Below are 115,343 nucleotides of genomic sequence, written 5' to 3'. Positions count from 1 at the left end.
GATATCCTATGATTTTCAGGAATTAATCGACTGGAAATTGATTAGTTCAAAAAATCGTTTGTACTACAGAACTGTTGAGGATACCAATAAAAATGGCGAATTTGATAAGAAAGATGTGGTGAATTATTACTATATTGATTTGTCAAAAAAGGAATGGAAAATAATTGGTTACGAGCCAGTTTAATTAGATTGGTTTTAAATCAAAATATCACTTTCTAAGTCTGATTTTTCAATGGTGAAATCGAATCCAAGTTGTTTCACTAATTGAATGACCAGATTTTTATACCAGTTTTCGGATTTGGGATGAATGTATATTTTTTCGATTAACTGATCGATATTTACATTGATTTTCAATCCTTCATTGATTTTAATATCGCTTTCGCCAATGTCAGTGATGATGCGTACTTCGCCTTCATACTGAAAACTCTTTCGTTTGAATAAAAAAGGAAAAAACATATCGTCAAACGGAATGTGTTCTTTTTTGTAATCGATGTAATTTACTTCTCCGATATATTGCTTGAAATTTATTTCAGGAATAAGCGATTCCTGTAAACGCCCAATTGTGGATTGAATTGCCAAGCCTTCACTATTTTGCGTGAAAATCTGCCACATGGCAAACGATTCGTATTCATTGATATGCCAGCTGCTAATCGCTACTTTTTCCCGATGTGTTTTATAATAGTTTAAAAAGTCAGGATTGTCAATGGAAAGTTTTTTTATTTCCTCAAAAGTAGGTTCGCTGAAAGTGCCTTCATATTGATCTTCAAATTTATCGGATCGCGACATGAATAATTTTCCAGACATCAATAAATCTAAAAACTTAGATAAGTCCAAGTATTTCCAAACAACAGTATTTGGATCTTCAGGAAGCTTTATGTTTGGATTGTTAATGTACATTTTTTAGATTTAAAAAATTAAAAATAAAATTATTCAAAGATTTACACTTGAAGAAATATCTTAAATCAAAAACATACAATCGTAAATTATGATTCTAAAGATTGCATGGTCACTAATTTGTTATACGTGCCATTCATTGCAATAAGTTCTTCATGTTTTCCTTGCTCGACTATTTTTCCTTTTTGCATCACCACAATTAAATCTGCTTTTTGAATGGTGGAAAGACGGTGCGCAATCACAATCGATGTTCTGTTTTGCATCATGTTCTCTAAAGCTACTTGAACGAATTTTTCACTTTCCGTATCCAATGCTGAAGTGGCTTCATCCAAAATCATAATTGGAGGATTTTTCAAAACAGCTCTGGCAATCGATAAACGTTGTTTTTGTCCACCGGAAAGTTTGTTTCCGCTATCGCCAATATTAGTATGAATTCCTAATGGCAAGTCTTTTACAAATTCATAGGCATTGGCAATTTTCAATGCTGCAACAATTTCTTCATCAGTTGCGTCTATTTTTCCAAGAGAAATATTAGCTTTAATAGTATCATTAAATAAAATACTGTCTTGAGTCACTAATCCTATCAAATTGCGAAGAGAGTGCAGGTTCATGTCTTTGATGTCAATTCCATCGATAGCAATTGTGCCTTCATTTACATCATAAAAACGAGTCAATAAATTGGCAATGGTACTTTTTCCACTACCGGATTGCCCTACAAGAGCGACTGTTTGACCTTTTTTAACTTCAAGTGAAAAGTCTTTTAAAACGTTCTCGTCTTCGTATCTGAAATTAATATTCTTTATTGTTATACTGTCTTCAAAGGTTAATTTTTTAATTGCATTTTCGCTATCTGTAATCTCATTTTTTACTTCTAAAACTTCAAAAACACGTTGGGCTGCTGCTAGTCCATTTTTTACCGAATAAGAGGCTTTAGAAATGGATTTGGCAGGAGTTAAGATGTTGTACGCTAGACCCATGTAGGCTAGGAATTTTGCTCCATCAAGTAATGCTTTTCCATCAGGTAATGTGTCTACAAGTACCATTCTTCCACCAAACCAAAGCAATACACAAATAGTAATGATCCCTAAGAACTCACTCAAAGGTGTAGCTAAGTTGTTTTTTTTTCCTATACTGTTGGACAGTTTTAAAACTCGGGTAACTGAATCATTAAATTTTTGTTTAAAATTTGATTCGGCATTGTAACTTTTAACAACTTTTAGTCCGGATAACGATTCTTCTACAATCGAAATTAAATAGCCGTTTTCATATTGAATTTTTTCGGATTTGCTGCGCAGGGATTTACCAATCTTTGATATTAATAGTCCTGAAAGAGGAATGAAAATAAAGACAAACAAAGTTAATTTGAAACTTATTGCAATCATACCAACAAGCGTGAATACGATGGTCATTGGCTCCTTAACAATTAATTCTAAGATAGAAAAAAAAGAATTTTGAACCTCATTTACATCGCCTAACATTCTAGCCATAATATCACCTTTTCTTTTTTCAGAATAGTAGGAAACAGGTAAGTTAATGATTTTGTGATACATCGAATTTCTTAAATCCTTCAATACGCCATTTTTAAGATGCATCAAATGATTAGATGCTAAGTAATTAAATAGATTTTTAAATAGGAAAGTGATGCTTACTATGGCTATAACTAACAGTAAGGCGAATTCAGGACCATTCTTTTCTGTCAGAAGTGTGATGTTGTAATATAAGTATTCTTTAGAAAATTTGATGATGTCAAAAATAGACTCTAAAACAGGTTTTTTATTGATTTTTTCACTAGTACCAAAAAGTACATCCATCATTGGGATTAATGCAATAAACGACAAGGTGCTAAACAGTGCGTAAAAAATATTGAATATGACATTCCAAATCACATGAGAACGATATGGAATTGTGAAAGGAATAATTTTTTTGAAATTTGAATCCATTTAAGTTGTTTTTTTGTCATCAAGACCCGATAAATTTTCCACTTATCAGGTCTGTCTGAAAAATCAATTTTGTTTTTAATTAATTCAATTGCATTGATGCAATAATATTTTGGATCTTATTATTTAAAGCACTTTCTACTTCTTTAAAATCTTCTACTGAATACAATTCAGCATTTACACTGATGTAGAATTTTATTTTTGGTTCTGTTCCGCTTGGTCTGGCGCAAATTTTAGAACCGTCTTCGGTGTAATAAATCAATACGTTCGATTTAGGAATCGTCATAGTAGACTCAGATCCGTCCAAAAGGTTTTTAGCTATGGAAGATTGGTAGTCCTCGACCATAATGACTCTTTGACCGTTGATTTCTTTCAATGGATTTTCTCTCATGTCAATCATCATCTGATTAATTTCCTGTAAACCATCCATTCCTTTTTTAGTCAGTGAAACTAAATGTTCTTTGTAGAATCCGTTGTCAATGTATAAATTAAGTAATTCTTTGTAAACGGTACTTCCTTTGGCTTTGGCTTGAGCCGCAATTTCGCAAATTAATAAAGTAGCCGCAACAGCATCTTTATCACGAACCGCATCACCCACCATGTATCCAAAACTTTCTTCACCGCCGCCAATGAATTTCAACTCAGGAAAATCCTTTATCATCTTGGCAATCCATTTGAAACCTGTCAAACCAATTTTGCATTCTACATTATAATTTGTGGCTAATTCCATCATCATAGGAGTCGAAACGATTGTAGAACCTACAAATTGCTTGCCATTGATCTTTCCTGCTTGTTTCCATTGTTCCAATAAAAAAGCAGTCATCAAAATCATAGTTTGATTTCCGTTGAGCAAAATCATTTGCCCTTCGTTATTTCGAACAGCAACACCTAAACGGTCACAATCAGGATCTGTTCCAATCACAATATCTGAATTGGTTTTATCAGCTAATGCCAAGGCCATCGTCAATGCTTCCGGTTCTTCCGGATTTGGAGATTTTACGGTTGGGAAATCACCATTTGGTACCCTTTGTTCTTCAACAATATTCACATTAGGATAACCCGCTTGTGATAAGGTATCAGGAACTAATTTTATAGATGTTCCGTGCAAAGAGGTGAAAACAATATTTAGATTTTCTTTGGCTTCAGCCGAAGTTCCAAAACTCGCATTTTCGATAGTCGATTTGATAAAAGCTTTATCAACTTCCGTATCAATATAATGTATCAAGTCTTCGTTTGCAGTGAACTTGATTTGGTTGTAATTCAAATTCTCGATAACATTGATAATCCCCTCGTCTTCTGGAGGTACAATTTGTCCGCCATCTTCCCAATACACTTTGTATCCATTATATTCTGGCGGATTGTGTGATGCAGTAAGAACAATACCACACTGACAGCCTAAATGTTTTACCGCAAATGATAATTCTGGAGTAGGTCTCATATCCGAAAACAAATACACTTCAACTCCATTGGCAGAGAAAACATCTGCAACTAATTTGGCCAATGTATCGCTATTATGACGACAATCGTAAGCAATAACTGCTTTCAAAGGCTGATTAGGAAATGCAGTACGCATGTAATCTGATAGTCCTTGCGTACTTTTCCCAAGCGTATATTTATTGATGCGATTGTTTCCTACACCCATAACACCGCGCATTCCACCTGTTCCAAATTCAAGATTTTTATAAAAACTCTCTTCCAGTTCTTTCGGTGATGTAGTCATCAATTCTTTAATAGCTTCCTGAGTTGCTGGGTCAAATGTTGGGGTAAGCCATACGTTTACCGCATCCAAAATGTTTTGTTTGATATCCATTTATGTCTGTTTTTACTTTTAATTTTTTTAAAATTTAAGTAATGTTGTTTTTGTTTTTTAGGAGCTATTTACTTCGTCATTTCGCTACGCTCGTGTCTTGCTATTCGCTATATCTTTTTCTTTTTTTAAAGAAAAAAAGAAAAAGGATGCCGCTATTATCAGGGCTAGGTATTGTGCAAACGAGAACTATTATTTTTCATTTAGTCTTAGTTGAAACTATAGAAAATTAACCTCGCTTGACACTTTATAGCGCTCTTCGTTGTTTTTTGTTCGCAAAATTATTTCGCCAAGAAATCCAGCCAAAAATAATTGTGTTCCCAAAACCATTGTGGTCAGTGCGATGTAAAACCAAGGGTTATTTGTTACCAGACTATAGCGCATGTCATTATACATGTGGTACAGTTTTGAAATACCAATATATCCGGCAAGCATAAACCCAATAATAAACATTAACGATCCCATAGCACCAAATAAATGCATTGGTCTTTTCCCAAAACGGGAAAGAAACCAAATGGTAATTAAATCCAAGAAACCATTTATGAAACGTTCCATACCAAACTTGGTCTCACCATATTTTCTGGCTTGATGCTGTACTACTTTTTCACCAATTTTTCCAAAACCGGCATTTTTTGCCAAAACCGGAATGTATCGGTGCATTTCACCCGAAACTTCAATATTTTTTACCACAATATTTTTGTAGGCTTTCAATCCGCAATTGAAATCATTCAATTCCACTCCCGATGTTTTTCTGGCAGCCCAATTGAATAATTTAGAAGGCAGGTTTTTAGCCACTACGGAATCGTAGCGTTTCTTTTTCCATCCGGAAACTAAATCATATTTCCCATTGGTAATCATGTCGTACAATCCCGGAATTTCCTCTGGGCTGTCTTGCAAGTCAGCATCCATAGTAATGATGACATCACCTTGCGCTTTTGCAAAACCAGCATGCAATGCTTGTGATTTTCCGAAATTTTTCATGAAACGAACGCCTTTTACATGAGGGTTTTCTTGGGCAAATCCTTCTATAATAGACCATGAATTATCGGTACTTCCATCATCTAAAAAAATGATTTCGTACGTATAATTATGAGATTGCATCACTTTGATGATCCAATTGTAAAGTTCATTAAGCGATTCCTCTTCATTAAGAAGCGGTATGAGTACAGATAAATTCATTAATTTTTATTCTTGTGTAGATTTACTTTTAAAGAATGCTGCCAAAATTAATCCGAAAAGAGAACTAAAAAGGATTGTAAAAACGGAGCCTTTTAATAATTCAATAGGTGAGTAAGGATCATTTTCCTTCATTTTTGCTATAGCTTCATTGATGGAAGAAGCAGGTGCTCCTAACTTTTGCATCATGTTCATTGTATACTTAATGATTAATTCATTCACGGTTTCTTTTGCCGAAGGATCAATGACATTGAAGAGTAAAATATTGAACAAAACTGAAATTAATATTCCTATTACTGTTGCAATGAAGTAAGTAGTAAATGCATTTTTGAAAGAAAAAACACCATTTAACTCTTTTTTTGTCTTAACAAGTAGGACTATACCTAAAATTAAATACGTCAAAATACTCAGTACACCAATCCACCAAGAAGTAAACAAATTAAGATCAACAGCGTATATTGTTGCTGTGATTAATGCAGAAACTATTCCTATTATAACTCCAAAAGTTATTCCGTTTTTTTTGACAATTTCGTTGATCATTTTAGGTGGTTTTAAAATTAATCCACAAATATAACAATTCCCAATATATTCGGAGCTAAAAATCGTTTTTTACGATTATATAAAAAAAGTCAGGCAAAGATTTGATTATTGGAAAAAAATTGTAAATTTGCAAACTCAAAATAATAATGTAAAACAAAAAGTTATAAGGAGTTTATACCTTTTCTGTTAGAGGAAAAGCTTCAAGACAAGTTATAATTAACAAATAAAAAAGATTAACAAGATGAAAAAAGGAATTCACCCAGAAAATTACAGATTAGTTGCATTTAAAGACATGTCAAATGACGAAGTTTTTATCACTAAATCTACAGCAGATACAAGAGAAACAGTAACAGTTGACGGTGTTGAATACCCAGTTGTGAAGATGGAGATCTCTAGAACTTCTCACCCTTTTTACACAGGTAAATCTAAACTTATTGATACTGCAGGACGTATCGATAAATTCAAAACTAAATACGCTAAACACGTTAAATAATTTTAACTTGTTTTTAAATACATCAAAGCCTTCCATTCGGGAGGCTTTTTTATTTTTATCTATTTGAAAACTTTGTAACTTTGTCCTGAAACTTCGGGATTGCTAACTTTGAAACTTTATAAATGAATTACATACTTTTTGACGGTCCCGCTCGGAACGCCTTATTGCCTTTTACTTTCACACGTCCTGTTGCGGATATTCTTATTGGAATCATGACGATTCGTCAAAAATGGGAAATGCGTTTGGGTTCTACCACAACTACATTGACAGAGGAATATCTCTCCGAAAAATTTCCAATGGTAGAACTGGAAGAAAATGTGATGATCAATGCTTCCTTTCTTCCTAATGACGTTTTGGTGGAAATGGTGAGTAATTTGGAGCCAAACCAGGCTATTTTCAAAGGTGATGAAGTAATTGCTTTTTATACCAATGATGAGCAGGAAGAAGTAGATTTTGATTCGTATGAGATATTAGAGTATAGCGAAGACTGTTTAACAGTGGAAAATACTTGGGATATTTTTTCCAAAAATGATTCGGCAATACGAGAGGATTTTGAATATTTGACTGAAGACCGGAAATCACAGCCAATTCCAAAAAGTGTCAACGTTATCGCTCCCGAAAATATATTTATTGAAGAAGGAGCCAAATTAGAATTTGTTACTTTGAATGCTTCATCTGGTCCTATATATATAGGTAAAGATTCTGAGATCATGGAAGGTTCTGTGATTAGAGGCCCTTTTGCCTTGTGCGACCATGCGGTTGTCAAAATGGCGGCAAAAATTTACGGAGCAACAACTGTTGGGCCTCATTCCAGAGTAGGTGGCGAAGTAAATAATTCGGTATTGTTTGGCTATTCTAATAAGGGACATGATGGGTTTTTAGGTAATTCTGTTCTTGGTGAATGGTGTAATATTGGTGCCGACAGTAACAACTCGAATTTGAAAAATAATTACGAAGAAGTGAAATTGTGGAGTTACGAAACGGAAGGTTTTGCTAAAACAGGACTTCAGTTTTGTGGATTGATGATGGGAGACCACAGCAAATGCGGAATTAATACCATGTTTAATACCGGAACGGTAGTAGGCGTAAGCGCTAATATTTTTGGCAGCGGATTTCCTCGCAATTTTGTGCCAAGTTTTTCTTGGGGCGGTGCTTCGGGTTTTACTACTTATATAACTAAAAAAGCATTTGAAACGGCTCGATTAGTCATGTCTCGCAGAAACGTTGACTTTGACGAAAGAGAAGCAGCGATTTTAGAACATGTTTTTGAGGAATCAAAAAAATGGAGAAAGGAATAGTAGTTTTAAATTAATTTCTGAATAATTTAAATCATTTGTCATTTCGACAAAGGAGAAATCTGACTTGGGATTTCTCCTTTGTCGAAATGACATTTTTAGTTTTTATAGATTGCTAAAAAACTTCCAATTTGCAAATTGTCCAATTCTGTATTTAATCTATCTTTGCAACTTCAAAAAAAAGTTGAATTGAAAAATTACAACTTTAAACTTTAAATAAAAATAATGATTACAGTTAACGATATTTCCGTGCAATTTGGTGGAACGACGCTTTTTAGTGATGTTTCCTTTGCCATAAATGAGAATGATAAAATTGCCCTTATGGGTAAAAATGGAGCAGGAAAATCGACGCTTCTAAAAATAATTGCTGGGCAAAGCAAACCCTCAACCGGTAATATTTCGGCGCCAAAAGATGCGGTAGTGGCTTATTTGCCGCAGCATTTGTTAGCCACTGACGGAGCAACGGTTATGGAAGAAGCTTCTAAAGCCTTTGGAGAAATCTTTGGTATGAAAGCCGAAATTGACGAAATCAATGAACAATTGACCATTCGTACGGATTACGAGAGTGATGCTTACATGAAGTTGATTGAAAGAGTTTCTGATTTAAGCGAGAAGTTTTATGCTATAGAAGAAGTGAATTATGAAGCTGAAGTAGAGAAAATTTTAGTTGGGTTAGGTTTTGTTCGGGAAGATTTTAACCGTCAAACTACTGAGTTTTCAGGAGGTTGGAGAATGCGAATTGAGTTAGCTAAAATCCTTTTGAAAAAACCAGATTTGATCTTGCTGGATGAGCCTACCAATCACATGGATATTGAAAGTATTCAATGGTTAGAGGATTTCTTGATTAATTCAGCTAAAGCGGTTGTGGTGATTTCGCACGATAGAGCTTTTGTAGATAACATTACCAATCGTACCATCGAAGTTACGATGGGGAGAATCTATGATTACAAAGCAAAATATTCTCATTATTTAGAGTTAAGAAAAGATAGACGCGTACACCAACAAAAAGCATACGATGAACAACAACGTATGATTGCGGATAACAGAACTTTTATTGATCGTTTCAAAGGAACTTTTTCTAAAACAGATGCGGTTCAGTCGCGTGTTAAGATGCTAGAGAAACTGGTTATTGTTCAGGTTGACGAAGTGGATACTTCGGCACTGAAATTAAAATTTCCTCCTGCAATACGCTCGGGTCAGTATCCTGTAATTGTTAAAGATTTGTCTAAGTCATACGGAGATCACGTGGTTTTCAAAGATGCAAACATTGTTATCGAGCGCGGTCAAAAAGTCGCTTTCGTAGGTAAAAATGGGGAAGGAAAATCTACGATGATCAAAGCCATTATGAAAGAGATTGGTATTGATGGAGGTAGTTTAGAAATTGGACATAATGCACAAATTGGTTATTTTGCACAAAATCAAGCGTCGTTATTAAATGAAAATGCGACAATTTTTGAAACTATCGATGATATTGCTGTTGGAGATGTTCGAACAAAAATAAAAGATATATTAGGTGCGTTCATGTTCCATGGTGATGATGTGACCAAGAAAGTAAAAGTGCTTTCAGGTGGTGAGAAAACGCGTTTGGCAATGATAAAATTATTGTTGGAACCAGTGAATCTATTGATCTTGGATGAGCCTTCGAATCACTTGGATATGAAAACCAAAGATATTATAAAAGATGCGCTACGTGATTTTGACGGAACATTGATTCTGGTTTCTCACGACAGGGATTTCTTAGACGGATTGGCAACCAAGGTTTTCGAATTTGGAAACAAACGGGTTGTTGAACACTTTGAAGATATTACCGGTTTCTTAGCGCACAAGAAAATGGACAGCATGAAGGAGATAGAGAAATAATACTCTTAACATTTTTATAAATCAAAAAGCGGCTGTATTCTAAAAATATAGCCGCTTTTTATTAGAGTCTAATTCCAGGAGGAAGTAACTCTTTGTAAATAGGATTTTTTTTGAAAAATACTACTATTTTTGGAAGAATAGGAACCACTTTCAATTTTTGTTCAATCGCTATTTCCATAATGTTTTTTAGAAAATTAGAAACAAATTCTTCATCTTCGAACGATTCAGGAACATTTATTTTTGTTAGAAATATTTTCTTCTCCTGAAAAGAATATTCAACAGAAACTAATCCTTGATCGACTATAGTTTCAAATTGTCTAGAAAAAGTGTTGTCTTTGATTTTCATCGTACTTGCTGCATCCATAATAATTAACTCTGATTCATTGGTACCTCTACCAAAAGTATTTTTGATTTGGTAATAATCTTGATGTCAAACGTATCAAAATCTGTAATTCCCATGGCATCTCTTGCCTTCAAAACTTGGTTGTTAACTTCTATTTCGCCTTCAATCAAAAATAAATAAACACCGTTTTTAGGAATTCGAACCTTGTATGTCGAACTGGTGTTGCTATCGAATATTCCTAAATGGAAAAAGGTTTTCTGGTAAACCCAAAGTGCATTGCCATCATTTTGATCATTTGGCGAAACTATGTTTACAAAGGTATTGATTTGATTTTCAATATCAAATGATTTCTGGTCATATCTTGGAGTTACGTTTTCGGTGTCAGGAAAAACCCATAGTTGTAATGTTTTTGCCTCTTCTTTCTGACTCGCATTCATTTCAGAATGTTCCACTCCGGATCCGGCACTCATCACTTGGACTTCTCCAAAACCAATTACGCCTTCATTTCCCATACTGTCCTGATGTCTTAAGCCGCCTTCAAGGGGAATGGTGATGATTTCCATATTGGCGTGGCCATGTGTGCCAAAACCTGTTCCACTTGCGATGGTATCATCATTTAAAACGCGTAACATTCCAAATTGTAAACGTTCCGGGTTGAAATAATTTCCGAAAGAAAATGAGAAATTGGCTTTAAGCCATCCAAAATCGGCCTTGCCTCTTGTATTTGATTTAAATAGTTGTGTTGTCATAAATTATTGATAATATAAAGTAAAAAGTGGATAGGGTTTGAATAAAAAAATTAATTTTATACAAAATTCGCTATAAAAAGACTGAATTTTGTTATAAAATCGTTAAAACAATTATGAGTAAAATCCCCGTGTATCTAATGCCAGGTTTGGCGTCAAGTGCTGCCATTTTTGAGCGAATTGTACTTCCCGAAGAGGTGTTTGAAATCCATTTATTAGAATGGGAAATTCCGCTGGACAATGAATCTTTGACGGATTATGCCAAGAGAATTAGTGCAAAAGTAATCCATAAGAGTCCGGTTTTGATTGGTGTTTCTTTTGGAGGAATCTTAGTTCAGGAAATGGCTAAATATGTTAATGCGCGCAAGGTCATCATTATTTCGAGTGTACGATGTAATTCTGAATTTCCTCGAAGACTCAAAATTGCTAAAACCACCAAAGCCTATAAATTGATTCCTATGAGTCTGTTTGCAAATATCGAAAGTCTGGCTAAATTTTCTTTTGGAGAAAAAGTAAATCAAAGACTGAAATTATATGAAAAATTCCTTTCCGTTCGGGATATTCGTTATTTGAATTGGGCAGTGGAACAAGTGATTTTATGGGATAGAACCGTTATGGATGAAAACGTAATTCACATACATGGAGATGCTGATGATGTTTTTCCAATCAAATATATTAAGAATTGTATCGTTGTAAAAGGAGGGACGCACATTATGATTTTAAATAAGTATAAATGGTTGAATGAAAATTTGCCTTCCATTATATTGGGAACCGAAAAGAAGTAAACGCACTTTTATGACTATATGAAAGGCCTAAAAAAGAAAAGATGAAATTGATAAATAAAGTTGCCTTGATGGTTACCGTAATTTTTGCAAGTGGAATATTCATTTTTGCAACAACAAATGACGCAAAAGGGAAAGATGTAAAAGCAGAAATTAGTTATAGTTTTCCTGTAAAACTTGATTTTGCAGGCGAAGAAACTCCGTTGAAAATAGCTGATGTCAAGGAACGGTTTGATAGGGAATTATTGGTAAATGTGAATTTGCACGCCTCCACCATTTTAGCCATAAAAAGAGCCAATCGTGCTTTTCCTATAATTGAACCTATTTTAAAAAAGAATGGTATTCCGGATGATTTTAAATATCTGGCCGTTATAGAAAGTGGATTGGTAAATGTGGTTTCGCCGGCAGGAGCTAGAGGTATTTGGCAATTTATGCCGGAAACGGCTAAGGAACGCGGAATGGAAGTGACTGAAAATGTAGATCAGCGTTATGATTTAGAGAAATCAACGGAAGCGGCTTGCAGTTATTTTTTAAGTGCTAAAACAAAGTTTGGAAGCTGGACCTTAGCGGCGGCATCCTATAATGGAGGAATGACAGGTGTGAATAAACAAATTGGAATTCAGAAAGTATCCAATTATTATGATTTGTTGCTTACGGAAGAAACATCTCGCTATGTTTTTAGGATTTTAGCTTTGAAAGAAATTATGGAGAATCCCGTGAAATATGGTTTTACCATTGCTTCCGAAGATTTATATAGCGCTCTGCCAACTCGAAAAGTAGAAATTGACAGCTCTATTACGGATTTGGCTGATTTTGCAAAAAACGAAGGGATCAATTATAAAATTTTGAAAATTCACAATCCTTGGCTTAGGGAAACAAAATTGCTGAATGAAACCGGTAAGAAATACCAAATCGAAATTCCTTTGAAGGGTTATTAATTGTTATTGTTGGCTATGCCGGAATTAGTAGTTATTTTATTTAAAGGAGGATTGATCATTTGGTCAAAAAGATCATAACTGATAGTCAAAGCGGTGTCAAATGAAATTTTTGGTTTGTAATGATTTTTAACACGGTTGATGTTTACTACCTTTTTGTTTTCATCAATAAAAAATACAGTAGGAATTCCTAACGTATGTTTTAATGTTGCGATGATTCTGAAATCATTAGCGTAGGACTCGTTAGCATAGCATATTTTGATTGCATTGCTAAATTGATTGGCTATTTTTTTTAGGTTCTGTTTTTTATCCCAAAAAATAATGACAATTTGTAAGTCGTCAGGATATTTTTTTGCCAATTCATTTAATGCTGGAGCATCTCCTTTATTTAGGATGCACCATGAAGCATAAGTTACTAATAAAATAGGCTTGTTGATGTTGTTTAAGATAACGTCTTTAGAATTGTACCCCTTAACCGTAAAATCATCAAATCGAGTTCCTATAAGCTTGTATTGTACGAGTGAGTCAAATAACCGTTTGCCTTCATTAAAATCTTTATTTTCAAAAGCACGGTTACTTGCAGCATTATAAGAATTGATATTTAATCGTAAGGCATCAGAAAAATAGGCAATACTATCTTGGGAATAGTTACTTGAAAAAGAAAGTAAAAAGAATAATAAGAGTATTTTTCTTGTCATTTTTTTTTTTTTGGAAACTAAATTTATGTAAAAAAAATGCGTCTAAATAAAATAATCGGTAAATCACTTAAATATCCGTTAATTAGCATTTTAGGAATAAAAAAACCATTTGCATCTGCAAATGGTTTTTTTTAAATGTTTAAGTTATTCTTAGAAGAAATTATATTTTCTTCATTTGTTCTTTCATCATGACAATCTGATCTTTCAACATATTCTGTTTGTCTAATTTTTTAGCTTCGTTCAATAGCGTAGTAGCTTCTAATTTTCTTCTGCGTGTCATGGCAACTCCAGCTAAGTTTAATTTGGCTACAGCTAAATCCATATCCATTGATAATCCCAATTCGATTGCTTTCTTAAAATATTTCTCTGCTTGATTGATATTTGTTTGCGAAAGCATGATTCCATGTAAATAATTAAAATAGCCCTGTTGTTTTTGGATCAAAGCTGTTTCTGGATTTTTGATGTAAGCCAACCATTTTTTGGCACCCTCAAAATCTTGTTTTCTAAGTTTTAAAAAGGCTAATAAGATGAATTCGTTTTTAAAGTAAAGGAAAATAGGAATTGCGCTCAATATTAGAAGGAAAATTCCGTTACCGATATTACTTTCTGTAAATTGCCAAATGCCAGTAGCGATAATAAGTCCGGCGATAATAAGTTTAATATTTCTGTGAAACATAGTGGGTTTATTTTAAGATCACAAATATAGTAAAATGAATTGAAAATATTTTTACAAAACTACTTGTGAGAAAAAAAAGTCTTTGTATATTTGCACTCGGTTTTAGAATAACAGTTATTCGAAAATAGGAAGACATATAAATAAGATTTTAAAGATACAAAGCAATGAGCAAAAGAACGTTTCAACCATCGAAAAGAAAAAGAAGAAATAAGCACGGATTTATGGACAGAATGGCTTCTGCTAATGGAAGAAAAGTTCTAGCGCGTAGAAGAGCTAAAGGAAGACATAAATTGACTGTTTCTTGCGAACCAAGACACAAAAAATAATGTTTCTATAAACATAAATAAGGCGTTACTTTTTTTAGTATCGCCTTTTTTTATACCTATTCGTTAAAAAAAGTTAAAGATTTACAGGTAAAAGGTTTGAGTTCAGTAACTTTAATCTTTTGAAAATAACAACTACACAACACAATACTACTATACAATGCCAAAAGATACATCTATAAAATCAGTTTTAATAATAGGGTCAGGTCCTATTGTTATTGGTCAAGCGTGCGAATTTGATTATGCGGGATCACAATCTGCCCGTTCTATTCGTGAAGAAGGAATTGAAGTTATTTTGATCAACTCAAATCCGGCAACAATTATGACGGATCCTTCTATGGCCGATCATATCTATTTGAAACCACTGACAACTAAATCTATCATTGAAATCCTGAAAGCACATCCTCAAATCGATGCTGTTTTGCCTACAATGGGAGGACAAACCGCTTTGAACTTGTGTCTGGAAGCCGATGAAAAAGGAATTTGGGCTGATTTTGGAGTGAAATTAATCGGGGTTGATGTAAACGCAATTAATATAACCGAAGACAGAGAGCAGTTCAAAAACCTGCTTAAAAAAATAGGAGTACCATCTGCTCCTGCTGAGATATGTACTTCTTATCTTAGAGGAAAAGAAATTGCCCAGGAATTTGGTTTCCCGTTAGTAATCCGTCCTTCGTTTACTTTAGGTGGAACCGGAGCTGCGATTGTTTATAAAAAAGAAGATTTTGATGAACTTTTAACCAGAGGTTTAGAAGCATCACCAATTCACGAAGTCTTAATTGATAAGGCTTTAATGGGTTGGAAAGAATACGAATTGGAACTTTTGAGAGATAAAAACGACAATGTTGTGATTATCTGTTCTATCGAAAATATGGATCCAATGGGAATTCATACTGGAGATTCCATCACAGTTGCGCCAGCAATGACTTTGTCTGACACGACTTTCCAAAAAATGCGTGATTATGCAATCCTGATGATGAGAAGCATCGGAAACTTTGCCGGAGGTTGCAACGTGCAGTTTGCCGTTTCACCAGACGATAAAGAAGATATCGTTGCGATTGAAATCAATCCTCGTGTATCTCGTTCTTCTGCATTGGCATCAAAAGCAACAGGTTATCCTATTGCAAAAATTGCTTCGAAACTGGCTTTAGGTTACAACTTAGACGAATTGCAAAATCAAATTACCAAATCAACTTCGGCTTTATTCGAACCAACTTTGGATTATGTGATTGTAAAAATTCCACGTTGGAACTTTGATAAATTCGAAGGTGCTGACCGAACTTTGGGACTTCAAATGAAATCGGTTGGTGAAGTAATGGGAATTGGACGTTCGTTCCAAGAAGCGTTGCACAAAGCGACTCAATCATTGGAAATCAAAAGAAATGGTTTAGGTGCTGACGGAAAAGGATACACAAACTATGAACAAATTATCGAGAAACTGACTTTTGCGAGTTGGGATCGTGTTTTCGTGATTTATGATGCTATCGCGATGGGAATTCCATTGAGCCGTATTCATGAAATCACTAAAATCGATATGTGGTTCTTGAAACAATACGAAGAACTTTATACGCTCGAAAAAGAAATTTCAAACTATAAAGTAGAATCTTTGCCAAGAGAATTGTTATTGGAAGCGAAACAAAAAGGTTTTGCCGACAGACAAATCGCGCACATGATGGGCTGTTTAGAAAGCCAAGTGCACACGTTACGAACTACAATGAACATCAATCGTGTATTCAAATTAGTGGATACTTGCGCAGCGGAATTCAAAGCAAAAACACCTTATTACTACTCGACTTTTGAAGCCGAAATAGAAAAAGCAGACGGAACACGTTATGTTGACAACGAAAGTATTGTTACCGATAAAAAGAAAATAATTGTTCTTGGGTCAGGCCCAAATAGAATTGGACAAGGAATCGAGTTTGATTACTCTTGCGTTCACGGTGTGCTTGCCGCCAAAGAATGTGGGTACGAAACCATCATGATCAACTGTAATCCAGAAACGGTTTCGACTGATTTTGATACAGCCGATAAATTGTATTTCGAACCGGTTTTCTGGGAACATATTTACGATATTATCCAACATGAGAAACCAGAAGGTGTAATCGTGCAATTAGGTGGTCAAACGGCTCTTAAATTAGCGGAGAAACTATCTAAATACGGAATTAAGATTATAGGAACAAGTTTCGATGCTTTGGATTTAGCCGAAGACAGAGGACGTTTCTCAGAATTGTTAACCGACTTTAAAATTCCTTTCCCACAATTTGGAATTGCCGAAACGGCTGACGAAGCTTCTGCTTTAGCGGATGTTTTGGACTTTCCATTATTGATTCGTCCATCTTATGTGTTGGGTGGTCAGGGAATGAAAATTGTAATCAACAAGCAAGAACTAGAAGAGCATGTTGTGAATTTATTGAAAACGATTCCAGGAAATAAATTGCTTTTAGACCATTATTTGGATGGTGCAATAGAAGCCGAAGCCGATGCAATTTGCGATGGTGAAAATGTGTACATCATAGGAATTATGGAGCACATCGAACCTTGCGGAGTGCACTCTGGCGACAGTAACGCGACTTTGCCACCGTTTAACTTAGGCGAATTTGTAATGCAACAGATTAAAGATCATACCAAAAATATTGCGTTGGCTTTAAGAACCGTTGGTTTAATCAATATTCAGTTTGCCATAAAAGATGATATCGTTTATATCATTGAAGCAAATCCTAGAGCGTCTCGTACGGTTCCATTTATTGCAAAAGCATACGGAGAACCTTATGTGAACTATGCGACTAAAGTAATGTTAGGTCACAATAAAGTAACCGATTTTACTTTCAACCCACAGTTGAAAGGATATGCCATCAAGCAACCGGTTTTCTCTTTCAGCAAGTTCCATAATGTGAATAAAGCATTAGGACCAGAAATGAAATCAACAGGAGAAAGTATCTTGTTTATTGATGACTTGAAAGACGATCAATTCTATGAATTGTACTCCAGAAGGAAAATGTATTTGAGTAAATAAAAACTTGAGTTTATATATTGAAAAAGCCCCGTTTGGGGCTTTTTTTGTGGGATAGTATTTGTGTTTGTGGATTATTGTTTTGGGGTTAAAGTCGGAGACATTTGTTCCAACGAATTCTATATTTTGTCAATAGTTTTATATGTCAAATAAAAAATTGTTGAATTTCAGTTGTTTGTGTTTTTAAAGTCATCAATTATCAAATAACCATCAAATAAGAATTATGCCCAAAAAGGGACGTATTTTTTATATTTTCTTGAATTGCTTTCGGGGTCATCTTCTTTGATAACTTTTGCAAGTAAAGCTTCTTTGATAATTCTAGACGCAATTGCAGCATTTTTATCTTCAATTTTAAATCTATCTCTTAGTGATTGGTTAGTCATTTTGTCATTTGAAACATATCTCAAACAACAATGCTGATAACAAGCTCTTACTTTATCTTTTTTATCCATTTGATTTAGAGTTTTATAAGAATACATAATTACTTTGGTATGCTTCTCTTGAATAAGTATTTCTGGAGCCGGAAGTTGATAAATTTCATTATAAGATATTACTTTATCAATTCCACTTCCTTTTTCCTCACATATTCCTAATCTTCTCATTAAATCTGCAAGGGTATCATTTCTAGATTGGTATTCATCAATAAACCTCTCTGGAGTAATTAACGGAATTCCGGGATTTGTAATTTCTATCCTATCTGAGAAAATTTCCACCATAGGAAATCCTTTTTCTTCAAAATCTTGGTGGATTATTGCATTAGCTAATAATTCTCTCACAGCAATTTCTGGATACATTCTTTTATCATCTCGAAATGCTTTACCTATTTCTTCATTTGCTGGTAGTTGACTATTTACCCAATCAATTAATCCTTGATAGCCTGATACATATCCTTTACCTCCAATTTGTTCACGAATTGTTTCAATCTTATTATTGTTTTTGTAAACTATTACTCTAATTGCTTTTCTTTTTAAATCTGGAAAGTCTTCTAAGTTTTTAGCGAATAAAATGGCACCTAAATTTGTAATTGAGTATTTTGTAGTTTTCTTAATGATTAAGTTTTCTGAAATGAATTTATCGATTACTCCTTGTCTATTAGATGGATAAGGAAGTTTCAGTAAATCAAAATAAGTTTGAGTATCAAGTAAAGAAATGATTGTGTCGTCATCAATATTTTCTTTAGCTAATTGCAACTCGAATTTATCTTTGGTTTTTCTATTCCAAATTTTTGCTTCTTTTTCTGGAAAATCTTTAAGTAATCTCGTATAACTACCAATCCTGATGTAAGCTTGATTAAGGAACTTGACGGGACGATTAATAGCCGTAGGAATAACAAACATACTAATTCTGATATTCTCTGAATAAAAAAATTCATAAGTTTTAAAATCAATACGAGGATCTAAACGTTGAATTAGCCAATTTTCAAGTTCCTCTTTTCCTTGAGTTGCCGATTTTACTTTAAATGTTGTTCCCTTAATTGTATGGGTTTTGTCTTCTACACCAAAAATTAAAAACCCATTTTGTTTATTATTTAAACAAGCGCCATTTGATAAGGCTGAAATTCTTTCTCCTATTTCTTCATTAGAATGAAAGTTCAACTTGAATTCAACCCATTCGGTTTCTTGAGAAAATGTTACAAGCTCTTTTATTAATGATTTTAATTCGATTTCTTCCATATTGTCAAATAAGCGTCAAATAAGAAACCCTTTAAAATAGGGCTTTCTTTACTGATTAAGTGTAAATATACATTTTTTAATCAAATAAGATATTGGATTTTTCTTGAATTTAAAATTATTACCAATATAAAAAATACTCAACACCAGTCCTAAAAAAAGTCCCAATTAAGGGACTTAAAAAAAAATGAAATCATTTCTTTAATTTCTCCTTAAAAAAATCAATCGTTCGTGTCCAGGATAAAGTGGCGGCTTTTTCATCGTATCTGGGTGTGGTGTTGTTATGAAAACCATGATTCACCCCTTCGTAGAAATAAGCGGTATGTTCTACTTTGTTCTTTTTAAGGATGGCTTCAAAAGCGGGCCAGCCTTCATTTACGCGGGTGTCTAAACTGGCATATTGGGCTAGGATAGGTGTTTTTATTTTCTCGGCTTCGGCTGCAGTGGGTTGTCCGCCGTAATACGGAACTGCGGCACACAAATTCGGGATTTTGACCGCCATCATATTAGCAATCCAACCGCCAAAACAAAATCCTACTACACCAATACGACCATTACAATCTTTATGTGATTTTAGGTATTCATAAGCTGCAATGAAGTCTTCGAGCATTTCTTCGCGGGTACGTTTTTTTTGTAATTCTCGTCCGGCATCATCATTTCCGGGATAACCGCCCAGTGGCGATAAACCATCCGGTGCCAAAGTAATAAATCCTTCCACAGCGGCTCTTCGTCCTACATCTTCAATATACGGATTCAGTCCGCGGTTTTCATGTACCACGATGATTCCCGGTAGTTTCTTTTTGGTTCCCGTGGGTTGCGATAAAAGTCCTTTGATTTTTCCGCCGCCTTTGGGAGAATCATAGGTGATAAATGCTGATTTCAGTCTTGGATCTTCCGGCTTGATTAAGATAGAATCCACGTAATTGGGTGTCATAAAACTTAGGAGCGAAGGAAGCGTGAGCGTTCCTACCGCAAACAAGGATAGTTTCTCGACAAATTGTCTTCTATCAAGTTTATTGTGTGCATAGTCATCGTACAAGTCAAATACTTCCTGACTGATATCTTCTTTGGTTAGTTTTTTCATAGCATCTATTTTGATTGAACTAATTTAGCGAAAAAAGCGATTGTTTTTAATATTGGTCCAACTTTCATATTTTTTTAAAGATTATTTTGTCAAAAAGACAGCTACGAATTTCACGAATTAATTCCTGTAAATTCGTGAAATTCGTAACTGAATTTGCTGCTTAATATTTGTCTGTATTTTATTTTCCTTCCACCAAATCAAAATTTACCATCCAATTCACTCCAAATTTATCGGTAAATGTTCCAAAATACGCATTCCAAAAAGTGTTTTCCATAGGCATTGTAATTTTTCCACCGTCAGAAAGGGCATTGAAGAGCTTGTCTGCTTCTTCTTTACTTTCGGTATTGAGGGAAAGCGAAAAGTTATTTCCATAAATGGTTTCAGTTCCAAATGATTCGAAACTGTCACTTCCCATGATGGCCGTTTCTTTACTAATAGGCAGGGAAACATGCATTATTTTCTCTGCTTCTGCAGGTGGACAGGTTTTGCCATTCGTCATTGGCATGTCCTTAAATCTCCCAAAATAAGAGAATTCGCCACCAAAAATGGATTTGTAAAATAGAAATGCTTCTTCGCAATACCCGTTAAAGGTTATATAGGTGTTTACTGTTGCCATGATAGTTGTTTTTTAAATTGAGAATCAATTAAATCGTATGATACAAACAGAATAAATCATCCCTAAAATTTAGGTTGTAATTTTTTATGCTACAGCCAGATTGCTATTACCTCAAATACTTTTTGTACCAGTCAATGGCTAAATCAGCCACTTCTAACAGTTTTCCTGGTTCTTCAAAGAGGTGTGTTGCCCCTTCCACTATTTTCATGTCTTTTGTGGATTCTAATTGATCATAGGCCATTTTATTCATGGTAATGACGGGAACGTCGAGACCGCCCACGATGAGTAAAGTGGGAGCGGTCACTTGTGGCAGTTCTGTAATGGCTAAGTCAGGACGGCCGCCACGAGAGACCACCGCTTTTATGACTTCTTTAAAATGAGCTGCTGCGCGTAAGGCTGATGCCGCGCCGGTACTGGCTCCAAAGTAACCTATAGTTAAGCGTTTTGTATCTTCATTCTCCATAAGCCACTGTGTGGTTTCTATCAACCTATTGGCTAATAAATCAATGTTGAACCGGCTTTCATAAACACGGTCTTCTTCTTCTGTTAGCAAGTCGAACAAAAATGTGGCTATGTTTTGTTTTTGTACTAATTCTGCCACCATTCTATTCCTGGAACTGAACCTACTGCTGCCGCTTCCGTGTGAAAAGACAACTATTCCGGTTGCATTTTCAGGAATCACTAAATCTCCTTTCAAGGTTACGGAGGATAATGGAATATCCAAATCGAATTTTTTCATAATCAATGCATTTAAAAATGAATACTTGTAGCTTAAAATCTCATTCAATAGGGCTTGTACTATTTAATAACCGAATCACTTCATCATCTTCTACTTGATTGAAATCTTCGTAAAAGCCACCAACGCCTCTGAAATATTTTGAAGCAATCAGATAGACAAACTCATCAGCATTTTTCTCGAAAACGGGAACTGTATCATAAGGCAATACAGGAACTGCAACAATAATTTTTGCAGGGTTCCTTTTGCGCAACATAGTAATACTGGCTAGTAATGTATTTCCTGTAGCTATCCCATCATCGACTAATATTATGTTTTTTCCTCTAATATCCAATGGTTCGCGATTCCCCATGTATATTTCGTATTTGTTCTGCATCAATTTTCGAAGCCGGATAATTTCATCTTCAATGTATTTCTTTGGTACATCAGGATGTTTATCAATAGTCATAGAATCCATGGAAACTGCTCCGATTGCAAATTCTTTATTATTGGGATGTCCTATTTTTTTTGACAACACAATATCTAAAGGAAGATGTAAGCTTTTCGCAATTATATATCCTACCGGCACTCCGCCTCTTGGAACGGCGAGAATTATGGTATTGCTATTCTGATATTTTTTTAATTTCTCTGAAAGCAATACACCGGCTTCAATTCTATCTTTTAAGATCTCATTATACATAGCACTGTATTTTATTGAATTAAAAAAAATAATATTTTACAAATGTACTGATTTTCAGTTATATAGGTTATATTTGTGATCTTTTATAGCTAATTTTTTGCTTTCAAAAATTTGAATTTCAAAAGACTAACCAAAGTCCGTTATTGTAGGATGTGAATTTCGATTTTTAGAGCTCCGTCTTTTTTCTTTTTGGATGCATACGTTTAAAATAAAGAATTAAGCTATTTCATTAATAATTGAGGCTCAATGTTACTGTTGCTATTTCTTGAGTAAAAAATATTCAATTTCCATTTTATACTATTTAAAAATAAATATCATAAATAATTGATTATCAGTGCTTTATATTGTTTTTATTATTAAATTTATGCTTTAATTTAATAATAAATCAGATCATGAAAAAATTGTACATTACCTGGCTGCATACAATTTACAAAATCATTTTGTTGATTGTAGTAATTACTTCTTATTCCGTAACGGCGCAAACTTTTACGGACAGTAATTTACCTATTATCATTATCACGACCGATAATGATCCAAACACTGGTTTGCCTCTGGAAATTCTGGATGATCCAAAAGTTTTAGCCAGCATGAAAATTATCAAGAGGCCAGACGGAACCAGAAACTATCTTACGGATCAAAACACAGCTGAATTCTTGAATTATAGTGGTCGAATAGGTATAGAAATCAGAGGCTCATCCACTCAGACTTTGCCAAAAAAACAATATGCGCTTACGACTTTGAAAGCTGATAATACGTCAAATAATAATGTGAGCGTTTTAGGAATGCCAAGTGAGAATGACTGGATTTTGAATGGATTAGGTTTTGATCCGTCATTAGTTAGGGATTATTTAGCCTACTACATGTCTAGAGAACTAGGGAATTACGCCTCTAAAACAGAATACTGTGAGGTAGTTATTAACGGGAACTATAAGGGATTATATGTTTTTCAGGAAAAAATAAAATCCAATGAAAACAGAGTCAACGTTTTAAAAATTGAAGCGACTGATAATGCATTACCTAATATCACTGGCGGATATATAACCAAAGCGGATAAAACCACAGGCGGCGATCCCGTAGCGTTCTGGATGGACGAAACTAAATTTGTACATGATTTACCTAAACCTGAAAATGCGACGCCTGAACAAACCCAATATATTGAAGCCGAGTTCAACAGAATGCAGGACCATGCTTATGATGATGATTTAATAGATGGGTACAGAACGATTATTGATGTGCCTTCTTTTGTCGATTTTATGTTAGTAAATGAGTTGTGTTCCAATGCAGATGTGTATCAATCCAGTACTTTTTTCCATAAAGACCGTGGTGGAAAATTGCGAGCAGGCCCAGTTTGGGATTTTAACCAAAGTTTTGGAAGTACATTCACTAACAGCAGTCATGTAGATAAATGGCAATTTAATAATGGGAATAGAATAGGACCGCCGTTTTGGAGTTATTTGTTTGATAACGGATCTTTTAATTGCAACCTTGCCAAGCGATGGAATGAAGTAAAGGCACCCGGTAAGCCGCTGAACAAAGATGTCTTGATTACTTATATGGATAATGCCTTAAGTTATATTAGTGAAGCGATTCCGCGAGAGCAACAAAGATGGGGGACTCTAGACGATCATGATGTTGATGTAAACCGAATTAGGACGTTTATTATAGACAGAACCACTTGGATTACAAATAATATAGGATCTTTTACTAATTGTGCTTCAGTTGTTTTACCACCTCTGGTAATTACAAAAATTAATTATAATCCTAAAACATCAACCAGTTTTCCGGTCAGTAATGATTTAGAATTTATTGGATTGCAAAATATTAGCGACCGTTCCGTTAATCTTTCAGGGCTTTATTTGAGACAATTGGGATTAACGTTTCAATTTCCTTATAATTCAGTTATCGGGGCAAACGAAACTATTTATTTAGCAAGCAACAGTGCTACTTTTCAAAGTAAATATGGCGAAGTACCTTTTGGTCAGTTTACCAGAAATTTGTCGAATAAATCTCAAAAAATTGTACTGGCAGATGCTGATGGAAATATAATTGACTCTGTAGAATATTTTGATTCAGCACCTTGGCCTACTACACCTGACGGAGGCGGAACGTATCTAAAATTAATCAGTACGGCTCTGGATAATAATTTAGCCTCAAGTTGGGAAGCAACAAGTAGTGATGCCTTGTCCAGAGACTCTTTTGCAGATGTATCATCATTGGCGCTTTATCCTAATCCCATTGTTGATAAGCTAACAATTTCAGCTGCTAAACCCATAACAGAGGTTCAGTTATACACCATTTTGGGTTATTTAATTAAAGATATAAAAACCAATTCAGCTTCAATCAATGTGGACATGAGCAGTTTTTCCACGGGCATATATTTTATAAAAGTGCAAAATGAAGATGGGTTTACCACGAGAAAAATTATAAAAAAATAATCACAACCGTTCATTTGATGTAGTTTAAAAAAAAAGCGAAGCACTACTTTAAAAATAGTGCTTCGCTTTTTTGCTTCTAGTGGAGATGAGTTTTTTATTGATTAATGTTTACAGGTAGATTGATGTTTTCTATTTTGGAGACAATTTTCAATAATAATAAGTGCGTTGACAAGTATAATACGGTACCTAATCTTACTTTATATGAATTGTATAATTAACTTTAAAAAAGGAGCTTTATTATTTGCGCTGTAATTTTAGATTTGGCATTAAAATATTTAATAATTTTGAATCATTGCTCATGCCTAAAGTTAGGCGAGATGTTTTTTAGTTTCTTTTAAAGAGTATTGATATGGAAATTAAAGAAAAAGATATCTTTAGCGTCACAATAATTAAATAGTAAAAATAATCTTTGAAAAATATAAAACCCAAAGCTTCGACTCAAAAAAATACTGGCTTTGGTACAAACGCCAGTAACTATGGAGGTCGTTTCATAAATAAGGATGGAACTGCTAATGTAGAGAAACGAGGAATGTTTCTCTTGAATCGCATCAGTTGGTATCATACCATGATTGATATGCCACGCTGGAGATTTATGTCAATTCTTTTACTGTTTTACATTGGTATGAACTTTTTGTTTGCACTTTTATACTATGTTATTGGAATTGAACATTTAAACGGAATCGATTCTTCAAGTTCCGATTGGGGGAAATTTGGACAGGCCTATTTCTTTAGTGCCCAGACCTTTACCACAGTAGGCTATGGACACATAAGTCCAGTAGGTTTTATGACCAGTTTGCTCGCCGCAGCTGAAGCATTAATTGGATTATTGAGTTTTGCCATTGCTACCGGTTTATTTTTTGGACGATTTAGTAAGCCCACAGCCTTTTTGAAGTTTTCACATAATGCAATTATTGCCCCTTATGGTGAAGGAACAGGATTAATGATACGCGTAACTCCATTTAAAAATACTAATCTTACTGATGCTCAGGCAAAAGTTACTCTTGGAATGAGTATTGAAGAAAATGGATTGATGACAAATAAATTTTTCTCACTTGATTTGGAACTTGAAAAAATAAATGTGTTGACCTTGAGTTGGACACTCGTTCATCCAATAACAGAAAATAGTCCGTTATTTCATTTTAAGAAAAATGATTATGCAACAATCAATGGAGAAATTCTCGTATTCATAACCTCTTTTGATGATATGTTTAGCAATACAGTTGCAATCCGAACATCTTACACTTTTGATGAAGTTATTTACGGTGCAAAATATGAACCCATGTACACTAAAAGCGCGGATAATTCCAAAACTATTCTCAATTTAGACTTGTTGAATGCATACAAAAGCGTCACTTTAGACTAAATCATCAGTTTTTAAACTATTTGGAACTTTAAAACTGTTTTATAATAAAATTTATTTTACATTTGTTTATTAAATTTAGATAAATGATAAACAATGTAAAAAATGTGTTCAGTATTAAAGACCTTGAAAACCTCTCAGGGATAAAAGCGCATACCATCCGTATTTGGGAGAAAAGATATGATATCCTTCAACCGATGCGTACTGATACTAATATCCGATTATATGATTTGGCTAGTTTACAAAAACTGTTAAATATCACATTGTTACATGATTACGGTTATAAAATTTCAAAAATAGCGACTTATCCGCAAGATAAAATACCCTCATTAGTGCGCGAAATAATTTCGAGCAAAACAGCCAAAAGTCACGCTATTAGTGAGTTCAAAATGGCAATGATGAACTTTGACCAAGAGCTTTTTTTTAACACATACAATTGGTTAATTGCTGAAAAGTCATTCAAGGAAATTTTTCATCAAGTTTTCATTCCTTTAATGAATGAACTTGGATTATTGTGGCAATCCGATACTATAACGCCTGCTCACGAACATTTTATCAGTTATTTAATCAAACAAAAACTTTTAATAAACACTGAAAAACTCCAAATTTTAAAACAAACTAAACTCGATAAAGTTTTTGTTTTGTCTTTGCCTATGAATGAAATTCACGAATTGGGCTTGATGTATCTAAATTATGAAATTTTATTGCATGGTTACAAAACCATTTATTTAGGGGAAAGTATGCCTATTGATAATCTAAAAGATTTAAAAAAGCACTTTGATTCTATTGTTTTTGTATCGTACTTAACAGTTCAGCCAGAAAGAGATATATTAGACAGTTACATCCAAAAAATGTCTGATGAGTTATTGGATGATACTACTGAATTATGGTATCTTGGTAGGATGGTTGAATTTATTAAAAAAGAAGAGCTTTCGGATCGAATTACAATTTTTAATTCAATTACTGAATTAGTCGACTGGATTTAATTGTTTTTGTTTAAACAATTATTATATTTGCTAAACAAATGAAGAAAATAAAAAAAATTACAATTATAGGTTCTGGGTTCTCCGCATTGGCAGCTTCGGCGTATTTAGCACAAAGCGGTCATGATGTTACGGTTTATGAAAAAAACGCAACAATTGGAGGGCGAGCACGACAGTTAAAACGAGAAGGTTTTACTTTTGATATGGGACCAAGTTGGTACTGGATGCCAGATGTTTTCGAACGTTTCTTTGCTGATTTTGGAAAGAAAACAACTGATTATTATGAACTCATTAAATTGTCTCCTGCGTACCGCGTGTATTATGGAATCGACGATTTCATATCAATAGCAGACAATTTACCTGATATTATATTCGCTTTTGAAGCTATCGAAAAAGGAAGCGGTAAAATCCTGAATGACTTTATGGCTGAGGCCAAGAGTAATTACGATATCGCTATCAAAGATTTGGTTTACCGTCCGGGAGTTTCTCCACTCGAATTGATAACTGTGGAAACTGCCATGAAAGTAGGACAATTTTTTAGCAATATCAGTAAAGATGTTCGCAAAAAATTTAAAAATGAAAGGCTAATCCAAATATTGGAATTTCCAGTATTGTTTCTTGGCGCAAAGCCATCAGATACGCCTTCGTTTTACAGTTTTATGAACTATGCTGATTTTGGTCTTGGAACTTGGCATCCTAAAACAGGAATGTTTGATGTGGTTCGGGGAATGGAAAGTCTAGCGCGCGAGTTGGGAGTCAAATTTCATACTGATTCCAATATCGAGAAAATTATTGTTGAAAATAAAACTGCTGTAGCCCTTCAGGTCAACGGCGAAATTATTGCTTCAGATTTAATTTTGAGTGGTGCTGATTACCATCACACCGAAATTTTATTGGATCAGGAACATCGAGCGTATTCTGAAAAATATTGGGATAGCAGGGTTTTTGCACCTTCGTCATTATTATTTTATGTTGGTTTTAATAAAAAAATTGAAAATATTTCGCATCATGCATTGTTTTTTGATGTGGATTTTTATCAACATGCCAAAGATATTTACGATGAACCGCAATGGCCTAAAGAACCTTTGTTTTACGCTAATTTCCCATCAGTAACGGATGAAACTGCCGCTCCGGAAGGAATGGAATCTGGCTTTTTTCTTGTACCTTTAGCACCAGGAATCAATGATACAGAGGCTTTGCGAGAAGAATATTTTGATAAAATAATGGATCGTTTTGAAACATTAACAAAGCAAAGTGTCAAAAATAATATTATATTTAAGCAATCATTCTGTAAAAATGATTTTGTGTCGGAGTATAATTCATTCAAAGGGAATGCTTACGGAATGGCAAATACATTATTGCAAACGGCATTTTTGAGACCAAAATTAAAAAGTAAAAAAGTTAAGAATTTATATTTCACCGGTCAATTGACCGTTCCGGGACCAGGAGTTCCGCCAGCATTAATTTCTGGAAAATTAGTGTCGGAATTAATTAATAAGCAATTTTCAGAACAATAGTATGAAGCAATTATTTGATGATGTATCTTTTAAATGTAGCAAGTTAGTTACAAAAAACTATAGCACCTCTTTCTCCCTCGCGGTTTACATGCTTTCGCCAAGTATTAGGGATGCCATATATAGTATCTATGGTTTTGTCCGTTTTGCTGATGAAATCGTGGATTCGTTCCATGGTTATGACAAAGAAAGTTTAATCACAGAGTTTGAGGACGAATATTACAAAGCCTATGATAGAGGGATTAGTTTAAATCCTATATTGAATTCTTTCCAGCAAACGGTAAAGCAAAACAACATATCTGATGATCTTATTCAGGCTTTCTTAAAAAGTATGAAATTAGATTTGATAAAATCAGATTATCACAGCAAAGAAGAGTACGATGATTATATTTATGGTTCTGCGGATGTTGTAGGTTTAATGTGTCTTAAGGTTTTTGTAGCTGGTGACAATAAACGTTATGAGCAACTGAAAGATGAAGCTATGAGATTGGGTTCTGCGTTCCAGAAAGTAAATTTTCTTAGGGATTTAAAGGATGATAATCTGGTTTTGAACCGTAATTATTTCCCTGGAGTCGATTTAAATTCGTTCGACGAAAATGCAAAAACTGCAATCATCAATGAGATCGAAGAAGATTTCAGAGTTGCTTATGAAGGAATTGTGAAACTTCCTATTGAAGCTAAGTTTGGTGTATACACAGCTTTTGTGTATTACAAAAAACTACTAAAAAAATTAGAAAACACGCCTTGTCACGAAATTGGAAATGCGAGAATCCGAGTTTCTAATTACACTAAAGCCGGTTTACTGGCAAAATCTTTTGTGTCTTATAAATTAAAGCTAGTTTGATTACAGCTTGTTTTTAAAGGATTGTTATACTTAAATACAGAATAAAATGATATTTTTTTTGATTTTTCTAGGTACTTTTTTAATAATGGAATGCGTCACTTGGCTTACCCACAAATATGTAATGCACGGATCAATGTGGTACTTTCATGCCGATCATCACCAGCCGAAATACGCGAATGTTTTCGAACGAAATGATATCTTTTTCGTCATTTTCGCCATACCAAGCATTGTGCTTTTTTATTATGGTGTCGAGGGTGGTTTGAACTATAAATTCTTCATCGGACTTGGAATTATGTTTTACGGGATGTGTTATTTCATGATTCATGACGTCCTAATCCATCAACGTTTTAAGTGGTTCAAAAACACGAATAACAAGTATTTAATCGGTTTGCGAAAAGCGCACAAGGTACATCACAAACACTTGGGTAAAGAGCACGGAGAGTGTTTCGGAATGCTTTTTGTACCTTTCAAGTACTACAAAATATAAAGTTAAATTTGGGCGTGACCCAGCTTTCACTATCGTTACAGCGGGGTCGGGCTATCCGTTCCCGCTTTTTTATAATTGGTCTCGTTCTGAAAAAAACGAGGCCAATTATAAAAAGAGCTCCACTATTATCCCTCACGCGAACGCAGTGTTCCATGAAGGCATTTATCTTTAAAACACAATCATGAAAATATACAAACAAGAAACCATTCAGCATGTAAATGCAACTGTCGAAGAATGTTGGTCCTTTTTTTCAAATCCAAAAAATCTTCAGAAAATCACACCGGAAGGAATGGGTTTTCAAATCACAGATTTTGATCAAAAATCCATGTATCCGGGACAAATTATTCAGTATAAAGTAACGCCACTTTTTGGAATCACTTTATCATGGATGACTGTAATCACACAAGTAAAAGAAAATAGTTATTTCATAGATGAACAACGTTTTGGTCCATACAGTTTTTGGCACCACAAACATTTCTTTGAAGCAACACCAAACGGAACTAAAATGACCGATGTCGTGCATTACGGATTACCGCTTGGTTTTCTGGGCCGAATCATGAATACTTTAGTTGTTAAAAATAAATTGAAATCCATTTTTGAATACCGTGTAAAAAAGGTGGACGAAATGTTTAATGCAAAGTAATGAGCAAGCAAGAAGTTTCTATTTTTTGGTTCAGACGCGACTTGCGTCTGGAAGATAATGTTGGTTTATTTCAGGCTTTACAGTCCAAATATTCGGTAGTTCCATTGTTTATTTTTGATGATTCCATTTTGGATAGTTTACCAAAAAATGATGCCCGAGTAGGTTTTATCCATGATTCACTTTCGAAAATAAATACGCAATTACAGGAAATTGGAAGTTCACTTTTGATCAAAAAAGGAAAAACTTTTGATGTTTGGCAAACACTTTTAGAAGAATACGACGTCAAAGAAGTTTTCTTCAACAAAGATTACGAACCGTACGCGATACAACGTGATACGGCAATTTGTGAACTTTTAGAAGCAAATAAAACCATTGCTTATTCTTTTAAAGACCAAGTCATTTTCGAGGAAAAAGAAATCACAAAAGCAGATGGATTGCCATACACGGTGTACACTCCTTTTAAAAATAAATGGCTGGAAAAATACAAATCAATGGCGCCGGTTCAGGAATACGATACTGAATCTTATTTTTCCAACTTCCATAAAAACAGTTTTACTTTTCCCACTTTGGAACAAATAGGTTTCGAAGAAAGTCCCATAAAAGTTAAGCCACACAACTTAAAATTCATTGCAAATTATCAAGATATAAGAGATTTTCCAGCCTTGGATAAAACCTCTTATTTGTCACCACATTTGCGTTTTGGAACGGTAAGCGTACGGAAATTAGTTAATTGGGCATTTCATAAAAACGATGTCTTTTTGAGTGAATTGATTTGGAGAGAATTCTTTATGCAAATCTTATTCAGTTTTCCTAAAGTAGTTACCCAAAACTTCAAATCGGCGTATGATGGGATTCAGTGGCGCAATAATGAAGAAGATTTCAAGCGTTGGTGTTCGGGAACAACGGGTTATCCTATGGTTGATGCTGGAATGCGTCAACTAAATGAAACGGGTTACATGCACAACAGAGTCCGCATGGTTGTGGCAAGTTTTTTATGTAAACATTTGATGATTCAGTGGCAATGGGGTGAAGCCTATTTTGCCGAAAAGCTACTTGATTACGACATGTCTGCCAATGTTGGTAACTGGCAATGGGCAGCAGGAACCGGTTGTGATGCCGCACCTTATTTCCGTGTTTTCAATCCTGAGATTCAGCAAAAAAAGTTTGATGAAAAAGGAATCTACATCCGAAAATGGATTAAAGAATTCGATTTAGGTTACGGAAAACCTATGGTAGAACACGCTATGGCGAGAGATAGAGCAATTGCAACCTACAAAGCCGGAATCTTGAAATAAAAAGATTTAACATATAAGGCATTTAAGTTTTTGAGCATTATCTAGAAACTTAAATGACTTAAAGGTTTAAAAAGAAAATTATTTAATCAGTTTCTGCAACATCCCTTTAAAGATAAATCCATGAAAGGGCAAAACGGAATACCAATACAATTTTCCCCAAATTCCTCTGGGTCTGAAAGTTGCCGCTTGATACAACGTATTTCCTATTATTTTAAATTCGAGCCAAGCTTCGCCTGGAAGTTTCATTTCGGCAAATAAAATTAGTTTTCCTTCTTCTTTATTGGCATACAAGACACGCCAAAAGTCTAAAGCATCACCAGAATGGATATCGTGTCGGTTTGTTCTTCCTCTTCGAGAACCTACGCCACCGTATAATTTATCAATAAAACCGCGTAAATCCCATAACCAATCCCCGTAATACCAACCCGTATCACCACCGATGGACCAAATCCTGTTTATTGTGAAATTACGATCTATGATTTCCATTTTACGTCGGTCAATGTAGCAATCCTTTTTTGGAACCTTCAAATATTCCGACATGTTGCTGCTGAAACGTCCGCTGACCAAGGAATCTTTCCAACTCGAAGCTACTTTATCTTCGTCTACTTTTATTAATGCGCGGGAAAGTGCTTGTTTGTAGGACATCGGCGTAACATGCAATAACTCATTGATTCTGTTATCACTGCATACTACTTCGACTTTCATGCTGCTGACCAATGCTGAAGCGAGTCTATACGATGTTGAGGTTACAAAATAGAGCCAATAAGAAGATAATTTTGGGGTCATTATTGGGACAGTGAAAATCCATCTCTTTAATTTTTTTGCTTCTGCAAAACCCAAAAGCATTTCTTTGTACGTTAAAATATCGGGTCCGCCAATGTCAAAACTCTGATTGTAGGTAAGTGGATTCAGTAATGATTTGGATAAAAAATCGAGAACATCCGGAATTGCAATCGGCTGGCATTTAGTATTCAGCCATTTCGGGGTAATCATTATCGGAAGTTTATTCACTAAATCCCTGATGATTTCAAAAGAAGCACTTCCGGAACCCACAATTATTCCCGCTCGTAAAGTGGTTGCGGCAAAAGTTCCAATATTTAAAATTTCTTCTACTTTTTTTCTGGAAGATAAATGTTTCGACAGTGATTTATCATTCACAATTCCGCTCAAATAAATTACTTGTTTGGCTTTGGTTTCGTTCAATCGTTGCACAAAATTCAATGCCGAAAGGCTTTCTAATTCATCAAAGTTATCAGCTGATCCTGACATGGAATGAATCAGATAATAGGCAGCGTCAATATCATCTGGAATGGCTGATAATGTTTCCTGTTTGAGAAAATCGACTTCAATTACCGTAACATTTTTCTGAAATTCAATCGGACAATAAAACCTGTTTTTATCTCTCACACAACAGATTATATCGTGTCCTTGCTCTACCAACAATGGCAAAAGCCGTTTCCCGATATAACCTGTTGCGCCTGTTAAGAGAATTTTCATGGTTTTGTGTTTAAAGAATTAACTTAATTTATTGGAAACTAAGCTAATAAATTCTTTTCTGGTTTTGTCTTTCTCGAAAGCTCCTGTAAAAGACGATGTTGTTGTAACTGAATTTTGTTTTTGAATCCCTCGCATTTGCATGCACATGTGTTGCGCTTCAATCACAACCGCTACACCAAGTGGATTCAAAGCGTCCTGAATACAATTTTTGATTTGGTCTGTCAATCGTTCTTGTACTTGCATTCTTCGGGCAAACGCATCAACTACTCTTGGAATTTTACTTAAACCTACAATTTTACCATTTGGAATATAAGCGACATGTGCTTTTCCAAAAAACGGTAACATATGGTGTTCACACATAGAGTATACTTCGATATCTTTTACCACAATCATTTGTTGGTGATCTTCGGTAAACATTGCCGATTTTAGGATTTCCAAAGGATCCAGTCCGTAACCGTGTGTTAAATATTGCATGGCTTTGGCAACGCGTTCCGGAGTTTTTTCAAGCCCTTCACGAGTTACATCTTCGCCTAAATTTTCAATGATTACTTTATAATTATCCGCTAATGCTTCCGTTATTTCAGTATCGTATTGTTCGATTTTTTCGTAACTTTTCATTTCTTTTATCATCGTATTCTGTATTTCAATTTTATAATTGGCTATTTATTTTAGATTTTAAAGGTCACTATTCCATAATCCATTTCGAATATTTGACCTGAAATAGATTTAGCATTTTCCGAAATTAGAAAGTTGGCCATATTCGCAACCTCTTCAGGTTTCAAATATCCTTTCATCGGGTGGCGTTCCACCATATTTTCTTTCATACGGTCATTTCTCAAAATATTTGCCGAAAGGGACGTTTCGGTAATCGTGGGAGCAATGGCATTGATGCGTGCTACCGATGCCAACTCTGCTCCCAGCGATTTCACTAATCCTTCCACTCCAGCTTTTGCAGTAGCAATACTCGCATGAAAAGGCATTCCTAATTTTGCGGCTACTGTGCTGAACAAAATAATGGATGGATTAGTTCCCTTCTTTAAAACAGGTAAATATTTCTGAATGGCTTTTACAGCGCCAATAACATTAATTTCAAAGTCATTTCTGAAATCATCGATGCTCAAACTTCCAATAGGCTTCAAATTAATAGACCCTGGACAATAAATCAAGGTGTCAATGTTTTCAATTTCCGGAAGTGTATCTTTTAAAACATCTAATGAGTAATGTTTCAGGTTCGGATGTGTGATTTCAGGTGCATTTCTGCTGATGTTGTAAACCAAGTTTGTCTCTAATTGTTGCAACAAAATGGCACTGCCAATTCCTTTACTACCACCAATGATTACTATGTTTTTCATATGTATTATTCAATCAGTTATTTAAAATTTATTTTGGGTTTGTTTCGTATTATCGAAAAATTATCGTTTGGATATCTTGTTGTTGTTAATTTGTCTTTGCATCGTACATTTAAAACGACCTTCTCGAAATTCCCTTAATTTTTCATGCTTTGTTTTTCGTCCTTGCACTCTTTCGCGCCACATTCTAAAACTCGATGGTTTCATTTCGGTACGCATCAGGTTAATTACTTCTTGTTCTTTTAGTCCAAATTGCATTAAAATAGCATCAAAAGTGGTGCGGTCTTCCCAAGCCATTTCAATTATTCTATCTTTTTCTAAATCAGTTAGTTCTTTCTTTGTATTCATAAATTATATTTTTTTGCCATTCAAATATTACTCACTATCTCCAATATCAGCCATGGTATGCAGCTTTAATATCCGCGAACTTTCTTCTTTTACCAAAGGATTTTTCTTCATTTTCCATAAAAAATCACTCGCAAATTTTCTCGTTCTTTCCATGTTTACAATGGGTTTTGGATAATTAACTCCAACTTCAAAATCGTTAAATTTTTGATCCAAATAGGTCATTTTATAAGGTTCATGTACAAAAGCCCGAGGTAAATCGCGTAATTCAGGAACCCATTTTTTAATAAATTCACCGTCAGGATCGTGTTCGTAGCTGTTCTTTATCGGATTATATATACGTAACATATTAATTCCGGTTTCGCCAGCCTGCATTTGCAATTGCGGAAAATGAATTCCGGGCTCAAAATCCAGAAACATTTGTGATAAATGCTGCGTGGCTTCTTGCCAAGGCTGCCATAAATTATGGGTGAAAAATGAAACCAACATGGCGCGCATTCTAAAGTTCAAATAGCCAGTTTCATTCAAACAGCGCATGCAAGCATCAATCAATGGAAATCCGGTTTGTCCCGTTTTCCAAGCTTCAATGTAATTTTCATTGACTTTCTTTTTCAACGAATGGAATCCCTTATTAACACTTTCAAACTCCATGACTTCTTCCATTTCAAATTTTTGGATAAAATGTGCTTGCCAAGTAAGTCGAGATACAAAGGAATCAATTTGCTTTTTGTTATTGCAGGTCAATAGGAACGTAGCCGCTTTTTGCAATACTTGTCTCGAAGATAAATTTCCCCAAGCGATATATGGGGACAATCTGCTACAACTTTTTCGAGCTAATAAAGGTTTCGAAATATGCGAATTATAATTGTGATACCGTTCGTCAAAAAATGTCTGTAAATATTTCCCAGCCATGGTGCTGCCACCTTTTTGGAAAATAGCATCCGGAACAGTTTCTAAATTGGTTTTTTCTAAAGCTTTTTCGAGTTCGAATAGTGCTTCCGTATTTAGAAAATTTTCTGGTTTACCATCGAAAATAAATTGCGGTTGATTCATGTAGTCTTCCCACTTAGCAACCCAATTCGTTCGGTTTCGTAAGGCTCTGAAAATTCCGTTATTGGTATTTTCAATCCAATTTATTTGATTGTTTTTGCAAAAGCGTTTGAAAGTTTTATCTCTTTCGTAAGTAATTTTTAAACCAGTTTCCTGATGTGAATACACGGTTTCAATTTTATATGTTTCCTCAAGGATATTAAATACCTGAAGAATTTCTGAAGTAACCGCTAACACTTGCGTGTTCGATTGTTCCAGTTGTTTGTTAATGTCTACAAGTGATTGCTTGATGAAATTCCAGTGTCTAGGGCTGTAATGTGAATCATTTTCTAAAGATTTTTCGAATACATAAAGCAACAATGTGGGTATGCCAGTTTTTGTTGCATTAAAAATCGCCTCGTTATCCTGTAAACGAAGATCCCTTTTGAACCAAACTACATTAATATGTTTTTTATTAGTATTCATTTATCTTTTTAAAATAATTGTTGTTGCAACCATAATTTCTGGAATTTTGATTGTCCATCGTAATTGGATGCTTGTAACTTAATGTTGAACTTCCGGTCTCTTGGATCGTTACCAACACCGGAAACATACATCCAATTCCCGTAATTGCTATGTACATCGTAATCAATAAGCATCGCTTCAAAATATGCAGCTCCTATACGCCAATCTAATAGTAATTCCTTTGCAAAATAGGAACCTACATTTTGCCTCCCGCGATTGCTCATCCATCCTGTTTGTTGCAATTCAATCATATTAGCATTTACGAAAGGTTCTTCTGTCGTGCCGTTAATCCATTTTTTTATTGCTGATTGATTGGTTTTCCAATCGTATTTTTTGTCTAAAATTCCTCCGATTTTAAAAATCGAATTCCCGTTTTTCAACGATATATATTTAAAATAATCTCTCCAAATCAGTTCAAAAATTAACCAATACGTGGATTCATTTTTCCCGATTTGTTGTTCGTATTTATTAATTTCCCAATAAATAGTCTTTGCCGAAATAGAGCCGTTTGCCAACCAAGGAGAAAACTTCGAACTAAAATCAGCTCCAATTAATCCGTTTCGGGTCAATTTGTAAACACTTAGTTTTTTGGTTTCCCAAAAATAATTTTGCAATCGTTTCTTTGCTTCATCTTCACCGCCAGAAAAAGGAAAAGCCGTTCTGGAATCCATTTCAAAATCAGTAAAACCTAATGTTTCCATACTGGGAATTACAGTTTCGTTTGTAATCCAATTATATTCTGGCATTGGTTGAACTGTAAATTCAGAACGGATTTTCGTTGATTTTTCACATTGATTTCTGAACTGTGTAAAAACATTTGGAATCGATGCTAGGTCAAACGGAATATCTTCAGGATGAAATAAGAACTGATTGTAGGTGCTTTTAAAAGCTACTGAATCTGAAACTTTCGATTTTACATTCTCTAAAACTTCCATTTCTTCACTTGTCCATTCTTCTTGGAAGTATACAGAACTGATTTCATTTTGAGTAATTATTTTGGGAATCGCATCTTCAGGTTTTTGGTGATAAACCAAAAGCGGAATATTCAATTTTTCCAGATTTTGTTTCAATGCCGTTACCGATTCAATTAGGAATTTAGTTCGAAACTTTTCTGTTTTTTTAAATCCAAAATTAGTATCCTCAAAATGCCTTGGATCGAAAAAATACACCGCGATTACGGTTTCATTTTCATCAATAGCATTTGTCAACGATTCATTGTCATGAACTCTCAAATCATTTCTAAACCAAACTAACCCTTTTTGTTTCTTTTGCATTTTTCGCTACAATATTTGACTTCGTCCCATACTTTTTCCCATTTTTTCCGCCAGCTAAAAGGTCGGTTGCAAACCAAACACATTTTTGAAGGCAGATTTTCCTTCTTCACTACTTGTATTTTTGATATTCATTCACAACAATTTTCGCTTTTAAATCAAACATTAAATTGTATAGTCCAAAGAATGTTCTGTTCATATAAATGAAATGCTTTGAACCTCGGTTACCATTCATTTTTCTAAGATTGGTATCTTTCGAAAAGCGTTCTCCTAATGCTGCGATACTTTCAAAAAAAGTCTCATCAGAAAAATCGAATGTTTCTGCCTGAAATGGTTTTGTAAACAAAGACAATAAATCATGAAATAATTCGGTGAAATAGGCTACCTCTTCTTTCGAATCATCAACACGTAAAATTTCTAACTCAAACAATTTTGCATTAAACAATTTTGTATCGTTGATGACCTTTTTATCAATCAATTCAAAATAAGGAGTATAAAAATCATTTGGAATTTGTTTCATACAACCAAAATCCAGAGCAACTAATTGATTTTCTTCATTCACCAAAAAATTTCCAGGATGTGGATCAGCGTGTACTTTTTTCAAAACATGAATTTGATACATGTAGAAATCCCATAAAGCTTGCCCAATTTTAGCGGCCACTTCCTGGTTGGTATTTAGCTTCGTAAATTCTGAAAGATGCTTTCCTGTCATCCAATCCATCGTGATGATTTTTTCTGATGAGAATTCAGGATAGTAATTTGGAAATACTAAATTTTGAATTTTTTTACAGGCAGCAACTACTTCTTGGCTTTGTTTTAATTCTAGTAAATAATTAGTTTCTTCAACTAATTTGTCTTCAACTTCCTTAAAATACTTATCAGAATCTTTTCCTTGAAGGTTAAACATTCTGATGGCAATTGGTTTAACCATCGCTAAATCTGATGAAATACTGTTGGCAACTCCAGGGTATTGAATTTTTACAGCTAGTTTTTTACCGTCTTTTACCGCAATATGTACTTGTCCAATGCTTGCAGCATTCCTTGATTCAGCATTGAACTCATCAAAAATTTCGTACGGTGTTTTTCCAAAATTTGTCTTGAACGTTTTCAGTACTAATGGAGCCGAAAGTGGCGGTACGGAGAACTGAGATAATGAAAATTTTTCAACGTAAGCTTGTGGTAAAAAGCTTTTGTCCATGCTTAACATTTGAGCAACTTTCAGCGCACTTCCTTTCAAACTTTTCAATCCGTCATAAATATCTTCAGCATTGTCTTCATTTAATTTATCACGTGTCAAGTCAGAATTGACCATTTTCTCTCCGTAATATTTCAAGTAGTTCACGCCAACTTTTGCACCAGTTTGCACCAGTTTTGTAGCCCTTTCAATTTTTGAAGTAGGGATGTAGTCTATCGTTTTCATTACTTATTGTATATTTTTTCTTTGAAAATAAATTTTCCAAAATCGATTAAGCTGTCTATAGGAGCAATATTCATTAATTCAAAAGTCACTTTTACTGATTTTTCAATATAAATATCCGTTTTCTCAAAAGAAGGTGACGAATCATCCAACCAGAATTTCAGTGTCAATAAAAGTTGAATCCAAGACGTTTCCTGAAATGTTTTCTCTTGGAAATTTTGAAGTTTTTCTTGTTGTGTTCTAAACTCATCTGAAATGATTTCAGTAAGGAAATTTTTGAAACTGTTTCTTAGGCCGGAAAGCTGCATCAATTTTTTCAACTGATTATTGTGCTCTTGCAATACAAGTACAACGTAACTTCTGTTAGCAGTTAATATTTCGAAGAAAGTAAAGTAAAAACTTAACATTTTGCTTTTCATGTCATACATCTCGTATTCCTTGTTTTTGTTTAGCAAATCGATAGTTTTTTCTACAAACATTTTGAAAATTTCTTTTTCAATACTTTCTATAGTTCCAAAAAATGCATAAAATTCAGTTTCTGTAAAATCATTGATTTTTGTAAAATGATAAACTGATTTTGGTTTTTCACTATGATCTAGTACATAATTCATGTACATAGAAACTATTTTGTCTTTTGTTATTGGGGTTTTTTTAGTAGCCATTTTTGATGTGTTTCAAATTAGAGTATAAAGGTAGTGAATGTTTAACTATATATTAATAAAGTTAAACAAAATTTAATATAATTTTATATCGTTATAAATCATTAGCTTTACACTATTATGAAAAAGAATGTTTTAATAAGCGGCGGTTCGGGATTTATCGGAAGAAATTTGACTACTTTATTGTTGGCCAAAGGATATTCTGTTTCCATCTTAAGTAGGACTGAAAAACAGAATACAGGAGATGTTTTCTATTACAAATGGGATGTTGCAAAGCAAACTATTGATGAAGAAGCAATTTTGAAAGCAGATTATATTATTCATCTGGCTGGTGAAAACATAGCAGAGAAAAGATGGACTGCGAAGCGAAAAGCTGCCATAATTGATAGTCGGGAAAAATCCACTCAATTATTATATTCCGTTTTAAAAAAGCATTATAAAAAACTAGATGCTTTTGTTTCTGCTTCGGCGGTGGGGATTTATGGCGCTGTAAATGGAGAGGAAATTTGTACGGAGGATATGAAACCAGCAAATGATTTCTTGGGCTACACGTGTCAAAAATGGGAAGATTCTATTGATTTCATTGAGAATTTGAATATCCGTACAGTGAAAATCCGTACAGGATTAGTATTAGGGAAAAATGACGGTTTTTTAAAGAAGCTGATTCCTTTGTTCAAATTCAGGTTGGGTTCAGCATTGGGCTCTGGGAAGCAATATATGCCTTGGATTCATGTAGATGATTTGTGCGCTATTTATTTGCAAGCTATTTCAGATGCAAGTATGGAAGGACCTTATAATGCAGCAGTAAATGATAATACTACAAATACTATTTTTTCTAAAACATTAGCCTGCGTTTTTGGATATTCTATTTGGCTGCCTAATGTTCCTGCTTTTGTGTTGCAATTTGTGATGGGTGAAATGGCAGTAATTGTTCTTACCGGAAGAAGAGTTTCATCGGAGAAAATAGAGCAATCCGGTTTTAAATTTCAATTTAAAAATCTAGAAGGCGCTTTAAGGGATTGTTTAACAAAATAGATTTATTGTAAGACACAAATAATTTGAGTGTTTACATTTTTTGATATTTTGCTACGGACAATAAAAGGAATTTCTATATTAAAATCATCAGTGTTTAAAGGAAAGGCGGAATAGAGTTCAATTCCTTTATCCACTTTTTTCAGAGTTCCGTTGATCACTATCTTTTTAGTTTTCCCACGTATGGTTATTTTGCCCGTGATTAGGTATTGACTGGATTCTGAGTTAAGGTTTTTTAAATCAAATTTCTCAATTGTGCCTTTAAAAACAGCTTTTGGAAAACGGTTGCTTTCCATGTAATTTTTATTGAAATGCTCTTGCATTAAATCTCTTTTAAATTGAAAATCTTTAATGTTAATCCAACAAGCAATTTGGCCTGTTTTGGTTATCAAAATACAGGTGGTTTTTTCATTTATTGCTTTTACTTCTTCAAAAAAAGGAATTGAAGCCTCAAAATTTGTAATCCCTACGTAAGACATCATTTTTTCTTGAGCAGAAGTTGCACTCGCAATAATGAGTAGTACTATTTGTGTAATTTTTTTCATAATGATCTATGAATTAAATTACTTAAAGTTACAAAAAAAATATAATAAACTAAAGTGTTGATCCAGAGAAAAATTTGAGAATCAGTTAATTTTGCTAGTCTTTTTAATGAGAAATTACATTGAAATACTTTTGATGAAAATTCTTAAACACTATTTTTTATCAATTAGAAAGTTAATGACTATCCATGATTATAGCTCTAACTTGATATTGTATTTTTTTAAGCCTTCTAATGCTTCTTTTGAGGTGTAATCAAACTCTTCTTCGTGCAGGTCTTTTTCTTTTTTTAAGGCAATTTGTTTGATGCAATTACAAAAACGACGTACATCATTCATATTCGACAGAATTAATCCAGGAACCAGCATGCTTTTGCCTTCATTATCTTTGGCAACCATCGTGAAATAAGAGGAATTGCAATGCTTAATTTTTCCAGTTTGAATATTTTCAGCCTCAACCCGAATGCCAATAATCATGGAACTGTTCCCAACATAATTGACACTAGCTTTCATTGTTACCAATTCACCCACTTCAATTGGTTTGAGGAAATTTACGGTATCTACCGAAGCAGTTACACAATAATTGCCTGAAAATTTTGAGGCACAAGCAAACGCAATCTGATCCAGCAAGGATAAGATATATCCGCCGTGAATTTTACCGCTAAAATTAGTATGCGAAGGCAACATTAATTCCGAAATACTAATGTCAGAGGAAGCTACAGTTTTAAAGGTACGATTCATTTATTTTATTTTAAATGGAGAATTTACTTTTTTGACATCGGTAATAAAATAGCGAGTATCTCCCCACCAAGGAAATGTGCGATAGCGTTCCACATAATTTACCTGCACGTATTGCCCTTCGAATTCTTGTAAGTCAGCAATCACTTTTTCCTCACTGTCCAATACTGAAAAAGAAAATATTTGTGCGCCGGAAATCCCCTGACTTATTTCCCCTTCCCAGGTTTTGAAAGCAACGCCTTTGTTACTTACTTTTATTAATTCGCCTGAACGAACTCCTTCGCTGTACGTCGCGTTGTATAAAAAAGTAAAATAACCTACAATAGAAAGTACTACTATTACAGTGGTAACCATTAAAAATTTTCTCATTTTTATTTAATTTATTAATTGATTTTCGTCTTTTTCAGCTCTGTTTAATATGCTTTCTGGAAGTGCTTTTTTTGCTTTAGCTCCCATTTTTTTCAATTTTTCGACACTTACAATCAGGTTCCCTTTTCCTTCCACGAGTTTATTCATCGCTCCGCTGTATTCTGTTTTGCTTTCGTCAATTTTTTTACCAATTTTGATTAAATCAGCTACAAAACCTTCAAATTTATCATACAAAGCGCCGGCTTGACGCGCAATTTCGAGTGCGTTTTCTTGTTGTTTTTGGTTGGTCCACATGCTGTCAATCGTTCGCAAAGTAGCTAATAAAGTGGCAGGCGTAACAATAACAATGTTTTTCTCGAAAGCCTTATTGTACAAACTCGTATCTTCATTCAGCGCCATTGCAAACGCGGGTTCAATCGGGATAAATAATAAGACAAAATCCGGACTTTCTATTTGGTACAAATCATGATAATTTTTATTTCCTAATTGCTCAACATGACGTTTGATGGAATTGACGTGTTCTTTCAAATAGCTTATTTTTAAAATATCATCTTCCTCATTGATGTATTTTTCGTACGCCGTCAAAGAAACTTTAGAATCGACAATCATCTTTTTTCCGTCAGGCAGATTAATCACAACATCAGGAAAAACGCGATTTCCATCTTCTGTTGTGAACGCTTGTTGTACTTCGTATTCACGACCTTTCTCTAATCCTGATTTTTCAAGAACGCGTTCCAAAACTAGTTCGCCCCAATTTCCTTGCGTCTTGCTGTCACCTTTCAAAGCCTTGGTCAGGTTGATGGTTTCTTTGCTCATCTGGATATTCATTTCTCGTAATCCCAGAATCTGTTGGCGCAAAGCCGCATGATAATCAATGCTTTCCTTATGGGTATCTTCGACTTTCTTTTCGAACAATTGAATTTTATCCTGTAATGGTGTCAGGATATTTTTCATGTTTTCCTTGTTCTGCTCCGTAAATTTATTGGATTTTTCGTCTAATATTTTGTTGGCAAGATTTTCAAATTCTTTGGTGAATTTTTCTTGTAGTTTTTCCACTTCTTCCTTTTGCTCTTTGTTGCGTTCCCAAAGATTTTCAAAATCAACTTCTTTTTTCGAAAGCTGAATGGCCAAACTGTCTTTTTCGCATCGAATGTTTTCTTTTTCTGTATTGGTATTTTCTAATTGCTTTTCGAAAGTGGTTTTGTCAGCAATAATCTGCTCTTTCAGTTGATTGAATTGAGAATTTAAAGCGATTAATTTCTCTTCTAAACTGATTTTTTCGGATTGGAATCTAGCGGAGAAAATGAGTTTGCCAATAAAAACTCCAATAGCGAGTGCAACGATGAAAATCAATAAAAACGGAAGTATATTAGACATAGAATTTCTTTTTGTAAGGTTGTAAAAATAGACAAAAGTTTCTTGGTTTCCTTTTAGAAAGCAAAATAGTAACGGAAGTTTTTTAATAGAAAGGTATTACTTGAGATTATTCAAAACGTTTGTGTTTAAAAAAAAATTAAATAAAAAGAGCCAGATTTCATTTTGAAATCTGGCTCTTTTTTAATGCTAAAATCGATATTTTATTTTTTAACTATTTTGTCTTTGAAAACTACTTTATTTCCATTGGAAAGCGTGTAGATATATATTCCTACTGGCAATTTAGCAATGTCTATATGTGTTGCATTTGAGTTGCTAACACTTTTTAGTTTGATTGGAGCTCCCATCGATCTGCCTAAAATATCATAAATATTAAGCTTTAAATCTTCTTTGTTTTCGGAATTGATTACAACACTGAATGATTCTGAGGCAGGATTTGGATACGCAACTACAGACAATCCGTTCGTTGCAGTCAAGTCATTTGTTGATAAAGTTGAATCTGCTTTAAGTTCAAAACGAGCAATCACCGGACCATGGTCAGAAGTCGTATTGACATAATTTGGTACATCCAGTCGAGCGTCGTAAACTGTAGTTGAATTCGCAACATAATCCGTCGTTAACTCATTTGAAATAATAATGTGATCTAAGAAACCACCTGAAGACAAGTAGCTAAAAGCTCCCACTTTACTGATTTCTAAAGTCAAAGGGTTGTATCGTGACACATCTTCAACCATTTTTTGGTACGAAGAAGGGTTTCCTGCAATTACAGATTCATCTACATCATCATTATAATCTCCTAAAATTATCAAATTGGCATCAGGATAATGAACATCTAAACTGTCTTTCAATAATTCAGCGTCGTATTTTCTCATATTGTATCTTGCGATATCGGTTCCGCTATTTGCTCTGGCGTGAATGTTAATGATTTTTATGTCTTTTTTTACACCGCCAATATTCGTTTCAATTTCAACCATTTGCGGTAAGCGACCTGAGGAATAAAAACTAGCACTATTTCCGCCAGGATAATTGGGTAAGGTTGTCTTTTCTGCACGAATATCATCAAAAAGTTTACTGAACATTACTCGACTCTTTTTTACCGTAGTCGTTTTAGTATTATAAAGAACTACTAATTTTTGAGCTGGGAAGTCAGGCGTAGGAGCGTTGAACGAGTAGGACCATACCGGAGAAATCACTTTGTCAAAAGTTTTTCCGTTGATGCTTATTTTTTGGATTAATACATCTAAAGCAGCATCATCAGAAATCTCTTGAACTGCATAAACATCAGCATTCAAAGTATTTATTACTTTAGCCACATTTTCAATTTGCAATGCATCATCAGTTGGACCAAATTCAGTTCCCGTTGAACCGATTACATTGCTTCCAAAAAATTCTAAGTTGTACGTTGCGATGTCAAATGTTTCTGTTTTTGGTAATGAAGATCCCGTCAAAGAACCTATTTCTTGGTTCAATCCTGTTCCAACAACTGTCAAAGCACCTGAAATGTTCAATGCTTTTGAAGAAGGGAAAAAACGAGCATAAATTATTTTACCTGCAACTCCATCAGCAGCTGAAACCACTACACTGGATTGGAAAGTACTGTTGTCAACAGACAACTGATAATCAGCAGGAGCCGTAACCGTAATATCGCCGTAACCACCAGCCATGAAAACAAAAGATTGGCTTGTTGATGCTGTATTTTGAGTTACTTCTCCAAAATTCAATGCAGGATTTGAAGCTAAAAATGTCCCTTCATTAGAGATTTTTACGTCGTCAACAGTCCATTCAGCAGTATCCGTACCACCAGAAATAGTAGATTCATATACCCAAGCAATGTAAGTATGATTGGTTTTATACCCTTCCAGATTGATGTATTGGGACTGTTTGAATGTTCCAGTTGTAGTTGGAAAATCTCCTTCAAGAGCCGTCCAAGTTGCTGTTTCCGGGTTGCTTTTTCCATCGTAATCAACAGAAACCATTAATTTAAGTGGTGTTCCTGCGAAAAATTTACGGGAATAAAAAGACAATAATGGGAATTTGTCAAAAGTATCCAAACGTAAATTAGGAGAAATTAACCAGTCCTTACTAGCTCCAGTTTCTGAATATCCATTCATTTGTACTGCCGCAGGTGAACTGTTAAAACGCGTATTGGTACTCACCCATTTAATCTTGTCACCTGCTACACTATATTCTGTCCAACCGCTGTTTGTAAGAACATTTGCGTCATTGAAATCCTGAATGTAGGGATTAATTCCCGTTCCTGATAAAGCTACTGTTTTTGTAGAAGCACCAGTAGATTCATGCGTGATTTGTCCTGAAAAAACACCAGTTGAAGTAGGTGTAAATCGTACATAAACAGCAGGAGTTGTATTATTAGTGAAATCTTCTGATGGGAAAACCAATGTATTTTGGAAACCAGTAGTTTCATTCTTCGAAATTGTAAAGTTCCCGGATGCTGTCAGGGTTACCGCTCCAGTAAGATTAAGCGCCTCAACTTGGTAGTTTAATACAGTTGAACTGAAATTTTGCTCTGTAAAACTAAAATCTAAAACAGTTTTAGTAGTTGATAAAGAAGGTATTACAACGCTTGAGGTTGTTACGTCCAGTCTATTGCTGTCAGCTTGAATGTTACCAGTGGCATCTTCGGATATTGAGTATACTATATAATCAGTCCCTAAAGCTAATGCCGTAATATTTTTTACATACGCAACATTGGCCTCTGTAATTTCAAGTATACCTGCTTGTAAAGCCGCTGTATCGGTAGCATTCATTCCTGCTTTTATTTGCGCTGCGCTTGGGATAGCACTTCCTGATGGCAATAGAACAAAATAGGTTTTTCCAGTTTCATTCAGTTGCGTTGAAAAATCAAATCCATCGGAAAGGATGTTGCTTGTTTTTGGAAATCCATCTGCATTTACAGGAGGGGTAACATCATTGATTACACTGATGTTGTCAATGGCAAATGAAGGGCGGGAACCACTACCAGAAGCCTGTCTTGAAATCCATCTGATTTGAATTACTTCTTTATTGTCACAATCCGCTGGCAGAACAATTTTTATTTTTTCAATGTTTAGTCCTGTAGTACCTGAAGTTTGTAATGTTGTACCGCTCGAATACACTGTTGGTAACAAAGTAATAAAAGCATCCGTAGTACCAACTCTGTATTGAAGCACTAACTCGTTGATACGGGAATTTGTAGTTCCGTTATAAGGATTACGAATTACCATGGCGTCATATTCTATCGAGATACCCGATTTGCCAATTGTTTTGAATGCAAATCCTATAGTTAAATCTAAAGAACCGGTATTTAAAAAACCAATTTTTCCGGTGTAATTATGGAAATTACCACTCGTTGTAGCAGCTGTACTACTGGCAACTAATGCTCTGTCTGCAACTAATGTTGCTGTGGTATTAAATGAGCTTCCGGTAGCTGTACTGGCTGTCCAGCCTTGAAATCCAGCAGGATATGTAGCAGAGGCCACATCTAGAGTTGAAAAATCCTGAGAGAAAGGTAAATCTTGTGCTGTTGGCGCCGTTCCTTGGGCAAAAATGGTGGCTGAAAAGCAGCAAATAAAACTTAAAAAAGCCATGAAATGGCGGAAATGGTAATTGTGTTTCATAGGTTAATAATTGAATTAGGTGACAAAAATAATATTTCCAACGTTAAGAGAATATTATAAATTCAACTATTTCAGACTGAAAGTAAAAGGGGGTTTGTCCTTAAATAACAGCTTAATAAGCCCTACTTTTTTTAAATATTTAAAAATAAAAAGGCCAATATGAATAATGATCCATATTGGCCTTTTTTAAACAAAATCAATTGCTATTCATCCAGTTTAATATTTCCTCTGTCTTCCTTATTATCAGGATGGGAATTTGGATAACGATTAGCAGTAATATCCGAGTTATGATCTTTATTTTCTACCATTTTTTTAGCTTGTTCATCAGAAACATTAGCAATATCAGAACTTAAATTAACAGGAGTAGTGTCCTCATTTTGTTCTAAAGTTGCTTCTATATTTCGTGCTCTTTGGACAATTTTTTGATTTCCATGTGCATCAGTTTCTACTTCTGATTTCAAATGTGATACTTCAGGATTCGTATTTTGGGCTAGATTCTGACCGCTAAATCCTTCGTTTGTATTTTGCTTATTATTTGTTTTTTTTGAACCTAAATCATTACTTTCCATACTCTTTAATTTTAAAGTTAATTCGCTTAACTTCTATAATGTTACGTCATTAATTTGAAGTAATTCAATTATTTAACATAGCTTTTGGTTTACAACAATAAATGTATAGCAACACTATTTTAAATCCAGCGAAAACAAAACTATCTTTGCACACACAAATAATTCAATAAAATGTCCCATTCGCACTTCATCATTCATAAACCTTACGGATATCTAAGTCAGTTTATTTACGAGTTGAAACGAAAAAAGAAACTGCTGGGTGAATTGCACGATTTTCCCAAAGGAACGATGGCAATAGGCCGACTTGACGAAGATTCAGAAGGATTATTGTTGTTGACAACGGATGGTATGATGAGCGAAATCATTCGAAGTAAAAAAGTAGACAAGGAATATTATGTCCAAGTCGATGGAATTATCAATCAGGAAGCGATTGAGCAATTGCAAAAAGGAGTCGAAATAGGTTTTAATGGTACGAAATACATCACGAAACAGTGTAAAGCTTTTTTGATAATTGAAATTCCTGCTTTTGGAACAAGAGGAAAAAAAATTCGCGATGAACGTCACGGTCCCACCTCTTGGGCTTCGATAACCGTGAATGAAGGGAAGTTTCGCCAAGTTCGAAAAATGACCGCTGCTGTTGGTTTTCCTACGTTGCGCTTGGTTCGTGTTCGAATAGGAAATGTACATCTTAATGATTTACAAGCTGGAGAAGTGATTGAAGTATCTGATTTTGCAATCGATACGAATAAAGAATAAAAATAAAAAATATCAATAATAACAATGTTAAACATCGTTTTAGTAGAACCTGAAATTCCAAATAATACTGGAAATATTGGCCGATTGTGTGTGGGAACCGAAAGCTGTTTGCACTTAATTCATCCTTTTGGATTTGTCATCAATGATAAAAACCTGAAACGCTCCGGTTTGGATTATTGGGTGCATCTTGATGTTACGGAATATCAAAATGTCGCCGAATGGAAAGCACAGATTCTGGATTTATCCCGAGTTTTTCTGATGAGTTCTCATGCCGAAAAATCGTATTTGGAGAATGATTTTCAGGATGGTGACTGGTTGGTTTTTGGGAAAGAAAGTAAGGGTTTGAGTGAAGATGTTTTAAACGAATTTCCCAATCATCTGACAATTCCTATGTCACCGCTTATTAGAAGTTTTAATATTGCAAATTCTGTAGCGTTTGTCATTGGGGAAGCAAAGAGGCAAATAGCTGGTAAATTGTAAATTACGAATTTATAATTGTAAAAAGTAAGGTAGTTTTGTGGTTGAAATTCCATATATTTGAGTAGGTTATTCTGGATTGAATTGTGTTTTTTTCTCCTTTAAAACGTACTTTTTATGATTGATAAAATTACTCTTAGAACCACCATTTTTAAACATTTGGATGGTTTAGTTACAGCACCTGTAGCATATGTTTTGCATGAAAAAGGAGTGCTATCCTATATTCTTGACAAAAAAGAAGTCACACTTACAGAACTTTCGGCTCAGTTTAAAGCCAATGAAGGCTATCTCAATGTGGGTTTACGTGTTTTGTGCTCCCAAGGATTCTTGGATTATCATATCAATACGACTACAGACCAAATTAAATTCAGCATAAACGAAAAAAGCGCGATTGCTTTTTCGATGTTCTATTTGTATGAAGATGTGCTTGATTTACTGCATTTCACGATGCAATTTCGCACGCGTTTATTAGACGATATTCCGTTCGTTAGACTGGGTCTAATTTTCGATTTGTATAAAAAAAATTATGAAATTTCATTTTCGAATGACGCGTTGACCAATCAAATTCAACATCAGATTCTAACGCATATTGAAGGTTGTTTGGTTGGACCAATATTAGTGCGATTGGGTATGAGCGGTATGTTTCATAAGTATTTTATGGAGATTTCTTTCCGCCCTGAAGAATTTCATAAATCTCCCGAAAATTTCAAAATCATTCTCGATTTCTTTACCAATTTAGGTTGGTTTACCCAAAAAAAAGGCAACTATCAGTTTACGGAAATGGGGTTGTTTTTTGCCAAAAGAGCCTCTGCTTATGGAGTTACAGTTTCCTATTTACCTACTTTCAGTAAAATTGAGGATTTGATTTTTGGTAACCCAAATATACTCCGTACGATTGCCGAAGATGAAGATGAAATTCATGTAGACCGGGAAATGAATGTTTGGGGAAGCGGAGGTGCTCACGATACTTATTTTAAAGTCGTAGATGAAATTATCATCAAATTATTCAATTTACCAATTGAAGATCAGCCGAAAGGAATTCTAGATATGGGTTGCGGGAATGGAGCATTTATAGAACATATTTATACTGTAATCGAGAGACAAACCCTTCGCGGAAAAATGCTGGATGATTATCCTTTATTCCTTGTTGGCGCCGATTACAATCAGGCAGCGTTGAAAGTAACCCGAGCCAATTTAATCAAAGCCGATATTTGGGCCAAAGTAATTTGGGGCGATATTGGTCAACCGGATTTGTTAGCCAATGACTTATTGGAAAATTATAACATTGATTTGAAAGATTTACTAAATGTGAGAACCTTTTTGGATCATAACCGAATTTGGGAAATGCCAAAGCAAATTACCAAAGACAGAGTAAGTCAATCCACAGGTGCATTTGCGTATAGAGGAGAGCGAATCAGTAATAGTCTTGTCGAAGATAATCTGTTGGAACATTTTAATAAATGGTCGCCTAATGTTCGGAAATTTGGATTGTTAATGATTGAATTGCATACCATTGCTCCAAGTTTGACCGCAGCAAATTTAGGGAAAACGGCTACCACAGCTTATGATGCAACCCATGGTTTTTCCGATCAATATATTGTAGAAATTCCGGTTTTACATAAAATAGCCGCTGAAGCAGGATTGTATCCGGATACTAATTTCTTTAGGAGATTCCCAGACTCAAATCTTGCAACAGTGAGTATAAATTTATTGAAAGGAATTGGATAATGTAATTTTAGAGCTAAACAATCATGAATTTTCCTTTTTCAGCGTCAAAAACAATATGTTCGTCTTTGAATAAGGTATTGAAACTTCCTTTTGAAATAAAATTGCAAGGCTCGTCTTGAAGCACAGTTTCAGGAGTCATAATAATCATTTCGTCACTCAATTGTATCGCCATATCAATATCATGAGTAGAAAATAAAATGCATTTTCCGGTTTCATGAGTAAGCTTTTTCAAAAGTTTGAATAAGGCTACTTTGTGCAATAAATCCAAATGGGTAGTAGGTTCGTCCAAAATTATTAATGGAGTATCCTGTGCCAAAGCTCGCGCAATCAATACTTTCTGTAATTGCCCGTCACTAATCTCATAATGTTTTTTTGTGGCTAAATGACTGATTTGTGTCAACACCATCGCTTCATTCACTTTAACAATATCAATATCAGATAAAGTTCCGATCCAATTGGTGTACGGTTGTCTTCCTAAAGCAATGAGTTCAAAAACGGTTAAATTACTAGGTGGTAATTTTTCGGTTAAAACGATACTTAGGTTTTGTGCCAAGTCCAAAGGTTCATAATCAGTAATTTTCTTTTCATTCAAGAAAACGGTACCTAAAAGCGGTTTTTGGATTCCAGTTATCGTTTTTAAAAGCGTGGATTTTCCAATACCATTCGCACCAATTAAAGCAATCAGTTTTCCTTTTTTTAAAGAAATAGAAATATCCGAAGCCACTACGATTTCTTCTTTTTTATGAGAATAACCGATGCTGATTTGAGACGCTTGTAAGATAATTTTGTTTTCCATTAGGCAATCATTTTTCGTTTTCTAACCAATAACCAAATTACGACCGGAGCACCAATAATTGAAGTAACAGCATTGATTGGCAAAGTGATTTCCAATCCGGGCAATTCTGAAAGTACATCACAAATAAGCATAATCGAAGCTCCTAAAAGTAACGTACTCCAATACAAAACAGAATGATTACTGGTTTGAAATACTAATTTTGCTATATGTGGAACTGCCAGTCCTATAAAAGCAATCGGACCTGCATACGCCGTGATGCTTCCTGCTAAAATACTCGTTGCAAAAATAATAATCAATCGTGTTTTTTTGAAATTCAAACCTAAACTGCGAGCGTAATTTTCACCAAGCAGCAACGCATTAAGCGGCTTGATGCTAAATAGACTTAATAACAAACCAATCCCCACACAAACGGTTAGAATTAACACAGAAGACCAAGACAAATTTCCTAAATTTCCCATGGACCAAAACGTAAATTTCTGTAATTGTTCAGCCGAGCTAAAGTACGCAAGAACGCCTACTATTGCACTGGTAAAACTACCAAACATTAGCCCCACAATTAAGATGGCCATGGTATCGCGAAGCTTTTGGGAAACCATCAAAACGGCAAGTAATACAACAGAACTTCCCATAGTTGAGGCTAAAACCACTCCATAAGAGGATAGTAAAATTGTACTTAAAAAAGGAGGAAGTAAGCTCGCTCCTAATATTACAAAAGCGACACCTAAACTGGCTCCGGAACTCAGTCCTAAAACATAAGGTCCTGCCAATGGATTCCGAAACAAAGTTTGCATCAACAAACCACTTATGGATAATCCCATTCCAACAAGAATTGCTGTAATGGCCTTGGGTAAACGATAATTGATGATGATATATTCCCAGGTGGATTTACTCGCTTGACCACCAGTTAAACTAGTATAAATTTCTTTAAAAGGTATCGTTATGGAACCAAAACTAATGTTTACAAAAAACAAAAGAACAAGCCCAAAAGTAAATAAGAAAAATAGAAAAGTATTTCGTTTTTGATTCGCCAATTTAGTTTAGTTTTTGTGCAAAAGTAAAAGTATAATTTGGAAGCAGTTCCGGATGGAAGATTTTAATGTAATCTTTCAATACTAAATCTGGTCTGCTTGCTGCCAATTCATAGTAAATGGTTCCTCCCGTTGCGCCTAATTTACTTTCAAAAGTATACACATTTTTAGATTTTGCAGCATCAAATTGACTGTAATGCGTATTGCTATTTTTAAATTCAGCAATACTTTTGAAAGAACCTGTTGCAATCCAATATTTTGCCGTTTTTGCTTTCTCTAATATTTTTTCAAAAGGCAAACTAAGACTTCCTGTTCCTGCAACATTTGCCCACAAATAATTTGCTTTGGCGTCCTTCATAAATTGCGCTACCCAGCTATTTCCTTTTGCTACATACCATTGATCTTGATACATTGATCCGTATAAAACTGTAGCTGTAGGTTTTTTGGTTGCAACCAATTGTATCGCGTCATTATAATTTTTAACAATTCCGTCAAAAAGTGTTTTTGCCTCTTTTTCTTTTCCAAATAAAGCGCCGTAAAGCTTAATCCATTCTGCTTTGCCAAGTGGAGTTTGTTCCATCCAATCCGCTTGAATGAGTACTTTAAGACCACTTTTTTGTAAATTATCAAGCATTGGATTGTTGTTGTCAATGCCAAAGGTTACGATTAAGTTAGGCTCCAATTCAATGAGCTGCTCCATATTTAATTTTTCGTTTTGCCCTATGTTTTTAACAGTGCCGGCATCAATTAGTTTCCTGGTTTTTTCAGAAGAAACATAATCGGTATGAGGAAAACCCACCAGTGATTTTTCAACTCCCAGCATTTCCAAAAAAGGGATTATAGTTGTTGAGGTAACCACAATCGATTGTAAAGGAACTGGAATTGTAGTATATTTTTTTAGGCTGTCAGGAATGCTGCCGTTTTTTTCTTTTAGTATATACGTGAAGTTTTTATTGGCTTCGGGCCAAGGATTTGAAACCGTCACTATTGAATATCCTTCATATTTATTTATAGAAAAGCCCGAGGCATATTCGATTGCATTTTTTGAATTTTTGGGTTCTTTTACCTTTAAGGTTTCGCTTTTTTTACATCCAACGAAAGTTGAAAAAGACAAAATAAAAAGGATTAATCTAATGGAGAACTTCATGGTTTAATTTTTCGATAGCAACAAAGGTATACCAAATTTATAAAATTTCTTGTTTATTTTTAGTAGTAAAAAATTGAACAAATACTATCTTTACAAAATGAATAGCATTAAAGTAAAAAACTGTTCTACTTGCGGAACTCCTTTTAATTGCGGGGACACCCCTGAAGGAAGTAAATGCTGGTGCAACAATTTTCCGTCCATTTTTTCTCCGTCAGAAGTGTTGGATTGTCTCTGTTCCAATTGTTTTACAATTGCTTGCTCCACTAAAATTGACGAATATGTTGCAACTCTGTCTCCTGAAACTGCAACGGATAACAAAGCCAAAGATTTACTCAAAGCTACGAATCTCATAGAAGGAATAGACTATTATTTAGAAAATGGGAATTATGTTTTCAAGGCTTGGTTTCATCTTAAAAGAGGACATTGTTGTAACAATGGATGTCGACATTGTCCGTATGGATTTAAAAAAATATAAAAATGATATATTTAATAACTGGCGGGGAACGCTCCGGTAAGAGTAGCTATGCCGAAAATTTAGCAAAAGGATTGTCGGATAAACCAATGTATGTGGCTACAGCCCGAAAATGGGATGATGATTTCCAAAAGAGAATCGATCGCCATCAAAAAGACCGTGACGAACGATGGATTAATATCGAAAAAGAAAAACACTTGAGTGAAATTAATTTTTCGGGGGAAGTAGCCATTATCGATTGCGTTACGCTTTGGTTAACGAACTTTTTTGTAGATACTAAAAATGATGTTCGCTTGTGCTTAGAACAAGCTAAAGCTGAATTTGATGCGATAGTCAATCATGAAAATGCGACAATAATTATTGTAACCAATGAAATAGGGATGGGCGTTCATGCGGATACTCACATTGGTAGGAAATTTACCGAATTACAAGGTTGGATGAACCAATATTTAGCTGCAACTGCCGATAATGTTGTGTTGATGGTCTCCGGAATTCCAGTTAAAATCAAATAATTGCAAATGACTTATTTAGATGAAATTATAAAATCCCGTCGTGATACCCGTCATTTTACAAATGATGAAGTCCCAGATGCTGTCATTAAAAAAGCACTTCAAGCCGGACATTGGGCTCCCTCAGTAGGATTAACGGATGCGACAAGATTTTATACCATTAAGTCAGCTGAAATTAAGTCAGCGGTCAAAGAATTATTTTTGGAATATGATAAAAAAGCCGTAAACCTGACCGATAATGAAGATCAAAAAGCAAGTTACAAATCCTTGAAATTAGAAGCTATTGAGGAAGCGCCACTTGGATTAGTGATTTGTTACGATCGTTCGGTACTCAATAATTTCACAATTGGAACCGTAGGAAGCAATGAAGCCGTGAAGTTTAGTTCGGTTTGTGCGGCGCAAAATATTTGGCTGTCGCTTACTGAACAAGGATATTCGATGGGTTGGGTTTCTATTTTGAACTATTATAAGTTCAAGCATTTATTAGGGTTTCCGGATTACATGGAGCCTTTGGGATATTTCTGTGTGGGCAAACCCGCTACAAATTATGAAAACCAGCCCATGTTGCAACAATTAAATTGGAAGCAAAAATCGGAGGTGCCTTCGGTGACAGAAATCACTAATTTATCCCATTATAAAATGGAAATTCCGAATTTTAATGATCAAATCGTTTCCACTGATTTTTCAAATGCATTACAATATAAAATTGATCATAAGTCAAAACCAAAAGGCTCTTTGGGAGTACTAGAATCTATAGCCAAACAAATTGGGGAAGTTTTTCAAAGTTTAGAACCCCAAATAATAAACCCAAACATAGTGACCTTTGCCGCTGATCACGGAATTGCAAATCATGGTGTAAGCGCTTATCCGCAAGACGTAACGCGACAAATGGTGCTAAATTTTCTGGAAGGTGGAGCAGCTATAAATGTGTTCTGTAAACAGCATGGTATTGCGTTATCTATTGTTGATGCGGGTGTTAATTATGATTTTCCAACAAATGCTAATCTGATTTCTGCAAAAATTGGAAAAGGAACACAATCGTTCTTGCATGGTCCGGCAATGAGCCAAACGGAATTGCAATTGTGTTTTAGTAAAGGAAAAGAAATCGTTGCTGTGCTTGCAAAAAAAGGTAGCAATTGCATAGGTTTTGGAGAAATGGGTATAGGAAATACTGCTACAGCCTCTGTTTTAATGAGCGTAATCACTGGATTATCTATTGCGGATTGTGTGGGTAGGGGAACAGGAGTTGGCGATAAAAAATTAATTAAAAAAAATGAAATTCTAAAAAAAGCAATTGAAAATTATTCAGGAGAGCCCGATTTAAATTCAAAACTGGCTCATTTTGGAGGGTTTGAAATTCTGCAGATGGCAGCTGGAATGTTATCTGCCTATCAAAGCAATATGCTTATTCTGGTTGATGGTTTCATTTGTAGTGTAGCGTATTTGATAGCCTTTAAAATAAATCCTGGAGTCAAAAAAAATGCAATTTTTTGTCATTGTTCTGCAGAGCAAGCACACCGAAAATTGTTGGATTATCTGGGAGTACAACCTATTTTACAATTAGATTTGCGTTTAGGCGAAGGAACTGGTTGTGCTGTCGCCTTTCCTATAATTCAATCAGCGGTTGTTTTTTTGAATAAAATGGCAAGTTTCGAAAGTGCCGGTGTCGATCAAGAGTAATCTTAAATATAAATTTAAAATAAAAACGACGATAAGTTTATCTGCGTTCAACAAAATATGAAAAGAGAAATACACCTGTTTTTTACAGCCTTGATGTTTTACACCCGAATTCCGTGTCCTAAAAACATAGACCACAATCCTGATTATTTAAACAAAGCAACGCGTTACTTTCCGCTGATTGGTTGGATAGTTGGTACTATTTCATTTGTAGCCTACTATCTGGCTTCGTTATTTTTAGAAACTGAAACAGCCGTTATTTTGGGAATTATTGCTGGAATTCTAACTACTGGTGCCTTTCATGAAGATGGATTTGCTGATGTTTGTGATGGTTTTGGTGGAGGTTGGACCAAAGAAAGAATTCTTTTGATAATGAAAGACAGCGCTATTGGAGCGTATGGAGCAATTGGTATTTTACTGCTTTTAGTACTTAAGTTTAAAGTAATAAGCGAGATGATTACTGAATCCTCGATGCTGACTCCTAATGCTACATTGACGATTTTTCTTTTATTTGTTGCGGCACAATCAGTAAGTCGTTTTGTGGCAATCACCATTATATTCACTTATTCCTATTCCAGAGATGATGAAACAAGCAAAAGTAAACCTATCGCAAAAACGTATGCTTGGCAAGAAGTAGTCGGTTCCTTATCTTTTGGGTTATTGCCACTCGTTATATTGTCTTTTTTTCAATGGCAAATAGTATTGGTTTTAATACCCGTTTTTTTAACTCGATTTTTTCTGGCTCGTTATTTTTATAAATGGATTGATGGGTATACCGGAGATTGTCTGGGAGCTGCACAACAGGTTTGCGAAGTCGTATTTTATATATCAATACTAGCTTTATGGAAATTTATTTAGTGCGTCATACCGAAACGGTTTGTGAAAAAGGCATTTGTTATGGACAATCAGATGTGGGGATTTTGGAACCTTATCTGCAACATTTTGAAACTATAAAAGCGCAAATTCCTGACCAGGCAAAGGTGTTCTCTAGTCCATTGATTCGTTGTACACAATTAGCTAATTATATAGCAACAACGCCTGTAATTACAGATCATCGCTTGATGGAGATGAATTTTGGGAATTGGGAATTGAAAAATTGGGATGACATTCCTGTGAATGATTTTACACCTTGGATGAATGATTTTGTAAACGTTCGGGTTCCTAACGGTGAGTCATTTGTTGATTTATACAATCGAGTTGTTGACTTTATGACGAACGAATTTCAAAAAGATACTTTAAAACCAGTTGTTATTGTTGCCCATGCAGGAGTAATTCGAAGTGTCTTATGCAAAATAGCAAGCTTACCGTTAAAAGATGCTTTTCAAAATAAAGTCGATTATGGCTCAGTACTGAAAATAGAATGGTAAGTTTTTTATTTTAACGTAAGTTGTTGATTCAATGTATTTTGTTTTCAAATTTATTTTAATTGAAATTAAAAATTGATTTTTAGTTGATTAAAGCGCTATCTTTGCCACCGTATTGAGGTTGCTGTTTTTGTTTTTCAATTCAGCATTAAAAGGGAATCAGGTGACTGATTGTAGATATTAGATTATAGATTACAGGTTTTTAAATAAATCTTAAGTCAAAATTTCTAATTTCTAAATCAAAATCCTGGGCTGTACCCGCAACTGTAAGCTAATAAGCTTGTTGTTATCTACAAAACCACTGTCCGCTTGTTGGATGGGAAGGTTAACAACAAGACGCAAGCCAGGAGACCTGCCTTTTTACGTAACAAATATCGAACTCTCGGGAAAAAGAGTTCAGAAATTATGACTACAAAAAAAATACTTTTATTTTGTTTTTTAAGTGTGTGCCAATGTGTTTTGGCTCAAAATAAACCTGCAATTTCTTTAAACGAAGTAATTGTAACTGACGGCGCTTTAAAAAAATATTCAAAAACACTACAGGTTCAGGTATTAAATGATTCTGTGATTCAGAGGAATTACAGTTCATTGACCAATTTATTGCGATACAATAGCTTGCTCTATCTGAAAGAATATGGAAACGGAATGACTTCTTCTGTTTCCTTCAGAGGTACAACTGCAGCACAAACAGCAGTGATTTGGAATGGGATTAACATAAATTCACAGCTTCTGGGACAAACGGATTTTAATACCATAACCCCTTTGGGTTATACTAATGTTTCTGTAAGAACTGGTGGTGGTAGCGGAATTTATGGTAGTTCAGCTATAGGTGGGAGCATTCATTTGAACAATGAGCTACATTTTAAAAAACAATTTCAGAATCTTTTACGAATGAATTTTGGAAGTTTTAATACGCAAGGGTATTATTATCAGCTTATTGCCTCTGATGAGAAAGTTGCTTCTCAGTTTAGTATCTCCAGAAATAGCTCGGATAACGATTATGGTTATCCCAATTCAAATCAAAAAAATCAAAATGGAGATTATTACAATACCAGTTTAAATGGAAGTTTTGGTTATAAAATCAATTTGAATCATAAAATTAATTTTTATAGTCAGGTATATGACGGTTTACGGCATTTTTCCGGAACTTTAGCTTCCATTTCTGTGAGTAAATATTATGATTTGAACACAAGAAATTTGCTGGAGTGGGTTGGATTACATAAAGATTTCACTTCTAAGTTGAAATTAGCGTATGTAACTGAAAATTATAAGTATTATGAGAATAAGGATAAAGATATTTTTAGTGAAGGTGGCGCCAAAACTAAAATAATAAAATATGATTTAGATTATTCTCCAACTAAAAACTTCACCGTCAATTCAGTTGTTGATTTCACGCAAATTAATGGTTTTGGGACCTCAATTAATAATGCCAAAAGAAGTATAGGCGCTGCAAGCCTGTTAGTTAAACATACATTAAGTCCCGCTATGCAATATGAAGCAAGCGTAAGACAGGAAGTTGCCACAAATTATAGAAATCCCTTTTTATATTCTTTTGGGTTAGTTTACCAGCCATTTGAAATGTACAGCATCAAATTGAACACATCTAAAAATTTCAGACTGCCTTCTTTCAATGATTTATACTGGGAAGGAAGCGGTAACCATGAACTCATTCCGGAACTTTCCAATCAAATGGAATTGGGTCAGGAATTAAAAATCAATGCTTTGAAATTTTCATTGACAGGTTTTTATATTCAAACCAAAGGAATGATTCGTTGGATTCCTAATGAGACAGGACAATGGATGCCTATTAACACAGCAAGTGTTGTAAATAAAGGGGTAGAGGTAACAGGAAGTTATTTTAAAAATTTCAAGGGACATAATTTTAATATCAGTTTGGCATACGGCTATACTTCGTCTGTGGATCAAAGTAATCAGAAACAACTGATTTATGTTCCGTATCATAAAATGACCGTGAATGCAGATTACTCCTATAAAAATTGGTCCTTAAATTATCAATATTTATTCAATGGTGCAGTTTTTACCTCTGCGGATAATTATTACAGATTGAAAGAATATCAGGTTTCAAATCTTAGTGTCTATTACAAAATAGGGGAATTGGACCATTATAAAATAGGAATTCAAGCACTGAATTTATTTAATGAAAACTACCAAACCGTTGAGGTAAGACCAATGCCTGGTAGCAACTATAATTTAACTCTAACAATTAAATATTAACACATGAAATTTAAAATTTTTACAATCGCAGTCTTGGTTTCCACTTTGTTTTTAGGATCTTGTACGAATGATACAAATGAGGAAAAATCATTAGGAGCTTACGACAATGGCTTTTTTATAATCAATGAAGGAGGTTTTGGGAAAGCCAATGCTGAAATTTCTTTTATCACCAATGATTTTGTGACGCAACAAAACTCGCTTTATTCCACGATTAATCAAGGGAAATTATTAGGTGATACGGCACAGGATTTTAATGCTAATGGAGAGTTTGGTTATATAGTAATGAATGGTTCTAATACAATTCAAATTGTAAACAGATATTCTTTCAAAAGTATTGCGACTATTGATAAAGATTTGAAAAATCCAAGATATATTGTTTTTGCAAATGGAAAAGGATATGTTACAAACTGGGGAGATGGAAGTGATGCAACGGACGATTATATTGCTGTTGTGAATTTGACTTCAAATGTAATAGAAAGCAAAATTCCAGTAGCTGAAGGTCCAGAAAAGCTGATCGTTTATAATAATAAATTATATGTAGCACATTTAGGCGGATATGGTTCAGGAAATACGGTTTCAGTGGTTGATGTTTTGACTTCTAAAGTGACAGCTACTATTTCAGTAGGAGATAAGCCGGCAAGTATTGAAGAAAATCAAGGTGTTATCTATGTTCTAAGTAGTGGTAAAGCTTCTTGGACTGGTGATGAAACTGCTGGGAAGTTGCAAAAAATCAATCCTACTACAAATATGGTTAGTACAACTTTAGATTTCGCCTTGACTTCTCATCCTGGTCAAATGGATATAGAAAATAATAAATTGTATTTCACACAAGCTAAAAATGTATTTGTGATGAATACATCGGATACTGTTTTGCCTTCAAAAGCTCTTTTTACGACTAGTTTTAGTGTCTATGGTTTTGCTGTAAACAATAATATAGTTTACTTGGCTGATGCAGCGGATTATAGTTCGAATGGTAAAGTTGCTATTTATGACACAAACGGAGTTTTGAAAAACAATAGCACTGTTGGTGTAACTCCTAATGGCTTTTATTTCAATAATTAATAGGTAAAAATAAATTTTAAAAAAAGAGGCTATCTTTATCGGATAGCCTCTTTTTTTGTAAAAAATTAGGAATAGCTTTTCTTAGAATTAGTGCTAGAAATGCTTTTTGGGTTTTATTCCAATGCTTTCAAAAGTCCTTCTGGTGCTTTCTCAATATACATTTCATTTTGAAATCTTCGCATTGATTTAGAATCTTTAAAAAATTCAAAATCCTTTCCAAGGTCTTGTCTCAACATTCTGCCAGTACCGGTTATTTTCCCAATGGCTGAGCTTAATAATGGTTCATCAGTTTCACCAAGGACACCTAAGGCAATGAACGACGTTTCTTTTAATAAATAATCAGGCTGTAATCCATTGAAGTAATCTCCAAATCCAACTGAATTTACAATTTTTAACACGATAGGCTGCATGGCATATCTGTGTTTTGGATTCCTGTTCTCACTACCAAAACTTGGGGAGTCATAAAGCGTAACAGAACCTACATTTTTCCCGACAGTTTTATCGCCAATTTGTATAACTTGAATGTGTGGTTCTAATCCGTTGATTACTAATTCGCTTGCTGATGCGGTGCTTGCACTAGTCAAGATATAAACTTTAGTCAGTTTTAAACTATTTATTTCTTTATCTCCAATTTTATCCGTGAAGTAATTAAATAAGGCATCCGGATTATCAGCTTCGAAATAAGCATTAATTTTTGCATTCCATTGTTGTTTTGCAAAAACCTGTCCAGTAAATTGACCTGTTATCATACTTGCTAATCGTGTAGCAGTTTGAACAGAACCGCCTCCGTTGTATCTTAAATCTAGAACTAAGTCCGTAACTCCTTGAGATTTTAATGTGCCAAAAGCATCATTCAATTCATTGTCGTAATTAGCGTAAAAACCATTATACATTAAATATCCTATTTTATGAGAGCCGGAAGTGATTACTTTATTAATCAAAATCGGATTTTCGGATAGAACCGTTTTTGTTAAATCTACAGATTTTCCATTTGCAACAATTGTTGTTCCATTGTAATCTGCAAGATTTAGTGTGTAAGTTTCATTGGCGCCAAACAGTAAAGATTGGTAATTACTAATCGTTAGCTGAATCCCGTTTACGGCAGTGAAAAAATCACCCCGTTTGATGTTTTTGTTAGAAGCGTCTGATCCTGCAATTATATAACGAACACGACCAAATATTTCGGTGGTACTTCCTGGCTTGTAACTTAAACCAAATTCTACGCCATTGTTTTTAGTAGTTCCCTGAAGTTGTCCTTCGAGTTCTAAATAATCATCTACAATCCAACTGAATCGATCAATAGTATTGTTCACTCTTAATTCATCAAACAAATCTTCAGGAACAGGATAGCTAGCCAGGAAAGTATTTAATTCCGTTTGGTTTGCAAATCGATCATCACTTAAATTAGGAACGTCAGCCTGCCATAAATAATATAAATTCATTCCTTTCCAAATAAAATCTTGGATTTCCAAAGTGGCTGGTGGCGGAATATCGTCATTGTCTTGACAGCTTTGGAAAGTTAAAGCAGCTATAAATAATAAAAGCGTAAGTTTGAATGCTGTTCTCATAAATTTGTTTTAATACTTTATTAACGTAAAAATACTAACTTTAGTTTTATTTTATGTTTTTTGTTACAAAAATAAAAATGAATCGTCTAGATTATATAACCAGTTTAAAAACCAATTTTTATGAACCAAAATGAGTTTGTTCTTCTTATAACTCCTTTTAAAGACAAAGTCTTTAGACTGGCCAAGCGGTTGCTTGTGAGTACAGAGGAAGCTGAAGATGCTACTCAGGAAGTTTTGGTAAAATTATGGAGTAAAAACGGAAACTTGACGGGTTATAATAGTATTGAGGCATTTGCGATGACAATGACAAAAAATTATTGTTTGGATCAGCTAAAATCCAAAAGAACTGGAAATCTCAAAATTGTCCATACCAATTACGAGGATAAGGAGCCGGGACTAGAGAAGAAAATGGAAGATCTTGATAGTTTGAATTGGGTCGAAAAAATAATGGATCAATTGCCGGTTCAGCAACGATTAATTATTCAGATGCGGGATATTGAACAATATGAATTTGAAGAAATTGCTGAAATACTCGATATGAAGGAGAGTGCAATTCGGGTGGCACTCTCAAGAGCAAGGAAAACGGTACGGGATTATATGACAGAAACACACAAATATGGAATCAGTTAAAATAGAAAATTTATTAGAAAAATACTTTCAGGGAGAAACCAGTATTGCCGAAGAAAATGAATTACGTAATTATTTTTCTTCACTAAATGTTGCGCAGCATTTGGAACAATACAAGCCGTTATTTGGTTATTTCTCTCTTGCAAAAGAGCCTCAGTTTAAGCATGAGATTCCACTACAATCTAAAAAACGTACTGTAGCGTGGTTATCAATTGCAGCTTCGGTTGTTGTTTTGCTGGGAATTGGAACCTATGCCTATTATAATTTGGATGTTGCAAATAAAAGTCAGGATTTAGGAACATATGATGATCCTGAGAAGGCTTTCAGAGCAACCCAAAAAGCATTGTCTCTATTGTCAGATAATGTAAATGTTGGCATAGAAAGTGTATTGTATATTCAAGAATATCAAATTGCAAAAGAAAAAGTTTTTATCGAGACCAAAAAAAACTCAGGAGGTTCTTGATTGCTTTGAATAAACAGTAAAAAATAAAAAAAATAATTTAAATAAACATTAAAAAACAAAAAAATGAAATCAACAATCAATAGTAACAAAAAGAGCAATAATTTAAGTTGGAGTAAAAAAATAATGCTCACATTAGTATTTGTATTCGTTTCCAGTCCATTTTTTGCGCAAGCGGCATTTGATAAATTTGACGGACAAGACGATGTTACCTCAATTATAGTCAATAAAAAAATGTTTGACTTAATGAGTAAAGTAAAAGTAGATGCTTCTGATAAAGAAACACAACAATATATGAGTCTAATAAAAAAACTGGATAATCTAAAAGTTTTTACCACCAAAAGCACTCGGGTAGAAGGAGAAATGAAAGTACTTGCAGATAAGTACATTAAATCAGCCGGTTTAGAAGAGCTGATGCGTGTGAATGAAAATGGCAGAAATATTAAAATTCTAGTAAAATCAGGTTCAACAGATTCTCAAATTAGAGAGTTACTGATGTTTATTGAAGGTGCTAAAAATGATGACACCGTTTTAATGTCTTTGACTGGAAACTTCGATTTGAATGAAATCTCAGTTCTTACCGACAAAATGAGAATTCCCGGTGGTGATGACTTGAAGAAAGCAACTAAAGGAAAAAAATAAGATGAAAACAATTTATGGAATTACGCTACTGTTTAGTTTGTCCCTGATCAGTTGCAACTCAGAGCCCAGTTTGCAAAAGTATTTTGTGGAAAATTCAGAGAATAAAAATTTTGTAGTACTTGATGTTTCTCCCAGTATTTTGAATGTTGATAAAACAAAATTATCAATAGAACAAAGTGATGCTTTGAAATCGTTTGATAAGATGAATGTTTTGGCTTTCAAATTGAATGAAACCAACAAAACGGAGTTTGAAACAGAACGCGCTAAAGTTGATTTGATTTTAAAGGACAAAAAGTATCAGCAACTGATGAAATTTAGTTCAGGTAAAGAAGGTGCTTCGGTAAGCTTTGTAGGTCCGGATGAACACATTGAAGAATTCATTTTTTATGCGAATAAAAAAGATAACGGTTTCGCGGTTGTTCGAATTTTAGGCAAGGACATGAATCCTACTAATATTATGACTATGATGAGCGTTTTACAGCAATCTAATATTGATTTGGAACAGTTGAAGCCCTTACAGCAGTTAATGAAATAAACGAGCTTAGTTTTGATAAAAAAGCGTCTTGATGTTATTTCAAGACGCTTTTTTATTGTTCAAAAATTAATTTACAGGGAATTCTTTGTTTAATAGCAGCATTAAAAAATCACTAAAAGTGGGTATTGTAAGAGCTTTTTTATACTTGTAATTTTACTACCTAATAGATTTTGAACTATTTATCAAATTAATTCGGCATCGAAGATGAAAAGCGCAGCACAAGTAAAACATAATTATAAATCTTTAGGACAAAGAAATAACACAGCATTTTTATACATTGGCACTTTTTTCTTGATGACAGGAGGTGTGTCAGTTGTAATTTTGATGAGTATGTTTTTTTTAAATACTCTTGATGATTTTTTTACGACGTTTTAAGAAAGATTTGAAGTGCTGTCTTGTTTTATGAACAAATGTGAATCTAAAACAAAATATTTTTCAATGAAAAGGGATATTTAAAAGGAATACAAAAATTAAAGATAGAGAATAGTATACATAATAAAAGCAAAAAATCCTAATCACTTATTTAAAAGTTATTAGGATTTTATTTGTTTTAAAAGTGACCACGGTGGGATTTGAACCCACACGCCCTTGCGAGCACCAGCCCCTCAAGCTGGCAAGTCTACCGTTTCTCCACGTGGCCTTAAAAAAGAAAAGGTCAAGTAATAAATTACTCGACCTTTTGTGACCCGACTGGGGCTCGAACCCAGGACCCCATCATTAAAAGTGATGTGCTCTACCAACTGAGCTATCGAGTCAATGCTTTCAAGAAAATTATGTGTTGATCACTAAAATTGTGACCCGACTGGGGCTCGAACCCAGGACCCCATCATTAAAAGTGATGTGCTCTACCAACTGAGCTATCGAGTCATATTCTTTCCTTGAATGCGGGTGCAAATATAAGGACTTTATTTGGAGTTTTGCAAGCTATTTTATTATAAATTTGTCTTTTTTTAACAATAAATCTTAACGCCTTAATTTATAAGGTTTTATTTCATGAGAAAAATTATATTATTAGGCTATATGGGATGCGGGAAGTCCACTATTGCAAATAAGTTGTCGAAAAATATCGGAATTCCATTTGTGGATTTGGATATAAAGATAGAAGAAAAAGTGAATTTGTCCATAAATGCCATTTTTGAAAAGCATGGAGAAATTTTTTTTAGAAAGTTAGAGCACGAAGTTTTTATTGAATTATTGAATTCGCCGGAGCGATTAATTATAGGTTTGGGCGGAGGAACACCTTGTTATGCCAATAATCATGAGCTGCTAAAAGCAGATAATGTTGTTTCCATTTATCTTAAAGCTTCAATTGAGACTTTATTTAGCAGGTTGTCTGCTAATAAAAGCAAAAGACCCCTCATCGCCAACAAAAGTGATGAGGAGATGAAAGAGTTTATTGCAATGCACCTCTTCGAAAGAAGTTTTTATTACAATCAGGCACAGTATAAAGTGAGTGTTGATGATAAAACAATTGATCAGGTTGTTCTGGACATTGTAAGCCTCTTAGCTTAAATAAGCATAACTGTTTCCATCTTCATCAAAAACTACTTGTACATGCTCTAATAATGATGTTGAAAGAGATATTCCCTTGAAATCGGCTTTTACGGGATATTTCTTGTGGTTTCTATCTACAAGTACAGCCGTTTTGAATTTTTTCAAAGGAACGTCTATGAAATGTCTTACGGCATAGATTAATGTGGTGCCTGAATTTAATACGTCATCAACAAGAATCAAACCTTTATTGGTATATTGTTCTTTTGATAAAGAGGTATGAATAGGTAATTGGGGATTTTGTTTGTTAATTTGAACTTCGCAAAGCGAAACCTTTAGCGGAGAAATGGTTTCTAGTACTGCCGCTATTTTTTTTGCAAAAGTAAAACCATTACTTGCAATTCCAGCAATGACAATTTCTTCTTCATCAACAAAAGTTTCGTAGATCTGGTAAGCAATCCTTTTTATTTTATGCTCGATTTCCTGATTTGTTAAAATGATATTTTTGCTCATTATTTTAATTTATAGTTTAATGTTATACATAATTATGGTTTTTGATTAAAAGACTAAATCCTATTTTTTTTAATCTTCATCTCCATCAGTAATTATTTCATTTCCAAATTCGTCAATATCCCTCCTGTCTTTTTTGGTTGGTCTTCCAGTACCATTTTTGCGGTAATGTTCTTTGGATAATTTTAGTAATTCCAAATGTGCATAAGCTTCAGCCGGAGTTTCGTTTTTTCGATACATATCAACGAGTTTTGCCCCAACACGATTCTCAGGAATGTCTAAAACAGTAATGATTTGGGTAATTTGGTCTTTCCGGAACGTAATTTTATCAGTAGGGAAGACTTCCTTTGAGGGCTTGGCTACAAGGCCGTTTACTGTTACATGGTTTTTTTTGCAGGCTTCAGTAACCATATTTCGGGTTTTGTAATACCGCATGCACCACAAATATTTATCTATTCTCATAAATTTTCTAAAATCGGAGTTAAATAGTTTACAAAAATCAATCAATATTGTATCTTGCGCACTTAAAAAATTAGCTATAATGAACAAATTTAAGTATTATTTTATTTTATCAATTACAACCCTCTCTTTATTTTCATGTTCAAAGGATGATGCGGCAGCAGAAATCACACCACCAAGAGACTATGCAGTGCAATATGCAACTGATTTAACTGATATTGAAGAATATTTAAAAAACTATTATATAGAAGATGTTTCACCTGATGTTGATACTAAAATTTCTAAAATTCCAACAGGAGGGACACAGCCGTCTATTTTTTCATATTTAAATAGCGCAACTTTTCCTAAGCTTTTAAGTAAAGAAGTGAGTTTTCACGATATTACTTATAAATTATACTACTTAGTTCTAAGAGAAGGAACTGGAGTTTCTCCTTCAAATGCAGATGCTGTTTTGGCTGCTTATAAAGGAGACTATTTATCACGCCAAACGGTATCTGAAGTTACAACATTTTCCGCGACACAATTTGAAGTGGTAAAAAACCCACAACAATTCTTTAGTTTGCTTGGTACAATAACAGGATGGGGAGAAACTTTTCCAGAATTTAAAACTGGAACTTATTCTTCTAATGCTGATGGTACAATTTCATATAAAGATTATGGAGCAGGTGTAATGTTTATTCCTTCAGGATTAGGATATTATAATACAGGAAGTGCATCTATTCCGGCCTACGCTCCTCTAGTTTTTAGTTTTAAATTATATGAAATCAACAGACTAGATTCTGATGGCGATGGCATTCTAAATTTTCAAGAAGATATTAACGGAGATGACTACATGCGTATTTTAGCAACAGGAGTTGTAAATCCGGATGATACAGATGGCGATGGTATTCCAAATTTTTTAGATGTTGATGATGATGGTGATGGGAAATCTACAAAATTAGAAATAACTGATGCTAACGGTGCATTAATTCCTTTTGCAGATATTCCGAGTTGTGATGGTAATACTACTGATCCTGCCAGAGTCAAAAGACATCTAGTAAAGTGTAATTAAATAGATAAAAAATTCATAAAAAAAACCAGTTCAATTGAACTGGTTTTTTTATGAATTTTTTTTAATCTTTATCTGTAGCTTGATAATTGTTTCCTTACTCAATAGTTAAACATGGTAAGTAATTACATTGTCCACGAATAAGTTTTTTTGGATTCAGATTATAAATCCTGCTGTTATAACAAGAAGAAGTTAAAGAAAACAACAATGATTTTAAAAGTAAAATGTCATTCAAAAAGTATACTTTCACTATGTGTTTGATAAATTAGTTGAATTTTTTTAGAATAGAGTCGTTAAAAATTCAGTGGATTAGACTGATACTGTGTGTAATGTATTTCTAAAAAGGAACGTCGCTGTCATCATCAGGATCATTCAAATTACTTCCAAAAGCATCATTGGCAGATGGTAGATTTTTAGTAATAAAAGGATTATCATCTTGATTCATGCTGGATGGTAAATCATCATACCCACCGCTGTAATCTTCCAGATTATCAAATTTTCCTAAATGTCCAATAAACTTCAATCGAACGTTTTCAATACTACCGTTACGGTGTTTTGCAATCATTATTTCTGCCTGACCAGCTGTAGGTGATGCTTCATCATCATCCCATTCGTCAATTTTGTAATATTCGGGACGATATAAAAAAGATACAATATCGGCATCTTGCTCAATCGCTCCCGATTCACGTAAATCAGATAATAAAGGTCTTTTGCTGGATCCACGGGTTTCTACCGCACGCGACAATTGCGAAAGGGCAATTACAGGGACGTTCAATTCCTTGGCTAAAGCTTTTAAGTTTCGGGAAATCGTAGAAATTTCCTGCTCTCTATTTCCACCGCCTTTTCCGTTTCCTCCAGCCGTCATCAATTGCAAATAATCGACAATGATGATTCGGATGCCGTGTTGTGAAACCAAACGTCTGGCTTTGGCCCGTAAATCAAAAATCGATAGGGAAGGGGTGTCGTCAATAAATAATGGTGCTTTTTCTAAATTTTTAACTTTAGTACTCAACTGTTCCCATTCGTGTTTTTCTAATTTTCCGGTACGCAATTTCTCCGATGACAAACCTGTTTCCGAAGAAATCAAACGGGTGATTAACTGAACGGATGCCATCTCCAGAGAAAATAAGGCAACTGGCATTCCGAAATCAATTGCCATATTTCTGGCCATCGATAATACGAATGCAGTTTTACCCATTGCAGGTCTTGCCGCTATAATAATTAAATCACTCGGCTGCCAACCAGAAGTAATCTTGTCTAACTTGTCAAAACCAGTAGCAACACCACTCAATCCTTCTTGACCGGCAATTTCCTCAATTCGTTTTTTGGCTTGCAATACTAAACTTTGTGCAGTTTCGGAACTTCGTTTGATATTTCCTTGTGTAACCTCGTATAATTTAGATTCGGCTCTGTCTAATAAATCAAAAACATCAGTGGTTTCGTCATAAGAATCTTCGATAATTTCTGTCGAAATCCGAATCAAACTGCGCTGAATAAATTTTTGAAGTATAATTCTGGAGTGAAATTCAATGTGTGCCGAAGATGATATCTTTTGCGTAAGTTGAATTAAGTAAAAATCGCCGCCTGCCAAATCCAATTTTGCATTTTTCTTCAGTTGGGCAGAAACGGTTAATAAGTCAATAGGCTGCGTTTCTGTAAACAGTTGCACGATAGCCTCAAATATATGTTTGTGTGCCTCTTTGTAAAAAGCATCAGGTTGTAAAATGTCAATTACATCATCAACTCCTTTTTTATCGATCATCATGGCACCCAGCACAGCCTCTTCTAAATCGAGAACCTGCGGTTGCAATTTTCCTTTTTCAAGGCTTATAATAGTAGTTTTATCAACCTTCACAGGATTAATATTTCTGAAGTTTTCCATAAAGCGAAAGTAACGAAAATTAAAAAAATATGGTTGTTGAGTTGTTATAAATAATTGTTCATAACTAACTATTTTTTGTTTATAACCCAAAAAAAACCCGTCTCGTTCTAGGTTCTAGCGCGAGACGGATTAAATATCAAATTGTAAGATTTTACTCTTTGTATTCGCCCATTTTGCTGTATTTATCCATCCTTTGGGCAATTAATTGTTCTGTTGATAAGTCTTTCAACTCATTAAAACCCTTCATAATATATTGCTCTACGGTTTTGAAAGCAGTTTCTCTGTCGTAGTGTGCTCCACCTAACGGTTCTGGAATAATATCATCTACTAACTTTTGCTTTTTCATATCAGCCGAAGTCAATTTCAAAGCCTCAGCAGCCTGTTCTTTGTATTCCCAGCTTTTCCATAAAATAGAAGAACATGATTCTGGCGAAATAACGGAATACCAAGTGTTTTCCATCATATATACTTTGTCCCCCACTCCTATTCCTAATGCGCCACCAGAAGCTCCTTCACCAACAATAACGGTGATAATAGGCACTTTTAAGCGAATCATTTCAAATATGTTTCTGGCAATAGCTTCTCCTTGTCCGCGTTCCTCTGCTTCTAATCCTGGATAAGCGCCCGGAGTATCAATCAAAGTCAAAACAGGAATGCCAAATTTCTCTGCCATTTTCATCAATCGCAACGCTTTTCTATATCCTTCCGGATTGGCCATTCCGAAATTACGGAACTGACGCGTCTTGGTATTGAATCCTTTTTGTTGACCCACAATCATAAAAGATTGTCCGTCAATTTTTCCTAAACCACCAATCATGGCTTTGTCGTCTTTAAAACCTCTGTCTCCAAAAAGTTCCAGAAAAGTATCGCCGCACAAAGCGCGAACGTGATCCATTGTATACGGACGACTAGGATGTCTGGAAAGCTGAACGCGTTGCCAAGCAGTCAGGTTTTTATAAATATTCCTTTTAGTCTCTTCTAGTTTCTTGTTGATTTGTTTGCAAGTATTCGTTACATCAACATCTGATTCCTGACCAATAACGAGACATTTGTCTAACTGTTCTTCTAGTTCTTTTATTGGAAGCTCAAAATCTAAATATTCCATAGGATTTTTGCGTTTTTGTTTTTATTTCGAACGGCAAATATAAAATTTTAAATCGTTCGAAAAGGTAAATATTCTATTTATGTGTAAAAGTTTGCTTCAATAAAGCGGGAAATTCTTAAACTGTTTTGCCCTTTTGGTAGTGTTTAATCGCACCATTTAGGATTACTGTGATTACTATTATCAGTGCACCAATATAAAATTCAAAACTCATTTTCTCTTTTCCGCCAAGGATGAAATACGCCAAAATAATTCCGTAAACTGGTTCTAAGTTGGTAGTCAGCATTACCGTATACGGCGTTAGTTTTTGCATCACTTTCACCGATGCCGTAAAAGCATACGCGGTACAAACCGAGGCTAAAATCAGGATCAAAATCCAATTGTTAGCGGTCAATACGAAAAAGTCCAATGTAAATTTTCCTTGAAATAAAAAGTAAATGGTGATAAATATAACACCTGCCAAGAATTCATAAAACGAGATAACTGAAGGATCGTGATCTGCAATCAGTTTTCCGTTCATCAACGTAAACAAAACACCTAATATGATGGATGCCAAAGCGTACAGCATTCCTTCGAGATAGTTGATTTCGACCTTCATAATCAGTGCCAATCCTGCGATGATGATGAGTCCAAAAAAGACTTCGTACCACAGTACCTTCCGACCGTAAAAAAGTGGTTCTAACAACGATGCGAAAAAAGCACCTAACGAGAAAATGGAAAGTGTGATGGATACATTTGATACATGGATGGCTTTGAAAAAAAAGATCCAGTGTAAGGCAATAAGCAGTCCTACAAAAATCAATTTGAGGAACGATTTTAAGGGAATTCGAAACGATTTTTTCTGAAAAACCAAAAACAGCGCTAAAAAAACAGCTGCAAAAAACATGCGATACCAAACCAAAGCATCTGCTGTTATGGTGATTAAAGCGCCTAAAATGGCGGTAAAACCCCAAATAAAAACAATCAAATGGAGGTTTAAATAACTTTTTAAATTATCGTTTTGCATTTCGTAGTAAATAAATGGCTAAAATTCCAAAAGCAATATTGGGCAACCAAACCGCTAACATGGGAGGAATACTGGATTTTTCGGCTAATACTCCAAAGATTTTATCAAAAAACACAAAGGCAAAAGCAAGTGCAATTCCAATGGCTAGATTCGTTCCCATTCCACCTCTTCGCTTCATCGAAGAAACGGCTACGGCAATAATGGTAAGAATAAATGCAGATACCGGTACACTATATTTTTTATATAACACCACTAAATACACGTTGATATTAGAGGAACCTCTTTCTCTTTCTTTTTCGATAAAAGCATTTAATTTTCCTAAGCTCAACGTTTCCGCAATATATACTACTGGGGTTAAATCCTCTAAATCAAAAGTAAAAACAGCCTTTTTTTCCGGCAGCTTTTCAATTTTATCATTCAGTTCACCTACCGTTCTTTTTGTGTAATCATACATCGTGTAGGTGCTGTCCTCTTTATTCCATTTGATTCTGCTGGCCGTTATTTTATGGACTAATTTCTCGTTTTTAAATTTCTCTAAGGAGAAACTAAAAGCCGTTTTAGATTCAGCATTAAAACTGTTTACATAAATAAACTCATTGTCATTAATCTGGCGGTACACATCCGTATTATCACCGAGCATGGCTTCCTTTCCGCCTCCTTTCAAGTACGTGTACCTGAAATTATTAAAACCCTCACTAGCCGCCGGAACGACAAAGAAACCCATTAACAATACAAAAACTGAAACGATGGAAGCGCCAATAATGTAGGGTCTTAAAAATCGTGTAAATGAAATTCCCGAACTTAAAATAGCAATAATCTCCGTATCATTCGCCAGTTTTGACGTGAACCAAATCACCGATAAAAACAAAAATATCGGGAAAAGAGAATTCGCAAAATAAACCGTAAAGTTGTAATAATAAAGTGCTATTTCCATAAAAGGAACTTTATTTTCCAGCATTTTATTGATCTTCTCAGATACATCCACAACGATTCCTATGGGGATAAACAATAATAGCATCACCGCAAATGTGGCTAAATATCTTTTTAGGATGTATTTGTCTATTATTGTTAGCATGTTTTTGTTTAGGTTTAAAGTTTAAGGTTTAAAGTCAGCGCTGGAACGTTAAACTTTAAACCTTAAACATTTTTTTTACAAACGTTGGCTCATATTTTTCACCATCATTTCTTTCCAAGGTCTGAAATCGCCCGCTAAGATATGTTTTCTGGCTTCACGAACCAACCACATATAAAAACCAAGATTGTGTATCGTGGCAATTTGTTTTCCCAAGTATTCATTGGCAGCAAAAAGGTGGCGCAAATACGCTTTCGTGTATTCTGTATCCACGTAAGTGATTGCCATTTCGTCAATTGGAGAAAAATCAGCTTCCCACTTTTTATTTTTGATATTGATAGTACCATTTGCGGTAAACAACATTCCGTTTCTGGCGTTACGCGTTGGCATAACACAGTCAAACATGTCGATTCCAAGGGCAATATTTTCCAAAATATTTATCGGAGTTCCCACGCCCATCAAGTAACGCGGTTTGTCTTCCGGTAAAATTTCGCAAACCACTTCGGTCATCGCGTACATTTCCTCCGCAGGTTCCCCTACTGAAAGTCCTCCAATGGCGTTTCCTACTTGATTTGAATTTGCAATATATTCCGCTGATTGCTGACGCAAATCCTTATAACAACTTCCCTGAACAATTGGGAAAAAAGCTTGATCGTAACCGTATTTTACAGGTTGCGTATCTAAATGATTGATACAACGGTCTAACCAACGATGCGTCATTTTCATGGAGCGTTTTGCGTAGTTGTAATCACAAGGATACGGCGTACACTCATCAAAAGCCATGATAATATCAGCACCAATGGTACGTTGAATTTCCATCACATTCTCTGGCGTAAAAAAGTGGTACGAACCATCAATATGCGATTTGAATTTCACTCCTTCTTCCTTGATTTTTCTGTTGGCCGAAAGGGAATACACTTGGTACCCACCAGAATCCGTCAAAATATTACGGTCCCAGTTCATGAATTTATGCAAACCACCGGCTTTCTCCAGGATTTCCGTTTGTGGTCGCAAGTATAAGTGGTAAGTATTTCCCAGAATAATATCCGGGTTAATGTCTTCTTTCAGTTCCCGTTGATGCACTCCTTTTACCGAAGCTACGGTACCCACAGGCATAAAAATTGGAGTTTCAATCACCCCGTGATCAGTAGTAATACTTCCCGCTCTGGCTTTCGACTGCGGATCTTTTTTTAATAAATCAAACTTCATAGTAACGTATTTCACCCGATTGTTCGGCTGGCAAAGATAGGTTAATTTGAAATCTACATCAAAAAAATGTTTTTCACTTTCTAAAGTATAAAAGTGTCCCGAAAGCTATCAGGATAACAACTAAAATATACCTGCTTTTTAAGAGAAAAATGAGACAATTATAGCATTCAAAAATATACGTATCGTTTAGTAAATGGTTTTGGGCGTGCCCTAAAAAGGTCGGGCTATTCGTTATAATCTTTTATTTCGCTGCGCTTTATAAAAGGATTTCCACTTTTATCCCTCACGCATAAAAAGTCGTAATAACAACTAAAATCTTCCCATTACTATTCAAACAAACATCTAGCTAATAAAAAGTCCTTTTAATGATTTGTAAGAAAATTTTAATATATTTGAAAATAAATAAAGCGAAACAAACCTTCGCAAATCTACCCATATTAAGGTGTATACAAGAAGGTTTGTTTCGCCTATATACAAGTTGGAAAACAGTTTGGAAAAACCGAAAAACCTCATTAGAAATCACAAGAAAATATGGCATTAGACTTTTCAAAAATATTAGTAGTTGGAGTTTCTTCTAGAGCTCTTTTCAATTTAGAAGTAGAAAATGAAATTTTTAAAAATGAAAATATAGAAGGATTTAGAAAATATCAATTAGACCACGAAAATGAATTATTATCAGAAGGAACAGCTTTTCCTTTAATTAAAAGTCTATTAAAGTTAAACGAAATTGCCTCTAAACAAATTATTGAAGTTGTCGTAATGTCTAGAAATAGCCCAGAAACAGGAGTCCGAGTTTTAAAATCAATGAAACACTTTAATCTTCCTATTACTAGATGGGCATTTTCGGGAGGCGAACCACTTTCTCCATTTATTGATGCTTTTGATATTGATTTATTTTTATCAAAAGACGAAGTTGAAGTACAGAAGATAAGTGACACTTCAAATTGTGCCACAGCATTAATTTACGCACCGCCTACAGATTATCTTCCCGAGATTGACAGAGTGAAATTTGCGTTTGATGCCGATGCTGTTGTTTTCTCAGAAGAATCCGAACAGATTTATAAAGAAAAAGGTATTGAAGCTTTCCATCAACACGAAACCGAAAATGAAGATATTCCGTTAAGCGATGGACCATTTGCCGAATTGTTAAGAAAATTATCTAAAATTCAAGAATTTTTACCAACAACAATAGAATTAACACCACTAAGAATTGCAATTGTAACAGCTAGAAATGCTCCAAGTCATATGAGAGTAATTAAGACGCTTCGTCATTGGGGTGTTTATGTCGATGAAGCATATTTTTTGGGTGGATTATCAAAAGACAAAGTTTTGAAAGCATTTGGAGCTCATATTTTTTTTGACGACCAAGAAACCCATCTTGAAGGCTCAAGTAAAGTCGTGCCTTCTGGAAAAGTATTATACAAAACCGACTCTCCATTAAAAAAATACGAAAAAAACAAAATCAAATAATAAAAAACCGATTTGCCAACAGGCATTTTGAGCTAGCTGGAGTTTAGTGGAATTATCGTTTCGCATCAAACTTTCATTAAGCCGAAAATTGAGCGGTTACGAACTTCCAGCCATCTCAAAGTGACATAACGTTATGGGTTATTATAAACAAAAAATATGCACTTATTTGACGACTTAATATACAGAAGCACAGCATTTACTTTAAACGTATTAGCAGAGACTCGTGCTAAAGTTATAGAAGAGCTACAAACAGGAGGTTCAACAATTGCCGTCAAGAATCTTCAAATGATTCAATTACAAAAAGCAATTATTGCTGTTGGAATGTTTTCATTATTTGAATCAATGCTACAAGAAGGTTTATCGTGTAGAAATAGTTTTGAAGAAGCAAAAAAAATACTTGTTCAAACGGGTAATATTAACCTCAAAAATAGTTTCGAAGAATTTACTTGCGCTATTAACGTATTGAAGCACGGAAAGGGAAAAAGTTATAATGTTTTAGTTGCCAAATCAACTACATTACCTTTCAAAATAAAATTAATTGGAGAAAATTTCTTTGATGAAGGTGATGTTTCAGAAGTCTCGACTTTAATTGAAGTTAATGACAAATTTGTTTTGGATTGTGCTGAATTGATTGAAAATGTGTCAAAAGAAATCAGAAAAGAACGCACTGATTTTTTTATTTAGACGAAATTATATGAATAAATGCAAAGTGGAAAAGAAATGACAACCCATAACAGCCATTTTGAGCTAGCTGAAGTTTACTGGAATTATCGTTTCGCATCAAGTTTCCCAGACCGCGCTGATATACCAAAATCGTTAACGCAGTTTTGCAAACTGTGCCCACAAAAGTGAGCAAATAAAAAAAAATCAAACCTCATTTTGAACACAAACAACTGCATTTTGGACACATTCAAATATGATAAAGTTCTAACCTTTGCACTTCACTAATACATAAAAAGATGAAGTACAAAATTTTAGGAAATACGGGTTTGAAAGTTTCAACACTTTGTTTAGGGACAATGAACTATGGCGGAAAAGGTTTTTTCGGCTATATGGGTAACCTTGATCAAAATGCAGTGGATGAACAAATTAAAATTGTAACCGAAGCAGGTGTTAATTTTATTGACACAGCAAACATTTACTCAGAGGGACTTTCGGAAATTATGATTGGCAAGGCAATCAAAAACCTTTCAATTAACAGGGACGACTTGGTTTTGTCAACAAAAGTGAGAGGTACTATGGGCAAAAGCCAAAACGACTTGGGGCTTTCAAAAAAGCACATTATCCAACAAGTTGAAGGAAGTTTAAAAAGGCTTGGTACAGATTATATTGACTTGTACCAAATTCACACGGCAGACCCACTTACGCCCATTGAAGAAACTATCAGAACATTAGATGATTTAGTACGAAGCGGAAAAATTAGGTATTTTGGCGCAAGTAATATTATGGCTTGGCAATTAATGAAAGGCTTGGCTTATTCTCAGTACAATCATCTAGACAGGTTTGCTTCGTTACAAGCAAATTACTCTTTGGATGTAAGAGATGCAGAACGTGAAATTATACCTATGCTAGAAGACCAAAAAGTAGGAATGATGGTTTGGAGTCCTTTAAGTGGTGGTTTGCTTACCGGAAAGTATAAAAGAAACGGACAGAATGAAGAAGGAAGACTAAATAATTTTCCGTTTCCGCCTTTTCACGAAGAAAGAGCATATGATGTTTTGGATGTGCTTACACCAATGGCTGAGAAAAAACAAGTGTCAGTTTCGCAATTAGCGTTGGCTTGGTTGATACATCAGCCAGTAGTAAGCAGTATTATTATTGGTGCAACCAAAATACATCAACTTCAGGATAACTTAAAATCTGTTGCTGTTGTATTTACGCCAGAGGAATTAAATCAGCTGAACGAAGTAAGCAAATTGCCTGCTGAATATCCAGGAAATGTTTTGGAAATAATGACAATGGACAGAAGTGCAGGAGTTGATTTTCAAAATGCTTAACTTTACTAAAATAACAAAGTAGGCAGTAAAAACCACTGCCTACTTATTTGACTTATGAAAAACAAAGAGCAACATATAAAAAAACTGAATTCAGTTGCAGCATTACATTCTTTGATGGGATTGAAAAGTCCGTTGAATCCATTGATTACAGTTATTGACCATTCTATAAAATCAAATACTAATCATTCTCAAAATGGAAAATTACTATTTGATTTTTACAACATAACACTAAAAAGAAGTTTTAAAGGGATATTAAAATATGGCAAAAATCAGTATGATTTTGACGATGGGACAATGTCTTTTATTGGGCCAAATCAAATAATTAGTGTAGATAGTGAAGAAAATAGAAACAGTGATGGTTGGTCATTATTATTTCACCCCGATTTAATAAGGCAATACCCATTAGGAAAAGCGATTAAAAACTATGGATATTTTTCATACGAAGTAAACGAAGCACTTCATCTTTCAGACGAAGAAGATAAAATAATTGAAGCAATCGTTCAGAATATTCAAACGGAAATAAGTTCAAGATTAGATAATTTTAGCCAAGATGTAATTGTTTCAAACCTTGAACTGCTTTTAAATTATTGCAATCGTTTTTATAGCAGGCAATTTATTACAAGAAAAATGGCCACTAACGATTTGTTGTCCAATTTTGAAAACATATTAGACAAACATTTTAATCTCGATTCAGATTTGCCAATACCAACAGTTGAAAAATTAGCAAATGAACTCCATGTTTCGTCTTCCTATTTAAGCGATATGTTGCGAAGCTTGACAGGGCAAAATACGCAGCAACATATACACGAGAAGCTTATTGAAAAAGCGAAAGAAGTTTTAACAACTACAAGCCTGACAGTAAGTGAAATTGCCTACCAATTAGGTTTTGAGTATCCTCAGTCTTTTAGCAAACTATTCAAGAGTAAAACCAATTTGACACCAATGGAGTACAGACAAACATTTAATTAAAGTATTAAGGTTACGAACCGAAAATTATTTTCATGTTCAGGAATACTTTTGTCTTACTGAACATAAAAAACAGACAATTTCCAATGATGAAATACAAAAATCAGTATTGAAAAAACGATACAAATTAGTGAACAACAAAAACGAATGCTCTAAGAAGTAAAATCCTAAATAATTACACCACCAAAATGTTTCAATTCAACCGCAACTATTTTATACTAACAATTTTACTTTTCCTGACAGAAATCGCCATTGCCATGTATGTTCATGATGACTTTATAAGACCTTATTTCGGAGATTTTTTAGTGGTTATTTTACTCTATTGTTTTGTGAAATCCTTTGTAAAAGTCTCGGTTTTAATAGCCGCAAGTCTTGTGTTGGTTTTTTCATTCGGGATCGAAATCGCGCAGTATTTCAATATGGTGGAAAAACTGGGACTTCAACATTCTAAAATTGCAAGAGTTGTGCTCGGGAATTCATTTGCCTGCCTACGTTCTTGGAATTTTGACCGCAATTGGCATTGAAACACTCCGTTTAAAACGAAAGAATAAAACCCATAACCAGATGTAACTTTCTCTAAAATACGGTATTTCATACAGCAAACTCTTGTAAAAAATTCTTATGTTTGTCTGAACACGATTTTAAAAACTTAAAAAATATGATTCGAAAATTATTTTCCTCAAGTTTATGGTCCGCTAATGCAACAGATTGGGCTTCGCTTATTTTACGATTAACATTTGGTTTATTAATGTTGAGTCATGGTATTCCAAAACTGATGAAGTTAATGGATGGCAACATGGAATTTGGTGATCCAATAGGTATTGGAGTTCCGGCATCATTAGCATTGACCGTTTTTGCCGAAGTTTTGTGCTCCGTATTAATAGTAATTGGATTATGGACCAGACTGGCATTGATTCCACTTATTATAACCATGGCGGTTGCCGTATTTATTGTTCACATCAATGATGATTTAGGAACTATGGAATCTGCATTATTGTATTTACTATCCTATTGTGCATTGTTTTTATTGGGAAGTGGTAAATATTCTGTTGATGCGATTTTGAAAAAATAAGCTTACTCCAATTCTTCTTATTCTTAGGATTTAAATATCAAAACCTTAATCATGCTGCTCCTATCAGTATGGTTAAGGTTTTTTCTTATTGTGCAACTTCATAAAAGCAATAATTTCATCAAAACGATTACTCCAAGGCGAGAAATACTGAAGCACCATTGGTACGTGCTTTTTATTCAACCGTATTGGTGTCACATCGGGTTGGAAAGGTTGCAAAGCAGTTACAAAACGGCTGTTGGCAATTTTAATAGAATTATATGTTTTGTCTCCAACATAAATTAAAAAAGGTGGCGTTTTTTTATTTAAAAAATAAATGGGCGAAGCATCTTTCCATTGCTCTGGATTTGAGGTCCAAGTTGCTAAATAATCATCTTTTTCAGTTGGTGGATTTCCCTCTAAATAATTTTTCATATCCAATCCTGCCGCATCATTCAGGATAATTCCGGCAATAGTTCCAGAATCAATTCCATATTTCGGATTCATGACTGCCAAAGCTCCAAGATGCCCGCCTGCCGAATGACCCGTGATATAAATCGAATTGGGATTACCATTGTACTGACTGATATTTTTTTTTGTCCATTGAATTACAGACACAATTTGCCGTGCCATATCATCATAAGAAGCCTCAGGACTCAACGTATAATCCGGGATAACTGTAATCACACCTTTGCTGGCAAAATTTCTACCCAACAAATCATAAGTGCCTTTCCGACCGCTGTTCCAATTTCCTCCGTGAACAAAAATTATAATGGGAACCGGCGTCAAACTTGATTTTCGGGGAACAAAAACATTCAATTGTGGTGGTTTTGCCGTATTTTTTTCGGTAGAATTGAGGTACGAAATATCAGTATTTTTTTTTGAACCGCAGTTGACCAAAAGAAAAGCATTCAATAAGACGATGATGAAAAAGGAGAAACGCATATTCATTTTTTTACGAATATAAGATTTTAAAAAATCAAGAAAGTTAATTTAGCTTTAAAAGGTAGTTTTCTTAAGTAAAACGTTTTTCATATCCTTTAATACGCCTATATTTACTATGAAATTTTCGTTTATTAATGCTGCTGAAATTTTTCTTTTATCAAAAATCCCAGCATCTATTTCTACTATTTTAAAAAAAATTAAATACAAATGAACACTACAAATGCTCAAAATCTCGAGAAAATGACTTTAACTCAAAACATCAGTCGGAATATTTTAGGACTATTCCTTACAACTGCTGGAATTAGTCATCTTACTTGGAGTCGAATAGAATTTTTAGCGTAATTTCCACCATGGGTTCCTGTAAACGCCGATTTAGTGGTTCTGCTTTCTGGAGTAGTCGAAATTGTTTTGGGTTTATCCCTAATTCTATTATTTAAGTATCGCATCCAGGTTGGATGGATTGTAGCTACTTTTTTTGTCCTTGTCTTTCCGGGAAATATTGCGCAGTTGGTCGAACATAGAAATGCTTTCGGACTCAATACAGAACTAGCCAGATGGCTTAGACTTCCACTTCAACCACTTCTCATTCTAGTAGCATTATGGTCAACTGGCGCTTGGCATTCTTGGAGAAAAAAATAAAAAATTGAGCAAGGAAGGCTAGTATATTTTTCTTTTAAATTTCAAAACGGTACTGTACCCAACAAAATAGGCTGCCCTTACGGACAGCCTATCATAATTTATCTCAGAAAGATTAGTTGAATTGTGAAGCCACATATTCAATTAAACTTTCATCGCTCATTTTATTAGAAGTACTTTCTTTAGTCTCTACATTTTTATATTGTGGAGTCTCACTCAAATATTTAATAAATTGTTCTTGAGCAGTTCCAGGACCTGTTACGTGTAATTCATCTACATTTTGCATGTGAGCAGTAATGCTTTTGAATAATTTATGCAATGAATCTCTTTCAGCATTGTTAGCCGCATTTTCGTTTGAGTTACCACCTTGCCCGTCAACTTTTTCGTGACCTAATATTACGAACTCACCTGAATCTACATTTTCTCTTCCTACAATAGTTGCATGATGTGAATCCATCCAAACTCCAAATTGTTTTTTACCTTTTTCTGACATTATAATATATTTATTTTATTAATACTTCTTTTATAAAAAGCGTCAAAAAGCATGCCGCGAGAGGCTAAATACTTTTTCTTTTAAAAATAGGAAATTTTATTTAAACAATGGCAGTTATTCTTTAATAATTCATTAATATAAAATACTGATTACAAATACATTAAATAACAAAATGTTTTAATAAAAATTTGTTAGCACTCTTATTTTTATATTTTTAAAATTAACTGACATCCAATAAATTACAGTTCACCTATTTTGTCAATTATGGTTATGTGATTCTGTTTCTTTTGTCTACAATTATTTGTTTGTACATTTACTTTCCAAAAAAAGCCTAAATCACAATAAGATGTACGAATTGCTGAAAAAGTATATCAGTAGCAGAACGCAAATTAATGACAAAGAAATGGATTTCATTTGTTCTAATTTTAAACCGTTGAAGACAAAACGCAATGAAATTTTAGTGCGTTATGAGGAAATTTGCCAGCAGTATTATTTTGTAAACAAAGGTTGCATCAGGCTTTTTACAATCAATAAAGAAGGAACAGAAACTTCAAGATTTTTTGCTTTTGAAGGTGGTTTTGGAACGGCTTTACCCAGTTTTATCGATCAGCAGCCTGCATTCGAATATTTACAAACGATAGAAAAATCAGAATTACTGGCAATTTCCAGAACTGACTTTTATCAGCTCGTAGAAACAATGCCTCAATTTGCGTTAATCTACAGAGAGATTCTCGAGTTAGGTTTCATAACGGCGCAAAAACGCATCTACGGTTTTCAGGGATTTGATGCTTTGGAAAAAGTAAAATGGATTATTACCCACCAACCTCATTTTTTATTACGCGTTTCTAATAAAATGGCAGCATCTTATTTAGGAATTTCTCCTTCGACCTTAAGCAGAATAAAATCCAAACTCTAAAACGTTGACATAGGACAAGCTTTTTGACGTACTTCATTTTTAATTTTGTAAAAAAAATTAATCATGAAATTCAACTCTTATCTTTTAGTACTGCTCATTCCTTTATTTTCATTGGCACAAATCAACAGTAAAAAAACTGATGTTATAAACAATTCAAATGCAAGAACGGAGGGAAATTATACCACACCATCCCAACAACTGACGCTCAAAACTGCATTTCATATAACAGAACAAGCACGAGCAGCAGCCATAGCATTGGGTAAAAATGTCACCATCGCAGTATTAGATGCATCGGGGCAAATCATCATACTCACTCGAGGCGACGAAGTGGGGCCGCACAATACGGAAGCGGCCAGAAGAAAAGCCTACACGGCCTTATCCACTAAAACCCCTACGTTGCTCTTATCCAGAAATGCAAGATCAAATCCGGACACACAAAATTTAGCCACGCTCCCGGAACTATTACTTTTAGCTGGTGGATATCCGCTTTGGTACAGCGGGAAAGTTATTGGAAGTATTGGTATCGCTGGTGGAGGAAGTCCTGAAAACGATGATATAATCGCTAAATCAGGAGAAATTATAGACGCACAAATCACAACTCATTAATTTTAAAAACAAACAAAATGAAACATTTACTTTTTAGTTTACTTTTTACGGCTTTAGCAACAGTATCATATTCACAAAACAATACATACCAATTGTCCAGCCATATTTTAGACATATCCAGCGGAGCTCCAGCAAGTGACGTACCGGTTACATTAGAAAAATTCGATGAAATAACTAAAATATGGTCGTATGTGGATGAAAAAACAACGGATAAAAATGGTAGAATTACCGATTTTCTGAATTATAAAGAAACAAAAAAAGGAATTTATAAACTTAGATTCTTGGTAGCAGACTATTTTAAAAGCAAAAAGACAGACAGTTTTTATCCTTTTATTGAAGTTGTTTTCCAAATTAAAGATACTAACCATTATCACGTTCCCATTACGCTTTCCAGCTATGGATATGCAACGTACCGTGGAAATTAATTATTAATCGAAAATTTTAGTAATATTGTTCAAAAAAACCTCATCCCGCCTCACTATTTTTTAGGGCAGATGAGGGTTTTTTTTGATAAATTTTAACTATTAAAATAATTATAAATATCTGATTATCAATTATTTTAATTAAATTGTTTATATTTTATTATCTTTGGTTTAGGTTTAAATCAAGCCGCTTTAGCACTCTTATTTTAATTTTAAAATCATTTCAAAAGTGCTTATGATTAAGATTTGTATTACCGCCCCTTTTATCTTTATTTATCGAAACCTGCTTATTTTCACGATTGGGCTAAATCAACCTAATTATTAAAATCGAAGGTATGAAAAAGATATTCTTCCTATTTTTTTTTCATTTATTGATTCTCCCTTTTGCTTTTGCGCAAGAGGCAAGAGAAATTGTGAAAAAAGCAGACGAAAAAGCAAAAGGAAAAACCTCTATGGCTACCATCACGATTCAAACAATTCGTCCTGGATGGACTCGGGAAATGAGTGTGAAAGGATGGACAAAAGGAAATGATTTGACTTTGATTTTGGTTTTGGCTCCAGCCAAAGAAAAAGGCGTAGTCTATTTAAAGCGAAAAAAAGAAGTTTGGAACTGGATTCCTTCCATAGAAAGAAACATCAAAATGCCGCCTTCGATGATGAGCCAGAGTTGGATGGGGACGGATTTTACAAATGATGATTTGGTCAAGGAAGCTTCTATTCTGGAAGATTACAACCATTCGTTTCTAGCAGAAGTCACTATTGACGCAAGAACTTGTTATAAAATCCAACTGCTGCCCAAACCCAAAGCAGCAGTAGTTTGGGGCAAAATAATCATGGCGATAGACAAAAAAGATTTTATGATGCTGCATGTTGAGTACTATGACGAAGATGGTGTGCTCATAAACACGATGCATTGCACCGATATCAAAATGCTGGGAGGTCGCTTATTACCCGCAAGAATGGAAATGGTTCCTGCTAACAAAAAAGGCAATAAAACAGTATTGCTTTATAATTCACTTGTTTTTGATACGCCAATGGATGATTCATTCTTCAACATCCAAAACATAACCAAAGTAAAATGATTCTGAAATTAATTTGGAGAAACCTTTGGCGCAACAGCCGACGCACGCTAATCACGATGGCTTCCATAGCGTTTGCGGTTTTATTTGCCGTTTTGATGAAATCATTTCAGGATGGGGTTTTTAATAATTTGATTAAAAATGTCGTAGGATACTATTCCGGTTATGTTCAAATTCACCAAAAAGGCTATTGGGACGAACAAATTCTGGACAATAGCTTTGAACTAAAAAAAGAATTAAATAATCAACTGCAACAAAACCATCAAATAACTGCAATTGTTCCTCGATTAGAAACTTTTGTTTTGGCTTCCAAAGGAAATACAACCAAAGGATGTCTGCTCGTGGGAACTGATGCCGTAAGAGAAAACAAGCTCACTCAATTAAAAAGCAAACTAATAAAAGGAAGTTATTTCGAAAACAATGAGGCAACAGTTCTTATTGCGGAAGGTTTGGCTAAACGGCTGGAGGTTAGTGTAAGTGATACGATTGTGCTTTTTGGTCAGGGTTTTCATGGCGTTATGGCTGCAGGAAAATATAAAATAAAAGGAATTATTCATTTGGCCTCTCCAGAAATGAATGCAGCTTTTGTGTATTTGCCTTTGACTGCAACCCAATCTTTTTTGAGTGCTGAAAACAGACTTACTTCTGTTTCAATAGGGATTGATGACCCTGAAAATACGGATGCTATCGCTCAAAACATAAAAGCAATAATTGGACAACAATACGAAGTAATGCCTTGGCAGGAACTGATACCTGATGTTGCGAACCATATCAAAGCCGATGGTTTTTCGTTTTACATCTTTTCAGGAATTTTATACCTCATCATTGGCTTCGGACTTTTTGGAACGGTATTAATGATGACGGCAGAGCGCAAATATGAGTTTGGAATGCTGATTGCTATCGGGATGAAAAAATCCAAATTGCAACTGATATTATTTGGTGAAACGGTACTGATTACTTTTTTTGGAGTCCTGTTAGGCATCTTGATGAGTCTGCCATTAGTACTTTATTTACAAGAAAAGCCAATCCGTTTTGGGGGAGAATTAGCAAAAGCGTATGAACAATTTGGTTTTGAAGCACTCTTTCCCACTAACGTTGATCCGAATATTTTTATAACCCAATCGCTAATTGTCTTGGGAATGGCAGTGCTGATTGGTGTATATCCGCTTTGGCACATTCACGGTTTGGATCCTGTGAATGCAATGAAAAAGTAAGGTGCTCTTTCTTTCTAATTTAAAAAAAGTGAGCCACGAATCCCATCAATTCACACTAATTTTTTAATATCCGAAAAGTGGGATTCTAATCAAAAAAACAATGATACAATTCATATTAAAGAAAAAATCATGTTGACAAAAATCGCCAGCAGAAATATTTGGAGAAGTAGGAAACGAAGTCTCATCATTATCGCGGCGGTAAGCATTGGTTTATGGGCTGGAATTTTTATGATGGCTTTTTACAACGGCATGATTGAACAACGAATCAATTCTGCAATTACAGACGAACTTTCTCATATTCAAGTACACCATCCCGAATTCAGAAAAGAATATGATATAAAATACCGTTTATCCGAAGGCAGAAAAGTAGTGGAAACTATTAGAAAAGACAGCAAAATAAAAGCGGTAGCAGGTCGTGTAATCCTGAAAGGAATGATTGCTTCGGCCTCCGGAAGCAGTGGCATAACTATAAACGGAATTATGCCTGAAGCAGAGCAAGTACTCACTAATCTGAACGGAAAAATCATCAAAGGAAACTATTTCAATCCCCAAAAGACAAACGAAATTATACTGAGTGAAAAGCTAAGCAAAAAACTAAAACTGAACCTCAACAAGAAAACCATCTTGACTTTTCAGGATATCGATGGCAATCTGGCGTCAGGAGCTTTCCGTATTACCGCTATTTACAAAACCGTAAATGGGCCTTACGACGACAGCAATGTTTTTGTAAAAATAACGGATATTGATTCTCTCGCCGGAATTCCAAATGCCATTAATGAAATTGCCATTTTATTGAAATCCAATGCAGAATTGGAAGAAATTCAAAAAAAACTGAAACACAAATTTCCAAAAACAGAAGTAAAAAACTGGATGGAAATTTCACCGGAACTTGGGCTGACAATTTCTGTGGGAGACCAAATGGTTTTTATTTTCATGGGAATTATTCTTCTGGCGCTGGCGTTTGGAATTGTCAACACAATGATGATGGCCGTACTGGAACGCACTCGGGAAATAGGGATGCTGCTGGCTTTAGGGATGAATAAATTTAAAATATTCATGATGATTCTCTTGGAAACGCTTTTTCTGATAGTTGCCGGTTGTCCAGTTGGGATTCTGTTGGCCTTTGTTTCTATTGGCATAACGCAGCTAACAGGAATTGACTTTAGTAATTTCTCAGAAGCGTATTCCAGTTTTGGTTATAGTTCCATTATCTATCCCAGCTTGACAGCAAGGCAGTTCGGGATTATCATGTTGCTGGTTTTTATTACGGCCTTATTTTCGGCTTTATTTCCGGCAAGAAGAGCTTTGAAATTGAATCCGGCAGAATCTTTAAAAAAATAAGACCATGAAAGAAACAGTAATAGATGCGCACAATTTATCGAAAATATACGATGAAAAAACCATTCCGGTTTATGCGTTGAATAAAGTTCATCTTCATATTTCACGTGGTGAATTTACGGCAATTAAAGGTCCATCGGGTTCAGGGAAAACCACTTTGCTCAACATGATTGGCGGGTTAGACATTCCTTCTGAAGGTTTTGTTGAAATCAACGGAACGAATATTACGGAGCTAAAAGGCAATGAATTAATTGACTTTAGATTGAACAATATTGGTTTTGTGTTTCAATCCTATAACCTGATTCCAGTGCTCACCGCCAAAGAAAACATCGAGTTTATTATGCTGTTGCAAAAGCGTTCCAAGCAAGAAACAGAGCAACGCGTTTTGGAATTGCTGAAAGAAATAGGATTAGAAGACAAAATCAATAAAAGACCACGAGAATTATCCGGTGGACAACAACAGCGTGTGGCCGTAGCGAGAGCATTGGCACCAAAACCACAATTTATTCTGGCAGACGAACCCACAGCAAATCTCGATTCGGTTTCAGCTGAAAATTTACTGGACATGATGCTTAAACTCAATCAGGAAGAAAATATGACTTTTGTTTTTTCGACACACGACCAAAGAGTCATCAACCGAGCCCGAAGAGTCATTACGCTCGAAGACGGAAAAATTGTTGCCGATACGGCTCCAACTTCCATTATACATAAACAAATAGCCAAAATATAAGCATTGTGAAATTTTATAAATCCATATTAACCTGTATTTTATGCTTTATTTGCACTACATTTTTTGCGCAAAAGTATAGTACAAAAACGCCGTGGATAGAGCTCAATGGATATATAAAGGACATGCAAAGTACTTATTTTATCCAAAAAATTGATTCGAATGCATCGATGAATCTGATTCATAATCGGTTGAATTTTAAGTTTACTATTTCACCCAAAATAAGCGGACGATTGGAAATCAGGAATCGTATTTTTTATGGCGAGCAAGTCAAACAGATTTCTGATTTTGGTAAAGCCATCAACCAATACAACGGTATATTGAATCTTTCCCATTTGTGGATCAACGAAAAATCCTTCGTGGCACATTCCGTTATTGACAGAATGCTACTTCAATATGCGGATGAAAAATGGGATATCAAAATAGGAAGGCAACGCATTAATTGGGGGATTAACAACATCTGGAATCCCAATGATATTTTCAATGCTTATAATTTTCTGGATTTTGATTATGAAGAACGACCTGGTAATGATGCCATTCGGATTCAGAGGAATTTAAATAATAGTTCGGCACTGGAACTCGCCTATAAACCTGGAAAATACAAAGACGATCATACTGTTGCTTTCTTGTATAAAATTAACAAATGGAAATACGATTTCCAGTTCCTGGGCGGAATGTATCAAACTGATTATGTCGTTGGAGGCGGTTGGGCAGGAAATATTAAAGAAGCAGGTTTTAAAGGGGAATTGAGTTATTTTATTCCAAAACGAAACACTTTGGAGACATCCGACACCTTTAGTATTTCTATTATGGCGGATCAAACCTTTAAAAACGATTGGTATGTTTCCTTAGCCGGTTTGTACAACAGTAATCCTACGAATGCCTTTGTAAGTAGCGGCAGTTTTTATAACTCTAATTTATCAGCTAAAAATTTGTTTCCCTTTCGCTATAATTTTTATGCAACAGTTCTGAAAACTATTTCTCCAATTAAATCGTTCAACTTTTCGTTTATTTACTCACCCGAAAAAAATACGGTCATATTAGTTCCTGTTTATGCGTGGAATGTGGCGACCAATTTTGATTTGGACTTTACGGCACAGTCTTTTTTTTCGGAACAGAATAATACGTACCAAAATTTAATAACTGAGATTTACATTAGAGGCCGATGGAGTTTTTAGAGTATTAATGCCAAATGTAATTTTTGTTAAGTGATAATTAGTACGATAAATCGACCGTGTAATTGTAATTTTGTAACACTAGAACATACATACAGGAATTATTAATTTTAAAAGTAATACTATGGAAGTAGCAAAAATAATTAAAGAGAAACTGGGAACCATTGTCGATGTGCGTTCTTATGATGAATTTATGGGCGGTCATGTTGCGGGCTCCATCAATATTCCGTTGAATGAAATACCACATCGAATGCAGGAAATACAAGAACTTAAAGCACCATTGGTACTGTGTTGTGCCTCTGGAAATAGAAGTGGACAGGCGCAAGTATTTCTGACCGCGCACGGAATCGAGTGCTACAATGGTGGTTCGTGGCTGGATGTGAATTATCTTCAATCCCAAATCGTGTAACATGATAAACATACTCAAAAAAATATTTGGGCTTGGCGCCAAAGTGGATTATCCGGAATTAATTCAGAACGGAGCTATTGTCGTTGATGTGCGCAGCAAAGCCGAATATCTGGCAGGACACATTAAGGATTCTCTAAATATTCCCGTGGATTCGCTACGCAATAACCTGTTCAAACTGAAAGATAAAAACCAACCTATCATTACGTGTTGCGCTTCTGGAATGCGAAGCGCTTCGGCAAAAAGCATTTTGAAATCTAATGGCTATACTGCAGTATACAATGGTGGCGTATGGAGCAGTCTAAAAAATAAAATAGGACGATAAAAGATTTTTTGGCAACAGTAAATAATACTATTCGTATTTACAATTAGTTAATTAACAGTTGATTAGATTATTATTTGTTTAATTTTATTCCACTTAAAAAATTTAAGTGAATGAGTTAGATAGAAAAAATAGTATCTATTATTTCTATACAATTTAATCTTAAAAACTAGCGTTATGAGAACTGCAATTAGTAAAAACGAAAATGTAAAAGGTGCAATGCAAGCAAAAAGCAATGCCGCACATGGCTTAAGAGATTTATTTGAAAATGGATTGAAAGACATCTATTGGTCTGAAAAAGTTTTGACTAAAACCTTACCAAATATGGTGAAAAATGCTTCAACACCAGAATTAGTAAACTCATTAAAAAGCCAATTAAATGAATCCAAAGAACATGTTTCTCGCTTAGAGAAAATTTTTCAAGAGAATGGTATGAAACCAACTGCAAAAAAATGTGATGCTATGGAAGGTATTCTAAAAGAAGCCGATGGTCTAATTAAAGAAACTGATTTAGGTGCAGTACGAGATGCAGGAATTATTGCTGCGGAACAAAAAGTGAAACATTACGAAATAGCAACGTATGGCACTTTGCACGCCTTTGCTAAAACATTAGGAGAAAACAAAGCTGCCAATTTGCTTGCAATGACACTCGATGAAAAGAAAAAAACAGATGCAACATTAACCGGAATTGCAATGTCAACCATCAACAATCAAGCTCACAAAGCAGATGCGATTACAAACATTAAAGCATAATTTTCATACTTAAAACAGCTAATAACTGTTTTTCCTACTACTTAAAAAGCCCGCATTTGCGGGCTTTTCTGTGAATTATAATCTGACTTGAATAAAATGTAATCTATTTTTATAGCTAATAAAAGTTTTCAATTATTCAGCCATTGCCGGATAATCAGTGTATCCTTTCACGGTATCAGTATAAAAAGTAGTTTGATCTGGCGTGTTCAATGGTGCATCAGTTTTAAAACGAGCCACTAAATCTGGATTTGCAATAAAGGGAACTCCATAAGATACAAGATCAGCATATCCGTCTTCGATAACTTTGATACCGGTTTCTTTGTTAAAACTTTTATTGATGATTAAAGTTCCTTTGTAAAATGGTCTGAAATGTTTGGCTACTTCAGTAACCGCAAAAGGTACCTCACTTACATCAGTGAAAGGCTCCGTTAAATGGATATAAGCCAATCCGTAATCATTCAGTTTATTGATAATGTACTCATAGGTTGGAATTGTCTGTTCATCCAGCATCATTCCCTGCGCATTGTGCAACGAAGGATTCAATCGAACACCAACTTTATTATAATCAATAACTCCTTCTAAAGCATCTAGAATATCAAATAAGATTCGGGATTTGTTTTCAATAGAACCACCGTATTCATCCGAACGATGATTGGAATAATCATTAAAAAACTGTTGCAACAAATATCCATTTGCAGCGTGCAATTCGACTCCGTCAAAACCTGCAGCAATTGCATTTTTAGCTCCGTTTTTAAAATCTAAAACGGTTTGTTTGATGTCTTCAATCGTCATTTCTTTTGGAACAACTGTATCAACAAAACCATCATTTGTGTACGCTTTTGCAAAAGGATTTAACGCTGACGGTGCGTGTGGCAATTCACCGTTATGCAAATCCGGATGCGATAATCGTCCCGTGTGCCACAATTGTGCGAATATAGTTCCTTCTTTTTCGTGTACTGCTTTTGTAACTAGTTTCCAACCTTCGGTTTGAGCTGCACTATAAATTCCTGGAACGTTGATAAAACCAACTGCTTTTGTACTCACAAAAGTTCCTTCGGAAACAATTAAACCTGCTGTAGCTCTTTGCGCATAATATTCTGCCGTGAGTGTTGTAGGAACATTTCCTTCATTATTAGAACGGCTTCGTGTCATTGGCGCCATCACCATTCGGTTTTTTAAAGTACTGCTTCCTAATGTGTAAGGTTGAAATAAAATTGATTTGCTCATTTGATTTTTTTTTTAAATTAATGTTAGTTTATAAAATATCGGCTTTCAAACCAATACTTGTCAATAATGTCAAAATAGTCTTTACGGCTTGCTTATCGTTTCCGTTCAAAAAAAAGGAATCGTTAGATTCATCCGCTGATTCGAAACTCTGAACAACTTTGGAATAAGGAAACAAATCCTGCCATTTTTCAGCAGAATTTCCGCTAGTATTTGTATTCTTTTTGTTTTCCAAGAAAATTACAATCTTGCCTGTAGCCACTTTTCTGATTTTTTCAGTAAGATTGCTGTCAGATGCCGCAGCATTTGAAAGTATAATAACATCCGCTTCCCAACTGGCATTGGTTGGACAAATCATCATCTCCGCGTTTACGTTTGAATACTCTGAAAGTATTTGTGAATAAACGGTATTCAATACAATAGCATCATGATCAAACAGCAAAACGGGATTGGTTTTGGCAATTTGCTTCGCTAGAAAAATACTGTTGGTTTCTGAAACACCAAGTACTGCAAATGTTATTTTGTTTGACATCGACTTTAATTTACTTGGCAAATTTAGGGCTGTACTGGTGAAGTTTCTGTTGATGTAAAACAAGAAATTCTATTGATCTATGTCAATTAAAAAGAACTACGATTGTTAATTTGTTTGCGAACCCGACTCAATGTTTCCGGTTTCAGTCCAAGGTAAGAAGCAATCATGTGTTGGGGTACACGTTGAACAATTCCGGGATATGCAATTCCTAGATTGGTGTATTTTTCTTCGGCGGTTTCAGTTAAAGCCGAATTTATTCGAACTTGATTTGCGATGTAGGCATTTTGCAAAAGCAAGCGTTGGTATCTTTCAAACATGGGGATTCTATCCATCAATGCTTCTCTGGCTTCAGTAGTCAGCAAAAGCAATTCAGAATCCTCAAGCGCTTCAATGGTATAAATAGAGTTGCTGTTGGTCAGAAAACTTGACAAATCTGTAATCCACCAGCCTTCAATCGCAAATTGTACAATGTGTTCATTCCCTTTTTCATCCATGGAAAAAGAGCGGAGAATTCCTTTTTCAACAAATGCATTGTAGATACAAATGTCTCCTTCCTGCAATAAGGTTTGTTTTTTACGTAACTTCTTTGGGATAAAAAACGTTTTACACAACTCCATTTCTTCTGGGGTTAGTGTCACTTTTTCCTGAATGCTTTTGAATAATTGTTGAAACATGGCTGCAAGATACTAAATAGTGTTAAAAGTGAGAAATAGTGTTGGTGCCAAAAAATAGAATCCTTAATAACTATTGATAAATCTAAAAATGGAACCTTCTATTAATCAAATTATCTGATTATATTTGCGCAGTCTAATTTTAACACACAAATGAAACCGAACACACAACAATTAAACGATTTAACAATCCAAGTCAGAAGAGATATTCTTCGAATGGTACACGCAGTAAACTCAGGTCACCCAGGTGGTTCTTTAGGTTGCGCTGAATTTCTGGTAGTTTTATACCAAAATATCATGGAACGCAAAGAAGGTTTTGATATGGACGGAATTGGAGAAGATCTTTTCTTCCTTTCAAACGGGCATATTTCACCTGTATTTTACAGCGTTTTAGCAAGAAGTGGTTATTTTCCGGTATCAGAACTGGCTACTTTCCGTTTGATCAATTCAAGATTACAAGGACACCCAACTACACATGACGGTTTACCGGGTGTGCGTATTGCGTCTGGTTCCCTTGGACAAGGATTATCTGTAGGGATTGGTGCGGCACAAGCAAAAAAATTGAATGGTGACAGCCATATTATTTATACGCTTCACGGGGATGGTGAATTGCAAGAAGGTCAAAACTGGGAAGCCATCATGTATGCTTCTGCAAAAAAAGTCGACAACCTTATTGCTACAATAGACTTAAACGGAAAACAAATTGATGGTTCTACCGATGAGGTTTTAGCCATGGGAAGTATCCGCGCTAAATTTGAAGCTTTTGATTGGGATGTTTTAGAAATTGAAAAAGGAAATGACATCGAAGCAATCATTGCTGGTATGAACGACGCCAAATCAAGAACCGGAAAAGGAAAACCAGTTTGTGTATTGTTGCATACTGAAATGGGTAACGGAGTAGATTTTATGATGTACAGTCATGCTTGGCACGGTAAAGCGCCTAATGATACGCAACTTGAAATTGCTTTAGGTCAAAATTATACTGAAGGAGAAAGCGACTACTAAATAATTATGAATTTTGAATTATAAATTATGAATTCTCATAATCATTTAATTTTAAAATCATTCAATTAAAGAAAATGAAAAAATATACAAATACAGGAAGTAAAGATACTCGTTCAGGTTTTGGAGCGGGAATGACTGAATTAGGTCAAAAAAACGAAAATGTGGTAGCACTTTGTGCTGATTTAATAGGTTCCTTAAAATTTGATGATTTCAAGAAAAATCATCCGGAGCGTTTTTTCCAAATTGGAATTGCGGAAGCGAACATGATTGGAATTGCAGCAGGTTTAACTGTTGGAGGAAAAATTCCTTTCACAGGGACTTTCGCTAACTTTTCTACAGGAAGAGTGTACGATCAAATTCGTCAATCAGTTGCATATTCAGAGAAAAATGTAAAAATTTGTGCTTCACACGCTGGTTTAACTTTAGGAGAAGACGGAGCTACACACCAAATTCTTGAAGATATTGGATTAATGAAAATGTTACCTGGAATGACCGTAATCAACACTTGTGATTACAATCAAACTAAGGCCGCTACATTAGCAATTGCAGATCACCATGGTCCTGTTTATTTGCGTTTTGGTCGTCCAGTAGTGCCTAACTTTATGCCAGCTGATGAGCCTTTCGAAATTGGGAAAGCGATAGTTTTAACTGAAGGTTCTGATGTAACTATTATAGCTACCGGACATTTAGTTTGGGAGGCTTTAATTGCTGCGGAAGCACTAGAAGCACAAGGGATTTCTGCTGAGGTAATCAATATTCATACGATCAAACCATTGGATGAAGAAGCGATTTTGAAATCATTGGCAAAAACAAAATGTATTGTTACTGCTGAAGAACACAATATTCTTGGTGGTCTTGGCGAAAGTGTTTCCCGAGTATTAGCATTAAACAGTCCAGCTCCACAAGAGTTTGTAGCGGTTAATGACAGTTTTGGAGAATCTGGAACACCAGAACAATTAATGGATAAATACAAATTGAACAATCAAGCGATTGTTGAAGCTGTAGAAAGAGTAATGAAAAGAAAATAATTTTTTTTCTGGAATTGAAAGCGGATACCATAAAAAGGCATCCGCTTTTTTATTTAAAAATAATAGGAACTTTTTTGGATGATCCGTTTTTAATTTTTGGATTTACTTCGATTGAATTCTAATAATGCCTTGAAAAGAGAATATAAAACTCAAAAATCAGCATTAAATTATGGTGAAATTGCTAACTATTAATATGAGAATTATAAAAGCGCTAAGCTATTTTTTTTCTGTTTCAGAGGGAAGGAAACCGAATCTTTTTTTAAAGGCACTTGAAAATTTACTATTGCTATTATAACCTGTCAAAGTAATAATTACTTTTACTTGGTCATTTGTTTTTTGAATGAGCTGTAAAGCCAAACGCATATTTTTCTCTTTATGATATTGTAACAACGATAGTCCAAATACTGTTTTGAAATTAGATTTTAATTTTGTTGGAGACATGTTCACTTCAGTGGCAATATGCTCAATACCCACAAAAGGAACATTTAAATTATGCAAAATCATTTTTTCTGCTTTTGCAATTTTGTAGTAATCTAAATTACTTAATGAAACATCATTTTTCATACGATTGTCGTTAAAGGCATTATTAACGAAGTCCGTGATTAAATCCAAGCTATGTTTTTTTAAATCAACAGTGTTAAATACCCCTGAATTTTCGTTTTCCAAAATTTCCGAAATTTGTTTTGCTAACGTACTGGCTTTGGGAGCAATATCAAGCCAAGTGTAAAACCCTAAATCATTGTTCAGAAGTTTATAGATACTTTCTTTATTATGTAAGTCTTTAAAAAAAAGATTGTTATCTGCCCATTTTTTGTTAAAAATGAGGTTGTAAAATTTTCCTTTTGTATTTTTATAAAAATAAGTAGCTACTTCTGTTCTTGGTTTGTAAAATGTCCAGCAAACACTTAATAGTGTTACATTATTATTTAAAGAGTCTTTTATAGGAAACTCATATTCAAAAGCTGAAAACGATAAAAAATAATAATCACTAACTTCATCTTCAGTATAAATTGCTTTTGCAATTATATTTTGTTTAATTTCTATATCGGTGGCTAAGAGCCAAAAACCATCTTCGATTTGGCGATAATGCATGATGCCTTTGCAAAAAGGATTGTTAGTGTAAATTGCTTGTTCTAAGGGCTTATGCCTTGCTATTGGCGTTTTTATTACACTATTAAACATGACTTCCGGGGAATTGGATAAATAAGGCAATTCAAAAAAATCATCTTTGAGCAGGAAAAGGTATTTTTGAAGGTGTTTAGACCATTTATTTAAGGACATAAATTTTAATATTCTTAATATTTAAAATCAATTTAGTTGCGCAACCAAAAAATATTGTTAGAGTTAAATTTATTTAAACATCTAAGTTGATAAACTTGAGGACAATTATTTATTCTAAAAAAGTGTTAATTTAAATTAAAAATAAATGAAATTTTTAATTCATCGATTAAGTGTTTTGAATAATCGATTAACTGTTGCTTTAGAAGTGATTAGTGCTGTTTTCGCTACTAATACCTTTGTTGATTTTATATTTTAAGCATTTTTTTTTTGTTAAAAATCTTAAAAAAAAAGAGTAGTTTAGCATTCAGATTATAAATCTACTATTGAAAAATCAACATCCAAAATCTAAAACTATGTCTGAAAAAACCATTACAGCAAACAATAAATCAAAATCAAAAAAAGTAAACATTATTCCGCTCAAAGAAGCACAAAGATGGGCTAAACGTTGGGCTAAAAAAGAAGGTCATTATAATAAACACCATAATTTGAATGCATTTCTAATCCCTAAAGTTGATTTACTTGAAGTTTTAGCAGAAGGAGTAGATGCAGTGAGAGCTTATATTGGAGTGGATGATGCAGGCGTTGAAAAGTTAATGATTGTAGGAACAAAATTCAATCCTGAAACAGGAATTTATGTAGATATGATTTCTGACTCTTTAGGAAATTCAGCAGGAGTTGAAGATAATATATACGATTTTACAGAGCCTTGCCCGCCGGCGAGCGATCCTGAAAGTCCTTTAAATTACTAATTGACATGTGGAGTTTATTTGCAAATATTGGTTACTTAATTTTATTCCTTAACCTAATTCTATTTATTAAAAGCGCCCAAAATTACGGGAAAGCGTTCTCAATTTTTACATGGTATCTTGGTGTAATTTTTTTAGTCCAAATTACTTCAATGACCTTGAAGAAATTCAATATTAATAACTTATATCTCTCGCATTTTTATTTTATCGGCCAGTTTATACTTCTGAGTCTTTTTTACATAAATATTTTAAAAGGAGAATTACAAAAAAAAATAGTGAAAGTTTGTCTAATCATAGTCTTGTTGTCGTTAGCAGTACAATATGTGAATGACCTTTCTTTGTTTTTAAAATTTAATCTTTTCGAAATATTCATTACTTCCATATTATTGATTCTGTATGCCACTTTTCATTTTTACAATATGTTAAATGAAAAAAAAGAGTTCTATTTCATAAATATGGGCATTTTGTTCTATTTGTTTGGCAGTACAATTTTGTTTCTCGTAGGGAATCTAACAATTGTTTTAAGTCCAAAAATGAGTAAAATTACGTGGATTTTGAACAGTATATTGTATGTTTTGTATCAGATTTTTATATTGGTAGAATGGAAAAAAAGTTTTTCTAAAAAAAGAGAATTTAAACCAATTTTATGAAAGTCAATACGCTGCAGGAAAGTGAAATAATTGAAATCATAGTGTATAGTTTTATCGCTTTCCTTCTGATGGGATTGGTATTGATATTTTTTTTTTATTTTTCAAGAAAGAAAATTATTCAAAAGGAATTAGAAAAAAAGGATTTAGAAATTCAGTATCAAAAAGAACTTTTAAGTGCCGTAATTGTTACTCAGGAAGAGGAACGCAAGCGTATTGCACAAGATTTGCATGATGACATCAGTTCAAAACTGAATATTGTTTCGCTGAACTCGCATTTGTTGACCACACCTAATTTATCTCAAAACGAGATTCATGAAATTACTGCAAACATTATCAATCTTACTGGGAAAGCTTTAGATAATTCAAGAAAAATTGCACACGGTTTGTTGCCTCCTGTTTTAGAAAAATTTGGACTTCATGCAGGAGTCGAGGAATTATGTTTGGAATTTAGCAGTTCCAAAGCCGTGAAAGTAAATTATGAAAACAAAACTGCGTTTGATATCAGAGACATTGATAAACATTTACATGTTTTTAGAATTTTGCAAGAACTAATGAATAATTCGCTTCGACACGGAAAAGCTACTGTTATAACGGTCCTTTTTGAAGAAAAAAACGGAATAAAAAACTGTTATTATTCAGATAACGGAATTGGCTTTGAAATGAAATCCGACGAAAATAAAAAAGGCTTAGGAATGAAAAATATAGAAAGCAGAATTACTTTTTTAAATGGTAAAATGACATTAGAATCAGTATTAAACAAAGGAATTTCGATAGTTTTTAATTTTTAAAAAATGAGCAAAACGATAAAAATTATATTAGTAGATGATGAGATTCTTTTTAGAAAAGGAATTTCTTTTTTATTGGAAAAAGAAAAAAATATAAAAGTTATTTTTGAAGCCTCAGACGGAAGTGAACTAATTTCATTTTTAAAAGAAAGTAGTATTCATCCCGATATTATCATAATGGATTTAAAAATGCCAATATTAAATGGAGTGGAAGCCACAAAATTAATACGTAATGAATTTCCAAAAATTAAAATTATTGCTCTCACAAGTTATAATTCCAAATCTTTTGTTGCCAATATGATTAGTGTGGGAGCTGTTTCTTATTTGGTCAAAAATGCAACACCACAAGAATTATTACTGACTATCAATGAAGTAGCTGCGAAAGGATTTTATTATGATGAATTTGTAATGAAGAATATTCAAGAGAATATGTGCGTTAGTAAAAATATAAAAAGTTATCTAGACAATAATTTTTTGACTTCTAGGGAATTAGAAATACTAAAGTTGATTTGTGAACAAAAAAACACAGTCGAAATTGCCGAAAAACTTTTTATAAGCCCAAGAACAGTAGAAGGACATAGGAATAATTTACTACTTAAAACGGAATCCAAAAATATAGCTGGTTTGGTTGTTTACGCTATACAAAATGAAATAACATTGATTCAATAGCTAAGAAGTAATTAACTTCCAAGGAGTTTAATGGCAAGGATGTAATATAAAATAATGGTTGCAACCAGAAAGTAGAAGCCAATTTTTCGTATCATAATTATTAACTTGGTTTGATTATTATCTTCGTCAAATTTCATTTTAACGTAAATATTTTTAGTTTTTTACTTAAAGACTTATTGCGAATTTAATTAATTCAAAGTTGTTGACTATGCGTATTTTTACCTGTTTTTAAAGGAACAAATTGCTATTTATGTTTAGTTTTTTGCCTTTTTCTGTTGAAAATAGATATTAAATTAACAAATTTTTAATTTTTCAGTAGTGATTTAAATCTCTTACTTTCTATCTTTGAAGTATAAAAATTAGTAAATGATTTACAAACGATTCTTATACATTTTTATCTTTCTGCTCTCTATTTCGGGAAAGGCTTCCTTTATTTTGCTACCAATGGACGAAACTACACAGCAAAACCATTTGAAAGCATACGGAATTACATTTTGGTGTTTGGACAAAAATTATAAGGCAAGTTGGTTACTTAATTATCGTGGAGGATCTTTTCTACTCCCTGATGCAGAGGAAATCCGCAAAGAGTGCCGGATTCGAGGTGTTAGTTTTGAAATAATTTCTGATGGAGAAGAGTTGGCTATCTTGAATGAAATCTCTAGTCCTTCCCAGAATATGGAATCAGTAGTGCTTGAAAAAGCGCCAAAAATCGCTGTTTATACACCTAAAGGAAAACAACCTTGGGATGATGCTGTAACGCTAGTTTTAACCTATGCAGAAATCCCTTTTACCGCAATTTATGATGAAGAAGTCTTAAGTGATCAACTTTTGCTTTACGATTGGTTGCACTTGCATCATGAGGACTTTACGGGACAATATGGTAAATTTTATAGTGCATACAAAAATGTACCTTGGTACATTGAGCAAAAGAAAGATGCTGAAACAATGGCTACTAAATTAGGATATTCTAAAGTTTCACAAGAAAAGGGTGCTGTAGCTAATAAAATTAGGGATTTTGTTATTGGAGGTGGATTTATGTTTGCTATGTGTTCTGCAACGGATAGTTTTGATATCGCTTTGGCGGCTGATGGAGTGGATATTTGTGAAGCCATGTTTGATGGTGATGCCAGCGAAGGCAATTACCAATCGAAGATGAATTTCAGTAATTCTTTTGCCTTCAAAGATTTTACTTTGGAAAGAAGGCCCGAGCAATATGAATTTTCGGATATTGATATGACTTCTAAAAGACGAGTTCCTATGGATAAAGATTATTTTACTTTAATGGAATTTTCAGCAAAATGGGATCCAATTCCTAGTATGCTCTGTCAAAATCACACCCAATTGGTCAAAGGATTTATGGGACAAACTACCGCATTTAACGCATCTTTAATAAAATCAAACGTGTTGGTTATGGGAACTTGTGAGTTGAATGGGGAGGCACGTTACATTCATGGTCAAAAAGGAAAAGGAATGTTCACATTCTACGGTGGTCACGATCCGGAAGATTTTCAGCATCAAGTAGGCGATCCACCTACGGTTTTGGACTTGCATTCTAATTCGCCGGGTTATCGTTTGATTTTGAATAATGTATTGTTTCCGGCAGCAAGAAAGAAAAAATTGAAAACATAGTAAAAATAAAAGCCAATCGAAATTCGATTGGCTTTTGTTTTTTAGCCCTGATGGTAGTGGCATCCTTTCTTTGCCTTCTTTAGGCAAAGAAAGATATAACGGACAGCAGGATAAGCTCCTGAAAAAATTACACCACTCCGTGTTCATTTTCTTTGTCTAAATATTCTTGTACAATATCAATAGCGTTTGTCACTACGTCACTTAAGGCGGTGATGAAGCTTCCTTCTTCGGCACAATTTATAGCATGTTTTATCGCTTCAGTTTCTTTAGGAATAATTTCATAGGTAACAGTTTTTCCTGAAGTTTTTATCCCGTCCAGGATTAAATTAATAATTTCATCTTCGGTTCTTCCTCTCAGGTATTTTTCTTGTCGGATGATGATATGGTCAAACATTCGGGCCGCAATAGTGGCACATTCCCTGATGTCTTCGTCTCGGCGATCACCAACTCCTGCAATAATTCCAATTTTCTTGGTAGCATCTACGCTTTGAAGGTATTCTTCGACACCTTTGTAACCGGATGCATTGTGAGCAAAATCAATTAGGACTTTGAATTTTTTGAATTCAAAAATATTCATACGTCCTGGCGTTTGAGCGGCACTTGGAATGAAAGTTTGAAGGGATAAACTGATATCTTCAGTCTTGAAACCCCATAAATAACTCGCTAGAGTAGCAGCAAGGACATTGGCAATCATGAATTTCGCTTTTCCACCTAATGTTAAAGGAACGTGAGTGGCACGTTCAATGCGGATTTTCCATTCTCCTTTTTTGATAGTGATATAGCCATTTTCGTAGACTGCAACTGTTTTTCCTTCGGCACAAAGTTTTTTGATAAAATCGCTGTCTTCGCTCAAACTGAAATAAGCTACATTACAATTTAGGTCTTTTCCTAATTTTATACAATGTTCGTCGTCACCATTTAGAACAGCCCAGCCGTTTTTCTTGATACTTTTGACCACTGTTGCTTTAACTCTGGCCAAATCGTCTAAAGTATGAATGTCACTTAAACCTAAATGGTCTTCCTGAATATTCGTGATTACCCCGATATCACAGCGACTGAAGCCCAAACCAGAACGAAGAATTCCGCCTCTGGCAGTTTCCAGAACTGCGAATTCTACAGTTGGATCTCTCAAAATATATTCGGCACTAAGAGGTCCTGTTGTATCTCCTTTTTCCATCATGTGGTTTTGAACATAAATCCCATCTGATGTGGTGAAACCTACTTTGAAACCATTATTTTTTACAATATGTGCCAATAGTCGGGTAGTGGTGGTTTTCCCATTTGTTCCCGTCACGGCAACTATAGGAATACGACACGATTTTCCCGGAGGATACAGCATGTCAATTACCGGTGCAGCCACGTTTCTGGGCAATCCTTCAGAAGGAGCAAGGTGCATTCTAAAACCAGGAGCCGCATTGACTTCCAGAATTACACCGCCATTTTCTTTTAATGGTTGCGTTAAATTTTCGGCCATAATATCAACTCCACAAACATCGAGTCCAATGACTCTTGAAATTCTTTCGGCAAGAAAGATATTTTCGGGGTGCATCATATCAGTAACGTCTACAGAAGTTCCTCCGGTGCTTAAATTTGCGGTAGATTTTAAAAATACAATTTCACCAATTCTTGGAATAGTTTCCAAAGTATAGTTCAGTTTTTCTAATAAATCTTCGGTATCACGGTCAACATCAATTTGAGTCAGCACATTTTCATGGCCATAACCTCTTCTTGGGTCCAGATTTGTGGTATCAATTAACTGCTGAATGCTATCCGTTCCGTTTCCTACTACGTGAGCAGGAACTCTTTTTGCGGCAGCTACTAATTTATTATCGATAACCAATATTCTAAAATCGAAACCAGTTATGAATTTTTCTACAATGACACGTTTGCCGTATGCTTGTGCAAATGCTAAGCCGGATACAGCATCTTCCCAATTGTTAACATTTATGGAGGCACCTTTTCCGTGATTTCCATCTAATGGTTTGAGTACTATGGGATAGCCGATTTTTTTTATAGTTTCAGTTAAATCCTCCTCGTTTACACAAATGCTTCCGCTGGCCACAGGGATAGAGGCCATCTCCAACATTTTTTTAGTCTGTTCTTTATTGCAGGCAATATCTACCGCGATACTACTGGTTTTACAGGTAATAGTTGCCTGAAAACGCATTTGATTGATACCATATCCAAGTTGTACTAAAGAATTTGTTCCAAGGCGTATCCATGGGATATCTCTAGAGACAGCTTCTTCTACAATACTTCCGGTACTTGGCCCAAGTCTCACGCGCTCGCGTATTTCTCGCATTTTCTGAAGATCGGCATTCACATCATATTCAGTTCCCGCAATTAATGCTTCGGCAATGGCAACAGAGGATTCTGCAGCAAAAAGACCTACATTTTCTTCCGTATAACTAAAAACTACATTATACGTTCCTGGAGTTTTAGTTTCTCTTGTTCTTCCAAAACCGGTTTCCATTCCGGCAAGAGACTGAATTTCGAGTGCAATATGTTCGATGACATGTCCCATCCAGGTTCCACGTTCTACTCTGGAAAAAAATCCCCCACGACAACCTTCAGAGCAACGGTGTTCAATCATTGAAGGAAACATAGTTTCAATCCGTTCTTTAAATCCGTCAATTTTATTGGTAGGGAACTGCTCCATTTCTTCCAAATCCAAACGCATTTGAATTAATTTTTTTCTTTGAATACTCCAGATATTCGGACCACGAAGGGCTTGTACTTTAATTATTTTCATAGAAACAGAAGATTATTTTTTTGTGTAAAAAAAGTTGAATACAAAGGCTTAATTTTCATTTTTGACCAGTGTTGTTTTGGAAAAAATAGGTAAAGTACAATATAACAACTCAATCTAAATAAGATTAGAATGCAACTAAATTAAAGTTTTTTACAATACGAATTGAAATTAATTCTTTGAAAATTAATTAATAGTATCTCTGTTCGCAACTATTGAAAAAAAATAGAACTTCAAAGGTTCTTTTTTTTATCTTTTTGGTTATTTTTACCAAATGAATATACTAGGAAAACTAATAATAATAGGCGGTGCTGTAGATAAAGGAAGTTTTACCGAAACCGATTTAGATAAAAATGCCAATAATAATTTAAACTTTTTTGAAACTGGAATTTTAAAAAGGATACTTAATGAATCAAAACACAAAGAGAAGTCCCGCATAGAAATTATTACAACAGCTTCAGTCATTCCACGAGAAATTGGCCCTGAGTATGTTAAGGCATTTGAATATTTGAATGCTAAAAATGTAGATATATTGCATATCGAAAGACGAGAACAAGCTGCTGATGCAACAGTTTTATCTCGATTAAAAGCAGCAGACATTGTAATGTTCACTGGAGGCGATCAACTGCGATTGAGTTCCATTCTTGGAGGAACACCATTTCATGACATGTTGTTGGATAAATACCATAATGAAGAATTTATTTATGCCGGAACTTCGGCTGGAGCCGCAGCAGCCTCTAATAACATGATTTATCAAGGAAGCAGTTCAGAGGCTTTACTGAAAGGCGAAGTGAAAATTTCGAGCGGATTGGGTTTAATTGATGGCGTTATTATCGACACTCATTTTGTACAACGCGGTAGAATCGGTAGACTTTTTCAAGCCGTTGTAGGAAATCCGAGAGTACTGGGAATAGGACTTGGAGAAGATACAGGATTGCTAATTACCAATAATAAAGAAATGGAAGCGATAGGTTCTGGTTTGGTTATTTTAGTAGACGGTCGCGAAATAAAAGATACTAATTTAACGAAAGTAGAATTAGGACAACCAATATCCATTTCACATTTGGTAACACACGTTATGAGCAAATTTGATACTTATAATCTTGAAACGCATAAAATGCACATTCAATCTTCCCATTACCTATAATTCAGGTTTTGGAGAATAGGTTTTATGCTTTCGTCCAAATCTCATCACGCAACACCATTAATCGAAACCAATAATATGAAACTAATTATACATGGTGGTTTTTTTTCGGAATCATCAACCAATCACGAAACAAAAGTGGCCAAGCAAAAGGCTTTAGAAAGAATTGTAAAAGATTCCTATGCCTTTTTACAAACGCATTCCGCATTAGAAGCAGTTGTTTATGCCGTTTCTCTTTTGGAAGATGACGAATTATTCAATGCCGGAATTGGATCCCAAATACAAAGTGACGGAAAAATCAGAATGAGTGCCGCCGTTATGGATGGTGAAACTCAGAAAATGAGTGGCGTTATCAATATCGAAGAAGTGAAAAACCCTGTTCAGGTTGCACAAATACTGATGCAATATGACGACAGAATTTTAGGTGGAAGTGGAGCAACTAATTTTGCCAGACAACATGGTTTTGAACCTTTTTCAACTGAAATTCCACAACGAAGAGCGGAGTATGAAGCAAAACTGAAATCATTGGGGACAGGAACCGTAGGTTGTGTTGCTTTGGACCATAACGCAAAAATTGCTGTCGCAACTTCAACAGGCGGAAAAGGATTTGAAATTCCGGGACGTATTTCTGATTCGGCTACTGTAGCCGGGAATTATGCAAATGCATTTTGTGGAGTGAGTTTGACCGGAGTGGGAGAGGATATTGTGAGTAATGCCACCGCGGCAAAAATCGTCACTCGGGTTACCGATGGTTTTACGCTAAAAGATGCTTTTTCCAAAACATTTGATGAATTAAAACCTTATGATGGTTTTGCAGGAGCAATTGCCATTGACAGTCAAGGAAATATATTTCATCAGGATTCGCATCCAAGTATGGTTTTTGCCAGTTTTGATGGCAATAATTTTAAAGTTTTTGATTAATATTCTCTGTTTAAAGGGATATTTATTTAGTATTAATTCAAAGAAAATTCAAACCAAATAGGAATGTGGTCAGAGATTATTCTGGCCTCTTTTAGAGAATTGAAGTTTTTATAAAACGGAATAATTCCTGAATTTATAGTATTGATTTTCGAAGATTTAAAATACATATTATCAAATTCCGAAGCCAGACAATTATCGTTTTTGCATTCCTGTTTCAGCGATGTTTTTTGGTCAACCAAAATTGACTGATAGCCCATTTTTTTCAAAGGATTAAAAACAGTATGCGATTGCGGACAATTGAAATCACCCGCGAAAATTAAATTTAAATTGGGATATTCATCCGGTAGAAATTTAAAATATTTAATTTCGGTTTCAGGTTGTCTTTTCTTTGTTATCGCATGAAAATTAACGATTGTAAATTGTTTGTTTTCATATTGAAACGTACAGAAATAGGGTTCTCTGTCTATTTCTAAATGGTATTTTTTTTCTAGCCAGGCTTTTCCTATTTTTTTAATTTTACTCGTTTTCCAGATAAAAGCATATCGTTCAGTTTTATAAGCGCTGCTACTGGTAGGGTCACTAATCACATAATCCCATTTTGCTCCTTTACGATTCAGTTCATCCGCTAATCTGGCTACTGCCTGCGCGCCACCATATCCTGCCACGACTTCCTGTATGGCGACAATATCATATTCTCTCAGCGAATTTGCAATATAGTTGATCGATTCTTCGGATTTTGATTTACCAAAATTTTCAAGATTCCATGAAACGAGTTTGGTTTGAGAGAAAGTAAAAGTAGTAATGAGTAGGAACAGGAAGGAGTAGCTGTATTTCATTTATTAGTAACAGAATATTTTAATGAATTTATTTTAAAATGACTTTGTATAAAATATAAAACCACACGATAAGTTCAAGTTTTTATTTCAGATTTTGAATGTAAAGATAGGTAAGGATTCACTTTAATGATAAACTGTCTCTTGTTTTGTTAAGAAGATTATATATTTTAATTTAAAACGGAATTGTATTGAATGTACCTATTTGATTAAGAATTAGCAGTTTTGAGGATATATCATTTAGGCACAAATTTCAATTAAGATTTTAGTACCATTATTAATTTTAGAGTCATAAATCTCTTTTCGAATTTCATTTATAAGATCTATAGCTTCTTGTTTTAATTTTACAGCTATTTTTTTTTCAAAAGCAGTTCCGTTTTTTAGACGTATTTGTAAGGTATAGTTTCTGAATTTATTCATTTTTAAAATGAAAATAATGACTGTCAAGTACGCGAGAATTATTGGTATGTCAACTTGTAGGTATAAGTGAGAAAATAGTCCAGAAAAGAGTAGCACTAAGATTATTAAAAATTTATCACGGAGCTTCATTTTATTTACAGAAATATAAATTTGATCCAATTCAGAAAATAATATTTCTTTTTTTATTTTTCCTCTTTTATTTAAAATTATTCCGTGTTCTGCTAAAGTAATTTCCTTGAATTTATTTTTAAAAATTATTCTGTTGTAAAGTTTATTTTTATTCATTTTCATGATTTGGTCATTCTGTATTTTTTGTTGTTCCAGTCCAATAATCTTATTTGTTTTTCCAAATTTGATATACCAAATAAATGAGACAAGCAGTTCCTATTAGGATTACAGCAATTTGTATTGAAAATAATAGATCAAAATTGAAAAAAAGTAATAATTGCATTAGATTAGTTTAGTAATTGATTTCAAACTTACAATCTTAAAAAATCATTAGTCTACGGTTTTCCTCATTTGTCAATAAAATGTTATTCAAATTCTGTTTTATAATTTTCTGTACAGTATTTGGAATAAATAATTTTCCCTTTTCGTTGTCTTGAGGAACATTTCATTGTTTTTTGATTTATAAAAATGTCAACTGTATTTTTTGTATTCCATTTATCAAAAATTTCAAGATTAATATCTTGTTCAGATATTAAAATTTTGTTATCAGGTTTGTCAGTCAATGAACCATTACCTTCATATTTAGGAACCTTTTCTAAATGAATTTGTAACGATTGTTTTGAAGGAAAAGAAAACAATATTATAAGTAGAAGACTTAACAAGATGTTTTTTTTCATTTTTAAGAAGTATCGTATTTTTAATTTCATTCCAATTTTTAAACCTGATAAAAAATAAAGGAATTGCTATATTTTTATCCAATTGCTTGCAATCCAATCTTGTAATTGAGTTCTGTAGACTTCGTTTTCTAATGCGGAATGTTGTAAAAAGCTTTCTACTTTTTGAAAACTTGCTTTTGTTTGGGGTACTTTATATTTTTCCAAGAACTGGTTGCAAAAATGGATTACTTCACATTCTTCTACTTTATCAACATAAATTCGGTCCAGAATTTCAATATGATTGGTGTTATTTTCCAGATTTATCGTTTGAGAATATCCTGAGAATGCTAAATCTTCTCTTGTAAAATTGGCCATTTATAGTGATTTAAATTTATGTGGTAAACCTAAGATCTTTATAAATCATATCCTTACGGGAAACCGTACAAGCACTATTTTTTTAATAAAAATATTAAAAAATGGCAGAAATAATTCAATTATTCTTAAGACTTTCGCTTTAGGAAGAGATAAAAAGTAGACTAGACCAGTCCTAAATCTTTTGTTATTGCGATAAGATGAACATTATTATTTGCCTTGAAATATATTTTGAGCTTATTGATGCGTTTTTCCAAACTACTATTGCCATTAGGTACAATTCCTGATTCTTTAAATTCAGATGAGATATTCTCTAAAGTAAATCCTTTTGACAATGATTTCAAAAGCGCTATATCATACGATTCAATTTCAAAAAGAGAATTATCTCTTAAAGCTAAAGATAATTCAGCAGATAGTTTTACTTCTTCATTATTATAAATACGTTGGATTGTTTTTTTGAGTGCGGGAATACTATTTCTACCTTTAGAAACATAAGCATTTATTTCTAAGTTTGTAAAGAGAGATTTTATTCTAAAGGATTTATCTTCAATAGAAAATACAATAGTTTTGAGGTCTGGCTGGAGTTTTTTTGCAGCATCAATAAGTTCTTCTCCAGATGAAAATCTACTTTCTCGGTGGTCTGGTTTAAATGACAAATCACTAATTAGTAAGTCATAAGGTGTACTGGTATGTAGCCCTTTTTTTATTTTTAAAAAAGCGTCATCACAGTATTTGGCATGATGAATTTCTAGGATAGCAAGTTCTTCAAGTGCTTTAACTATGGCAATGCTTATAGAGTCTAAATCTTCGGCAACTAAAACTTTTTTGAACATAGAAATTGGTGTTATATTGGGAAAACAATATGTATTCTAAATCCTTTATTGGATTTACTATCAAAAGTAATTGTTCCCTTTATAGATTTAATACGGTTTTCCACATTTTGCAGTCCATTTTTTGAATTTAATTGTTCAAACGTTGCTCCAATCCCGTTATCAGTGTAATCAATTTGTAATTTATTTTTATTTTTTTTGAAAGTTAATACAACTAAACTAGCTTGGCTATGCTTTTTCATGTTGACGAGTATTTCTTGGAGCACCCTGTAAACGATTATTTTCTTATTTTGTTCTAAGGTTTTCCAATTAATTGTTTCAATACCGTTTGATATCACGTTTACATTGGCTGTATTAAATCCAGACATCATTTCTTTCAAATTAGACATAAAGAATCGGCCGGTTTCCATGGTGTCGTTTTCTCGAGAAATATTTCGTGTTCTTGAATAAATGGTATCGAGATTTGAAATTAGTATTTCTTTATTGTGAATGTCCGATAAATCTTGTGTTTCAGCAAAAGCCATTGTATGATATACATCATTAGCCAATTCGTCATGTAATTTTTTTGCAATTCGAATCTCAGTATTGTAGGAGACTTTTATTTTTTCTCTTCTGTTTTTAATTAGTATTAGATTTGTTATCATGATACTAACCACAGTAATAATTGCAACTATAGCATATAGAAGTATATTTTTCTTTTTTTGTTTTTCGGATTCAATTTCTTTTTGCGCTTTTAATCTAACATTCTCATCTTTTTCTTTCTTAAAATCGTATTTGATTTTAGCAAATTGATTTTTGGCTTTTTGCCTAACTTTGTTGATGCTGTCATTTATATGGATAAAAGCGAGTGAATGTTCTTTTAATTCATCTGTTGAGCTATTTTGTATTAATAGTTTTAAAGATTGTAAACGTTCATCAACAGCCTTCACTATAGTTGCTTTTTTGTATGCGAGTAGAGCATGTTTTTTAGATAAATTGGAATTTCTTTTTTTATAATATTCAGATAAATTCAAATGGCTTGAGATTAATCCCCGGTTGTCTTTGATTTTTTCTCTTATTTTTAATCCTGTATTCAAATAAAAAAATGATTTTGAATTTCCGGATTTATCATAAGTATGCCCCAAATTATCATTTATTCGAGCAAATGTCTCTTGATTATTTTTGATTTCCATTTTTAGAATCAAAGGCAAGAAAAGTTGTATTGCTTTTTGATAATCACCCTTTTCAGTGTAAGCCAACCCGATATTATTTTTAATACCCGATTTTATTTCTGCATCAGTTTTTGAATTGATTGCTTTTTTGTAGTAATATATTGCATTTTCATTATCGAATGTGATTAGGTAATTGTTCCCTAGACCAATATATATATTAGTCTCTCCATACAAGTATTTATTAGAATTCTCTATAAAGGGAAAAGCTTCAATGCTTGTAGTTTCACTGCCGGAATAATCTCCTTGATTACGCTGTATTTCTGCCATCCAACTTAAGGACTGAATAATTCTGGAAGTATCTTTTTTTATTTCTGCAGCATATTTAGCCTTATTAAAGTAATAATAGGAACTGTCAAATGCTTCGTTTTCATAATGTTTGTGGCCAATATCTATGAGTCGGTTGATTTCTACTCGATCAAATTTTTTTGGAGTGCTGTCTTTAGGCTTTTTATTACAGGATTGTAAAAAGGTAAGGACTATTAATACGGCGATGTAAGCGGGGAAGTATAATTTTTTAAAAACCATCTTCCGAAATTACATCAAATAACTTTATTACAAAAGTTATTTGATGTATATATGGTTTCAATTCTAAAATGGAATTAAAAACAAAAAACCCCAATCTTTCGATTGAGGTTTTTCTATAAGTAAGTAAGCTAAATTGAGTTGATAAAACGTTTATTTTACTTTATTAAGTATTGCTTTGAAAGCTTCTGGGTGGTTCATCGCTAAATCGGCAAGAACTTTACGGTTCAATTCGATATTATGCTTTTTTACTTTACCCATGAATTGTGAATAAGACATTCCTTCCAATCTAGCTCCAGCGTTGATACGTTGAATCCATAAAGCACGGAAATTTCTTTTGTTCACTTTTCTGTCACGGTAAGCGTAGCACATTGCTTTCTCTACCGCATTCTTAGCAACTGTCCAAACGTTTTTACGTCTACCAAAGAAACCTTTGGCTTGCTTCATTATTTTTTTTCTTCTTGCTCTTTTAGCAACTGAATTTACCGATCTTGGCATAATTTTATTGTTTTTTTGTAGTAGGCGGCTTGAATTGAATCAAAAGCACTTAATGGCCATACTCCAAGGTTATTTTAAATTGTTTTAACCTAAAGAATTATTAAATAATTCTTAATTGTTGTTTGATGCTTTTCATATCTGTTTTGTGAACTAGCGCAGAGTGTGTCAATGCTAATTTACGTTTTTTAGATTTTTTAGTCAAGATGTGACTTTTAAAAGCATGCTTTCTTTTAATCTTTCCAGAACCAGTAACTTTAAAACGTTTCTTGGCGCTAGATTTGGTTTTCATTTTAGGCATTTTTTCCTAGTGTTTTAATTTATTCTTACTTACTTATCGTTTTGTCTTAAAGTCAAAAGTCATAAAATCTAACGTTAAGACTTTTGAACTTAGGACGTATTTATTTCTTCTTCTTCGGAGCAATGAACATAATCATTCTCTTTCCTTCCAGAACTGGCATCGCTTCTACTTTTCCAAATTCCTCAAGATCTGTTGCTAGTCTTAATAATAAGATTTGACCTTGATCTTTGTAAATAATAGAACGCCCTTTAAAGAAAACAAAAGCTTTCAATTTTGCTCCTTCTTTCAAGAATTTTTCTGCGTTCTTTCTCTTAAATTCATAATCATGCTCATCTGTTTGAGGTCCGAAACGAATTTCCTTAACGACTACTTGTGTAGATTTCGCTTTTAGGATTTTATCACGTTTCTTTTGCTCGTAAACAAATTTCTTGTAATCCATGATTTTGCAAACCGGAGGTTCAGCATTAGGGGAAATCTCAACTAAATCCAATTCAAATTGGTCAGCTAATCTTAAAGCTTCTGAAAGTTTAAAAACTCCAGGCTCAATATTTTCACCTACAAGTCTCACTTCTTGTACACCACGAATAAGGCTGTTTATTCTGTGGGCATCTTTTTTTTCTACGCGAGGTTGGTAACCTCTGTTGCTTCTTATTGCTATGACTTTATAATTTAAGTTAAACTGTGAATACTTTTAATGTTTTATTGATTTCCTCGTTTACAATAGCAACAAATTCTTCTATTGTAACGCTGATATTTCCCTTTCCTTCTTGTCCGTGACGACGGATAGAGATGGTTCCGTTTTTCTCTTCTTCCTCGCCTACGATCAACATAAACGGGGTTTTTTGCATTTCGGCATCTCTGATTTTCTTCCCGATTGTCTCGTTTCTATTATCAATGAGGGCGCGAATTTCGTGATTTTCTAGCAAATCTAAAACTTTTTTCGCATATATTTCATATTTCTCGCTCAAAGACAATATTATAGCTTGTTCTGGCATTAACCAAAGCGGGAAATTTCCTGCAGTGTGCTCTAGTAAAATAGCTATAAATCGTTCCATTGAGCCAAAAGGAGCTCTATGAATCATCACCGGTCTATGTAATTCGTTATCAGATCCTTTGTAGGTCAAGTCAAAACGTTCTGGTAGGTTATAATCTACTTGAATGGTTCCTAACTGCCATTGTCTTCCTAAAGCATCTTTCACCATGAAATCCAACTTTGGACCATAGAAAGCCGCTTCGCCATATTCAACTACAGTATTCAAACCTTTATCTGCAGCAGCATTGATGATGGCATTTTCTGCTTTTTCCCAGTTTTCATCTGTACCTATATACTTATCTCTATTTTCTTTATCTCTCAAGGAAATCTGAGCAGTAAAGTTTTCGAATCCTAATGAACCAAATACATATAATACCAAGTCAATTACTTTCTTGAACTCTTCGTCCAGTTGTTCCGGAGTACAAAAAATGTGTGCGTCATCCTGAGTAAACCCTCTTACACGAGTCAAGCCGTGTAGTTCGCCACTTTGTTCGTATCTGTAAACAGTTCCAAATTCAGCATAACGCTTTGGCAAATCCTTGTAAGACCATGGACGTACATTATAAATTTCACAGTGATGAGGACAGTTCATTGGTTTCAATAAAAATTCCTCTCCTTCTGCAGGAGTGCTTATCGGTTGGAAGCTATCGGCACCATATTTAGCATAATGACCCGAAGTTACATATAATTCTTTCTGACCAATATGTGGCGTAACCACTTGCTCGTAACCACCTTTTTTCTGTGCTTTTTTCAAAAATTGTTCTAAACGATCTCTCAAAGCAGCACCTTTCGGTAGCCACAATGGTAAACCGGCACCTACTTTTTGAGAAAAAGCAAACAACTCCAATTCTTTTCCTAGTTTTCTATGGTCGCGACGTTTTGCTTCTTCCAGTAATTCCAAGTATTCAGTTAAATCTTTTTGTTTAGGAAACGAAGTTCCGTAAACACGAGTTAACTGTTTGTTCTTTTCGTCGCCACGCCAGTAGGCTCCAGCAACGCTCATAACTTTCATCGCCTTGATAATTCCGGTATTCGGAATATGACCACCACGACACAAGTCAGTAAATGTATCATGATCACAAAAAGTAATAGTTCCGTCCTCAAGATTAGTAATCAATTCAGTTTTATAAACGTTGTCCTTGTATAGTTCTAAAGCTTCTGCTTTAGAAACAGGACGTAGTTTGAATTCATGCTTTCCTCTTGAAATTTCAAGAACACGATCTTCAATCTTTTTAAAGTCAGCATCTGTAATTTTCTGATCTTCAAAATCTACATCGTAATAAAATCCATTAGATATTGCTGGTCCAAGAGTTAGTTTTATTCCAGGATACATTTCCTCAAGAACCTGTGCCATCACGTGCGAAGTTGAATGCCAGAAAGCTTTTTTACCATCAGCATCATTCCATGTATATAATGTAAGACTCCCGTCCGTCGTTAATTGAGTTGAAGTTTCAATTGTTGTACCATCAAAAGAAGCCGAAATTACATTTCTAGCAAAACCTTCACTAATGCTTTTAGCAACATCCATGGGAGTTACCCCTGAATCATACTCTCTAACTGACCCGTCGGGCAAAGTAATCTTAATCATCGTTTAATATTTTAAGAATGCAAATATAGAGCATTGCAGAAATAGATACAATATATATGTAAGGTTTGTTGCTATATAGATGTAAATACAAAGTCAGTACTCCTTGTGTATAGGTAAAGAGGTTTTTTCCTATTGCGAGCTATTTCCTGCTATTCATTTCAATTAGAGTATCATTTTGGCGTTCCTTATAAAATACAGAGAGGCGATTATTGTAAAGGGTAATCGCCTTTTTGTATTGATAAGTCGGGCTATTTGCTACAAGTCCTCGTCTCGTCCGAAAAGACGAGACTGTGGGCTTTTTGCTGCTATCCCTA

At 34.3% G+C, this 115,343-nt stretch carries 118 protein-coding genes, 3 tRNA genes and 1 riboswitch (1 of these 122 running past the window's edge); of the genes, 60 read left to right on the top strand and 61 right to left on the bottom strand.

The window, feature by feature from the left end:
- Positions 1–184, top strand: partial view of a hypothetical protein gene (locus BC952_RS13115; RefSeq protein ID WP_121366080.1) — the end only. It extends 539 nt beyond the left edge of the window; the window shows 184 of its 723 coding nt (coding positions 540–723); its start codon lies beyond the left edge, outside the window; the stop codon is at positions 182–184.
- An 11-nt stretch (positions 185–195) separates the two neighbouring features.
- On the opposite strand, the gene BC952_RS13110 is transcribed toward BC952_RS13115, so the two are convergent.
- The 5 genes from BC952_RS13110 to BC952_RS13090 form a co-directional block, all read right to left on the bottom strand.
- Complete coding sequence (locus BC952_RS13110; RefSeq protein ID WP_121366079.1) at positions 196–897, bottom strand: hypothetical protein; 702 nt, start codon at positions 895–897, stop codon at positions 196–198.
- 86 nt (positions 898–983) lie between these two features.
- The gene (locus tag BC952_RS13105; protein ID WP_121366078.1) at positions 984–2,834 is read right to left on the bottom strand and encodes an ABC transporter ATP-binding protein; all 1,851 of its coding nucleotides are present in this window, start codon (positions 2,832–2,834) and stop codon (positions 984–986) included.
- A 79-nt stretch (positions 2,835–2,913) separates the two neighbouring features.
- Positions 2,914–4,641, bottom strand: a complete 1,728-nt coding sequence (locus tag BC952_RS13100; protein WP_121366077.1) for a phospho-sugar mutase — start codon at positions 4,639–4,641, stop codon at positions 2,914–2,916.
- A 216-nt stretch (positions 4,642–4,857) separates the two neighbouring features.
- Positions 4,858–5,817: a glycosyltransferase family 2 protein gene (locus BC952_RS13095; protein WP_121366076.1), complete on the bottom strand. Its 960-nt coding sequence runs from the start codon at positions 5,815–5,817 to the stop codon at positions 4,858–4,860.
- A gap of 6 nt (positions 5,818–5,823) precedes the next feature.
- A complete protein-coding gene (locus tag BC952_RS13090; RefSeq protein ID WP_121366075.1) occupies positions 5,824–6,354 on the bottom strand; it encodes a DUF4199 domain-containing protein in 531 nt (176 codons plus the stop codon).
- A gap of 241 nt (positions 6,355–6,595) precedes the next feature.
- Here BC952_RS13090 and BC952_RS13085 point away from each other — a divergent pair, with 241 nt between their 5' ends.
- The 3 genes from BC952_RS13085 (at position 6,596) to BC952_RS13075 (ending at position 10,002) form a co-directional block, all read left to right on the top strand.
- Positions 6,596–6,847 (top strand): type B 50S ribosomal protein L31, encoded by a 252-nt coding sequence (locus BC952_RS13085; RefSeq protein WP_121366074.1) that lies wholly within the window; start codon positions 6,596–6,598, stop codon positions 6,845–6,847.
- Between the two features lie 122 nt (positions 6,848–6,969).
- Positions 6,970–8,145 (top strand): GlmU family protein, encoded by a 1,176-nt coding sequence (locus BC952_RS13080; protein WP_121366073.1) that lies wholly within the window; start codon positions 6,970–6,972, stop codon positions 8,143–8,145.
- 222 nt (positions 8,146–8,367) lie between these two features.
- Positions 8,368–10,002: an ABC-F family ATP-binding cassette domain-containing protein gene (locus tag BC952_RS13075; RefSeq protein WP_121366072.1), complete on the top strand. Its 1,635-nt coding sequence runs from the start codon at positions 8,368–8,370 to the stop codon at positions 10,000–10,002.
- A 61-nt stretch (positions 10,003–10,063) separates the two neighbouring features.
- Here the strand turns inward: BC952_RS13075 and BC952_RS13070 are convergent, their stop codons facing one another.
- Complete coding sequence (locus BC952_RS13070) at positions 10,064–10,348, bottom strand: GNAT family N-acetyltransferase (protein WP_121366186.1); 285 nt, start codon at positions 10,346–10,348, stop codon at positions 10,064–10,066.
- Between the two features lie 23 nt (positions 10,349–10,371).
- Positions 10,372–11,094, bottom strand: coding sequence for a pirin family protein (locus BC952_RS13065; protein ID WP_121366071.1), 723 nt, complete (start codon positions 11,092–11,094; stop codon positions 10,372–10,374).
- A gap of 113 nt (positions 11,095–11,207) precedes the next feature.
- Between BC952_RS13065 and BC952_RS13060 the strand changes: the two genes are divergently transcribed.
- Together BC952_RS13060 and BC952_RS13055 are read left to right on the top strand one after the other, a co-directional pair.
- Positions 11,208–11,876, top strand: coding sequence for an alpha/beta hydrolase (locus BC952_RS13060; RefSeq protein ID WP_121366070.1), 669 nt, complete (start codon positions 11,208–11,210; stop codon positions 11,874–11,876).
- 41 nt (positions 11,877–11,917) lie between these two features.
- Positions 11,918–12,811, top strand: a complete 894-nt coding sequence (locus BC952_RS13055) for a lytic transglycosylase domain-containing protein (protein ID WP_121366069.1) — start codon at positions 11,918–11,920, stop codon at positions 12,809–12,811.
- Here the strand turns inward: BC952_RS13055 and BC952_RS13050 are convergent.
- Together BC952_RS13050 and BC952_RS13045 are read right to left on the bottom strand one after the other, a co-directional pair.
- A complete protein-coding gene (locus tag BC952_RS13050) occupies positions 12,808–13,506 on the bottom strand; it encodes a TlpA family protein disulfide reductase (RefSeq protein ID WP_121366068.1) in 699 nt (232 codons plus the stop codon). The two genes, BC952_RS13055 and BC952_RS13050, sit on opposite strands and share 4 nt — an antisense overlap.
- 160 nt (positions 13,507–13,666) lie before the next feature.
- Positions 13,667–14,182 carry a DUF2892 domain-containing protein gene (locus BC952_RS13045; RefSeq protein WP_121366067.1) on the bottom strand — a complete coding sequence of 172 codons (516 nt, stop codon included), beginning with the start codon at positions 14,180–14,182 and terminating at the stop codon, positions 13,667–13,669.
- Positions 14,183–14,346: 164 nt separating this feature from the next.
- Between BC952_RS13045 and rpmH the strand changes: the two genes are divergently transcribed.
- Positions 14,347–14,508, top strand: coding sequence for a 50S ribosomal protein L34 (gene rpmH / locus BC952_RS13040; RefSeq protein ID WP_007136275.1), 162 nt, complete (start codon positions 14,347–14,349; stop codon positions 14,506–14,508).
- A gap of 157 nt (positions 14,509–14,665) precedes the next feature.
- Complete coding sequence (carB, locus tag BC952_RS13035) at positions 14,666–17,518, top strand: carbamoyl-phosphate synthase large subunit (protein WP_121366066.1); 2,853 nt, start codon at positions 14,666–14,668, stop codon at positions 17,516–17,518.
- Positions 17,519–17,736: 218 nt separating this feature from the next.
- Here the strand turns inward: carB and BC952_RS13030 are convergent, their stop codons facing one another.
- The 5 genes from BC952_RS13030 to BC952_RS13010 all read right to left on the bottom strand — a co-directional run bounded on the left by BC952_RS13030 (position 17,737) and on the right by BC952_RS13010 (position 22,300).
- Positions 17,737–19,188, bottom strand: a complete 1,452-nt coding sequence (locus tag BC952_RS13030; RefSeq protein WP_121366065.1) for an ATP-binding protein — start codon at positions 19,186–19,188, stop codon at positions 17,737–17,739.
- A 190-nt stretch (positions 19,189–19,378) separates the two neighbouring features.
- Positions 19,379–20,269, bottom strand: coding sequence for a dienelactone hydrolase family protein (locus BC952_RS13025; RefSeq protein WP_121366064.1), 891 nt, complete (start codon positions 20,267–20,269; stop codon positions 19,379–19,381).
- 178 nt (positions 20,270–20,447) lie between these two features.
- A complete protein-coding gene (locus BC952_RS13020) occupies positions 20,448–20,885 on the bottom strand; it encodes a VOC family protein (protein ID WP_121366063.1) in 438 nt (145 codons plus the stop codon).
- 106 nt (positions 20,886–20,991) lie between these two features.
- Positions 20,992–21,624 carry a dienelactone hydrolase family protein gene (locus BC952_RS13015; RefSeq protein WP_121366062.1) on the bottom strand — a complete coding sequence of 211 codons (633 nt, stop codon included), beginning with the start codon at positions 21,622–21,624 and terminating at the stop codon, positions 20,992–20,994.
- Between the two features lie 40 nt (positions 21,625–21,664).
- Positions 21,665–22,300, bottom strand: a complete 636-nt coding sequence (locus BC952_RS13010) for a phosphoribosyltransferase (protein WP_121366061.1) — start codon at positions 22,298–22,300, stop codon at positions 21,665–21,667.
- Between the two features lie 392 nt (positions 22,301–22,692).
- Between BC952_RS13010 and BC952_RS13005 the strand changes: the two genes are divergently transcribed.
- The 8 genes from BC952_RS13005 to BC952_RS12970 all read left to right on the top strand — a co-directional run bounded on the left by BC952_RS13005 (position 22,693) and on the right by BC952_RS12970 (position 31,861).
- On the top strand, positions 22,693–24,735 hold the full coding sequence (locus tag BC952_RS13005; protein WP_121366060.1) for a CotH kinase family protein: 2,043 nt from the start codon (positions 22,693–22,695) through the stop codon (positions 24,733–24,735).
- Between the two features lie 409 nt (positions 24,736–25,144).
- Entirely contained in the window at positions 25,145–26,098 is a 954-nt protein-coding gene (locus BC952_RS13000) for an ion channel (protein ID WP_121366059.1), read from the top strand.
- An 83-nt stretch (positions 26,099–26,181) separates the two neighbouring features.
- Positions 26,182–27,081, top strand: coding sequence for a MerR family transcriptional regulator (locus tag BC952_RS12995; protein WP_167445791.1), 900 nt, complete (start codon positions 26,182–26,184; stop codon positions 27,079–27,081).
- Positions 27,082–27,119: 38 nt separating this feature from the next.
- Entirely contained in the window at positions 27,120–28,595 is a 1,476-nt protein-coding gene (locus tag BC952_RS12990) for a phytoene desaturase family protein (RefSeq protein ID WP_121366058.1), read from the top strand.
- Between the two features lies 1 nt (position 28,596).
- The gene (locus BC952_RS12985; RefSeq protein ID WP_121366057.1) at positions 28,597–29,436 is read left to right on the top strand and encodes a phytoene/squalene synthase family protein; all 840 of its coding nucleotides are present in this window, start codon (positions 28,597–28,599) and stop codon (positions 29,434–29,436) included.
- A 46-nt stretch (positions 29,437–29,482) separates the two neighbouring features.
- Positions 29,483–29,923 carry a sterol desaturase family protein gene (locus BC952_RS12980; RefSeq protein WP_113633487.1) on the top strand — a complete coding sequence of 147 codons (441 nt, stop codon included), beginning with the start codon at positions 29,483–29,485 and terminating at the stop codon, positions 29,921–29,923.
- 181 nt (positions 29,924–30,104) lie between these two features.
- Positions 30,105–30,566 carry an SRPBCC family protein gene (locus tag BC952_RS12975; RefSeq protein ID WP_121366056.1) on the top strand — a complete coding sequence of 154 codons (462 nt, stop codon included), beginning with the start codon at positions 30,105–30,107 and terminating at the stop codon, positions 30,564–30,566.
- The gene (locus BC952_RS12970) at positions 30,566–31,861 is read left to right on the top strand and encodes a cryptochrome/photolyase family protein (RefSeq protein WP_121366055.1); all 1,296 of its coding nucleotides are present in this window, start codon (positions 30,566–30,568) and stop codon (positions 31,859–31,861) included. The genes BC952_RS12975 and BC952_RS12970 overlap by 1 nt, the downstream gene beginning before the upstream one ends.
- A gap of 78 nt (positions 31,862–31,939) precedes the next feature.
- On the opposite strand, the gene BC952_RS12965 is transcribed toward BC952_RS12970, so the two are convergent.
- Genes BC952_RS12965 through BC952_RS12925 form a run of 9 tightly spaced genes read right to left on the bottom strand, consistent with a single transcriptional unit; the run spans position 31,940 to position 39,956 of the window.
- Complete coding sequence (locus tag BC952_RS12965; protein WP_121366054.1) at positions 31,940–33,358, bottom strand: SDR family oxidoreductase; 1,419 nt, start codon at positions 33,356–33,358, stop codon at positions 31,940–31,942.
- Between the two features lie 18 nt (positions 33,359–33,376).
- A complete protein-coding gene (gene folE / locus BC952_RS12960; protein WP_091171810.1) occupies positions 33,377–33,976 on the bottom strand; it encodes a GTP cyclohydrolase I FolE in 600 nt (199 codons plus the stop codon).
- Between the two features lie 50 nt (positions 33,977–34,026).
- Entirely contained in the window at positions 34,027–34,710 is a 684-nt protein-coding gene (locus BC952_RS12955) for an SDR family NAD(P)-dependent oxidoreductase (protein WP_121366053.1), read from the bottom strand.
- Between the two features lie 60 nt (positions 34,711–34,770).
- Positions 34,771–35,055, bottom strand: a complete 285-nt coding sequence (locus tag BC952_RS12950; RefSeq protein WP_121366052.1) for a TIGR03643 family protein — start codon at positions 35,053–35,055, stop codon at positions 34,771–34,773.
- A gap of 27 nt (positions 35,056–35,082) precedes the next feature.
- Entirely contained in the window at positions 35,083–36,567 is a 1,485-nt protein-coding gene (locus BC952_RS12945; RefSeq protein ID WP_121366051.1) for a cryptochrome/deoxyribodipyrimidine photo-lyase family protein, read from the bottom strand.
- A gap of 8 nt (positions 36,568–36,575) precedes the next feature.
- The gene (locus BC952_RS12940) at positions 36,576–37,880 is read right to left on the bottom strand and encodes a DASH family cryptochrome (RefSeq protein WP_121366050.1); all 1,305 of its coding nucleotides are present in this window, start codon (positions 37,878–37,880) and stop codon (positions 36,576–36,578) included.
- Positions 37,856–37,990: a DUF2256 domain-containing protein gene (locus BC952_RS12935; RefSeq protein ID WP_082014130.1), complete on the bottom strand. Its 135-nt coding sequence runs from the start codon at positions 37,988–37,990 to the stop codon at positions 37,856–37,858. The genes BC952_RS12940 and BC952_RS12935 overlap by 25 nt, the downstream gene beginning before the upstream one ends.
- Complete coding sequence (locus BC952_RS12930) at positions 37,990–39,297, bottom strand: ABC1 kinase family protein (RefSeq protein WP_121366049.1); 1,308 nt, start codon at positions 39,295–39,297, stop codon at positions 37,990–37,992. The genes BC952_RS12935 and BC952_RS12930 overlap by 1 nt, the downstream gene beginning before the upstream one ends.
- Positions 39,297–39,956 (bottom strand): TetR family transcriptional regulator C-terminal domain-containing protein, encoded by a 660-nt coding sequence (locus BC952_RS12925; protein ID WP_113633479.1) that lies wholly within the window; start codon positions 39,954–39,956, stop codon positions 39,297–39,299. Before BC952_RS12925 ends, BC952_RS12930 begins: the two co-directional genes overlap by 1 nt.
- A 117-nt stretch (positions 39,957–40,073) precedes the next feature.
- Between BC952_RS12925 and BC952_RS12920 the strand changes: the two genes are divergently transcribed.
- A complete protein-coding gene (locus tag BC952_RS12920; protein ID WP_121366048.1) occupies positions 40,074–40,988 on the top strand; it encodes a TIGR01777 family oxidoreductase in 915 nt (304 codons plus the stop codon).
- A gap of 2 nt (positions 40,989–40,990) precedes the next feature.
- Here the strand turns inward: BC952_RS12920 and BC952_RS12915 are convergent, their stop codons facing one another.
- From BC952_RS12915 to BC952_RS12890, 6 genes are all read right to left on the bottom strand, one after another.
- A complete protein-coding gene (locus BC952_RS12915; protein WP_121366047.1) occupies positions 40,991–41,530 on the bottom strand; it encodes a YceI family protein in 540 nt (179 codons plus the stop codon).
- 189 nt (positions 41,531–41,719) lie between these two features.
- Positions 41,720–42,265, bottom strand: coding sequence for an acyl-CoA thioesterase (locus BC952_RS12910; RefSeq protein WP_121366046.1), 546 nt, complete (start codon positions 42,263–42,265; stop codon positions 41,720–41,722).
- Positions 42,266–42,631: a 6-phosphogluconate dehydrogenase gene (locus BC952_RS12905; RefSeq protein WP_121366045.1), complete on the bottom strand. Its 366-nt coding sequence runs from the start codon at positions 42,629–42,631 to the stop codon at positions 42,266–42,268.
- 6 nt (positions 42,632–42,637) lie between these two features.
- Positions 42,638–44,008 (bottom strand): DNA recombination protein RmuC, encoded by a 1,371-nt coding sequence (locus BC952_RS12900; RefSeq protein ID WP_121366044.1) that lies wholly within the window; start codon positions 44,006–44,008, stop codon positions 42,638–42,640.
- Positions 44,009–44,208: 200 nt separating this feature from the next.
- Positions 44,209–47,622: a T9SS-dependent choice-of-anchor J family protein gene (locus BC952_RS12895; RefSeq protein ID WP_121366043.1), complete on the bottom strand. Its 3,414-nt coding sequence runs from the start codon at positions 47,620–47,622 to the stop codon at positions 44,209–44,211.
- Positions 47,623–47,825: 203 nt separating this feature from the next.
- On the bottom strand, positions 47,826–48,191 hold the full coding sequence (locus tag BC952_RS12890; protein ID WP_121366042.1) for a hypothetical protein: 366 nt from the start codon (positions 48,189–48,191) through the stop codon (positions 47,826–47,828).
- A gap of 171 nt (positions 48,192–48,362) precedes the next feature.
- Here BC952_RS12890 and BC952_RS12885 point away from each other — a divergent pair, with 171 nt between their 5' ends.
- The 3 genes from BC952_RS12885 (at position 48,363) to BC952_RS12875 (ending at position 51,152) form a co-directional block, all read left to right on the top strand.
- A complete protein-coding gene (locus tag BC952_RS12885) occupies positions 48,363–48,947 on the top strand; it encodes a pseudouridine synthase (RefSeq protein ID WP_121366041.1) in 585 nt (194 codons plus the stop codon).
- A 24-nt stretch (positions 48,948–48,971) separates the two neighbouring features.
- Entirely contained in the window at positions 48,972–49,427 is a 456-nt protein-coding gene (locus tag BC952_RS12880) for a tRNA (cytidine(34)-2'-O)-methyltransferase (protein WP_121366040.1), read from the top strand.
- 114 nt (positions 49,428–49,541) lie between these two features.
- Positions 49,542–51,152 (top strand): class I SAM-dependent methyltransferase, encoded by a 1,611-nt coding sequence (locus BC952_RS12875; RefSeq protein WP_121366039.1) that lies wholly within the window; start codon positions 49,542–49,544, stop codon positions 51,150–51,152.
- A gap of 13 nt (positions 51,153–51,165) precedes the next feature.
- Here BC952_RS12875 and BC952_RS12870 read toward each other — a convergent pair whose 3' ends face one another.
- The 4 genes from BC952_RS12870 to BC952_RS15095 all read right to left on the bottom strand — a co-directional run bounded on the left by BC952_RS12870 (position 51,166) and on the right by BC952_RS15095 (position 54,474).
- Positions 51,166–51,948, bottom strand: coding sequence for an ABC transporter ATP-binding protein (locus tag BC952_RS12870; RefSeq protein ID WP_121366038.1), 783 nt, complete (start codon positions 51,946–51,948; stop codon positions 51,166–51,168).
- The gene (locus BC952_RS12865; RefSeq protein WP_121366037.1) at positions 51,948–52,979 is read right to left on the bottom strand and encodes an iron ABC transporter permease; all 1,032 of its coding nucleotides are present in this window, start codon (positions 52,977–52,979) and stop codon (positions 51,948–51,950) included. Before BC952_RS12865 ends, BC952_RS12870 begins: the two co-directional genes overlap by 1 nt.
- A 1-nt stretch (position 52,980) precedes the next feature.
- Positions 52,981–54,123 carry an ABC transporter substrate-binding protein gene (locus BC952_RS12860; RefSeq protein WP_121366036.1) on the bottom strand — a complete coding sequence of 381 codons (1,143 nt, stop codon included), beginning with the start codon at positions 54,121–54,123 and terminating at the stop codon, positions 52,981–52,983.
- Between the two features lie 90 nt (positions 54,124–54,213).
- Entirely contained in the window at positions 54,214–54,474 is a 261-nt protein-coding gene (locus BC952_RS15095) for a hypothetical protein (RefSeq protein WP_244200157.1), read from the bottom strand.
- On the opposite strand from BC952_RS15095, the gene BC952_RS15090 reads away from it, so the two are divergent.
- The 7 genes from BC952_RS15090 to BC952_RS12825 all read left to right on the top strand — a co-directional run bounded on the left by BC952_RS15090 (position 54,374) and on the right by BC952_RS12825 (position 61,442).
- The gene (locus tag BC952_RS15090) at positions 54,374–54,598 is read left to right on the top strand and encodes a C1orf53 family protein (RefSeq protein WP_244200156.1); all 225 of its coding nucleotides are present in this window, start codon (positions 54,374–54,376) and stop codon (positions 54,596–54,598) included. The two genes, BC952_RS15095 and BC952_RS15090, sit on opposite strands and share 101 nt — an antisense overlap.
- A gap of 2 nt (positions 54,599–54,600) precedes the next feature.
- On the top strand, positions 54,601–55,107 hold the full coding sequence (gene cobU / locus BC952_RS12850; protein WP_121366034.1) for a bifunctional adenosylcobinamide kinase/adenosylcobinamide-phosphate guanylyltransferase: 507 nt from the start codon (positions 54,601–54,603) through the stop codon (positions 55,105–55,107).
- A gap of 6 nt (positions 55,108–55,113) precedes the next feature.
- Entirely contained in the window at positions 55,114–56,784 is a 1,671-nt protein-coding gene (gene cobT, locus BC952_RS12845) for a nicotinate-nucleotide--dimethylbenzimidazole phosphoribosyltransferase (protein ID WP_121366033.1), read from the top strand.
- 57 nt (positions 56,785–56,841) lie between these two features.
- Entirely contained in the window at positions 56,842–57,639 is a 798-nt protein-coding gene (locus BC952_RS12840; protein WP_121366032.1) for an adenosylcobinamide-GDP ribazoletransferase, read from the top strand.
- Positions 57,624–58,148, top strand: a complete 525-nt coding sequence (cobC, locus tag BC952_RS12835) for an alpha-ribazole phosphatase (protein WP_121366031.1) — start codon at positions 57,624–57,626, stop codon at positions 58,146–58,148. The genes BC952_RS12840 and cobC overlap by 16 nt, the downstream gene beginning before the upstream one ends.
- A 98-nt stretch (positions 58,149–58,246) precedes the next feature.
- Positions 58,247–58,519: riboswitch (cobalamin riboswitch) on the top strand.
- A gap of 31 nt (positions 58,520–58,550) precedes the next feature.
- Positions 58,551–60,380 (top strand): TonB-dependent receptor, encoded by a 1,830-nt coding sequence (locus tag BC952_RS12830; protein ID WP_121366184.1) that lies wholly within the window; start codon positions 58,551–58,553, stop codon positions 60,378–60,380.
- A 3-nt stretch (positions 60,381–60,383) separates the two neighbouring features.
- On the top strand, positions 60,384–61,442 hold the full coding sequence (locus BC952_RS12825; protein WP_121366030.1) for a YncE family protein: 1,059 nt from the start codon (positions 60,384–60,386) through the stop codon (positions 61,440–61,442).
- A 113-nt stretch (positions 61,443–61,555) separates the two neighbouring features.
- Here the strand turns inward: BC952_RS12825 and BC952_RS12820 are convergent, their stop codons facing one another.
- Positions 61,556–63,010, bottom strand: a complete 1,455-nt coding sequence (locus tag BC952_RS12820; protein ID WP_121366029.1) for a S41 family peptidase — start codon at positions 63,008–63,010, stop codon at positions 61,556–61,558.
- 120 nt (positions 63,011–63,130) lie between these two features.
- Between BC952_RS12820 and BC952_RS12815 the strand changes: the two genes are divergently transcribed.
- The 4 genes from BC952_RS12815 (at position 63,131) to BC952_RS12800 (ending at position 65,274) form a co-directional block, all read left to right on the top strand.
- Positions 63,131–63,640, top strand: a complete 510-nt coding sequence (locus tag BC952_RS12815; RefSeq protein ID WP_121366028.1) for an RNA polymerase sigma factor — start codon at positions 63,131–63,133, stop codon at positions 63,638–63,640.
- On the top strand, positions 63,627–64,100 hold the full coding sequence (locus BC952_RS12810) for a hypothetical protein (RefSeq protein ID WP_121366027.1): 474 nt from the start codon (positions 63,627–63,629) through the stop codon (positions 64,098–64,100). The genes BC952_RS12815 and BC952_RS12810 overlap by 14 nt, the downstream gene beginning before the upstream one ends.
- Before the next feature lie 63 nt (positions 64,101–64,163).
- Positions 64,164–64,739 carry a DUF4252 domain-containing protein gene (locus BC952_RS12805; protein ID WP_244200154.1) on the top strand — a complete coding sequence of 192 codons (576 nt, stop codon included), beginning with the start codon at positions 64,164–64,166 and terminating at the stop codon, positions 64,737–64,739.
- Between the two features lies 1 nt (position 64,740).
- The gene (locus BC952_RS12800; protein WP_121366026.1) at positions 64,741–65,274 is read left to right on the top strand and encodes a DUF4252 domain-containing protein; all 534 of its coding nucleotides are present in this window, start codon (positions 64,741–64,743) and stop codon (positions 65,272–65,274) included.
- Positions 65,275–65,831: 557 nt separating this feature from the next.
- Here BC952_RS12800 and BC952_RS12795 read toward each other — a convergent pair.
- The 3 genes from BC952_RS12795 to BC952_RS12785 form a co-directional block, all read right to left on the bottom strand.
- Positions 65,832–65,914, bottom strand: a tRNA-Leu gene (locus BC952_RS12795).
- Between the two features lie 42 nt (positions 65,915–65,956).
- Positions 65,957–66,029: transfer RNA gene (locus tag BC952_RS12790), tRNA-Lys, on the bottom strand.
- A gap of 39 nt (positions 66,030–66,068) precedes the next feature.
- Positions 66,069–66,141 (bottom strand) — tRNA-Lys (locus tag BC952_RS12785).
- Positions 66,142–66,267: 126 nt separating this feature from the next.
- On the opposite strand from BC952_RS12785, the gene BC952_RS12780 reads away from it, so the two are divergent.
- Positions 66,268–66,786, top strand: a complete 519-nt coding sequence (locus BC952_RS12780; protein ID WP_121366025.1) for a shikimate kinase — start codon at positions 66,268–66,270, stop codon at positions 66,784–66,786.
- Here the strand turns inward: BC952_RS12780 and BC952_RS12775 are convergent.
- Positions 66,778–67,278 carry a phosphoribosyltransferase family protein gene (locus BC952_RS12775; RefSeq protein ID WP_121366024.1) on the bottom strand — a complete coding sequence of 167 codons (501 nt, stop codon included), beginning with the start codon at positions 67,276–67,278 and terminating at the stop codon, positions 66,778–66,780. The genes BC952_RS12780 and BC952_RS12775 overlap by 9 nt on opposite strands.
- A 69-nt stretch (positions 67,279–67,347) precedes the next feature.
- On the bottom strand, positions 67,348–67,737 hold the full coding sequence (locus BC952_RS12770; protein WP_091171364.1) for an RNA-binding S4 domain-containing protein: 390 nt from the start codon (positions 67,735–67,737) through the stop codon (positions 67,348–67,350).
- A 79-nt stretch (positions 67,738–67,816) separates the two neighbouring features.
- Between BC952_RS12770 and bamM the strand changes: the two genes are divergently transcribed.
- Entirely contained in the window at positions 67,817–68,785 is a 969-nt protein-coding gene (gene bamM / locus BC952_RS12765; RefSeq protein WP_121366182.1) for a BamM family beta-barrel-assembly machinery protein, read from the top strand.
- A gap of 334 nt (positions 68,786–69,119) precedes the next feature.
- Here the strand turns inward: bamM and dnaB are convergent, their stop codons facing one another.
- The 5 genes from dnaB to tgt form a co-directional block, all read right to left on the bottom strand.
- Positions 69,120–70,664 (bottom strand): replicative DNA helicase, encoded by a 1,545-nt coding sequence (gene dnaB / locus BC952_RS12760; RefSeq protein ID WP_091171360.1) that lies wholly within the window; start codon positions 70,662–70,664, stop codon positions 69,120–69,122.
- A 151-nt stretch (positions 70,665–70,815) separates the two neighbouring features.
- Positions 70,816–71,769, bottom strand: coding sequence for an acetyl-CoA carboxylase carboxyltransferase subunit alpha (locus BC952_RS12755; protein ID WP_091171356.1), 954 nt, complete (start codon positions 71,767–71,769; stop codon positions 70,816–70,818).
- 115 nt (positions 71,770–71,884) lie between these two features.
- Positions 71,885–72,772: a DMT family transporter gene (locus BC952_RS12750; protein ID WP_121366023.1), complete on the bottom strand. Its 888-nt coding sequence runs from the start codon at positions 72,770–72,772 to the stop codon at positions 71,885–71,887.
- Entirely contained in the window at positions 72,759–73,847 is a 1,089-nt protein-coding gene (locus tag BC952_RS12745) for an LptF/LptG family permease (RefSeq protein WP_121366022.1), read from the bottom strand. The genes BC952_RS12750 and BC952_RS12745 overlap by 14 nt, the downstream gene beginning before the upstream one ends.
- A gap of 75 nt (positions 73,848–73,922) precedes the next feature.
- Positions 73,923–75,053 carry a tRNA guanosine(34) transglycosylase Tgt gene (tgt, locus tag BC952_RS12740; RefSeq protein ID WP_091171344.1) on the bottom strand — a complete coding sequence of 377 codons (1,131 nt, stop codon included), beginning with the start codon at positions 75,051–75,053 and terminating at the stop codon, positions 73,923–73,925.
- 531 nt (positions 75,054–75,584) lie between these two features.
- On the opposite strand from tgt, the gene BC952_RS12735 reads away from it, so the two are divergent.
- From BC952_RS12735 to BC952_RS12710, 6 genes are all read left to right on the top strand, one after another.
- Positions 75,585–76,523, top strand: a complete 939-nt coding sequence (locus tag BC952_RS12735) for a 5'-nucleotidase (RefSeq protein ID WP_121366021.1) — start codon at positions 75,585–75,587, stop codon at positions 76,521–76,523.
- 156 nt (positions 76,524–76,679) lie between these two features.
- Positions 76,680–77,207, top strand: coding sequence for a hypothetical protein (locus tag BC952_RS12730; protein ID WP_121366020.1), 528 nt, complete (start codon positions 76,680–76,682; stop codon positions 77,205–77,207).
- 275 nt (positions 77,208–77,482) lie between these two features.
- Positions 77,483–78,520 (top strand): aldo/keto reductase, encoded by a 1,038-nt coding sequence (locus tag BC952_RS12725; protein WP_121366019.1) that lies wholly within the window; start codon positions 77,483–77,485, stop codon positions 78,518–78,520.
- A gap of 54 nt (positions 78,521–78,574) precedes the next feature.
- Complete coding sequence (locus tag BC952_RS12720; protein ID WP_121366018.1) at positions 78,575–79,489, top strand: helix-turn-helix domain-containing protein; 915 nt, start codon at positions 78,575–78,577, stop codon at positions 79,487–79,489.
- A gap of 185 nt (positions 79,490–79,674) precedes the next feature.
- On the top strand, positions 79,675–80,010 hold the full coding sequence (locus tag BC952_RS12715; protein WP_208639989.1) for a ribosomal maturation YjgA family protein: 336 nt from the start codon (positions 79,675–79,677) through the stop codon (positions 80,008–80,010).
- Between the two features lie 134 nt (positions 80,011–80,144).
- Positions 80,145–80,558, top strand: coding sequence for a DoxX family protein (locus tag BC952_RS12710; RefSeq protein ID WP_121366017.1), 414 nt, complete (start codon positions 80,145–80,147; stop codon positions 80,556–80,558).
- A gap of 72 nt (positions 80,559–80,630) precedes the next feature.
- Here BC952_RS12710 and BC952_RS12705 read toward each other — a convergent pair whose 3' ends face one another.
- Entirely contained in the window at positions 80,631–81,485 is an 855-nt protein-coding gene (locus tag BC952_RS12705) for an alpha/beta hydrolase (RefSeq protein WP_341866856.1), read from the bottom strand.
- 201 nt (positions 81,486–81,686) lie between these two features.
- Here BC952_RS12705 and BC952_RS15185 point away from each other — a divergent pair, with 201 nt between their 5' ends.
- Both BC952_RS15185 and BC952_RS12700 read left to right on the top strand, forming a co-directional pair.
- On the top strand, positions 81,687–81,821 hold the full coding sequence (locus tag BC952_RS15185) for a hypothetical protein (protein WP_341866855.1): 135 nt from the start codon (positions 81,687–81,689) through the stop codon (positions 81,819–81,821).
- Positions 81,822–81,854: 33 nt separating this feature from the next.
- The gene (locus BC952_RS12700) at positions 81,855–82,118 is read left to right on the top strand and encodes a DoxX family protein (protein WP_341866854.1); all 264 of its coding nucleotides are present in this window, start codon (positions 81,855–81,857) and stop codon (positions 82,116–82,118) included.
- Between the two features lie 112 nt (positions 82,119–82,230).
- On the opposite strand, the gene BC952_RS12695 is transcribed toward BC952_RS12700, so the two are convergent.
- Positions 82,231–82,608, bottom strand: a complete 378-nt coding sequence (locus BC952_RS12695; protein ID WP_121366016.1) for a hypothetical protein — start codon at positions 82,606–82,608, stop codon at positions 82,231–82,233.
- 346 nt (positions 82,609–82,954) lie between these two features.
- On the opposite strand from BC952_RS12695, the gene BC952_RS12690 reads away from it, so the two are divergent.
- The 11 genes from BC952_RS12690 to BC952_RS12640 all read left to right on the top strand — a co-directional run bounded on the left by BC952_RS12690 (position 82,955) and on the right by BC952_RS12640 (position 91,566).
- Positions 82,955–83,524: a Crp/Fnr family transcriptional regulator gene (locus tag BC952_RS12690; protein ID WP_121366015.1), complete on the top strand. Its 570-nt coding sequence runs from the start codon at positions 82,955–82,957 to the stop codon at positions 83,522–83,524.
- A gap of 63 nt (positions 83,525–83,587) precedes the next feature.
- Complete coding sequence (locus tag BC952_RS12685; RefSeq protein WP_121366014.1) at positions 83,588–84,130, top strand: heme-binding protein; 543 nt, start codon at positions 83,588–83,590, stop codon at positions 84,128–84,130.
- 17 nt (positions 84,131–84,147) lie between these two features.
- Positions 84,148–84,555 (top strand): hydroxyisourate hydrolase, encoded by a 408-nt coding sequence (gene uraH / locus BC952_RS12680; protein ID WP_121366013.1) that lies wholly within the window; start codon positions 84,148–84,150, stop codon positions 84,553–84,555.
- Positions 84,556–84,887: 332 nt separating this feature from the next.
- Positions 84,888–85,634, top strand: coding sequence for an outer membrane lipoprotein-sorting protein (locus tag BC952_RS12675; RefSeq protein ID WP_121366012.1), 747 nt, complete (start codon positions 84,888–84,890; stop codon positions 85,632–85,634).
- Positions 85,631–86,845: an ABC transporter permease gene (locus tag BC952_RS12670; protein ID WP_121366011.1), complete on the top strand. Its 1,215-nt coding sequence runs from the start codon at positions 85,631–85,633 to the stop codon at positions 86,843–86,845. The genes BC952_RS12675 and BC952_RS12670 overlap by 4 nt, the downstream gene beginning before the upstream one ends.
- A 129-nt stretch (positions 86,846–86,974) precedes the next feature.
- Positions 86,975–88,186 carry an ABC transporter permease gene (locus BC952_RS12665; RefSeq protein ID WP_121366010.1) on the top strand — a complete coding sequence of 404 codons (1,212 nt, stop codon included), beginning with the start codon at positions 86,975–86,977 and terminating at the stop codon, positions 88,184–88,186.
- A 4-nt stretch (positions 88,187–88,190) separates the two neighbouring features.
- A complete protein-coding gene (locus BC952_RS12660) occupies positions 88,191–88,913 on the top strand; it encodes an ABC transporter ATP-binding protein (protein ID WP_121366009.1) in 723 nt (240 codons plus the stop codon).
- Positions 88,914–89,035: 122 nt separating this feature from the next.
- Complete coding sequence (locus BC952_RS12655) at positions 89,036–90,088, top strand: hypothetical protein (protein ID WP_147405284.1); 1,053 nt, start codon at positions 89,036–89,038, stop codon at positions 90,086–90,088.
- Positions 90,089–90,209: 121 nt separating this feature from the next.
- Positions 90,210–90,494: a rhodanese-like domain-containing protein gene (locus tag BC952_RS12650; protein ID WP_113633444.1), complete on the top strand. Its 285-nt coding sequence runs from the start codon at positions 90,210–90,212 to the stop codon at positions 90,492–90,494.
- Between the two features lies 1 nt (position 90,495).
- The gene (locus BC952_RS12645) at positions 90,496–90,816 is read left to right on the top strand and encodes a rhodanese-like domain-containing protein (RefSeq protein WP_121366007.1); all 321 of its coding nucleotides are present in this window, start codon (positions 90,496–90,498) and stop codon (positions 90,814–90,816) included.
- Positions 90,817–90,990: 174 nt separating this feature from the next.
- Positions 90,991–91,566: a YciE/YciF ferroxidase family protein gene (locus BC952_RS12640; RefSeq protein WP_121366006.1), complete on the top strand. Its 576-nt coding sequence runs from the start codon at positions 90,991–90,993 to the stop codon at positions 91,564–91,566.
- A 132-nt stretch (positions 91,567–91,698) separates the two neighbouring features.
- On the opposite strand, the gene BC952_RS12635 is transcribed toward BC952_RS12640, so the two are convergent.
- From BC952_RS12635 to BC952_RS12625, 3 genes are all read right to left on the bottom strand, one after another.
- Complete coding sequence (locus BC952_RS12635; protein ID WP_121366005.1) at positions 91,699–92,793, bottom strand: alkene reductase; 1,095 nt, start codon at positions 92,791–92,793, stop codon at positions 91,699–91,701.
- Positions 92,794–92,821: 28 nt separating this feature from the next.
- On the bottom strand, positions 92,822–93,322 hold the full coding sequence (locus tag BC952_RS12630; RefSeq protein ID WP_121366004.1) for a hypothetical protein: 501 nt from the start codon (positions 93,320–93,322) through the stop codon (positions 92,822–92,824).
- Between the two features lie 86 nt (positions 93,323–93,408).
- Positions 93,409–93,996: a Crp/Fnr family transcriptional regulator gene (locus BC952_RS12625; protein ID WP_121366003.1), complete on the bottom strand. Its 588-nt coding sequence runs from the start codon at positions 93,994–93,996 to the stop codon at positions 93,409–93,411.
- Between the two features lie 150 nt (positions 93,997–94,146).
- Here BC952_RS12625 and BC952_RS12620 point away from each other — a divergent pair, with 150 nt between their 5' ends.
- Together BC952_RS12620 and BC952_RS12615 are read left to right on the top strand one after the other, a co-directional pair.
- Complete coding sequence (locus BC952_RS12620) at positions 94,147–94,998, top strand: transketolase (RefSeq protein WP_121366002.1); 852 nt, start codon at positions 94,147–94,149, stop codon at positions 94,996–94,998.
- Positions 94,999–95,072: 74 nt separating this feature from the next.
- Positions 95,073–96,026 (top strand): transketolase family protein, encoded by a 954-nt coding sequence (locus BC952_RS12615; RefSeq protein WP_091171249.1) that lies wholly within the window; start codon positions 95,073–95,075, stop codon positions 96,024–96,026.
- A 216-nt stretch (positions 96,027–96,242) separates the two neighbouring features.
- Here the strand turns inward: BC952_RS12615 and BC952_RS12610 are convergent, their stop codons facing one another.
- On the bottom strand, positions 96,243–97,307 hold the full coding sequence (locus BC952_RS12610; RefSeq protein ID WP_121366001.1) for a helix-turn-helix transcriptional regulator: 1,065 nt from the start codon (positions 97,305–97,307) through the stop codon (positions 96,243–96,245).
- Positions 97,308–97,660: 353 nt separating this feature from the next.
- On the opposite strand from BC952_RS12610, the gene BC952_RS12605 reads away from it, so the two are divergent.
- The 4 genes from BC952_RS12605 (at position 97,661) to BC952_RS12585 (ending at position 101,786) form a co-directional block, all read left to right on the top strand.
- Positions 97,661–98,056: a hypothetical protein gene (locus BC952_RS12605; protein WP_121366000.1), complete on the top strand. Its 396-nt coding sequence runs from the start codon at positions 97,661–97,663 to the stop codon at positions 98,054–98,056.
- 643 nt (positions 98,057–98,699) lie between these two features.
- Positions 98,700–99,491, top strand: coding sequence for a sensor histidine kinase (locus BC952_RS12595; protein WP_121365998.1), 792 nt, complete (start codon positions 98,700–98,702; stop codon positions 99,489–99,491).
- A 3-nt stretch (positions 99,492–99,494) separates the two neighbouring features.
- Complete coding sequence (locus tag BC952_RS12590; protein WP_121365997.1) at positions 99,495–100,157, top strand: response regulator; 663 nt, start codon at positions 99,495–99,497, stop codon at positions 100,155–100,157.
- 366 nt (positions 100,158–100,523) lie between these two features.
- Entirely contained in the window at positions 100,524–101,786 is a 1,263-nt protein-coding gene (locus BC952_RS12585) for an asparagine synthetase B (RefSeq protein ID WP_121365996.1), read from the top strand.
- Between the two features lie 127 nt (positions 101,787–101,913).
- On the opposite strand, the gene cphA is transcribed toward BC952_RS12585, so the two are convergent.
- The gene (gene cphA / locus BC952_RS12580) at positions 101,914–104,538 is read right to left on the bottom strand and encodes a cyanophycin synthetase (protein WP_121365995.1); all 2,625 of its coding nucleotides are present in this window, start codon (positions 104,536–104,538) and stop codon (positions 101,914–101,916) included.
- Between the two features lie 271 nt (positions 104,539–104,809).
- On the opposite strand from cphA, the gene BC952_RS12575 reads away from it, so the two are divergent.
- Positions 104,810–105,682 (top strand): cyanophycinase, encoded by an 873-nt coding sequence (locus BC952_RS12575; protein WP_121365994.1) that lies wholly within the window; start codon positions 104,810–104,812, stop codon positions 105,680–105,682.
- 75 nt (positions 105,683–105,757) lie between these two features.
- Positions 105,758–106,600: an isoaspartyl peptidase/L-asparaginase gene (locus BC952_RS12570; RefSeq protein ID WP_121366180.1), complete on the top strand. Its 843-nt coding sequence runs from the start codon at positions 105,758–105,760 to the stop codon at positions 106,598–106,600.
- A 32-nt stretch (positions 106,601–106,632) separates the two neighbouring features.
- Here BC952_RS12570 and BC952_RS12565 read toward each other — a convergent pair whose 3' ends face one another.
- From BC952_RS12565 to thrS, 10 genes are all read right to left on the bottom strand, one after another.
- The gene (locus tag BC952_RS12565; RefSeq protein ID WP_121365993.1) at positions 106,633–107,436 is read right to left on the bottom strand and encodes an endonuclease/exonuclease/phosphatase family protein; all 804 of its coding nucleotides are present in this window, start codon (positions 107,434–107,436) and stop codon (positions 106,633–106,635) included.
- Between the two features lie 237 nt (positions 107,437–107,673).
- The gene (locus BC952_RS12560) at positions 107,674–108,138 is read right to left on the bottom strand and encodes a hypothetical protein (RefSeq protein WP_147405283.1); all 465 of its coding nucleotides are present in this window, start codon (positions 108,136–108,138) and stop codon (positions 107,674–107,676) included.
- 248 nt (positions 108,139–108,386) lie between these two features.
- Positions 108,387–108,698 (bottom strand): hypothetical protein, encoded by a 312-nt coding sequence (locus BC952_RS12555; protein ID WP_121365991.1) that lies wholly within the window; start codon positions 108,696–108,698, stop codon positions 108,387–108,389.
- 66 nt (positions 108,699–108,764) lie between these two features.
- Positions 108,765–109,052, bottom strand: a complete 288-nt coding sequence (locus tag BC952_RS12550; protein WP_121365990.1) for a hypothetical protein — start codon at positions 109,050–109,052, stop codon at positions 108,765–108,767.
- 161 nt (positions 109,053–109,213) lie between these two features.
- Positions 109,214–109,882 carry a response regulator gene (locus BC952_RS12545; protein ID WP_121365989.1) on the bottom strand — a complete coding sequence of 223 codons (669 nt, stop codon included), beginning with the start codon at positions 109,880–109,882 and terminating at the stop codon, positions 109,214–109,216.
- A gap of 11 nt (positions 109,883–109,893) precedes the next feature.
- Positions 109,894–111,615 carry a tetratricopeptide repeat-containing sensor histidine kinase gene (locus BC952_RS12540; protein WP_121365988.1) on the bottom strand — a complete coding sequence of 574 codons (1,722 nt, stop codon included), beginning with the start codon at positions 111,613–111,615 and terminating at the stop codon, positions 109,894–109,896.
- Positions 111,616–111,765: 150 nt separating this feature from the next.
- Complete coding sequence (gene rplT / locus BC952_RS12535) at positions 111,766–112,110, bottom strand: 50S ribosomal protein L20 (RefSeq protein WP_121365987.1); 345 nt, start codon at positions 112,108–112,110, stop codon at positions 111,766–111,768.
- A gap of 100 nt (positions 112,111–112,210) precedes the next feature.
- On the bottom strand, positions 112,211–112,408 hold the full coding sequence (rpmI, locus tag BC952_RS12530; protein ID WP_022827375.1) for a 50S ribosomal protein L35: 198 nt from the start codon (positions 112,406–112,408) through the stop codon (positions 112,211–112,213).
- A gap of 100 nt (positions 112,409–112,508) precedes the next feature.
- The gene (gene infC / locus BC952_RS12525; protein WP_370273076.1) at positions 112,509–113,066 is read right to left on the bottom strand and encodes a translation initiation factor IF-3; all 558 of its coding nucleotides are present in this window, start codon (positions 113,064–113,066) and stop codon (positions 112,509–112,511) included.
- A 16-nt stretch (positions 113,067–113,082) separates the two neighbouring features.
- Positions 113,083–115,029 carry a threonine--tRNA ligase gene (thrS, locus tag BC952_RS12520; protein WP_121365986.1) on the bottom strand — a complete coding sequence of 649 codons (1,947 nt, stop codon included), beginning with the start codon at positions 115,027–115,029 and terminating at the stop codon, positions 113,083–113,085.
- Positions 115,030–115,343: the final 314 nt, after the last annotated feature.

The organism is Flavobacterium limicola, from assembly GCF_003634755.1.
GTDB classification, from domain to species: Bacteria; Bacteroidota; Bacteroidia; order Flavobacteriales; family Flavobacteriaceae; genus Flavobacterium; species Flavobacterium limicola.
This window is presented reverse-complemented; position numbering and strand designations above follow the sequence as displayed.

What these genes read in the sequence shown, in the direction of transcription:
- BC952_RS13110 (WP_121366079.1), bottom strand. Translation starts at nt 897, where the DNA reads ATGTACATTAACAATCCAAACATAAAGCTTCCTGAAGATCCAAATACT.
- BC952_RS13105 (WP_121366078.1), bottom strand. Translation starts at nt 2,834, where the DNA reads ATGGATTCAAATTTCAAAAAAATTATTCCTTTCACAATTCCATATCGT.
- BC952_RS13100 (WP_121366077.1), bottom strand. Translation starts at nt 4,641, where the DNA reads ATGGATATCAAACAAAACATTTTGGATGCGGTAAACGTATGGCTTACC.
- BC952_RS13095 (WP_121366076.1), bottom strand. Translation starts at nt 5,817, where the DNA reads ATGAATTTATCTGTACTCATACCGCTTCTTAATGAAGAGGAATCGCTT.
- BC952_RS13090 (WP_121366075.1), bottom strand. Translation starts at nt 6,354, where the DNA reads ATGATCAACGAAATTGTCAAAAAAAACGGAATAACTTTTGGAGTTATA.
- BC952_RS13085 (WP_121366074.1), top strand. Translation starts at nt 6,596, where the DNA reads ATGAAAAAAGGAATTCACCCAGAAAATTACAGATTAGTTGCATTTAAA.
- BC952_RS13080 (WP_121366073.1), top strand. Translation starts at nt 6,970, where the DNA reads ATGAATTACATACTTTTTGACGGTCCCGCTCGGAACGCCTTATTGCCT.
- BC952_RS13075 (WP_121366072.1), top strand. Translation starts at nt 8,368, where the DNA reads ATGATTACAGTTAACGATATTTCCGTGCAATTTGGTGGAACGACGCTT.
- BC952_RS13070 (WP_121366186.1), bottom strand. Translation starts at nt 10,348, where the DNA reads ATGAAAATCAAAGACAACACTTTTTCTAGACAATTTGAAACTATAGTC.
- BC952_RS13065 (WP_121366071.1), bottom strand. Translation starts at nt 11,094, where the DNA reads ATGACAACACAACTATTTAAATCAAATACAAGAGGCAAGGCCGATTTT.
- BC952_RS13060 (WP_121366070.1), top strand. Translation starts at nt 11,208, where the DNA reads ATGAGTAAAATCCCCGTGTATCTAATGCCAGGTTTGGCGTCAAGTGCT.
- BC952_RS13055 (WP_121366069.1), top strand. Translation starts at nt 11,918, where the DNA reads ATGAAATTGATAAATAAAGTTGCCTTGATGGTTACCGTAATTTTTGCA.
- BC952_RS13050 (WP_121366068.1), bottom strand. Translation starts at nt 13,506, where the DNA reads ATGACAAGAAAAATACTCTTATTATTCTTTTTACTTTCTTTTTCAAGT.
- BC952_RS13045 (WP_121366067.1), bottom strand. Translation starts at nt 14,182, where the DNA reads ATGTTTCACAGAAATATTAAACTTATTATCGCCGGACTTATTATCGCT.
- rpmH (WP_007136275.1), top strand. Translation starts at nt 14,347, where the DNA reads ATGAGCAAAAGAACGTTTCAACCATCGAAAAGAAAAAGAAGAAATAAG.
- carB (WP_121366066.1), top strand. Translation starts at nt 14,666, where the DNA reads ATGCCAAAAGATACATCTATAAAATCAGTTTTAATAATAGGGTCAGGT.
- BC952_RS13030 (WP_121366065.1), bottom strand. Translation starts at nt 19,188, where the DNA reads ATGGAAGAAATCGAATTAAAATCATTAATAAAAGAGCTTGTAACATTT.
- BC952_RS13025 (WP_121366064.1), bottom strand. Translation starts at nt 20,269, where the DNA reads ATGAAAAAACTAACCAAAGAAGATATCAGTCAGGAAGTATTTGACTTG.
- BC952_RS13020 (WP_121366063.1), bottom strand. Translation starts at nt 20,885, where the DNA reads ATGGCAACAGTAAACACCTATATAACCTTTAACGGGTATTGCGAAGAA.
- BC952_RS13015 (WP_121366062.1), bottom strand. Translation starts at nt 21,624, where the DNA reads ATGAAAAAATTCGATTTGGATATTCCATTATCCTCCGTAACCTTGAAA.
- BC952_RS13010 (WP_121366061.1), bottom strand. Translation starts at nt 22,300, where the DNA reads ATGTATAATGAGATCTTAAAAGATAGAATTGAAGCCGGTGTATTGCTT.
- BC952_RS13005 (WP_121366060.1), top strand. Translation starts at nt 22,693, where the DNA reads ATGAAAAAATTGTACATTACCTGGCTGCATACAATTTACAAAATCATT.
- BC952_RS12995 (WP_167445791.1), top strand. Translation starts at nt 26,182, where the DNA reads ATGATAAACAATGTAAAAAATGTGTTCAGTATTAAAGACCTTGAAAAC.
- BC952_RS12990 (WP_121366058.1), top strand. Translation starts at nt 27,120, where the DNA reads ATGAAGAAAATAAAAAAAATTACAATTATAGGTTCTGGGTTCTCCGCA.
- BC952_RS12985 (WP_121366057.1), top strand. Translation starts at nt 28,597, where the DNA reads ATGAAGCAATTATTTGATGATGTATCTTTTAAATGTAGCAAGTTAGTT.
- BC952_RS12980 (WP_113633487.1), top strand. Translation starts at nt 29,483, where the DNA reads ATGATATTTTTTTTGATTTTTCTAGGTACTTTTTTAATAATGGAATGC.
- BC952_RS12975 (WP_121366056.1), top strand. Translation starts at nt 30,105, where the DNA reads ATGAAAATATACAAACAAGAAACCATTCAGCATGTAAATGCAACTGTC.
- BC952_RS12970 (WP_121366055.1), top strand. Translation starts at nt 30,566, where the DNA reads ATGAGCAAGCAAGAAGTTTCTATTTTTTGGTTCAGACGCGACTTGCGT.
- BC952_RS12965 (WP_121366054.1), bottom strand. Translation starts at nt 33,358, where the DNA reads ATGAAAATTCTCTTAACAGGCGCAACAGGTTATATCGGGAAACGGCTT.
- folE (WP_091171810.1), bottom strand. Translation starts at nt 33,976, where the DNA reads ATGAAAAGTTACGAAAAAATCGAACAATACGATACTGAAATAACGGAA.
- BC952_RS12955 (WP_121366053.1), bottom strand. Translation starts at nt 34,710, where the DNA reads ATGAAAAACATAGTAATCATTGGTGGTAGTAAAGGAATTGGCAGTGCC.
- BC952_RS12950 (WP_121366052.1), bottom strand. Translation starts at nt 35,055, where the DNA reads ATGAATACAAAGAAAGAACTAACTGATTTAGAAAAAGATAGAATAATT.
- BC952_RS12945 (WP_121366051.1), bottom strand. Translation starts at nt 36,567, where the DNA reads ATGAATACTAATAAAAAACATATTAATGTAGTTTGGTTCAAAAGGGAT.
- BC952_RS12940 (WP_121366050.1), bottom strand. Translation starts at nt 37,880, where the DNA reads ATGCAAAAGAAACAAAAAGGGTTAGTTTGGTTTAGAAATGATTTGAGA.
- BC952_RS12930 (WP_121366049.1), bottom strand. Translation starts at nt 39,297, where the DNA reads ATGAAAACGATAGACTACATCCCTACTTCAAAAATTGAAAGGGCTACA.
- BC952_RS12925 (WP_113633479.1), bottom strand. Translation starts at nt 39,956, where the DNA reads ATGGCTACTAAAAAAACCCCAATAACAAAAGACAAAATAGTTTCTATG.
- BC952_RS12920 (WP_121366048.1), top strand. Translation starts at nt 40,074, where the DNA reads ATGAAAAAGAATGTTTTAATAAGCGGCGGTTCGGGATTTATCGGAAGA.
- BC952_RS12915 (WP_121366047.1), bottom strand. Translation starts at nt 41,530, where the DNA reads ATGAAAAAAATTACACAAATAGTACTACTCATTATTGCGAGTGCAACT.
- BC952_RS12910 (WP_121366046.1), bottom strand. Translation starts at nt 42,265, where the DNA reads ATGAATCGTACCTTTAAAACTGTAGCTTCCTCTGACATTAGTATTTCG.
- BC952_RS12905 (WP_121366045.1), bottom strand. Translation starts at nt 42,631, where the DNA reads ATGAGAAAATTTTTAATGGTTACCACTGTAATAGTAGTACTTTCTATT.
- BC952_RS12900 (WP_121366044.1), bottom strand. Translation starts at nt 44,008, where the DNA reads ATGTCTAATATACTTCCGTTTTTATTGATTTTCATCGTTGCACTCGCT.
- BC952_RS12895 (WP_121366043.1), bottom strand. Translation starts at nt 47,622, where the DNA reads ATGAAACACAATTACCATTTCCGCCATTTCATGGCTTTTTTAAGTTTT.
- BC952_RS12890 (WP_121366042.1), bottom strand. Translation starts at nt 48,191, where the DNA reads ATGGAAAGTAATGATTTAGGTTCAAAAAAAACAAATAATAAGCAAAAT.
- BC952_RS12885 (WP_121366041.1), top strand. Translation starts at nt 48,363, where the DNA reads ATGTCCCATTCGCACTTCATCATTCATAAACCTTACGGATATCTAAGT.
- BC952_RS12880 (WP_121366040.1), top strand. Translation starts at nt 48,972, where the DNA reads ATGTTAAACATCGTTTTAGTAGAACCTGAAATTCCAAATAATACTGGA.
- BC952_RS12875 (WP_121366039.1), top strand. Translation starts at nt 49,542, where the DNA reads ATGATTGATAAAATTACTCTTAGAACCACCATTTTTAAACATTTGGAT.
- BC952_RS12870 (WP_121366038.1), bottom strand. Translation starts at nt 51,948, where the DNA reads ATGGAAAACAAAATTATCTTACAAGCGTCTCAAATCAGCATCGGTTAT.
- BC952_RS12860 (WP_121366036.1), bottom strand. Translation starts at nt 54,123, where the DNA reads ATGAAGTTCTCCATTAGATTAATCCTTTTTATTTTGTCTTTTTCAACT.
- BC952_RS15095 (WP_244200157.1), bottom strand. Translation starts at nt 54,474, where the DNA reads ATGAGATTCGTAGCTTTGAGTAAATCTTTGGCTTTGTTATCCGTTGCA.
- cobU (WP_121366034.1), top strand. Translation starts at nt 54,601, where the DNA reads ATGATATATTTAATAACTGGCGGGGAACGCTCCGGTAAGAGTAGCTAT.
- cobT (WP_121366033.1), top strand. Translation starts at nt 55,114, where the DNA reads ATGACTTATTTAGATGAAATTATAAAATCCCGTCGTGATACCCGTCAT.
- BC952_RS12840 (WP_121366032.1), top strand. Translation starts at nt 56,842, where the DNA reads ATGAAAAGAGAAATACACCTGTTTTTTACAGCCTTGATGTTTTACACC.
- cobC (WP_121366031.1), top strand. Translation starts at nt 57,624, where the DNA reads ATGGAAATTTATTTAGTGCGTCATACCGAAACGGTTTGTGAAAAAGGC.
- BC952_RS12830 (WP_121366184.1), top strand. Translation starts at nt 58,551, where the DNA reads ATGACTACAAAAAAAATACTTTTATTTTGTTTTTTAAGTGTGTGCCAA.
- BC952_RS12825 (WP_121366030.1), top strand. Translation starts at nt 60,384, where the DNA reads ATGAAATTTAAAATTTTTACAATCGCAGTCTTGGTTTCCACTTTGTTT.
- BC952_RS12820 (WP_121366029.1), bottom strand. Translation starts at nt 63,010, where the DNA reads ATGAGAACAGCATTCAAACTTACGCTTTTATTATTTATAGCTGCTTTA.
- BC952_RS12815 (WP_121366028.1), top strand. Translation starts at nt 63,131, where the DNA reads ATGAACCAAAATGAGTTTGTTCTTCTTATAACTCCTTTTAAAGACAAA.
- BC952_RS12810 (WP_121366027.1), top strand. Translation starts at nt 63,627, where the DNA reads ATGGAATCAGTTAAAATAGAAAATTTATTAGAAAAATACTTTCAGGGA.
- BC952_RS12805 (WP_244200154.1), top strand. Translation starts at nt 64,164, where the DNA reads ATGAAATCAACAATCAATAGTAACAAAAAGAGCAATAATTTAAGTTGG.
- BC952_RS12800 (WP_121366026.1), top strand. Translation starts at nt 64,741, where the DNA reads ATGAAAACAATTTATGGAATTACGCTACTGTTTAGTTTGTCCCTGATC.
- BC952_RS12780 (WP_121366025.1), top strand. Translation starts at nt 66,268, where the DNA reads ATGAGAAAAATTATATTATTAGGCTATATGGGATGCGGGAAGTCCACT.
- BC952_RS12775 (WP_121366024.1), bottom strand. Translation starts at nt 67,278, where the DNA reads ATGAGCAAAAATATCATTTTAACAAATCAGGAAATCGAGCATAAAATA.
- BC952_RS12770 (WP_091171364.1), bottom strand. Translation starts at nt 67,737, where the DNA reads ATGAGAATAGATAAATATTTGTGGTGCATGCGGTATTACAAAACCCGA.
- bamM (WP_121366182.1), top strand. Translation starts at nt 67,817, where the DNA reads ATGAACAAATTTAAGTATTATTTTATTTTATCAATTACAACCCTCTCT.
- dnaB (WP_091171360.1), bottom strand. Translation starts at nt 70,664, where the DNA reads ATGGAAAACTTCAGAAATATTAATCCTGTGAAGGTTGATAAAACTACT.
- BC952_RS12755 (WP_091171356.1), bottom strand. Translation starts at nt 71,769, where the DNA reads ATGGAATATTTAGATTTTGAGCTTCCAATAAAAGAACTAGAAGAACAG.
- BC952_RS12750 (WP_121366023.1), bottom strand. Translation starts at nt 72,772, where the DNA reads ATGCAAAACGATAATTTAAAAAGTTATTTAAACCTCCATTTGATTGTT.
- BC952_RS12745 (WP_121366022.1), bottom strand. Translation starts at nt 73,847, where the DNA reads ATGCTAACAATAATAGACAAATACATCCTAAAAAGATATTTAGCCACA.
- tgt (WP_091171344.1), bottom strand. Translation starts at nt 75,053, where the DNA reads ATGAAGTTTGATTTATTAAAAAAAGATCCGCAGTCGAAAGCCAGAGCG.
- BC952_RS12735 (WP_121366021.1), top strand. Translation starts at nt 75,585, where the DNA reads ATGGCATTAGACTTTTCAAAAATATTAGTAGTTGGAGTTTCTTCTAGA.
- BC952_RS12730 (WP_121366020.1), top strand. Translation starts at nt 76,680, where the DNA reads ATGCACTTATTTGACGACTTAATATACAGAAGCACAGCATTTACTTTA.
- BC952_RS12725 (WP_121366019.1), top strand. Translation starts at nt 77,483, where the DNA reads ATGAAGTACAAAATTTTAGGAAATACGGGTTTGAAAGTTTCAACACTT.
- BC952_RS12720 (WP_121366018.1), top strand. Translation starts at nt 78,575, where the DNA reads ATGAAAAACAAAGAGCAACATATAAAAAAACTGAATTCAGTTGCAGCA.
- BC952_RS12715 (WP_208639989.1), top strand. Translation starts at nt 79,675, where the DNA reads ATGTTTCAATTCAACCGCAACTATTTTATACTAACAATTTTACTTTTC.
- BC952_RS12710 (WP_121366017.1), top strand. Translation starts at nt 80,145, where the DNA reads ATGATTCGAAAATTATTTTCCTCAAGTTTATGGTCCGCTAATGCAACA.
- BC952_RS12705 (WP_341866856.1), bottom strand. Translation starts at nt 81,485, where the DNA reads ATGAATATGCGTTTCTCCTTTTTCATCATCGTCTTATTGAATGCTTTT.
- BC952_RS15185 (WP_341866855.1), top strand. Translation starts at nt 81,687, where the DNA reads ATGAACACTACAAATGCTCAAAATCTCGAGAAAATGACTTTAACTCAA.
- BC952_RS12695 (WP_121366016.1), bottom strand. Translation starts at nt 82,608, where the DNA reads ATGTCAGAAAAAGGTAAAAAACAATTTGGAGTTTGGATGGATTCACAT.
- BC952_RS12690 (WP_121366015.1), top strand. Translation starts at nt 82,955, where the DNA reads ATGTACGAATTGCTGAAAAAGTATATCAGTAGCAGAACGCAAATTAAT.
- BC952_RS12685 (WP_121366014.1), top strand. Translation starts at nt 83,588, where the DNA reads ATGAAATTCAACTCTTATCTTTTAGTACTGCTCATTCCTTTATTTTCA.
- uraH (WP_121366013.1), top strand. Translation starts at nt 84,148, where the DNA reads ATGAAACATTTACTTTTTAGTTTACTTTTTACGGCTTTAGCAACAGTA.
- BC952_RS12675 (WP_121366012.1), top strand. Translation starts at nt 84,888, where the DNA reads ATGAAAAAGATATTCTTCCTATTTTTTTTTCATTTATTGATTCTCCCT.
- BC952_RS12670 (WP_121366011.1), top strand. Translation starts at nt 85,631, where the DNA reads ATGATTCTGAAATTAATTTGGAGAAACCTTTGGCGCAACAGCCGACGC.
- BC952_RS12665 (WP_121366010.1), top strand. Translation starts at nt 86,975, where the DNA reads ATGTTGACAAAAATCGCCAGCAGAAATATTTGGAGAAGTAGGAAACGA.
- BC952_RS12660 (WP_121366009.1), top strand. Translation starts at nt 88,191, where the DNA reads ATGAAAGAAACAGTAATAGATGCGCACAATTTATCGAAAATATACGAT.
- BC952_RS12655 (WP_147405284.1), top strand. Translation starts at nt 89,036, where the DNA reads ATGCAAAGTACTTATTTTATCCAAAAAATTGATTCGAATGCATCGATG.
- BC952_RS12650 (WP_113633444.1), top strand. Translation starts at nt 90,210, where the DNA reads ATGGAAGTAGCAAAAATAATTAAAGAGAAACTGGGAACCATTGTCGAT.
- BC952_RS12645 (WP_121366007.1), top strand. Translation starts at nt 90,496, where the DNA reads ATGATAAACATACTCAAAAAAATATTTGGGCTTGGCGCCAAAGTGGAT.
- BC952_RS12640 (WP_121366006.1), top strand. Translation starts at nt 90,991, where the DNA reads ATGAGAACTGCAATTAGTAAAAACGAAAATGTAAAAGGTGCAATGCAA.
- BC952_RS12635 (WP_121366005.1), bottom strand. Translation starts at nt 92,793, where the DNA reads ATGAGCAAATCAATTTTATTTCAACCTTACACATTAGGAAGCAGTACT.
- BC952_RS12630 (WP_121366004.1), bottom strand. Translation starts at nt 93,322, where the DNA reads ATGTCAAACAAAATAACATTTGCAGTACTTGGTGTTTCAGAAACCAAC.
- BC952_RS12625 (WP_121366003.1), bottom strand. Translation starts at nt 93,996, where the DNA reads ATGTTTCAACAATTATTCAAAAGCATTCAGGAAAAAGTGACACTAACC.
- BC952_RS12620 (WP_121366002.1), top strand. Translation starts at nt 94,147, where the DNA reads ATGAAACCGAACACACAACAATTAAACGATTTAACAATCCAAGTCAGA.
- BC952_RS12615 (WP_091171249.1), top strand. Translation starts at nt 95,073, where the DNA reads ATGAAAAAATATACAAATACAGGAAGTAAAGATACTCGTTCAGGTTTT.
- BC952_RS12610 (WP_121366001.1), bottom strand. Translation starts at nt 97,307, where the DNA reads ATGTCCTTAAATAAATGGTCTAAACACCTTCAAAAATACCTTTTCCTG.
- BC952_RS12605 (WP_121366000.1), top strand. Translation starts at nt 97,661, where the DNA reads ATGTCTGAAAAAACCATTACAGCAAACAATAAATCAAAATCAAAAAAA.
- BC952_RS12595 (WP_121365998.1), top strand. Translation starts at nt 98,700, where the DNA reads ATGAAAGTCAATACGCTGCAGGAAAGTGAAATAATTGAAATCATAGTG.
- BC952_RS12590 (WP_121365997.1), top strand. Translation starts at nt 99,495, where the DNA reads ATGAGCAAAACGATAAAAATTATATTAGTAGATGATGAGATTCTTTTT.
- BC952_RS12585 (WP_121365996.1), top strand. Translation starts at nt 100,524, where the DNA reads ATGATTTACAAACGATTCTTATACATTTTTATCTTTCTGCTCTCTATT.
- cphA (WP_121365995.1), bottom strand. Translation starts at nt 104,538, where the DNA reads ATGAAAATAATTAAAGTACAAGCCCTTCGTGGTCCGAATATCTGGAGT.
- BC952_RS12575 (WP_121365994.1), top strand. Translation starts at nt 104,810, where the DNA reads ATGAATATACTAGGAAAACTAATAATAATAGGCGGTGCTGTAGATAAA.
- BC952_RS12570 (WP_121366180.1), top strand. Translation starts at nt 105,758, where the DNA reads ATGAAACTAATTATACATGGTGGTTTTTTTTCGGAATCATCAACCAAT.
- BC952_RS12565 (WP_121365993.1), bottom strand. Translation starts at nt 107,436, where the DNA reads ATGAAATACAGCTACTCCTTCCTGTTCCTACTCATTACTACTTTTACT.
- BC952_RS12560 (WP_147405283.1), bottom strand. Translation starts at nt 108,138, where the DNA reads ATGAATAAAAATAAACTTTACAACAGAATAATTTTTAAAAATAAATTC.
- BC952_RS12555 (WP_121365991.1), bottom strand. Translation starts at nt 108,698, where the DNA reads ATGAAAAAAAACATCTTGTTAAGTCTTCTACTTATAATATTGTTTTCT.
- BC952_RS12550 (WP_121365990.1), bottom strand. Translation starts at nt 109,052, where the DNA reads ATGGCCAATTTTACAAGAGAAGATTTAGCATTCTCAGGATATTCTCAA.
- BC952_RS12545 (WP_121365989.1), bottom strand. Translation starts at nt 109,882, where the DNA reads ATGTTCAAAAAAGTTTTAGTTGCCGAAGATTTAGACTCTATAAGCATT.
- BC952_RS12540 (WP_121365988.1), bottom strand. Translation starts at nt 111,615, where the DNA reads ATGGTTTTTAAAAAATTATACTTCCCCGCTTACATCGCCGTATTAATA.
- rplT (WP_121365987.1), bottom strand. Translation starts at nt 112,110, where the DNA reads ATGCCAAGATCGGTAAATTCAGTTGCTAAAAGAGCAAGAAGAAAAAAA.
- rpmI (WP_022827375.1), bottom strand. Translation starts at nt 112,408, where the DNA reads ATGCCTAAAATGAAAACCAAATCTAGCGCCAAGAAACGTTTTAAAGTT.
- thrS (WP_121365986.1), bottom strand. Translation starts at nt 115,029, where the DNA reads ATGATTAAGATTACTTTGCCCGACGGGTCAGTTAGAGAGTATGATTCA.